The 115343-nt window shown below is 32.1% G+C and carries 116 protein-coding genes, 1 tRNA gene and 1 pseudogene (2 of these 118 running past the window's edge); 79 read left to right on the top strand and 39 right to left on the bottom strand.

What is annotated here, in order from left to right; translation table 11 throughout:
* The 10 genes from purL to RH82_RS07610 form a co-directional block, all read left to right on the top strand.
* A protein-coding gene (gene purL / locus RH82_RS07565; protein WP_034059478.1) for a phosphoribosylformylglycinamidine synthase crosses the window boundary here: on the top strand, positions 1–455 show its end. 3223 nt of this gene lie to the left of the window's left edge; the window shows 455 of its 3678 coding nt (coding positions 3224–3678); its start codon lies beyond the left edge, outside the window; its stop codon occupies positions 453–455.
* Positions 456–532: 77 nt separating this feature from the next.
* Positions 533–1333, top strand: a complete 801-nt coding sequence (locus RH82_RS07570) for a helix-turn-helix domain-containing protein (protein ID WP_034059480.1) — start codon at positions 533–535, stop codon at positions 1331–1333.
* 260 nt (positions 1334–1593) lie between these two features.
* Positions 1594–3363 carry an AMP-dependent synthetase/ligase gene (locus RH82_RS07575; RefSeq protein WP_034059482.1) on the top strand — a complete coding sequence of 590 codons (1770 nt, stop codon included), beginning with the start codon at positions 1594–1596 and terminating at the stop codon, positions 3361–3363.
* 148 nt (positions 3364–3511) lie between these two features.
* On the top strand, positions 3512–3976 hold the full coding sequence (locus tag RH82_RS07580) for a hypothetical protein (protein WP_034059483.1): 465 nt from the start codon (positions 3512–3514) through the stop codon (positions 3974–3976).
* Between the two features lie 195 nt (positions 3977–4171).
* Positions 4172–4999, top strand: a complete 828-nt coding sequence (locus tag RH82_RS17755; RefSeq protein WP_206420418.1) for a response regulator transcription factor — start codon at positions 4172–4174, stop codon at positions 4997–4999.
* Between the two features lie 180 nt (positions 5000–5179).
* On the top strand, positions 5180–5635 hold the full coding sequence (locus RH82_RS07590; protein ID WP_034059484.1) for a MarR family winged helix-turn-helix transcriptional regulator: 456 nt from the start codon (positions 5180–5182) through the stop codon (positions 5633–5635).
* Position 5636: 1 nt separating this feature from the next.
* Positions 5637–8045 carry a 3-hydroxyacyl-CoA dehydrogenase/enoyl-CoA hydratase family protein gene (locus RH82_RS07595; protein WP_034059485.1) on the top strand — a complete coding sequence of 803 codons (2409 nt, stop codon included), beginning with the start codon at positions 5637–5639 and terminating at the stop codon, positions 8043–8045.
* A gap of 80 nt (positions 8046–8125) precedes the next feature.
* Complete coding sequence (locus RH82_RS07600; RefSeq protein ID WP_034059487.1) at positions 8126–9319, top strand: acetyl-CoA C-acyltransferase; 1194 nt, start codon at positions 8126–8128, stop codon at positions 9317–9319.
* A gap of 56 nt (positions 9320–9375) precedes the next feature.
* Positions 9376–9732, top strand: coding sequence for a four helix bundle protein (locus RH82_RS07605; protein ID WP_034059489.1), 357 nt, complete (start codon positions 9376–9378; stop codon positions 9730–9732).
* 37 nt (positions 9733–9769) lie between these two features.
* Positions 9770–11566, top strand: coding sequence for an acyl-CoA dehydrogenase family protein (locus RH82_RS07610; protein WP_034059492.1), 1797 nt, complete (start codon positions 9770–9772; stop codon positions 11564–11566).
* Between the two features lie 187 nt (positions 11567–11753).
* Here RH82_RS07610 and RH82_RS17760 read toward each other — a convergent pair whose 3' ends face one another.
* Both RH82_RS17760 and RH82_RS07620 read right to left on the bottom strand, forming a co-directional pair.
* Positions 11754–13028, bottom strand: a complete 1275-nt coding sequence (locus tag RH82_RS17760; protein ID WP_081979215.1) for a nuclear transport factor 2 family protein — start codon at positions 13026–13028, stop codon at positions 11754–11756.
* Positions 13025–14035 (bottom strand): DUF6624 domain-containing protein, encoded by a 1011-nt coding sequence (locus RH82_RS07620; protein ID WP_052158256.1) that lies wholly within the window; start codon positions 14033–14035, stop codon positions 13025–13027. Before RH82_RS07620 ends, RH82_RS17760 begins: the two co-directional genes overlap by 4 nt.
* Positions 14036–14362: 327 nt before the next feature.
* On the opposite strand from RH82_RS07620, the gene RH82_RS07625 reads away from it, so the two are divergent.
* The 4 genes from RH82_RS07625 (at position 14363) to RH82_RS07640 (ending at position 18570) form a co-directional block, all read left to right on the top strand.
* On the top strand, positions 14363–15037 hold the full coding sequence (locus RH82_RS07625) for a DUF6624 domain-containing protein (protein ID WP_034059776.1): 675 nt from the start codon (positions 14363–14365) through the stop codon (positions 15035–15037).
* Between the two features lie 472 nt (positions 15038–15509).
* The gene (locus RH82_RS18560) at positions 15510–16157 is read left to right on the top strand and encodes a sensor histidine kinase (protein WP_052158257.1); all 648 of its coding nucleotides are present in this window, start codon (positions 15510–15512) and stop codon (positions 16155–16157) included.
* On the top strand, positions 16144–16839 hold the full coding sequence (locus RH82_RS07635) for a LytR/AlgR family response regulator transcription factor (RefSeq protein ID WP_034059494.1): 696 nt from the start codon (positions 16144–16146) through the stop codon (positions 16837–16839). The genes RH82_RS18560 and RH82_RS07635 overlap by 14 nt, the downstream gene beginning before the upstream one ends.
* Before the next feature lie 78 nt (positions 16840–16917).
* Entirely contained in the window at positions 16918–18570 is a 1653-nt protein-coding gene (locus RH82_RS07640; RefSeq protein ID WP_034059780.1) for a M1 family metallopeptidase, read from the top strand.
* A gap of 169 nt (positions 18571–18739) precedes the next feature.
* Here RH82_RS07640 and RH82_RS07645 read toward each other — a convergent pair whose 3' ends face one another.
* Positions 18740–20185, bottom strand: a complete 1446-nt coding sequence (locus RH82_RS07645; protein ID WP_034059496.1) for an N-acetylmuramoyl-L-alanine amidase — start codon at positions 20183–20185, stop codon at positions 18740–18742.
* Positions 20182–20565 carry a BlaI/MecI/CopY family transcriptional regulator gene (locus tag RH82_RS07650; protein ID WP_081979217.1) on the bottom strand — a complete coding sequence of 128 codons (384 nt, stop codon included), beginning with the start codon at positions 20563–20565 and terminating at the stop codon, positions 20182–20184. The genes RH82_RS07645 and RH82_RS07650 overlap by 4 nt, the downstream gene beginning before the upstream one ends.
* A 120-nt stretch (positions 20566–20685) precedes the next feature.
* Between RH82_RS07650 and RH82_RS07655 the strand changes: the two genes are divergently transcribed.
* Positions 20686–21264 carry a YdeI/OmpD-associated family protein gene (locus tag RH82_RS07655; protein WP_034059499.1) on the top strand — a complete coding sequence of 193 codons (579 nt, stop codon included), beginning with the start codon at positions 20686–20688 and terminating at the stop codon, positions 21262–21264.
* A gap of 3 nt (positions 21265–21267) precedes the next feature.
* Here RH82_RS07655 and RH82_RS07660 read toward each other — a convergent pair whose 3' ends face one another.
* Together RH82_RS07660 and RH82_RS07665 are read right to left on the bottom strand one after the other, a co-directional pair.
* A complete protein-coding gene (locus RH82_RS07660) occupies positions 21268–22734 on the bottom strand; it encodes a sigma 54-interacting transcriptional regulator (protein ID WP_034059501.1) in 1467 nt (488 codons plus the stop codon).
* Between the two features lie 76 nt (positions 22735–22810).
* Complete coding sequence (locus tag RH82_RS07665) at positions 22811–23938, bottom strand: vWA domain-containing protein (protein ID WP_034059504.1); 1128 nt, start codon at positions 23936–23938, stop codon at positions 22811–22813.
* A 102-nt stretch (positions 23939–24040) separates the two neighbouring features.
* On the opposite strand from RH82_RS07665, the gene RH82_RS07670 reads away from it, so the two are divergent.
* The 3 genes from RH82_RS07670 to RH82_RS07680 all read left to right on the top strand — a co-directional run bounded on the left by RH82_RS07670 (position 24041) and on the right by RH82_RS07680 (position 29254).
* Positions 24041–27256: a WD40/YVTN/BNR-like repeat-containing protein gene (locus RH82_RS07670; protein ID WP_034059507.1), complete on the top strand. Its 3216-nt coding sequence runs from the start codon at positions 24041–24043 to the stop codon at positions 27254–27256.
* Between the two features lie 70 nt (positions 27257–27326).
* Positions 27327–27902 (top strand): superoxide dismutase family protein, encoded by a 576-nt coding sequence (locus RH82_RS07675; protein ID WP_034059509.1) that lies wholly within the window; start codon positions 27327–27329, stop codon positions 27900–27902.
* Positions 27903–28081: 179 nt separating this feature from the next.
* On the top strand, positions 28082–29254 hold the full coding sequence (locus RH82_RS07680) for an LETM1-related biofilm-associated protein (RefSeq protein ID WP_034059512.1): 1173 nt from the start codon (positions 28082–28084) through the stop codon (positions 29252–29254).
* Here RH82_RS07680 and RH82_RS07685 read toward each other — a convergent pair.
* The 6 genes from RH82_RS07685 to RH82_RS07710 form a co-directional block, all read right to left on the bottom strand.
* Positions 29251–30204, bottom strand: a complete 954-nt coding sequence (locus RH82_RS07685) for a Fic family protein (RefSeq protein ID WP_034059514.1) — start codon at positions 30202–30204, stop codon at positions 29251–29253. The genes RH82_RS07680 and RH82_RS07685 overlap by 4 nt on opposite strands.
* Before the next feature lie 65 nt (positions 30205–30269).
* On the bottom strand, positions 30270–31025 hold the full coding sequence (locus tag RH82_RS07690; protein WP_034059516.1) for a LytR/AlgR family response regulator transcription factor: 756 nt from the start codon (positions 31023–31025) through the stop codon (positions 30270–30272).
* 45 nt (positions 31026–31070) lie between these two features.
* Entirely contained in the window at positions 31071–31382 is a 312-nt protein-coding gene (locus RH82_RS07695; protein ID WP_034059783.1) for a 2TM domain-containing protein, read from the bottom strand.
* A 2-nt stretch (positions 31383–31384) separates the two neighbouring features.
* Positions 31385–31735, bottom strand: coding sequence for a 2TM domain-containing protein (locus RH82_RS07700; RefSeq protein WP_034059519.1), 351 nt, complete (start codon positions 31733–31735; stop codon positions 31385–31387).
* Positions 31736–31742: 7 nt separating this feature from the next.
* A complete protein-coding gene (locus tag RH82_RS07705) occupies positions 31743–33089 on the bottom strand; it encodes a 2TM domain-containing protein (protein WP_034059523.1) in 1347 nt (448 codons plus the stop codon).
* Between the two features lie 2 nt (positions 33090–33091).
* On the bottom strand, positions 33092–33724 hold the full coding sequence (locus tag RH82_RS07710; protein ID WP_034059526.1) for a tetratricopeptide repeat protein: 633 nt from the start codon (positions 33722–33724) through the stop codon (positions 33092–33094).
* Positions 33725–34493: 769 nt separating this feature from the next.
* On the opposite strand from RH82_RS07710, the pseudogene RH82_RS19230 reads away from it, so the two are divergent.
* The 19 genes and pseudogenes from RH82_RS19230 to RH82_RS07805 all read left to right on the top strand — a co-directional run bounded on the left by RH82_RS19230 (position 34494) and on the right by RH82_RS07805 (position 50856).
* Positions 34494–35612, top strand: a pseudogene (locus RH82_RS19230) (MutS-related protein).
* 116 nt (positions 35613–35728) lie between these two features.
* Entirely contained in the window at positions 35729–36193 is a 465-nt protein-coding gene (locus tag RH82_RS07720; RefSeq protein ID WP_241148023.1) for a VOC family protein, read from the top strand.
* Positions 36194–36199: 6 nt separating this feature from the next.
* The gene (locus RH82_RS07725; protein ID WP_034059529.1) at positions 36200–36781 is read left to right on the top strand and encodes an aspartyl/asparaginyl beta-hydroxylase domain-containing protein; all 582 of its coding nucleotides are present in this window, start codon (positions 36200–36202) and stop codon (positions 36779–36781) included.
* A 186-nt stretch (positions 36782–36967) separates the two neighbouring features.
* Positions 36968–37351, top strand: a complete 384-nt coding sequence (locus tag RH82_RS07730; RefSeq protein ID WP_034059531.1) for a hypothetical protein — start codon at positions 36968–36970, stop codon at positions 37349–37351.
* A gap of 52 nt (positions 37352–37403) precedes the next feature.
* A complete protein-coding gene (locus RH82_RS07735; protein ID WP_034059532.1) occupies positions 37404–38228 on the top strand; it encodes an N-acetylmuramidase domain-containing protein in 825 nt (274 codons plus the stop codon).
* Positions 38229–38436: 208 nt separating this feature from the next.
* Positions 38437–39243, top strand: coding sequence for a hypothetical protein (locus RH82_RS07740; RefSeq protein WP_034059534.1), 807 nt, complete (start codon positions 38437–38439; stop codon positions 39241–39243).
* A 204-nt stretch (positions 39244–39447) separates the two neighbouring features.
* Positions 39448–40032: a TIR domain-containing protein gene (locus tag RH82_RS07745; protein ID WP_034059537.1), complete on the top strand. Its 585-nt coding sequence runs from the start codon at positions 39448–39450 to the stop codon at positions 40030–40032.
* 1 nt (position 40033) lies between these two features.
* Complete coding sequence (locus tag RH82_RS07750) at positions 40034–40918, top strand: DUF4231 domain-containing protein (RefSeq protein ID WP_034059539.1); 885 nt, start codon at positions 40034–40036, stop codon at positions 40916–40918.
* A 159-nt stretch (positions 40919–41077) separates the two neighbouring features.
* The gene (locus RH82_RS07755) at positions 41078–41875 is read left to right on the top strand and encodes a hypothetical protein (RefSeq protein WP_034059541.1); all 798 of its coding nucleotides are present in this window, start codon (positions 41078–41080) and stop codon (positions 41873–41875) included.
* Positions 41876–41998: 123 nt separating this feature from the next.
* A complete protein-coding gene (locus RH82_RS07760; protein WP_034059542.1) occupies positions 41999–42592 on the top strand; it encodes a DUF6946 family protein in 594 nt (197 codons plus the stop codon).
* Between the two features lie 291 nt (positions 42593–42883).
* Positions 42884–43381, top strand: coding sequence for a hypothetical protein (locus RH82_RS07765; protein WP_034059543.1), 498 nt, complete (start codon positions 42884–42886; stop codon positions 43379–43381).
* Complete coding sequence (locus RH82_RS07770; RefSeq protein ID WP_034059545.1) at positions 43378–44097, top strand: DGQHR domain-containing protein; 720 nt, start codon at positions 43378–43380, stop codon at positions 44095–44097. The genes RH82_RS07765 and RH82_RS07770 overlap by 4 nt, the downstream gene beginning before the upstream one ends.
* Before the next feature lie 120 nt (positions 44098–44217).
* Positions 44218–44466 carry a hypothetical protein gene (locus tag RH82_RS07775; protein ID WP_034059548.1) on the top strand — a complete coding sequence of 83 codons (249 nt, stop codon included), beginning with the start codon at positions 44218–44220 and terminating at the stop codon, positions 44464–44466.
* Between the two features lie 132 nt (positions 44467–44598).
* Positions 44599–45276: a ribosome-inactivating family protein gene (locus RH82_RS07780; RefSeq protein WP_162182451.1), complete on the top strand. Its 678-nt coding sequence runs from the start codon at positions 44599–44601 to the stop codon at positions 45274–45276.
* 42 nt (positions 45277–45318) lie between these two features.
* Positions 45319–45900, top strand: coding sequence for a contractile injection system tape measure protein (locus RH82_RS07785; protein ID WP_316930914.1), 582 nt, complete (start codon positions 45319–45321; stop codon positions 45898–45900).
* Positions 45901–46021: 121 nt separating this feature from the next.
* Positions 46022–47266 (top strand): RICIN domain-containing protein, encoded by a 1245-nt coding sequence (locus RH82_RS17765; protein ID WP_052158258.1) that lies wholly within the window; start codon positions 46022–46024, stop codon positions 47264–47266.
* A gap of 39 nt (positions 47267–47305) precedes the next feature.
* Positions 47306–49105 carry a type VI secretion system tip protein VgrG gene (gene vgrG, locus RH82_RS07795; protein ID WP_034059554.1) on the top strand — a complete coding sequence of 600 codons (1800 nt, stop codon included), beginning with the start codon at positions 47306–47308 and terminating at the stop codon, positions 49103–49105.
* Between the two features lie 117 nt (positions 49106–49222).
* Positions 49223–49522, top strand: a complete 300-nt coding sequence (locus RH82_RS07800; RefSeq protein ID WP_034059556.1) for a PAAR domain-containing protein — start codon at positions 49223–49225, stop codon at positions 49520–49522.
* A gap of 83 nt (positions 49523–49605) precedes the next feature.
* Positions 49606–50856, top strand: coding sequence for a DoxX family protein (locus RH82_RS07805; RefSeq protein WP_034059558.1), 1251 nt, complete (start codon positions 49606–49608; stop codon positions 50854–50856).
* An 87-nt stretch (positions 50857–50943) separates the two neighbouring features.
* On the opposite strand, the gene RH82_RS07810 is transcribed toward RH82_RS07805, so the two are convergent.
* Both RH82_RS07810 and RH82_RS07815 read right to left on the bottom strand, forming a co-directional pair.
* Positions 50944–53151: a TonB-dependent receptor gene (locus tag RH82_RS07810; RefSeq protein ID WP_081979218.1), complete on the bottom strand. Its 2208-nt coding sequence runs from the start codon at positions 53149–53151 to the stop codon at positions 50944–50946.
* A gap of 984 nt (positions 53152–54135) precedes the next feature.
* Positions 54136–55416 (bottom strand): NAD(P)/FAD-dependent oxidoreductase, encoded by a 1281-nt coding sequence (locus RH82_RS07815; RefSeq protein WP_034059560.1) that lies wholly within the window; start codon positions 55414–55416, stop codon positions 54136–54138.
* Positions 55417–55701: 285 nt separating this feature from the next.
* Here RH82_RS07815 and RH82_RS07820 point away from each other — a divergent pair, with 285 nt between their 5' ends.
* The 4 genes from RH82_RS07820 to RH82_RS07835 all read left to right on the top strand — a co-directional run bounded on the left by RH82_RS07820 (position 55702) and on the right by RH82_RS07835 (position 58350).
* Entirely contained in the window at positions 55702–56385 is a 684-nt protein-coding gene (locus RH82_RS07820; RefSeq protein WP_034059562.1) for a lysoplasmalogenase, read from the top strand.
* A gap of 297 nt (positions 56386–56682) precedes the next feature.
* Positions 56683–57177: an RNA polymerase sigma factor gene (locus tag RH82_RS07825; protein ID WP_034059563.1), complete on the top strand. Its 495-nt coding sequence runs from the start codon at positions 56683–56685 to the stop codon at positions 57175–57177.
* 2 nt (positions 57178–57179) lie between these two features.
* Entirely contained in the window at positions 57180–57812 is a 633-nt protein-coding gene (locus RH82_RS07830) for a hypothetical protein (RefSeq protein WP_034059564.1), read from the top strand.
* 58 nt (positions 57813–57870) lie between these two features.
* Positions 57871–58350 (top strand): hypothetical protein, encoded by a 480-nt coding sequence (locus tag RH82_RS07835; RefSeq protein ID WP_034059566.1) that lies wholly within the window; start codon positions 57871–57873, stop codon positions 58348–58350.
* A gap of 204 nt (positions 58351–58554) precedes the next feature.
* Here the strand turns inward: RH82_RS07835 and RH82_RS07840 are convergent, their stop codons facing one another.
* Both RH82_RS07840 and RH82_RS07845 read right to left on the bottom strand, forming a co-directional pair.
* Positions 58555–59361, bottom strand: coding sequence for a lysophospholipid acyltransferase family protein (locus RH82_RS07840; RefSeq protein WP_034059569.1), 807 nt, complete (start codon positions 59359–59361; stop codon positions 58555–58557).
* Positions 59362–59407: 46 nt separating this feature from the next.
* Positions 59408–60049, bottom strand: coding sequence for an NUDIX hydrolase (locus tag RH82_RS07845; protein ID WP_034059571.1), 642 nt, complete (start codon positions 60047–60049; stop codon positions 59408–59410).
* 2 nt (positions 60050–60051) lie between these two features.
* On the opposite strand from RH82_RS07845, the gene RH82_RS07850 reads away from it, so the two are divergent.
* The gene (locus tag RH82_RS07850; RefSeq protein WP_034059573.1) at positions 60052–60768 is read left to right on the top strand and encodes a peptidylprolyl isomerase; all 717 of its coding nucleotides are present in this window, start codon (positions 60052–60054) and stop codon (positions 60766–60768) included.
* 12 nt (positions 60769–60780) lie between these two features.
* Here RH82_RS07850 and RH82_RS07855 read toward each other — a convergent pair whose 3' ends face one another.
* From RH82_RS07855 to RH82_RS07870, 4 genes are all read right to left on the bottom strand, one after another.
* Entirely contained in the window at positions 60781–61884 is a 1104-nt protein-coding gene (locus RH82_RS07855; protein WP_034059575.1) for a hypothetical protein, read from the bottom strand.
* A 63-nt stretch (positions 61885–61947) separates the two neighbouring features.
* Positions 61948–62556: a trimeric intracellular cation channel family protein gene (locus RH82_RS07860; RefSeq protein ID WP_034059577.1), complete on the bottom strand. Its 609-nt coding sequence runs from the start codon at positions 62554–62556 to the stop codon at positions 61948–61950.
* A 36-nt stretch (positions 62557–62592) separates the two neighbouring features.
* Positions 62593–63045, bottom strand: a complete 453-nt coding sequence (locus RH82_RS07865) for a DUF1569 domain-containing protein (protein ID WP_034059579.1) — start codon at positions 63043–63045, stop codon at positions 62593–62595.
* Positions 63046–63202: 157 nt separating this feature from the next.
* Positions 63203–63919 carry an RDD family protein gene (locus tag RH82_RS07870; RefSeq protein ID WP_034059791.1) on the bottom strand — a complete coding sequence of 239 codons (717 nt, stop codon included), beginning with the start codon at positions 63917–63919 and terminating at the stop codon, positions 63203–63205.
* A 35-nt stretch (positions 63920–63954) separates the two neighbouring features.
* On the opposite strand from RH82_RS07870, the gene RH82_RS07875 reads away from it, so the two are divergent.
* The 7 genes from RH82_RS07875 to RH82_RS07905 all read left to right on the top strand — a co-directional run bounded on the left by RH82_RS07875 (position 63955) and on the right by RH82_RS07905 (position 70775).
* Complete coding sequence (locus RH82_RS07875) at positions 63955–64938, top strand: stage II sporulation protein M (RefSeq protein ID WP_034059582.1); 984 nt, start codon at positions 63955–63957, stop codon at positions 64936–64938.
* 23 nt (positions 64939–64961) lie between these two features.
* Entirely contained in the window at positions 64962–65840 is an 879-nt protein-coding gene (locus tag RH82_RS07880) for a hypothetical protein (protein WP_034059584.1), read from the top strand.
* Position 65841: 1 nt separating this feature from the next.
* Complete coding sequence (locus RH82_RS07885) at positions 65842–66576, top strand: DUF4129 domain-containing protein (RefSeq protein WP_034059586.1); 735 nt, start codon at positions 65842–65844, stop codon at positions 66574–66576.
* 28 nt (positions 66577–66604) lie between these two features.
* On the top strand, positions 66605–67810 hold the full coding sequence (locus RH82_RS07890; RefSeq protein WP_034059588.1) for a DUF4350 domain-containing protein: 1206 nt from the start codon (positions 66605–66607) through the stop codon (positions 67808–67810).
* Positions 67792–68775: an AAA family ATPase gene (locus RH82_RS07895; RefSeq protein WP_034059590.1), complete on the top strand. Its 984-nt coding sequence runs from the start codon at positions 67792–67794 to the stop codon at positions 68773–68775. The genes RH82_RS07890 and RH82_RS07895 overlap by 19 nt, the downstream gene beginning before the upstream one ends.
* A gap of 79 nt (positions 68776–68854) precedes the next feature.
* Complete coding sequence (locus RH82_RS07900) at positions 68855–70186, top strand: DUF58 domain-containing protein (protein WP_034059592.1); 1332 nt, start codon at positions 68855–68857, stop codon at positions 70184–70186.
* A gap of 169 nt (positions 70187–70355) precedes the next feature.
* Positions 70356–70775, top strand: coding sequence for a DUF2141 domain-containing protein (locus RH82_RS07905; RefSeq protein WP_034059593.1), 420 nt, complete (start codon positions 70356–70358; stop codon positions 70773–70775).
* Between the two features lie 80 nt (positions 70776–70855).
* Here RH82_RS07905 and RH82_RS07910 read toward each other — a convergent pair whose 3' ends face one another.
* Positions 70856–71335 carry a Dps family protein gene (locus tag RH82_RS07910; RefSeq protein ID WP_034059596.1) on the bottom strand — a complete coding sequence of 160 codons (480 nt, stop codon included), beginning with the start codon at positions 71333–71335 and terminating at the stop codon, positions 70856–70858.
* Between the two features lie 114 nt (positions 71336–71449).
* Between RH82_RS07910 and RH82_RS07915 the strand changes: the two genes are divergently transcribed.
* Positions 71450–72388: a hydrogen peroxide-inducible genes activator gene (locus tag RH82_RS07915; protein WP_034059598.1), complete on the top strand. Its 939-nt coding sequence runs from the start codon at positions 71450–71452 to the stop codon at positions 72386–72388.
* 37 nt (positions 72389–72425) lie between these two features.
* Here the strand turns inward: RH82_RS07915 and RH82_RS18800 are convergent, their stop codons facing one another.
* The 3 genes from RH82_RS18800 to RH82_RS07930 all read right to left on the bottom strand — a co-directional run bounded on the left by RH82_RS18800 (position 72426) and on the right by RH82_RS07930 (position 74293).
* The gene (locus RH82_RS18800) at positions 72426–72623 is read right to left on the bottom strand and encodes a hypothetical protein (protein WP_034059600.1); all 198 of its coding nucleotides are present in this window, start codon (positions 72621–72623) and stop codon (positions 72426–72428) included.
* Between the two features lie 145 nt (positions 72624–72768).
* Entirely contained in the window at positions 72769–73566 is a 798-nt protein-coding gene (locus RH82_RS07925) for a TIGR00266 family protein (protein ID WP_034059602.1), read from the bottom strand.
* Between the two features lie 271 nt (positions 73567–73837).
* Positions 73838–74293 carry a DUF4442 domain-containing protein gene (locus RH82_RS07930; RefSeq protein WP_034059604.1) on the bottom strand — a complete coding sequence of 152 codons (456 nt, stop codon included), beginning with the start codon at positions 74291–74293 and terminating at the stop codon, positions 73838–73840.
* A gap of 142 nt (positions 74294–74435) precedes the next feature.
* Between RH82_RS07930 and RH82_RS07935 the strand changes: the two genes are divergently transcribed.
* From RH82_RS07935 to RH82_RS07950, 4 genes are all read left to right on the top strand, one after another.
* Positions 74436–74882, top strand: coding sequence for a DUF4870 domain-containing protein (locus RH82_RS07935; protein ID WP_034059606.1), 447 nt, complete (start codon positions 74436–74438; stop codon positions 74880–74882).
* A gap of 83 nt (positions 74883–74965) precedes the next feature.
* Positions 74966–75310: a PadR family transcriptional regulator gene (locus RH82_RS07940; protein ID WP_034059609.1), complete on the top strand. Its 345-nt coding sequence runs from the start codon at positions 74966–74968 to the stop codon at positions 75308–75310.
* On the top strand, positions 75303–77150 hold the full coding sequence (locus RH82_RS07945) for a PspC domain-containing protein (RefSeq protein WP_034059612.1): 1848 nt from the start codon (positions 75303–75305) through the stop codon (positions 77148–77150). Before RH82_RS07940 ends, RH82_RS07945 begins: the two co-directional genes overlap by 8 nt.
* A 177-nt stretch (positions 77151–77327) precedes the next feature.
* On the top strand, positions 77328–78176 hold the full coding sequence (locus RH82_RS07950) for a GIN domain-containing protein (RefSeq protein WP_034059615.1): 849 nt from the start codon (positions 77328–77330) through the stop codon (positions 78174–78176).
* A 147-nt stretch (positions 78177–78323) separates the two neighbouring features.
* On the opposite strand, the gene trxB is transcribed toward RH82_RS07950, so the two are convergent.
* The 3 genes from trxB to RH82_RS07965 all read right to left on the bottom strand — a co-directional run bounded on the left by trxB (position 78324) and on the right by RH82_RS07965 (position 80195).
* Positions 78324–79307, bottom strand: a complete 984-nt coding sequence (gene trxB / locus RH82_RS07955; RefSeq protein ID WP_034059617.1) for a thioredoxin-disulfide reductase — start codon at positions 79305–79307, stop codon at positions 78324–78326.
* Positions 79308–79470: 163 nt separating this feature from the next.
* On the bottom strand, positions 79471–79803 hold the full coding sequence (locus tag RH82_RS07960; RefSeq protein ID WP_034059619.1) for a YtxH domain-containing protein: 333 nt from the start codon (positions 79801–79803) through the stop codon (positions 79471–79473).
* 317 nt (positions 79804–80120) lie between these two features.
* Positions 80121–80195, bottom strand: a tRNA-Pro gene (locus RH82_RS07965).
* Positions 80196–80307: 112 nt separating this feature from the next.
* On the opposite strand from RH82_RS07965, the gene RH82_RS07970 reads away from it, so the two are divergent.
* The 8 genes from RH82_RS07970 (at position 80308) to scpA (ending at position 87652) form a co-directional block, all read left to right on the top strand.
* A complete protein-coding gene (locus RH82_RS07970) occupies positions 80308–81411 on the top strand; it encodes a PQQ-dependent sugar dehydrogenase (protein ID WP_034059620.1) in 1104 nt (367 codons plus the stop codon).
* 75 nt (positions 81412–81486) lie between these two features.
* Complete coding sequence (locus RH82_RS07975; RefSeq protein ID WP_052158259.1) at positions 81487–81837, top strand: c-type cytochrome; 351 nt, start codon at positions 81487–81489, stop codon at positions 81835–81837.
* A 50-nt stretch (positions 81838–81887) separates the two neighbouring features.
* Positions 81888–82496 (top strand): uridine kinase, encoded by a 609-nt coding sequence (gene udk, locus RH82_RS07980; RefSeq protein WP_034059624.1) that lies wholly within the window; start codon positions 81888–81890, stop codon positions 82494–82496.
* On the top strand, positions 82496–82798 hold the full coding sequence (locus RH82_RS07985; protein ID WP_034059625.1) for an FtsB family cell division protein: 303 nt from the start codon (positions 82496–82498) through the stop codon (positions 82796–82798). The genes udk and RH82_RS07985 overlap by 1 nt, the downstream gene beginning before the upstream one ends.
* Entirely contained in the window at positions 82791–84134 is a 1344-nt protein-coding gene (locus tag RH82_RS07990; protein WP_034059627.1) for a methylmalonyl-CoA mutase subunit beta, read from the top strand. Before RH82_RS07985 ends, RH82_RS07990 begins: the two co-directional genes overlap by 8 nt.
* Positions 84135–84144: 10 nt before the next feature.
* Positions 84145–84861, top strand: a complete 717-nt coding sequence (locus RH82_RS07995) for a hypothetical protein (RefSeq protein ID WP_034059630.1) — start codon at positions 84145–84147, stop codon at positions 84859–84861.
* Complete coding sequence (locus RH82_RS08000; protein WP_034059632.1) at positions 84861–85496, top strand: hypothetical protein; 636 nt, start codon at positions 84861–84863, stop codon at positions 85494–85496. Before RH82_RS07995 ends, RH82_RS08000 begins: the two co-directional genes overlap by 1 nt.
* Complete coding sequence (gene scpA / locus RH82_RS08005) at positions 85496–87652, top strand: methylmalonyl-CoA mutase (protein ID WP_034059634.1); 2157 nt, start codon at positions 85496–85498, stop codon at positions 87650–87652. Before RH82_RS08000 ends, scpA begins: the two co-directional genes overlap by 1 nt.
* 129 nt (positions 87653–87781) lie before the next feature.
* Here the strand turns inward: scpA and RH82_RS08010 are convergent, their stop codons facing one another.
* Both RH82_RS08010 and RH82_RS08015 read right to left on the bottom strand, forming a co-directional pair.
* Positions 87782–88492 (bottom strand): LytR/AlgR family response regulator transcription factor, encoded by a 711-nt coding sequence (locus RH82_RS08010; protein ID WP_034059635.1) that lies wholly within the window; start codon positions 88490–88492, stop codon positions 87782–87784.
* Between the two features lie 10 nt (positions 88493–88502).
* Positions 88503–89585 (bottom strand): sensor histidine kinase, encoded by a 1083-nt coding sequence (locus RH82_RS08015; protein ID WP_052158260.1) that lies wholly within the window; start codon positions 89583–89585, stop codon positions 88503–88505.
* Positions 89586–89809: 224 nt separating this feature from the next.
* Between RH82_RS08015 and RH82_RS08020 the strand changes: the two genes are divergently transcribed.
* The 9 genes from RH82_RS08020 to RH82_RS08060 all read left to right on the top strand — a co-directional run bounded on the left by RH82_RS08020 (position 89810) and on the right by RH82_RS08060 (position 99191).
* Positions 89810–90781, top strand: a complete 972-nt coding sequence (locus RH82_RS08020; protein ID WP_034059637.1) for a hypothetical protein — start codon at positions 89810–89812, stop codon at positions 90779–90781.
* Positions 90782–91144: 363 nt separating this feature from the next.
* Complete coding sequence (locus tag RH82_RS08025; protein WP_034059638.1) at positions 91145–92872, top strand: amidohydrolase; 1728 nt, start codon at positions 91145–91147, stop codon at positions 92870–92872.
* Positions 92873–93249: 377 nt separating this feature from the next.
* Positions 93250–94014, top strand: coding sequence for a ParA family protein (locus RH82_RS08030; protein WP_034059640.1), 765 nt, complete (start codon positions 93250–93252; stop codon positions 94012–94014).
* Positions 94015–94018: 4 nt separating this feature from the next.
* Positions 94019–94927, top strand: coding sequence for a ParB/RepB/Spo0J family partition protein (locus RH82_RS08035; RefSeq protein WP_034059642.1), 909 nt, complete (start codon positions 94019–94021; stop codon positions 94925–94927).
* Positions 94917–95531, top strand: coding sequence for a DUF5683 domain-containing protein (locus RH82_RS08040; protein ID WP_034059645.1), 615 nt, complete (start codon positions 94917–94919; stop codon positions 95529–95531). Before RH82_RS08035 ends, RH82_RS08040 begins: the two co-directional genes overlap by 11 nt.
* Before the next feature lie 172 nt (positions 95532–95703).
* On the top strand, positions 95704–96405 hold the full coding sequence (dapB, locus tag RH82_RS08045) for a 4-hydroxy-tetrahydrodipicolinate reductase (RefSeq protein ID WP_034059646.1): 702 nt from the start codon (positions 95704–95706) through the stop codon (positions 96403–96405).
* 78 nt (positions 96406–96483) lie between these two features.
* Positions 96484–98211 carry a signal peptidase I gene (gene lepB / locus RH82_RS08050; protein ID WP_034059647.1) on the top strand — a complete coding sequence of 576 codons (1728 nt, stop codon included), beginning with the start codon at positions 96484–96486 and terminating at the stop codon, positions 98209–98211.
* A gap of 51 nt (positions 98212–98262) precedes the next feature.
* Entirely contained in the window at positions 98263–98880 is a 618-nt protein-coding gene (locus RH82_RS08055; protein WP_034059797.1) for a WbqC family protein, read from the top strand.
* Positions 98880–99191 carry a DUF6122 family protein gene (locus tag RH82_RS08060; protein WP_034059648.1) on the top strand — a complete coding sequence of 104 codons (312 nt, stop codon included), beginning with the start codon at positions 98880–98882 and terminating at the stop codon, positions 99189–99191. The genes RH82_RS08055 and RH82_RS08060 overlap by 1 nt, the downstream gene beginning before the upstream one ends.
* Before the next feature lie 86 nt (positions 99192–99277).
* Here RH82_RS08060 and RH82_RS08065 read toward each other — a convergent pair whose 3' ends face one another.
* The 8 genes from RH82_RS08065 to RH82_RS08100 all read right to left on the bottom strand — a co-directional run bounded on the left by RH82_RS08065 (position 99278) and on the right by RH82_RS08100 (position 105972).
* Positions 99278–100300: an endonuclease/exonuclease/phosphatase family protein gene (locus tag RH82_RS08065; RefSeq protein ID WP_034059649.1), complete on the bottom strand. Its 1023-nt coding sequence runs from the start codon at positions 100298–100300 to the stop codon at positions 99278–99280.
* Between the two features lie 33 nt (positions 100301–100333).
* Positions 100334–101149, bottom strand: a complete 816-nt coding sequence (locus tag RH82_RS08070; protein ID WP_316930912.1) for a rhomboid family intramembrane serine protease — start codon at positions 101147–101149, stop codon at positions 100334–100336.
* 49 nt (positions 101150–101198) lie between these two features.
* A complete protein-coding gene (locus tag RH82_RS08075; RefSeq protein WP_034059651.1) occupies positions 101199–101945 on the bottom strand; it encodes a rhomboid family intramembrane serine protease in 747 nt (248 codons plus the stop codon).
* A 39-nt stretch (positions 101946–101984) separates the two neighbouring features.
* Positions 101985–103829: a DNA mismatch repair endonuclease MutL gene (mutL, locus tag RH82_RS08080; protein ID WP_034059653.1), complete on the bottom strand. Its 1845-nt coding sequence runs from the start codon at positions 103827–103829 to the stop codon at positions 101985–101987.
* Positions 103830–104111 (bottom strand): hypothetical protein, encoded by a 282-nt coding sequence (locus tag RH82_RS08085; protein WP_034059655.1) that lies wholly within the window; start codon positions 104109–104111, stop codon positions 103830–103832.
* A 5-nt stretch (positions 104112–104116) separates the two neighbouring features.
* Positions 104117–104341, bottom strand: coding sequence for a hypothetical protein (locus tag RH82_RS08090; protein ID WP_034059656.1), 225 nt, complete (start codon positions 104339–104341; stop codon positions 104117–104119).
* 265 nt (positions 104342–104606) lie between these two features.
* Positions 104607–105104, bottom strand: a complete 498-nt coding sequence (gene ribH, locus RH82_RS08095) for a 6,7-dimethyl-8-ribityllumazine synthase (protein ID WP_034059799.1) — start codon at positions 105102–105104, stop codon at positions 104607–104609.
* An 88-nt stretch (positions 105105–105192) separates the two neighbouring features.
* Positions 105193–105972 (bottom strand): tetratricopeptide repeat protein, encoded by a 780-nt coding sequence (locus RH82_RS08100; protein ID WP_034059659.1) that lies wholly within the window; start codon positions 105970–105972, stop codon positions 105193–105195.
* A 126-nt stretch (positions 105973–106098) separates the two neighbouring features.
* Here RH82_RS08100 and recF point away from each other — a divergent pair, with 126 nt between their 5' ends.
* The 3 genes from recF (at position 106099) to RH82_RS08115 (ending at position 107998) form a co-directional block, all read left to right on the top strand.
* Complete coding sequence (recF, locus tag RH82_RS08105; RefSeq protein WP_034059661.1) at positions 106099–107178, top strand: DNA replication/repair protein RecF; 1080 nt, start codon at positions 106099–106101, stop codon at positions 107176–107178.
* Positions 107179–107241: 63 nt separating this feature from the next.
* Positions 107242–107661 carry a hypothetical protein gene (locus RH82_RS08110; protein WP_034059663.1) on the top strand — a complete coding sequence of 140 codons (420 nt, stop codon included), beginning with the start codon at positions 107242–107244 and terminating at the stop codon, positions 107659–107661.
* A 40-nt stretch (positions 107662–107701) separates the two neighbouring features.
* On the top strand, positions 107702–107998 hold the full coding sequence (locus tag RH82_RS08115) for a DUF721 domain-containing protein (RefSeq protein WP_034059666.1): 297 nt from the start codon (positions 107702–107704) through the stop codon (positions 107996–107998).
* Positions 107999–108266: 268 nt separating this feature from the next.
* Here RH82_RS08115 and RH82_RS08120 read toward each other — a convergent pair whose 3' ends face one another.
* Together RH82_RS08120 and RH82_RS08125 are read right to left on the bottom strand one after the other, a co-directional pair.
* Positions 108267–110834, bottom strand: coding sequence for a M4 family metallopeptidase (locus RH82_RS08120; RefSeq protein ID WP_034059669.1), 2568 nt, complete (start codon positions 110832–110834; stop codon positions 108267–108269).
* A 106-nt stretch (positions 110835–110940) separates the two neighbouring features.
* Positions 110941–111360, bottom strand: a complete 420-nt coding sequence (locus RH82_RS08125) for a nucleoside-diphosphate kinase (RefSeq protein WP_034059671.1) — start codon at positions 111358–111360, stop codon at positions 110941–110943.
* Positions 111361–111448: 88 nt separating this feature from the next.
* Between RH82_RS08125 and RH82_RS08130 the strand changes: the two genes are divergently transcribed.
* From RH82_RS08130 to RH82_RS08150, 5 genes are all read left to right on the top strand, one after another.
* Positions 111449–112468: a DHH family phosphoesterase gene (locus tag RH82_RS08130; protein WP_034059673.1), complete on the top strand. Its 1020-nt coding sequence runs from the start codon at positions 111449–111451 to the stop codon at positions 112466–112468.
* Entirely contained in the window at positions 112461–113006 is a 546-nt protein-coding gene (gene gldI, locus RH82_RS08135; RefSeq protein WP_034059676.1) for a gliding motility-associated peptidyl-prolyl isomerase GldI, read from the top strand. The genes RH82_RS08130 and gldI overlap by 8 nt, the downstream gene beginning before the upstream one ends.
* 9 nt (positions 113007–113015) lie before the next feature.
* Positions 113016–114239 carry a peptidylprolyl isomerase gene (locus tag RH82_RS08140; RefSeq protein ID WP_081979220.1) on the top strand — a complete coding sequence of 408 codons (1224 nt, stop codon included), beginning with the start codon at positions 113016–113018 and terminating at the stop codon, positions 114237–114239.
* Between the two features lie 483 nt (positions 114240–114722).
* Positions 114723–115052: a hypothetical protein gene (locus tag RH82_RS08145; protein ID WP_034059678.1), complete on the top strand. Its 330-nt coding sequence runs from the start codon at positions 114723–114725 to the stop codon at positions 115050–115052.
* 209 nt (positions 115053–115261) lie between these two features.
* Positions 115262–115343: the 5' end (the start) of a hypothetical protein gene (locus RH82_RS08150; RefSeq protein WP_034059681.1), read on the top strand. The gene runs 116 nt beyond the window's last position; only the first 82 of its 198 coding nucleotides appear in the window; the start codon lies at positions 115262–115264; its stop codon lies beyond the right edge, outside the window.

Consider the following 115343-nt stretch of genomic DNA (forward strand, 5'->3'; position numbering starts at 1 on the left):
CACAATTATTTATGGAACTAGATTTAGTAAATCCTGAGCACGATGTGCATGGAAAACTAACCTATAACGATTCTAAAAAACATGAAAGCTCGTTTACTTCAGTAGCTGTTCAGAAAAACAATTCTGTAATGTTATCGACCCTAGAAGGCACGACTTTAGGTGTTTGGATTTCTCATGGTGAAGGTAAATTTAACTTACCAAAAACAGAAGACCAATACAATATTGTTGCCAAATATGGCTATGAAGGCTACCCAAACAACCCAAACGGGTCAGACTTTAACACAGCAATGCTTTGTGATACAACAGGAAGACATTTAGTAACGATGCCACATATTGAGCGTTCTACATTCCAATGGAATTGGGCAAATTATCCTGAGGGCAGAAAAGACGAAGTATCACCATGGCTTGAGGCTTTTGTGAATGCTAGAATTTGGATTGAAAAAACTAAAGGTTAAAATTAAATACCACTCTATGTTTTAGTAAGAAAATTCGTATTTTTGTAAAGCTATCTAATTGATAAATTACAACCAGTATGATTTACAATACTTACAAAAGCAAAGACTCATTAAACTTAATAGAAGAGGTTTTTGAATTAAAAATCGCAAATTCAGATTTGCCATTTCAAAGCAGAGTGATTCCTCGTGGAAATCATTCAATCGCATATACTTTTAAAGGTTTACATAAAATAACTGTTGGCGATAAAATTTACAAGGCTAAAAACCTTATTATAACTGGACAAACAAAGAAATCATACTTTTTAAATATAGACCAAGAAACCGAGTGCATTGGTATTATATTTCATCCAACAACTCTCTACAAACTAACCAAATTAGATGTCTCAACGCTAAACAATAAACATCTACCTTTAAGTGAGTTTTCAAAAGCACTTGACAATACATTAATTAGTTTCTTTAATAAAATGCTAAGTGGTGAAAATTCGCTTAAAGCTTTAGAAGAGCTAATAAAAGAGCAACCTCTAGAAATTAACAATCATACAGAAAATGTAGATAGAGCATTAGCCATAATTAATCAAAATGGAGGTCAAATTTCAATTAATAATCTTCTAGAAAAAATCCCAGTATCTCAAAAAACATTAGAAACGAAATTTAAACAAATGGTCGGGTTAACACCAAAAAAGTATGCCAGATTATATCGTTTTTGTTTACTAATTAAAAAATACAACGAGAAAAAACTAAAATTTAAGGACTTAGTAGAAATGCACAATTTCCATGATAGCTCTCATTTTACAAAAGAATTCAAGTACTTTATGAACCAATCTCCAAAAGCATATTTTAAAAACGAAAGTGAGTTTATTAAGAAATACTTAAAATAATAGCTATTACGTTTTTTTACATCAACAATTAATTTCATCTAATTATATTCACATCGGATTTGTGTTTAAATGTAATTAAATAAAAATTAAGAGATTCATTTAAAAATAGTTAGTTAATGAATAAACATAAGCAAAGCTTAAATTCTTGCTGTAAATCATATAGCAAAGGAGCAGTTTTTCAACAGCTCCTTTTTTTTCTCATGTTTGAAATTGAATTAAAAATCATTACTTTGCAAGACACATAACTTCGACTTAAAAGCATGACAGAAATTACAAGACTTTTCGACTTTCCATATTACCAACTAGAAAAATACAATCTAGATGCTGCTTTAGTGACTAAATACGATGGTGTATGGACTCCAATGTCGACTAAAGAATATTTAGATAAAGCCAATGCGGTAAGTCGTGCGTTATTAAGAATGGACATACAAAAGCATGATAAAATTGCTGTAATTTCTTCAACCAATAGAACTGAATGGAATATTATGGATATAGGGATTCTACAAGTTGGTGCCCAAAACATACCCATTTATCCAACTATCTGTGCAGAAGATTACGAATATGTTCTAAATCATAGTGAATCTATTTATTGCTTTGTTTCGGACATTGAAGTGTATAATAAAGTAAAAAAAGTACAAGTAAATACCAAAGTAAAAGAAGTGTATTCTTTTAATCATATTGAAGGTTGTAAACATTATTCCGAATTATTTGAGCTGGGTGAAGATAAAAGCAATCAACTAGAAGTTGAAGCTAGAAAAGACAATGTAAAACCAGAAGAATTAGCGACAATTATCTATACCTCTGGAACTACAGGAAAGCCTAAAGGTGTTATGCTATCGCACGATAATATTACTAGTAATGTATTAAACAGTATTTCACGCTTGCCATTATCTGGTGAAAATCCGCGTGTTTTAAGTTTCTTACCCATTTGCCATGTTTTCGAGCGCGTACTCATATATATATATCAATATGCTGGAGTTTCTATTTATTTTGCAGAAGGCATAGATAAAATAGGCGAAAATGCTAAAGAAATAAAACCAAACCTAATGAGTGTTGTACCAAGGCTATTAGAAAAAGTTTACGATAAAATTTACGCTAAAGGAGCAGATCTTACTGGTATTAAAAGTAAATTATTTCATTGGGCAATTGCACTCGGAGAACAATGGGAACCTTATGGGCAAAATGGCGCTTGGTACGAATTCAAACTAAAAATAGCCAGCAAGTTAATCTTTAGTAAATGGAGAGCAGCCTTAGGTGGCGAATTAACGACTATGGTATCTGGATCTGCAGCTTTACAAACAAGATTAACACGAATGTTTTCTGCCGCAGGAATGCAAGTTATGCAAGGTTATGGTTTAACCGAAACTTCTCCAGTGGTCTCTGTAGAGATGTATAAAGACGCGCATTTTAGGGTAGGCACCGTTGGTAAACCCATTGATGGCGTAGAAGTGAAAGTTGCCGAAGATGGCGAACTCCTTATTAAAGGTCGTAACGTCATGATGGGTTATTTTAAAGACCCAGAAAAAACCGCTGAAGTAATGACGGGAGATTACTTTCATACCGGTGACAAAGGAACCATTGATAAAGATGGATTTCTAAAAATCACAGGACGTAAAAAGGAAATGTTTAAAACGTCTGGCGGAAAATATGTTATTCCACCACTTTTAGAAAACGACATGAAACAATCGCCTTTTATAGAACAAATTATGGTTATTGGTGAAGGCGAAAAAATGCCAGCAGCAATTATACAACCCAATTTTGAATATATAAAAAATTGGATTGAGGATCATAATCATGATATTGGCAACTCTCAAACAGAAATTGCTAATTCACAAATTGTAATAGAGCGCATTCAAAAAGATATTGCCAAGTACAATCAAAACTTTGGCAAATGGGAGCAAATAAAACGTTTTGAACTCACACCAGAGATTTGGTCGATTGATGGCGGACACTTAACACCTACCATGAAAATGAAACGAAAGATTATTAACGGTATTTATCAAGATCTTTATGATAAGATTTATCGTTGATAAAACAAAAATCACCTATAATTAAGGTCTAGGAAAGTATTCAAAACGTTTTTAGGCCTTTTTTAATCCCCTTTTCAATACCTCAAAAACTTAATTTTAGTCTTTTGAATAGTAGTTTTGCATCATATTAATTTTAAAACTTAAAAAAATGAAAACTCTATTTAAAACGTTACTACTTTTAACATGTATTACTTCTTGTAATATTTCTTTTGGGCAAGATTCAGCATCTATTGAATCAAAAACTACGTCGCGTAGAAACATTAACTTTAACGAAAAAGACACACAAAAGAGAGAAAGCATATTAAAAGTTCTAATGGGAACAGACCAGTTAGAAATAGCTATAAGAGGTGAATTAACCGCAGGAAAGTTGGTTATTGAAATATACGATTCAAATAATACAAAACGAGAAAGGTTTACTGTTGAAAATATTGTAGACACTAAAAAAAACTTAAATGGTCATTCTAAGAAAAATGATGAAACTGTTTTAGGTGAAATTACTAAAAAATTCTCATCTCCTATATATGGTGAATGGATTGTAAAAATAACAACTACAAATGCTGTAGGGACTTTAGGCATTTATTACATTTCAAAAAAATTATTTAAGAAAGATTAATAAAATTTGATGTTTAACATAACTACTTTCAAAAAGTGTTTTATTCCAACTTTACTCCTATTTATCATTACAACTATTACTGTTACTGCTCAGGATTCTGAGAAAACATTAATTTTAGGTAATATTAAACTAGATAGTATTTGGGCACCAAAAATTTATCTATCGAATATCTCTTCTTTTGACAAGATGCAAACCATGTCTAAAAGAATGATAATAGCGGAAACAAATATTGATACTTCAGGAAATTTTAGCTTTGATATCGATTTTCTGCCTAAAGAAATGCAGCTGTATAGAGTTCATATTTCAAAAAAGAACACTTCGGCTGCATCCTTAATTATTGGTGGTAAAGATGAAAACCATTTCTTTATTATAGCTAATAATAAATCTAACATTCAGCTTAAAAATACAAGTACTCTTTTTAACGATTTTGAAATCACTAATTCTAAGCCCAATCGAATTATTAGGACAATAGATTCTATCGTCAAAGAAATAGACAACATCAATTTTAAAGAATTTGGGATTAAAAATGAATTTATAACCCAAGCATTAAATGAAAAACTAAGACAAATAGCAGACACAACATCCTATTCATTAGTATCGTTATACGCTTTAAATAAAAGTAAATTTGAAGTAGATATTAAGGGTAATGAACAATTCTATTTAAATTATTTAGATAAATGGAAAAATGAAAAGTCAAGCTATTTTAAAGACTTCAAACAAAAAATTCAAATTAAACAAAAATCAGAATGGCCTAAACTCTTAATTCTGGGTTTAACATGTTTTGCACTAGGTTTTGGCTTGAATCACTTCTTTAGCTTGAAAAAAAATAAATCAAATAAAAAGTTGAAGCTTTTAAGTATTCAAGAACGAAAAATATTTGCTCTTCTAAAAGAAGGAAAATCAAATAAAGAAATTTCTGATGAATGCAATATAAGTTTGAGTACAGCAAAATCTCACGTTAGTAGTATTTATTCTAAACTTAACGTTAATTCAAGAAAAGAAATTATTGACATAAACAGTTAACTAACTCATTTTCATGGGCAAATATTTAATATCTTTAAATATATTAGATAACACACCGAATAAATTTAATATTAAATAAAAACATCTTTTTACAACAATATAATAATTATTTATAAAAATACTATGCATGCATAGTAAATTTTTACTATATTTGGATTTCAATAATAGAATTCCATTGTAATGAAAGATAAAACCATTGACTATTTACTGCGTACCACTTGGTTAGCCGTAAATAAAATGTACAACGAAGAAGCTGCCAAATTTGATACTACTATGGCAACTGGTTTTACTTTATTAAGTATTGATCCAGAAAACGGAACACCTTCAACCTCTCTAGGTCCAATTATGGGAATGGAAGCCACTAGCCTATCTCGTATTTTAAAAAAAATGGAAGAACTTGGGCTAATAGAACGCAAGCCAAATCCTGAAGATGGCCGTGGTGTACTTATTTACTTAACCGACTTCGGAAGAGAAAAAAGAGAATACGCTCGTGAACGCGTTTTAACATTCAATGATACAATTAGAGAACACGTTTCAGAAGAAAAACTAAAACACTTTCAAGAAGTTACAGAAACAATCAACGAATTGATTTCAAACAAAAAAATATACAACCAAAAACAATCTGTTTTAAAATAATATGAGCAAACGTAGAATTAAAAAAGTAGCAATCATTGGTTCCGGTATTATGGGATCTGGTATCGCTTGTCATTTTGCCAATATTGGTGTAGATGTCCTGTTATTAGATATCGTTCCTAGAGAACTTAATGCTAAAGAAAAAGCTAAAGGCTTAACTTTAGAAGACAAAGCAGTAAGAAATCGTTTAGTAAATGATGCTTTAACGGCGTCATTAAAATCTAAGCCCTCTCCTATTTACAAGCAATCATTTAAAAACAGAATTACCACTGGTAATTTAGAAGATGATATTGCAAAAGTAGCAGCTGTGGATTGGATTATGGAGGTTGTCGTTGAAAGACTAGACATCAAACAACAAGTTTTCGAAAATCTTGAAAAACATAGAACACCAGGAACTTTAATTACTTCGAATACTTCTGGTATTCCAATTAAATTCATGAATAAAGGGCGTTCTGACGATTTCAAAAAGCATTTCTGTGGCACACACTTTTTTAACCCTGCACGTTACTTAAAATTATTCGAAATCATTCCTGGACCAGACACGTCTTCAGAAGTTTTAGACTTCTTAAGTAGTTATGGAGAGCAATTCTTAGGAAAAACGTCAGTAATTGCTAAAGATACTCCTGCATTTATTGGAAACCGCGTTGGTATTTTCTCTATTATGAGTTTATTTCACGCTGTAAAAGACATGGATTTAACCATTGAGGAAGTTGATAAATTATCAGGCCCTGTTATTGGTCGCCCTAAGTCAGCAACCTTTAGAACCGTTGATGTTGTAGGTTTAGATACTCTAGTTCACGTCGCAAATGGAATTGCAGATAACTGTAAAGGTGATGAGCGTTTAGAACTTTTTAAATTACCAGATTTCATCAATACGATGATGGAAAGCAAATGGTTAGGAAGTAAAACTGGACAAGGTTTTTATAAAAAAACGGTATCTGCTGAAGGCAAAAAAGAAATACTAAGTTTAGACTTAAACACTCTAGAATACCGTTCTGCTAAAAAAGCAAAATTTGCAACTTTAGAATTAACAAAATCAATTGATCGCGTTGCAGATCGCTTTAAAGTATTAGTAAAAGGAAAGGATAAAGCAGGAGAATTCTACAGAAAGAGCTTTTCAGCATTATTCGCATACGTTTCAAATCGTATCCCAGAAATTACTGATGAATTATACAAAATTGATGACGCTATGAAAGCTGGTTTTGGTTGGGAACATGGTCCTTTCCAAATCTGGGATGCTATTGGCGTTGAAAAAGGAATTGAAATGATGCAAGCTGAAGGTTTAAAACCTGCAGATTGGGTGCATGATATGGTTGCTTCAGGAAGCGATAGCTTCTACTCTATTCAAGATGGAGCAACGCATAGCTATGATATTCCAAAGAAAATACAACAAAAAATCCCTGGACAGGATTCATTTATCATTTTAGATAATGTTAGAAAAACAACTGAAGTTTTTAGCAACTCTGGTGTTTCTGTTCAAGATTTAGGAGATGGCATTCTTAATGTAGAATTCCAATCTAAAATGAATACTATTGGTGGTGACGTTTTAGCAGGATTAAATAAAGCTATTGATATGGCTGAAAAAGATTTTGCTGGATTAGTTGTTGGAAATCAAGGTCCAAACTTCTCGGTTGGAGCAAATATAGGCATGATTTTTATGATGGCTGCCGAACAAGAATACGACGAGCTTAACGCAGCAATTAAATATTTCCAAGACACGATGATGCGCATGCGCTATTCTTCAATCCCAACAATTTCTGCTCCTCACGGCATGGCTCTTGGTGGTGGTTGTGAAATTTCATTACACGCAGATAAAATAGTTGCAGCAGCAGAAACTTATATGGGACTCGTAGAGTTTGGTGTCGGTGTTATTCCTGGTGGTGGAGGTTCTAAAGAAATGGCTTTAAGAGCATCAGATACTTTTAGAAAAGGTGATGTGCAATTAAATACACTTCAAGAATACTTTTTAACTATAGGTATGGCAAAAGTATCAACTTCTGCATACGAAGCTTTTGATTTAGGTTTGATGCAAAAAGGAAAAGATATTGTTGTCGTTAATAAAGACCGTCAAATAGCAACTGCAAAAGCACACGCTAAATTAATGGCAGAATCTGGTTACACACAACCTGCACAGCGTAATGATGTATTAGTTCTTGGTAAGCAAGCTTTAGGAATGTTTATGGTAGGTACAGATTCTATGAAAGACTCTAACTACATTAGTGAACACGATATGAAAATTGCTAACAAATTAGCTTACGTAATGGCCGGTGGTGATTTATCTGAACCAACTTTAGTAAGCGAGCAATATCTATTAGACCTCGAGCGTGAAGCTTTCCTTTCGCTTTGTACAGAACGTAAGACTTTGGAAAGAATTCAACATATGTTAACCAAAGGAAAACCGCTTAGAAATTAGAAACAAGAAGCAAGACTAAAAGAACCAAGATATCTGTCTTGTCTCTTTGCTCTTGATTCTATTAATCTTAAAGAAAAAACATGAAAACAGCATATATAGTAAAAGCATATAGAACCGCAGTTGGTAAAGCTCCAAAAGGCGTGTTCCGTTTTAAAAGAACAGATGAATTGGCAGCAGAAACCATCAAATATATGATGAAGGAATTGCCCGGTTTAGACCCAAAACGTATTGATGACGTTATTGTTGGTAACGCAATGCCTGAAGGCGCTCAAGGATTAAATATGGCACGTTTAATCTCTTTAATGGGATTAGAAGTTGTAGATGTTCCTGGAGTAACTGTGAACCGTTTTTGCTCTTCTGGAGTAGAAACTATTGGTATGGCAACAGCAAAAATACAAGCGGGAATGGCAGATTGTATTATTGCAGGTGGCGCTGAAAGTATGAGTAGCGTTCCAATGACTGGTTTTAAACCAGAATTAAACTACGACGCCATTGTAAAAGCAGGTCACGAAGATTACTATTGGGGCATGGGAAACACTGCGGAAGCGGTTGCTAACCAATTCAAAATCTCTCGTGAAGATCAAGATGAATTTGCATTTAATTCTCACATGAAAGCCCTAAGAGCTTTGAAAGAAGATCGTTTTCAAGATCAAATTGTACCAATAGAAGTTGAACAGACTTATATTGATGCTAACGGAAAAAAAGCAATAAAATCCTATACCGTAACTAAGGACGAAGGTCCTCGTGCAGGAACAAGTAAAGAAGCTTTAGCAAAATTAAGAGCAGTATTTGCTGCTGGAGGAAGCGTTACAGCTGGTAACTCATCACAAATGAGTGATGGTGCTGCTTTTGTAATGGTCATGAGTGAAGACATGGTTAAAGAGTTAAATCTTGAACCAGTAGCAAGGATGGTAAACTACGCAGCTGCGGGTGTTGAGCCTCGTATTATGGGTATTGGACCAGTAAAGGCAATTCCGAAAGCATTAAAACAAGCCGGTTTAAAACAAGACGATTTATCGTTAATTGAATTGAATGAAGCTTTCGCTTCTCAATCTTTAGCTGTTATTCGTGAGTTAAACTTAAATCCAGATATCATAAATGTAAATGGTGGTGCGATTGCTTTAGGTCATCCATTAGGTTGTACCGGAGCTAAATTATCAGTACAGTTATTTGATGAAATGCGTAAGCAAAACATGCAAGGTAAATACGGTGCAGTAACCATGTGTGTTGGTACTGGACAAGGTGCTTGTGGTGTGTTTGAGTTCCTTAATTAAGAGTCAGGATATAAAAGATACAAGAATCAAGATAAAAATAACCAAGAGACAAGACTATGCACAATTTCAAGAAATTAAAAATTTGGATTGAAAGTATGGAACTGGTTTCTGAATCATATAAAATAACACGAAGCTTTCCAAAGTTTGAAACTTATGGATTGATGAGCCAAATGAATAGATGTGCAGTTTCTATCCCTTCAAATATTTCAGAAGGCACTAGTAAAAGCACAAATAAACATTTCACTACTTATTTGGAGCATAGTTTAGGTTCTGCTTTTGAAAGGGAAACACAACTGAATGTCGCTTTTAATGAAAGTTATATTTCAGAAGAAAAATTTAAAGAATTAGAAGACAAAGTAAAACAAATACAAAAGATGATATCAAGCTTTAAATCCGGACTTAAAAAGTCTTGATTCTTGGTTCTAAAAATCTTAAAATCTATTAAAAGAAATGGAAGAAAAAGAATTATTAAGAGGTGGACAGTTCCTAATAAAGGAAACGAAATGTGAAGATGTATTTACTCCTGAAGATTTTTCAGAAGAACAAAATATGATGAAAGAAGCGGTTATGGAATTCAACGATCGTGAAATCATACCACACAAACCTCGTTTTGAAGCTAAAGATTATGCATTAACGGAAGACGTTATGCGTAAAGCTGGTGAATTAGGGTTTTTAGGAGTCGCTGTTCCTGAAGCTTATGGCGGATTAGGAATGGGCTTTGTCTCTACAGTATTAACTTGCGACTATATTTCTTCTGGTACAGGTTCATTTAGTACAGCATTTGGCGCACATACAGGAATTGGGACTATGCCAATAACTTTATATGGTACCGAAGCTCAAAAGCAAAAATACGTACCAAAATTATCTACAGGTGAATGGTTTGGTGCTTATTGTTTAACTGAACCAGGTGCAGGATCTGATGCCAATTCGGGTAAAACAATTGCAGAACTTTCGGAAGATGGAAAGTCATATAAAATTAACGGTCAAAAAATGTGGATTTCTAACGCTGGTTTTTGTAGCGTAATGATTGTTTTTGCTCGTCTTGAAAATGATAAAAATATTACAGGTTTTATTGTTGAAAATGATGCTGCAAATGGAATTACAATGGGTGAAGAGGAACACAAATTAGGAATTCGCGCCTCTTCTACGCGTCAAGTATTCTTTAACGATACTGTTGTGCCAATAGAAAATATGTTAGCTGGTCGTGGCGAAGGTTTTAAAATCGCAATGAACGCACTTAATGTTGGTCGTATTAAATTGGCTGCTGCTTGTTTAGATTCTCAACGTAGAATTTTAACATATGGTGTGAAATATGCTATGGAGCGTAAGCAATTTAAAACACCTATTGCAGATTTTGGAGCAATTAAAATGAAGTTAGCAAAAATGGCAACTGATGCTTATGCTGGAGAATCTGCAACGTACAGAGCCTCTAAAAATATTGAAGACAGAATCGCTTTACGTGAGGCTGCAGGAAATACACATCAAGAAGCAGAGCTCAAAGGTGTTGAAGAATATGCCATTGAGTGTTCCATCTTAAAAGTAGCGGTTTCTGAAGATGTCCAAAACTGTGCAGATGAAGGCATTCAAATATTTGGAGGTATGGGATTCTCTGAAGAAACACCAATGGAATCCGCTTGGAGAGATGCTCGTATTGCGCGTATCTACGAAGGAACTAATGAGATTAACAGAATGTTATCTGTTGGTATGTTAGTTAAGAAAGCAATGAAAGGCCATTTAGATTTATTAGGACCAGCAACTGCTGTAGCTAACGAATTAATGGGTATTCCTTCTTTTGAAACACCAGATTATTCTGAATTATTTTCAGAAGAAAAAGCAATCATTGGAAGACTTAAAAAAGTATTCTTGATGGTTACAGGTGCTGCGGTTCAAAAATTCGGACCACAGATGGAAGAACATCAGCAATTATTAATTGCTGCTTCAGATATCTTAATTGAAATATATATGGCAGAATCTACCATTTTAAGAACTGAGAAAAACGCAAAACGTACAAGTGAAAAAGAACAAGCTGTACAAATAGCAATGTCGAAATTATACCTTTACAATGCGGTCAGTATTGTTGAAGGAAAAGGAAAAGAAAGTGTTATTTCTTTTGCTGAAGGAGACGAACAACGTATGATGTTAATGGGACTTAAACGTTTTACAAAATATACAAACTTCCCAGATATCGTTGATTTACGTAACGAGATTGCAGAGAAAGTAAAAGCTGAAGGCAAGTATTGCTTTTAATTTTAGTATAAATTATATAGGTAAAAAGCCGTTTCTGAAAAGAAACGGCTTTTTTTTGTTGAGTTAAAACTTAACAATAACAGTATTTTAACACCTTTTTCTTGTTATTTAAAGACTTTAATCAAATACTAAAACTCTAGATTTTAAATCACTTATCAATCTGATTTTTGTTTAATTCATAAATTAATTATTCTTTAGGATATCTATTAATGTCTTTATGTTGCCAAAGCAGATTGACAATACTCCATTTGCCATCAAGTTTGATTAAATGCAAGTATTCAACCCAATTATCTGAAAATAGTTTAACAGTAGCAATGCGATTATAAATATCTAATATGGTCACTTGATTACTTGGTAACGGAGGAAAACGCGTATTAGATTTATTCCAGTTTTCAGCATTTTTAATCATGCGCTCTTTAGAGATATCAGTAACGACTTCTTTTCTAAGTTTTCTATTAAAGCCTATTGTGACTTTATTTAAGCTATCGTTCATAACTTCATTTATTAAATCTGGCTTTAATTCTTGTAAAGCAATTAAATATCCTGAAGAAATTCTTCTAATTTCTAAACTATCCTTTTGTGAAGCTGTTTTACTTAAGGCAATGTGTTGATTATTGGCTATGTCTCTATCACGTAAAAATTTCATATCTTGATCAAAATGCTCTTGCTTTATATAATTACCAAAAGCATCGTATTCTTTAGTTCCAACAGACAATCCAAACGGGTTCATAACAAGATTGTTATTCGCATCATGATAGGTGTATTTTATATGGTTTCCGTTTTTATCATAAGTATCTTGGTATGATGCTACACCAACAGAATTATTAGTAATCTCTAAATCTTCATTTAAGTTATAATTTGCAATTGGGCTACCATCTTTTCTAAACAACATTCCTGTGATTCCAAATTCAAAATAAGTAGAAAGATCCCTAGGTTCTTGTTTTAATCCGAATCGCTTCTCGATAACCATTTTACCTTTTTTAAACCAATGGTATTCAGCAATTTTCCAATTCGATTCCATAGGATTATCAGTAACATCAAAAAATGCTAATTTGGTATAATTTCCACTTTTATCAATTGTAAAAACTTCTTTATAAACCTCGCGATCATTTGTAACTCTCTTTCCGTTTTTATCAAAATAAACTCGAGTTTCTTGATTGTTATCGTAACTAATACCAGTTTTAAAAGCACCTATAGAAGCTAATGAATGTTTTCTTTCTGTAAAATAATGATTGTTTATAATTGCAATCAATTGTTTATCATCATTGTATTTAAAAATATAATGAGAGGTGTTTTTTGCTATCGTTTTATTTATAGGATAAGTTCCAACCAGTTTAATGTATGGAGATACATGGTTGTACCTTAAATGTCTGTAATAGTCATTCGTAATATTACTTTGTGCCAATGTTATAAACGATATGCATAGCGCAAAAAGAGATAATGATAAGGTCTTGATATTCATTTCTTAATGTTATTGGTTATTTTTTTATTTAGTTCTTTTTCTTTAGCTTCAATCTCTGGTAATATTTTAATATAAGCCTCTACATCCCAAGTAATATCCCATCTATTTAAATTTTCTTGCATAGAATTCATTCCCATCTCTGCTCTTCTTTTATCAACATTTATAGGATCTTCTAAAGGTAATACATAAGGCTTTTTTCTTTCTTTACTCATTGCTAATTGAGTACCATATACCTGTCTTTTTCCCTGCCCTAAGGTTAATCTGTCATAAAACATAGCATATTCTCTTTTAGTTATATTATCCGTTTTCATAGCCTCATTGATAAAAGGCAAATACTTTATCTGTGTTTTTAAATTAGAGTGTTGTATCACCAAAAAGAGTGTTGAGGAACCTTTTACACCAATTCTCTCTTTACTAGGCCAACCTTGAGTATCTAATATTTCACTAACTTTAATCAAATTTATAGAATCATTTTTAAGAATAGTTTTCCAAAAGGCTTTCATTTCCTTAGAGTCTCTTCCATATTTTTCTTCTTTTGTTCTCATTTGGCTTCTAGTACTTTGATCATCAAAATAGATTTCATCTAATATAGATACTAGTGCTTTATCGAAGTGCTTTTCAATGTCTAATTTATTTTTCTGCATTGCAGAAATTAATTCATTCCATCTTTTGTCTGATCGAATACTTATTAAATCGGTATCGTTTTTTAAGTGTTTTAAATCGTGCCACTTCAAATCGTTAACAGCTATAAACAAATGCTTATATGCAGCGTCGGTATTATTAGCTAAAGCGTTTATACAACTCGCATTGTACCTATCGGTTAAAGACGCCTTTTCATTCACTTTAAAAGCTTGTTCATAAAGTGTTGCAGACGCTTTAAAGTTTTTTTCTAAGCATAATTTCCAGCCAGCTCGTATTAACTCCGAATAACTTTTTTCTTGTTCTTGCGCGGTCGTACTTATAGTACTAAGTAGTATTAAAGCAGTTATTATAATGTATTTTTTCATAATATCATTTTAGTTATAGTTGCAATCTATAACAACAACATACTGGATTACGAATTTAAAGCTAAACAGCCCTTCTAAGATTACAGAAAGCGATTAATTGACTATCAAATGGTTTGTTGTCTGTAAAGAGATGTTTAACTTCACTTTATTCGTTTTGGTCTATAAACAAAAACAAAACTCGCTTTTTAGTTAATTTTGAAATTGGATATGTTCTTAAAAAAAAATTGTCTCAATACTAATAATTCAATTCTGTCCGTAAATAAATTTATGTATGTCTACATATTAGATTAACTATTGGCCATTCAAAAAACTAAATTTCAAATTATTATGAAAGTATTACTTATTTCTTTAGCACTAATACTAACAGCTTGTTCAAGCAAACAAAAAGGAACTCAAACTCAAGTTGAAGTTAAAAAAGATTTAACGAAGGTTCTGGATACTATCAGAAGAACTGAGCAAAGACCTATAGAATTAAGAGATTCATTAATAGGTGTATATGGCGCAGAATCTAAAGAAATGCAAGTACAACAAGCTATTTATGAAAAAAATCACATTATAAATGAGAAAAAGATAAGTGCTATTTTGAATAGCAACAAATGGCCTAATAAAGAACAAATGGGTGAGTTAGGTAATTTAACGATTTGTAACGTTATTCAACATTCTGATAATGTTATCCGAATTAAATATCTGCCCTTAATGAGACAAGCAGTAAAAGACAAGAAATTAGAAGCACGGTTTTTAGTAAGAGCAGAAGATAGAATTGCCACAGAAAAAGGTGATTTACAAATTTATGGAGGACAAATGAAATATTACCCAGAAACAAAAAGCTTCAATATTTGGCCTGTTTATGATCCCAAAAATATTGATAAGCGTAGAAACGATATAGGTCTTAATACCATTGCAGAACATTTAAAAACTAGATTTAATTTTGATTGGAATCTAGAAGAACAGCTGAAAAGAACAGCTGAATTTAAAAAAGAAATGAACGAAAACGAAAAATAACAAAACCACGTCAACAATCTTATATTATTCTTTACTTTAGAAGTCTCTTATGACTATAACACGAAACACATCTACTATTTTTAATAAAAAAACTTTAAGTCATTTATTATTTTGGCTAGTTCTGCTCATCTATTTTATGAGCGTATCATGGCCTTATGAGAAAAATAAAATATTTTTATTTGAATCTGTCTTCTTTAAATTTATACTACAAATAATTCTAGCCTATACTATTATAAAGCTACTTATCCCTTATTTATTAAATCGGAACCGTAAGTTTCTATTTTTCAGCTGTAGCTTTATTCTAATCTATATTTCTTTTATAACATACTCTATATTTAAAAGTTACCACTTAATCCCTTCCTATCCTGTTGAATTTGGATATAGACCTCTATTTATTCTAGCTGACAGATTTACAAATTTCCCAGCTATAATAGGAAGCATTCCAGGCTATCTTTTCCCAACAATAATTTTAGTGATTTTTAATTATTATAAAAAACAAAAAGACGTTGCTAATCTATTAGAGCAGAAAAGAACATCCGAATTAAATGCTTTAAAGCATCAATTAAATCCTCATTTTTTATTTAATACCTTAAATAACTTATATGCCCTAGCGTTAAAAAAATCGGATAAAACTCCTGAAGTTATAGCAAAACTATCAGAAATTTTAGACTATATGTTATATCAATGCAAGGATAAATATGTCCCTATTGAGAAAGAGATTGAATTATTGGATAATTATATCGCTTTAGAAGAATTAAGGTATGGTAACCGTGTAGAAGTTGTATTCGAAAAACATATTAATAGCCCTGTAAAAATAGCACCTTTAATTTTATTAACCTTTGTCGAAAATGCATTTAAGCATGGTGTTAGCCAAGAGCTAAAGAAAGCTGTAATTACGTTATATATTTGTACTACTGATACTGAAATTGTTTTTAAACTAAAGAATACAAAACCGCAATCTCATATTGAAAATACAATAAAAGAGAAAGGCTCGATTGGGATGAGTAATACCGAAAAACAGTTAGAATTATTATATCCAAATGCTTACGTGCTAAACGTTAATAATACAACGTTAGATTATAATTTAGAATTAAAAATAAAGCTACATGAAAAAGTATAAATGCTTAATTGTAGATGATGAAGAATTAGCCAGAGAATTAATCGCTACGCATCTAAATCAATTACCAGATTTTCAAATTGTTGCTATTTGTTCATCCGCAATTGAAGCTAGCAGTGTATTAAAAAATGAAGCGATCGATTTAATTTTTTTAGATATTGAAATGCCTGTATTAAAAGGAACAGATTTTCTAAAAAATTTAGCCCATAAACCCAAAGTCATATTTACTACAGCGCATAGAGAATACGCTATTGAAGGCTACGAATTAAATGTGGTCGATTATTTGTTAAAGCCCATTGTTTTTACGCGATTTTTTAAAGCCATTGAAAAGTTTTTAGACACACAAACTGTTGTAGACACTAATAATATATCAGAGGAATCAACACATATCTTTGTTCAAAGCAATAAGAAGAATATCAAAGTTTTATTTGAAGACGTTCTCTATATTGAAAGCATTAAAGATTATATAAAAATTCACACTTCTGATGACAAGCTTATCATAAAACATGGCCTCTCTACATTTGAAGATAAACTCGATGATCGTTTTATTAGAGTGCATCGATCTTATATTGTTAACTCCCATAAAGTAACAGCTTACACAAAACAAGATATTGAAATTATTGATATAGAAATACCTATTGGAGATTTTTATAAAAAAAGCGCCCTAGCAAGTTTAAAACTATAGCTTAAATAAAATGTAAAATCCCTTTCTTAGGAAATGGTTTTTTTATTTTCACTAATTTAGATGAAAATTAAACAACCAATGAAAAATACGTCCTACCTACTTCTCTGTTTTGTTCTTTGTACTTTCTTTACAATTCAAGGTCAAGGCTTACTTCAAGACAAAAACAACTTCACAAGACAAGACACGCTTCGTGGGAGTATTACTGCAGAACGCGAATGGTGGGATTTAACATACTACCATTTAGATATTGAAGTTAATCCAGATGAAAAAACAATTTCCGGTCAGAATACGATTCAGTATAAAGTTTTGAAATCACAAAAAGTGATGCAATTAGATTTGCAACCACCTTTAAAATTAACTAAAGTCACACAAAACGGTAAAGTACTAGATATAAAACACGAAGGAAATGCTCATTTTGTTACGCTTTCAGAGCATCAAAATATTGGAGAAATAAATAGCGTTATTGCGCATTATGAAGGTAAACCAAAAGAAGCTGTTAATGCGCCTTGGGATGGAGGTATTTCTTGGAAAAAAGATAACAACGGAAATCATTTTGTAGCTTCATCTTGCCAAGGTTTAGGGGCGAGCGTATGGTGGCCAAATAAAGACCACATGTATGATGAAGTCGATAGTATGCTCATTAGTGTAAATGTACCAAAGGGTTTAACAAACGTATCTAATGGAAGATTGAGAAGCGTTGAAGAAAAAGAAAACACAACCACATTCAATTGGTTTGTAAGCAATCCAATAAATAACTATGGTATAAATATTAATATTGGTGACTATACTAATTTTTCTGAAGTTTACAAAGGCGAAAAAGGAGATTTAGACATGAATTATTATGTTCTAAAAGATAATCTAGAAAAAGCAAAGGAACATTTTAAAGATGCTCCAAAAATGATGAAAGCCTTCGAGCATTGGTTTGGGCCTTATCCGTTTTACGAAGACAGTTTTAAACTAGTAGAAGTTCCTTATTTAGGTATGGAACACCAAAGCTCGGTAACCTATGGTAATAAGTACATGAAAGGTTATCTAGGAAGAGATTTATCTGGAACTGGATTAGGCTTAAAATTCGATTTCATTATTATACACGAAGCGGGACACGAATGGTTTGCTAATAATATTACCAATGTTGATATCGCAGACATGTGGATTCATGAAGGCTTTACAGCCTATTCTGAAAATCTATTCTTAGATTATTACTACGGAAAAGAAGCTTCAGCAGATTATGTTATTGGAACACGTAAAAATATTCAAAACGATAAGCCTTTAATTGGCCAATACAATGTTAACAGTGAAGGTTCTGGCGACATGTATTATAAAGGTGCAAATATGCTCCATACCTTACGTCAGTTGGTTAATAATGACGAAAAATGGAGACAAATGTTACGTACTTTAAATAGCAAATTCTACCATCAAACCGTAACAACAAAGCAAATTGAAAATTGTTTAACTGAAGAATCTGGTTTAGAGTTAGAAGGCTTCTTTAATCAATATTTACGCAGCACAAAAGTTCCTGTTTTAGAGTATAAAATCTTTAAAAGAGAGATTAAATTTAATTGGAATCATACAGTAGATAATTTTAAAATGCCTGTTGAAATTTTAGTTAATGGCGAGTCTTATATAATTAACCCTTCAAAAAAAGAAGTTAAATCTTTAAAAATAAAATCAGACATCAAAAGTTTTAAAGTAGATAGAAATTATTACATAAAAGCTGTCAAAGTTAAATAAGCATTACTAAAATGCAAGAGATCAATTTCAAAACTTACATAAAATAGAAAGCAACGTTTCTTTAGATGATATAATCTTCATTTATTTTAACTCTAAGAAAAGAAGATTATATTTATTATATACGGTAGTAGCAATTTTTGAGTTAAACTTTTAAAACACAGAGTTAAATTTATTCTTTATTTAAAATACTTATTAATTCTTTTTTATCTCTAATTTCTAATAACCCATCATATAACGCTTTGGCAATATCTTGTTGATGTTTAGCATCATTAAGTCTGCTATTATCCGTTTCATTTGAAAGAAAACCCAACTCGATAAAAACACTAGGACATAGAACATTTTTTAACATATAAAAACTAGCCGTTTTCATGCCTCCTTTGTCAACGACCTTATTTTCCAATTGTTGATTCATAAGTAACAATCCATACCCTAAAGATGCTTTATTATTTTTATTAGAATCATCGTATAAAACCTCTACTCCTCTTTTAGTAATTTTCTCGCTTGTATCGCAATGTAAACTAATCATAACATCAGCATTTTGAGCATTAATAAATTTAACTCTATCTCTTAATGATAAAAAATCATCATCATCTCTAACTGTGATTATCTTTATTTTATCATCACTAAGCTTTGATAATTTTTTTGAGATATTAAGAACAATGTCTTTTTCATTTAAATTCCCTGGATCTTTGCCACCGTGTCCCGCATCTATTACAACTACTAGTGGTTTTTTAATGTCTTTGAACGAGCTAAATAAAACGACACCTACAAGTAATAATAGTGCTGTTGAAATTTTCATTGTTCGTTTTAAAACTGATGATTTTGATTGATGTAACATAATAATTCTGTTTTTGATTTGAATAAAATTAAAACCGCTAGTTAGTGGAACGCGGTGCTCCATATGACCTAAATTAATAATCGCATTAGAGTAATTTTCTATATCGATTCCAGACTGTACCGTATTATTATCTGCTATAAACTCGTGATTTTGGAGCATTGCTTTTCTGTACAACCAAATAAATGGATTAAACCAAAAGACGCATAGTAATAACTCTATTAATAAAATATCTAACGTATGTAATTGGTTGGAATGAATACTCTCGTGCTGTAAAACACTTTTAGAATATTGATTATCTTTTAAACGCTCTGGGTTAATAAATAAATAATTAAAAAAACTAGCTACATTTTTTTCATCAGTAGTCTTAATTAATTTTAATGTACCAAGTCTAGAATGTCCTTTTCTAGTAAGCTTTATTATACGTATTAAATTTATGAAGAATCTAAAGAAAAAGCCTAATGAAATAATTAAATACGAATACCAAAAAATAGTATTTAATAAATTTAAAGGGTTACTATATTCTTTTTCTACACGTGCTCCTTCTATAACTTCTTCTAAAATTATTTGAGTGTCTAAAGGCTGAAAAGAAACTTCGGTAATACTAGGTATAACATTAAAAAAATCGATTTCAATAACTGGTGCAACCAAACATAATAGCAAACTAATTAATAGAAAAAATCGATTAAATTGAAACGTTTTTTGATTTTTTAAAACGAAGTAATAAACAAAAAATGAGCATCCTAAACTTATTATGGTATATATAATATAATCTATCATTGTTTCTTTTTTTGATTTATTTTATCCTGTAATAATTGCTGAAGCTCTTCCAATTCACTCATAGACAAATCTGTGTTTTTTGTAAAAAATGAAGCAAATTGAGATTTAGAATCATTAAAAAAATGAGTAATCATTCCATTGACTTGAGTAGAGAAATAATCATTCTTTTTTAAAATAGCATAATACTCTTTATCTCGACCTAATCTCTTAAAACCTATGTATTGTTTATCACACATACGCTTCAACATAGTAGAAGTAGTTGTATATGCAGGTCTCGGCTCAGGAAACTGTTCTACAATATCTTTCATAAATCCTTTTTTAAGAATCCATAAATACTTCATGATTTGTAATTCTGACTTGTTTAGCTGTTTTATATCCACAATTATAGTTTTAATACTACAAATGTAGTAATAAAATTGAATTATCCAAATTTGTAATATAATATCAGTCTTAAATCTTTCATATCTTTACCCTTTGTACTTATAAAAAAATTAAAACTCATGTCTTCAGAAAAGCAAGAACACTATTTTAAAACAGACATAGAATGGCGAGAATGGTTGCATCTAAATCATGATAATGATAATGGCATTTATCTTATTTTCTTTAAAGTAGAAAACAAAGAGCGGTCTATGCGATGGGAAGAAGCTGTAAAAGTAGCTTTATGCTATGGGTGGATAGATTCAACAGTAAAAAGTTTAGGCAACGGAAAACGCAGACAGTACTTCTGTAAAAGAAATGTAAAAAGTGTTTGGAGTGCCCTAAACAAAAGATACATTGAAGAACTAATTGCTAACAATTTAATGCAAAGCAGTGGGTTATTGATTATTGAAAAAGGAAAGGAAAATGGTTCTTGGACGGCTTTAGATGCTGCAGAAAAAGGCATTATCCCACCCAAATTACAAGTTGCTTTTAATAAAAATAAAAATGCTCTAGAGAACTATAACAGTTTTGCACCTTCTTATAGAAAAAGCTATTTATTTTGGCTAAATCAAGCTAAAAGAGAAACGACTAAAGACAAAAGAATCGCAGAGATAATTAAACTCTGCGATGCTAATATTAAAACTCGTAATACGTGGTAAAATTTAAATTCCACTTATAAAACTACCATAAGGATCTTTAAACTGAATCCCTTCGGTAAATCTATATTTACTCAACTGCTTATACTGTACTAATCCCCAAAGCACAAATTCTTTAACAAAATAGCTTTCTTCTTTTGAAAGATTTTGCTGGTATTTACCTAACAAATCGTCTAAAGGCGTTACCGCATCTAATAAGGCTTTATATTCTTTATCTCTTAAATCGTCTAGTAACTCAAAACCATCACGATTATTAAAAAACCAAGATACAACATCGTCATACGGGCTTTCGTCTTCTTGTTTTTTTAGCTTTTCTATTTCCGGAAAGAATTCTGGAAATAAACTTTGGACAGCTTCACCTATTAATTTGAAAGCGACTTGTGCTGCACCTTCTTGTTCTCCTTCATAAACCAGTTCTACTTTTCCAGTAATTGCAGGAATAATACCAGTAAAATCGCTTAAACGCACCATCGTGTTGTTATCGCCAGATTTTAGAGAGCGCAATTCTGCGGTACTTAAAAGGTTTTGATATGCTGTAATACTTAAACGCGCACTTACGCCACTTTTAGCATCTATATACTCGCTTTCTCTGGCTTCGAATACAATTTGTTCTAGCAAGTCTTTTGCTAATTCTGGAACCTCTATTAAATCAGCTTGTGCTTGATCTAAATTAGCCTCTTGCTCAGTAATTAGTTTTGCCGTTTCAATATCTGTAGGATAATGGGTTAAAATCTGTGAACCAATTCTATCTTTTAAAGGCGTTACAATACTGCCACGATTAGTATAATCTTCAGGATTTGCAGTAAAAATGAATTGCATATCAAGATTTAATCGTAATTTGAATCCACGAATTTGAATATCGCCTTCTTGTAAAATATTAAACAATGCCACTTGTATTCTAGCTTGTAAATCTGGCAATTCATTGATAACAAAAATACAACGGTTTGCTCTTGGTATCATTCCATAATGAAGCACGCGATCGTCTGCATAACTCAATTTTAAATTTGCCGCTTTTATAGGATCTACATCACCAATAAGATCTGCAACAGTAACATCTGGAGTTGCTAATTTCTCAGCAAAACGTTCGCTTCTATGCAACCAAGTTATTGGTGTATTATCACCATGTTCTTTTACCAATTCTATAGCAAAACGTGAAATTGGCTGCAATGGGTCGTCGTTAATTTCGCTGCCTTCAACTACAGGAATGTATTCATCTAACAGATTAAGCATCAAACGAGCGAGACGTGTTTTTGCCTGTCCGCGTAAACCTAATAAATTAATATTATGCCTTGATAGAATAGCACGTTCCAACTCAGGAATCACAGTATTCTCATAACCATGAACACCTTCGAAAGTGGTTTCTTTATTCTTTATCTTTTCAATTAAATTATCTCTTAATTCATCTTTAATCGATTTGCTGTTATATCCAGCATTTTTTAAATCTCCTAAAGTTTTTATTGTTTCTGTTTTCATATTTCTTTTTAGCTTTTTGCTATTTGGCTTACAGCCTTTAACTCTTAGTCTTATTTTTTATAACAGCTAATCGCTGTTAGCCTTTAATTCTCTTTTTTCTATTCGTTTCGTAATCTTCAAAAATCATTTCACCTAATCCTTTTAAACCTGTGTAGAAGGCTTTACCTTGATTTGCCTTGGTAAACTCTTCAACAAATTGCATTAAATAATTGTCTTGAGCAATCATAAAAGTAGTAATCGGTATGTGTAATTTCCGTGCTTGAGCTGCCATTGCATAACACTTGTTTGTAATGTATGGATTGAGACCATTACTATCCTTATAATAGGTTCCGTCTGGCAATTTTAAACAACTTGGTTTACCATCGGTAATCATAAAAATTTGTTTGTTGGTATTTCGTTTTCTTCGAAGTAAATCCATCGCTAATTTTAAACCTGCAACAGTATTTGTATGATAAGGTCCAACATTTAGATACGGTAAATCTTTAATTTTAATTGGCCACGCATCGTTTCCAAAAACCAAAATATCTAAAGTGTCTTTTGGGTAGCGTGTAGTAATTAATTCGGCTAGTGCCATAGCTACCTTTTTGGCTGGTGTAATTCTATCTTCACCATAAAGAATCATACTATGGCTGATATCGATCATTAGAATGGTACTCATTTGAGATTTATGAGTGGTTTCTTCAACCACCAAATCGTCTTCAGTTAATCTAAAATCGTTAATTCCATTATTAATTTGTGCATTACGAAGACTTTCTGTCATGGATACTTTATCCAAACTATCGCCAAACTGATAATTTCTAAAATCGCCGGTGTGCTCATCCCCTATTCCAACGCCTTTACTTTTATGATTGCCGCTTCCACTACGTTTTATATTACCAAAAATTTGATCTAAAGCAGATTGACGTATGGCGCGTTCGGTTTTTGCAGTAATACTGGTACCCTTTTTACCATCAGGTTTTATTTCGTCTCTTATATAACCTTTTGCTTTTAGATCTTCAATAAAATCTTCAATTGTATATTCTGGCGTTGTAAGCTTGTATTCTTTATCTAATTCTTTTAACCAATCAATAGCCTCATCAAAATCGCCTGATGTATGTGTGATTAATTCTTTAAAAATATCGAAAAGTATCTCGAAAGGAGATTGTGAAGGTGCTTCGTATTGTTTAAACACGAAACCCTTTTTAAATAAATTTTCTTTTTTCATTGCAGCATAAAAATACGGCTTTTTTAAAGGAAAAGATTCACACCTTAACACGTATTTAAGATTTTCTTACTTAACTTTAAAGCGAAATAACAACTCTTAAAAATGAAAAAAATATCCTTTCTATTATTATTACTCTTAGTATCAATAGTTTCGGCTCAAGAATTCTCAATGGACTTGGTAAAAAACATGAAACCAAGAAATATTGGACCAGGCGGGATGTCTGGTCGTGTAACAGCTATCGATGCAGTCCATAGCAATCCAGATATTATGTACGTTGGTACAGCATCTGGTGGATTATGGAAATCGACTTCTGGTGGTATAAAATGGAGTCCTGTTTTCGACAAAGAAGTAACGGCTTCAGTCGGTTCTGTTGCTATTCAGCAGTCTAATCCAAGCGTTATTTGGGTTGGCACAGGAGAAGGAAATCCTAGAAACAGCTTAAATGGAGGCTACGGTATTTACAAATCTTTAGATGCTGGAAGAAGTTGGAAATCTATGGGTTTAGAAAAAACGCGTCACATTCACCGTATTGTAATCGATCCTACAAATCCAAATATAGTTTATGTTGCAGCCATTGGCAGTCCTTGGGGAGAACACAGTGAACGTGGTGTTTATAAAACTACGAATGGAGGTGAAACTTGGAGTAAAATTCTATTCGCAAATAATAAAACTGGAGCAGCAGATTTGGTTATGGATCCATCGAACCCAAATAAATTAATTGCTACACTTTGGGAGCACAAACGTGAACCTTGGTTTTTTAATTCTGGCGGGAAAGGTTCTGGATTACACATTACACATGATGGTGGAAAAACGTGGAAGAAAATTACAGAAAAAGAAGGATTTCCAAAAGGAGAATTAGGTAGAATTGGTGTTGCTATCGCTCCAAACAAACCAAATATAGTTTATGCTTTAGTTGAAGCAAAAAAGAATGCACTTTACAAAAGTGAAGATGGTGGTTTTAGTTGGAAGAAAATAAATGATAAAAGTGATATTGGTAACAGACCTTTCTACTACTCAGAAATTTATGTTGATCCACAAAACGAAAACCGTGTGTATTCTGTTTTTACCTACATAAATGTGAGTGAAGATGGCGGAAAAAACTTTAAACAATTGATGCCAGCTTATGGTGTTAGTAATGGTGTACATCCAGATCATCATGCATGGTGGATTCATCCTGAGAATGGAAATTTCATGATTGATGGAAACGATGGCGGCATGAATATTACCAAAGATGGCGGGAAGTCATGGCGCTTTATTGGCAATATGCCTGTGGCTCAATTTTATCATATTAACGTGGATAATGAATTTCCATATAATGTTTATGGTGGCATGCAAGACAATGGTTCTTGGCGAGGTCCTGCTTATGTTTGGAAAGCACAAGGCATTAGAAATAGTTATTGGCAAGAAATAAGTTTTGGTGATGGTTTTGATGTTATTCCAGATCGTGACGATTCGCGTTTCGGTTGGACCATGAGTCAGCAAGGTTATGTAAGTCGCTACGATTGGCAAACAGGAAATAATTATGGTGTACAACCAACACATCCAGATTCAGAAGTTTTGCTGCGTTTTAATTGGAATGCGGCCATAAATATTGATCCTTTTAGTAATAAGACGCTTTACTTCGGAAGTCAGTATGTGCACAAATCGAATGATAAAGGAGACACTTGGACCGTAATTTCTCCAGATTTAACAACCAATAATCCTGAAAAACTAAAACAACGCGATAGTGGTGGAATTACTATTGATGCCACAGGAGCAGAAAACCATTGTACTATTTTGGTTATTGAACCGTCTTCATTAGAAAAAGACATGCTTTGGGTTGGCACAGACGATGGTAAGGTACATGTTACCCAAAATGGTGGTGAAACTTGGGACGATGTTAGTAATAACCTAAAAGAACTACCAACAGGCAGTTGGATTGTCCAAATTAAAGCAAGTAATAAAAATAAAGGTGAAGCGCTTTTAGTAGCAAACGATTACAGGCGCTTTAATTTTGAACCGTATGCATACCGAACAAAAAATTACGGAAAATCGTGGGAACGCATTGTCGATGCTAACGATGTTAAAAGTTATACGCTATCAATAGTTGAAGATTTAGAAGAACCCAACTTACTCTTTTTAGGTACTGATGATGGTTTGTATATTTCTACAAATGCAGGAAACAAATGGACTAAATGGACCGAAGGTTTTCCAACCGTTCCTGTAAAAGATCTAGTAATACAACCTAGAGAGCACGATTTGGTGATTGGCACTTTTGGTCGTGCCGCATGGATTTTAGACGATTTAAGACCTTTACGAGCGATTGCAAAAAATGAAATTGCAGATAAAAAGTTAGAATTATTTACGCCTCCAACAGCCTATAAAGCTGCATACCAACAAGCAACTGGAAGTCGTTTTGGCGGTGATGCTATGTATTCTGGAGACAATAGAAGCTCTGGTGCGCGTTTTAAATATTATGTGAAAGTGGAAAAGCCTGCTAAAAAAGAAGAGGAAAAGAAAGATGATGACAAAGAAGAACAAGAAGAAGATGAAGCTCCAGAAAAAGAAGAAAGTGTAGTAAAATGGGATTCTATTACAATGAAAATATATAATAACAATAAGCTAATAAGAACAATTAAACGAGAAACACCAGACTCTACAGGGATTTATAATTGGACATGGCGTATGCGCGAAAAAGGTGTTGATTATCCTTCAAAATCTATTAGAAAAAGAAAGAATGAGCCAAGTGGTGTTTCTGTTAAACCAGGAACCTATAAAGCTGTAATGCATTATGGAGATTTAACTTCCGAAGAACTAATTACTATAAAAGAAGATCCACGAATTGAGGTTTCTAAGATGAATACAGATGCGGTGTATTCAGCATTAAAAGAGGTAGAAGTTATAAGGCAAACTATGGCTGACGCGACAAAGCAATTAGCTGAAAGCAAGAAAATTGCCGAAAAACATAAAAAAAACCTCAACACATTAGACAAAAAGAAATACAAAGCAGAAATAAAAGCATCAAAAGACATTGTTAAAAAAATAGACAGTCTATTTGCTATTTACTTTGGAAAAGTAGACAAAAGACAAGGTATTACAAGAAGTAATTTACCAACTATTAGTTCAAGAATAAATAAAGCAAGTAACTATATTGGTTCTAGAAAAAACGGAATTACAACTACAGAAACAACACTTTTAAAGCATGCTAAAAAGGCGCTTAATGATGCTTTAATACTAACAAACATATTTTTTAATGACGAATGGAAAGCGTACCAAGAAAAAATTGAAAGTTTAAATGTTTCAGAATTTAAAGAGATAAAACAGTTTAAAATAGATTAATAGTAAGTTTCTTGTAAAAAACCATTTATAATCTTAACTTTCTAACCTTAGAACCAAAAACAAATTTACCATGAAAAAAATAGTATTACTCTCATTATTAACGGTCTTAGCATTTACAACAAGCTGTAAAAAAGATGTAAAAGATGCCGTTGAACCTATTATCGAAGCTGAAAAACCTGTAAAAGTAGAAGAAGCAATAAGAATTAAATTTGCTCTGTCTCCAAAAAGTGGAAGTACTGTAAAAGGTAACGTTGAATTTAAACAAGAAAATGGTCAAGTTGAAATGATTGCCTATTTAAATGGACTAAATCCTGGCGAACATGCAATACACATTCATAAAACTGCAGATTGCTCATCAGACGATGGGAAGTCTTCTGGTGGACATTGGAATCCTACAGGTCAACCACATGGGAAATGGGGTAAAAAAGAAGGTTATCACAAAGGAGATATTGGAAACTTTGTTGCAGATGAGAACGGTGATGCCGTTGTAACCAAAACTACAGACCAATGGTGTATTGGCTGTGGAGACGAGACAAAAGATATTTTAGGAAAAGCTATTATTGTTCACGAAGGTGTAGACGATTTTAAATCGCAACCAAGTGGAGCAGCTGGAACCAGAGTTAGTTGTGGAGGAATTATTAAATAAAAAATAGTATCCTATTATTAAATAAATTTTAAAATCTCAGATTAATAATTAATCTGGGATTTTTTATTTCAAAATAACTTCAAGTAATATATCGCTTTTGGCAGCTTTCTGTTAACATAAAAAAACGAAAGTAAATTAAATTGAAAAAAACTAACTTTACGCACTAAAACAAACAACAAGTGAACCCATCTGCAACAGGCTGGATAAATAAGCTAATCTCAATAAGCAATAAGGAATTCTCTAAAGAATTCGCATCACTTATTGTTCTCTACAAAGCCCTTATTCCTTGTGGATATATTTATGGAAGTAACACGAAAATTATAAACGATTTAATTGATAAACGCGATTTTTCTTCGGAAGAAATCTGTAAAATTAATCACCTTATTGCCTTATATGTAACGCATAATAGCATAAAAGACAAAATCAATTTTGTTGAAAACACCATTCAATTTTATAAAAAGATTAATGCACATAAAACGAACTTCTTTCTAGACATCCTTAGTAAAGGAGATACTACCGAAACCCTTGAGAAAATTATTCATAAAAGAATTCAAATAGATAATAACCTCATCGATAAAAGTTTTAACTATTTCATAACTAACGCATTACTTTTTATTGATGTTTTGGCTTACAAACAATACCTAACTACTGGAACTATAACTGAAGCCTCTATTATAAAAGAAGAAAGTGCTATAGAAACCATTGTATTAAAAACATTAAATTCTAAAATTAAAAAAACCAAATACGATAATAGCCTTATTGATTTGTTCGAGCAATCTCTGCGCTACCAGCAAACAAATAAACTAGATTATAATGAAGCTATTTCTGTTTTAAAAACACCTTTAGAAAAACAATACATTCTTGACTTAGCATGCATGGCAACTTGGTCTGATAAAACTTTAGATGACAACGAACGCTATTTTCTATTTCAACTAGGAAAAGACTTAAACCTAGAAGCGAAAGACGTAAAAAATGCAATGCATTCCATTACAGATTTCTTCGCTAAACACAAAAAAGACATTGTATTATTAGGCTCTAAAAACATTGTAAAAACCTTTTACAATAACTCTAGCGCCATGGTAATGAAATTGATTTCTAGAAATAGTAAAAGACTGCAAAAAGAATTATCCCAAAGCAAAGAGTTAATGCTATTATTAACAAAATCTACTGGTAAAGACCTTACTAAAGAAGAACAAAAGAAAGTTAATGATCAATTATTAGATATTTTTAAAGCCATACCAAGTCTTGCAATTTTTCTATTACCTGGAGGCGCATTATTACTTCCATTAGTCATAAAGTTTATCCCAAAACTATTACCATCTGCATTCGATGATAATAGAATTGAAGATTAACGTTTTCTAGTTCTATTAGCTATATAATTAGTGATGGCTTCTTTGGTTGTATACCAGTTTCTACCTTCTTTATGTGCATCAATTTTACCTTGTCGAGCTAATAAACTCACATATTCCTGACTGTAAGCAACATCTGGCTCTTTAACAATATCACTTATTATTTTATAATCTTTATCATGTTCTGGCAAAGCTGTTAAGTAGATATTTGTTGTACGCTCTAATGCTTGAGCCATAAGTAACATTAGTTTTGTATAGTTACCTTTATTTGCTTGGTTTAAAGCTTCGTAGTATTTATTTCTATCGTTTTTTAATATAATTGCTGGAGGAAAACCTTCTCGCATTAATAGTAAGTTCATTACTAAGCGCACAGTACGACCATTACCATCAAAGAAAGGATGAATATGAACAAACCTATGATGAAACACGGTAGCCAACTCTATACTATTTAATTGTAAAGGGTTATCGTTTACGAAATCTACCAAATCGTTAAGTAATTGATGTACGCTACTTGCGTTTGGTGGCACAAAATTAGCACCGCTAATACGAACACCTGCATTTCGCAAACGACCTGCAAAATCATCTTCGATAGTACGTAAAACTAAAGCATGTAAAGACAAAATATCTTTACTGCTTAAAACATAATCTGGTTTAACTAAAGTATATAAATAGTTTATGGCATGCTCGTGGTTTTTAGCTTCAAAATGCTCACGAAGTGATTTGCCTTTTATGGTGACACCCTCTTGCAAAACCATTTTGGTTTCACGAAGATTAAGCGTGTTGCCTTCTATACTATTAGAATTATAAGTCCATTCTATAAGTAAGGCTTCTCGAATACCCAACAAAGCACTATTAGAAAAAGGTCTAAGTTTTTTTAGATACTCTACCTTTTCATCTAAACGTAGAAAAGTTTTTTTTAAAGCTTCTCTATATGTTGTATTTAATGTTTCCACAACACAAAGATACAAATTAATATCGGTACAATGATATTTAACACCTATCCGATATTAATAAATTTTTATTCTAACCAATTCTTAAAATCCTTTACACGTTCACGCGCAACAATTACGTCTTGCTCGTTATAGTTATTCAGTTTAATTTGCAAGCGCGAATTAGTATAACTCACCATATCTTTTATGGCCTGAATATTAACAAAGAATTTTCTATTTATTCTGAAAAATTGCACTGGAGCCAGTTCAGATTCTAAATTATCGAGAGTTGTGTCTAAAAGGTAATTCCTACCTTGTGCAGTATGTAAATACGTGCCTTTGTTTTCGCTATAAAAACACTCGATATCCTCAATATTTACTAATTTTAAATGCTGACCAACCTTTACCGAAAATCGTTTTTTATACTCACGTTCTATCGGATTAATAAGCAGTTTCTTAATCTCGTTAAAATCTAACGTTACGCTTTGTTTTTTTGGTAATCGCGTTTTAAATTTTAAAACTGCCGTTTCCAATTCTTCATCGTCTATTGGTTTTAATAGATAATCGATACTATTCAATTTAAAAGCTTGAAGTGCATACTCGTCGTAAGCAGTTGTAAATATTATAGCTGAAGTTATTTTTATAGCATCAAAAATCTCAAAAGACAAGCCGTCGCTTAATTGTATGTCTAAAAAGATAAGATCTGGATGCTCGTTATTTTGAAACCATGCAATAGATTCTTCAACAGAATGTAACATTGTTTCTGCTTCAATATCAAAAGTCTTTAGCATGCGTTGTAAACGCCTTGCTGATGGTTTTTCGTCTTCAATTATTATTACATTCATTAACTAGAATATTAGATTTTTGGTTTATTAATTTTTAATATAAAACTATTCCCAAGCGCTTTTATCTTTTTCCATAATTTTCTTAATTTTTCGTTCTTCCCAATCACTTCCTAAAATAAAACTTGGTAAAAAAACGGTAAGTCCATGAATAATAATTCCAATTCCCCAAAGCGATAAAGTTAAAAAATTATGTATTTGAAAATAACTTTCTCCAGGTTCTAAGTTTTCTATATTAAGAAAAACAAAAAAAAGGTTAATGGTTATGAAAATAAGTAAATGCGTATAAAAGCCTTTAATTTTTTTAACACGATGCTTTGCATGCTCTAAACGTTTTTGGTATATTTGGTTTGTGCTCATAATTATTTCCATTTATTTTGGTTTTCTTCTTTTTCTAAAAATTCGTTTATTTTACGTTTTTCCCATGCTTTGCCAAACATAAAGTTTGGACCAAAAACACCTAGAAAATGAAAAACCATACCAATACCCCAAAAAATCACTGTTGAAAACACATTAAAACTCCAGAATTTATCACCATTGAGATTTTTAGATATTACATACAGAATAAAAATATTAATTACTACGTACGACAACAGATGCCAATAGAAACCCATTATTTTTCCCAATTTCTTTTTTGCCCTTAAATACGCTTCTTCGCGTTCGTAATTACGTTCAGAATTAGCGGCACTATAAGGTTCTATATTATTTTTCATGATCGTATTAATTGTAACGATTACCTTCTTCCTCTTCCATAAATTTTTCAATTTTACGTTGCTCCCAATTACGTCCTAAAACACCATCGTTTACAAACACTTTATAGGCATGAATACTCAATCCTAATCCCCAACCACCCATTGGAAAGAAAAACCATTTGAACTCCCAAAAAGTATTATAATTAATAAAAATTAAAAAAGGTATTACGGTGCAATAAGAGATTAGATTATAATAAAATTCTTTTAGCTCGTCAACACGTTTACGTGCTCTTACGTAATTGTCGTCAAATTGTTTTTCTGGTACTTGTCTCATAATTGTTATTTGTTTGGTAAGCATTGGAATTGCAACTCTAAAACTGGTTTTATCCTCTGTAATACTCACTGTTCTGTTTGATAATAATTGGTAGCGTTGTTTAATATTATTTAAACCTACTCCACTACTTTTTTTCACTACTTGTTTGGTTTGCAGATTGTTTTCTACAATTAGGTTGCCATTGCTTTCATAAATTCTAATATGCAATGGTTTACTCTCTGTTACTATATTATGCTTTACTGCATTCTCTAAAAGCAGTTGTAAGGATAATGGCACTACTTTACTTTCTGGATTCGAAGCTTGTTCTGGAATGTCGAAAATAATACTGTCCTCAAATCGCATTTTTAATAACGACATATAGGTTTTTGCGAATTCAAGTTCTTCGTCAAGCGTAATTAAATCTTTATTTTTTTGCTCTAAAACATAACGATAGACTTTAGACAAACTCGTTGTAAATTTTTGCGCATTGTGTGGATTTTCTTCAATTAAACTGGTTAGTACATTTAAACTATTAAATAGAAAATGAGGATCTAATTGATTTTTTAAAGCATCGAACTTTGCGCTAGCGGTTCCTGCAATTACCTTCTGCTCTTTTACTTTACTTTCTTGCTTGTGTTTTTGATAATAAGTAATATAGAATATAGCAGTAACCGTAATGGATATTGTTAAAGAAGACCAGTAACTTAAAACACTTTGAGAGGTAATAAATTTTATAAATGTCTGATTATAAATAACAACATTCGTTATAAAGCGCAGTAAAAAAATAGCTGCAAAAGAGATTAAGACAGAGAATAACGCAGCTGATAATATATTTTTAAATTTAAAGAAATCGCTTTTATACTTTTCAACTAAAACCCTAAAAACATAAGCATTAGACATGTAGAGCACTACAGAATAAATTTGGTTGTAAATAAAGTTTTCCAAAAGCGCCTCATTGAATTTTAATTCACCTTTTGTAAAATAAATTACTATACAAATAATCACGAACACCAAGATACCTATTGAAAACGCTTTCCCTAAATCTTTTAAAAATCTAATCATATTTATTCTTTACAAGATGCGATCATTATTTCTGCTCTTTCTTTCCCCCAACTAGGATGAAACTCAGATTCTGGTTTAAAGTTAACAAAAAGTTCTAAAGCTTTGTCAAATTCTTTACAAAATGGTTTTATGTCTTGTCCAAAATACTTAGCGCTTCCCATATTCCACTCCGCTCTATTTAAAGTCACTCGTGGATTTTTAGGATCTAACTTATAGGCTTTCTCATAAAACTGGGCAACTTTAGGAGCCATCGTCATGCCATATTTTGCGCCATCACTAGCCACATAAACCGTATATAATAAAGCTTGCATAACTAATATTTCTGGATTCTCTTTAGAATTTGTTGTGGCATCATTAATAAAATCTTGTGCTCTTAACAATTGTGCATTCAATTTTTCGGTGTCTTGCATTATTGCGAATCCGTCGAGAATTAACACTTGTGCTGCATAATAAGAGGGCAACCAGTTTTCGTTTTCGGCACTGGCAATGCGCTCGAAAAGGTTTGCCGCATCGTCTGTTTTGTTTTGTTGCCATAGAGCGATTGCTTTATGCATACCGGTTTCGTATTTACTTTCGGTTTGTGCTCCAACTTGCGCTGTTATAAGCATAATAATAAAAATTGCTAATCTATACATAATCGTTTGTTTTTAATGTTGAGACAAATATCTAACAGAAACAAACCTTTTTAAAAAGTGAATGACTGAAGTGTCATTTCTTAATGCTGAATTGTATATCCTTTCATTTTTATATAATGTTAAGTATAAAAGTACCGTCTTGAAACTAATCGAACAACTAAAAACTGTAAATGTAATCAGTTATTAATCAAACCTTTTTTGTAACATTAAATGGAAACTCCACACTTATTGTTAAATGATAAAAGATATCCTATTTCAAATTAAATATTCGTTTTCTCAAATAGCATTTAATAGAAAAAAAGAGATGAATAAAAGATTAAAAGAGTCCTTTGGTAAAGTCAAAGACGATTCTTTTGACTTTGAAAGGATTGAAAACTACTTTAGAAATAAAGACCACTCTGAAGCCTATCAAGTATTATCAAACAAAACGTGTAACGACTTAGATTTTGATGAGCTATTTATGTTTCTGGATAGAACCCATTCAAAAGTTGGTCAACAATACCTTTACAATACACTTCGAACTATTGCCGTAGACGAAGAACAGAACAAACTAAATGAGGAAATAATAGCTGAACTATCAAAAAATTCAGACTTAAGGATTTCGCTTCAAAAAAAGATTGAAAAACTAAAACACAAAGATGCCTATTATATAACAACGCTATTTCAAGAAGAACACATCAAGCCACCAAAATGGTTTTTTGTAATAAAACTGTTATCGTTTGCAGGTTTAGCATCATTACTGCTCTCCTTTTTTGATCCTTTCTTTTTCATGATCTTAATAGGCCTCTTTTGTATTAATGTTGTACTTCATTATTGGAACAAAAGAAACCTAGTACAGTATGTTAGCTCAATTCCACAGCTTTTACGCCTTAATACGATAGCCCCACATCTATTTGCAAATCCATTACTTAAAAAAATAAATCCTAGCCTTCCAAAGTCTATAACATTAATTAACGAAGTTAAAAATAGAATGTCATTTTTTCAACTGGAAGTAAAGTTTCAAGGAGAATTTGAAATTATAGCTTGGTTTTTCTTTGAGGTTTTTAAAACACTATTTCTACTTGAACCTTTGTTGCTCTTTGGTGTTTTAAAAAGATTAAATACTAAAAGAGAAAACATAGAACACATCTTTAAATTTGTTGGCCACATTGATATGCTCATTTCGATAGCGTCTTTAAGACACGGTCTTGAAACCTTCTGCACACCAATTATTAATAATGATAATCAAATTATTGTAAATAACATCAAGCATCCATTAATCTATAATTGCACAACAAATAGTATAAATATTTCTAAAAAATCTATACTGCTTACAGGCTCTAATATGTCTGGAAAAACCTCTTTTATTCGTGCTATTGGATTAAATGTAATAACAGGATTAACGATAAACACTTGTTTTGCAAAATCAATAACGTTCCCGTTACTTAAAGTATTTTCTGCTATTAGAATCAGTGATGATTTAATGAACAATAAAAGTTATTATTTTGAAGAAGTATTAACCATTAAAGAAATGATTTCAGAAAGTAATAACGGCAAAAGAAACCTTTTCCTGCTAGACGAAATATTTAAAGGCACCAATACAATAGACCGAGTTTCTGCCGGTAAATCTGTTTTATCTGCTCTTGCATAAAACAACAATACCGTATTGGTGTCTACTCACGACATAGAACTAACAGATCTACTTTCTAAAGACTATGAATTATATCATTTTAGTGAAACTGTAAATAATAAAACCATAGGTTTCGATTATAAGCTGAAAGCAGGTAAACTAAAAAACAGAAATGCCATTAGAATACTTGAAATTAATGATTACCCAAAAGAAGTTGTGCGTGAAGCAATGGAAATTTCAGACAAACTCGACAAAACGTATTTAGCCAATAAAATCTAACGATAAATCCTTTTTTTACTGCGCCTCGCCTACTCACAAAAATTTCACTAGAATTTTATATCTGAAATATGTTTACTAAATTAGTGACTTAAACCACAAAAAAACCAGAACTAAACATGATTATAAAAGGACTTTTTGAAACGCATCTATATGTTGAAGATCTTGAACGTTCTATAGATTTTTATGGTCACACGCTCGCATTGAAGCAATGCCGTTTCGATGCCGAACGTAGAGCGGCCTTTTTCTGGATTGGAGAAGATAAACAGGCTATGTTAGGTTTATGGGAAAAACCTAAAAATGAAATTGATAAGCGCCATTTCGCCTTTCAATGCGAACCAGAATGGATTTTAACCGAATCTGTAAATTATCTCAAAAAAAGAAATCTACACTTCTGGAATTTTTTAAGCGATGATACTGAAAGGCCAATGGTATTTGCTTGGGTACCTGCAATTGCAATATATTTCACGGATCCAGACGGACACTACCTTGAGTTTATTGGGATTTTAAACGGAAAATCTAAATCTGAAAATGGAGTCATTTCTTATCAGGAATGGGAAGCTCTAGAACTAAAAGAAAAATAAAACGCTATGGAACCTAAAACTGCATTTAAAGACCGAATACAATTACCGCTTAACTTCGATGTGGAAAAAATGCGCAAAGAATCACAAGCCTTAAAAAAAGAACATTACGAATATTATAAAGTTATTCAGTTGCGTGGCCCTGCGCATCTAGTAGACACATCGCTACCGTTTCCGCCACCAGCGAGCGATTATGCAGATGGCAGTTGGTGCGATTGGTTAGACACGCCTGCGCTAGAAAAATCGCCGTATTTAAAAAGTATAATCGATAAAATTAGCGAATACACAACAGTTAATCTGGTGCGCTTATTATTCTTAGCACCAAAATCTGTTGTAAAAGAACATACAGATCCTACCTTAGCCTTAGAAGAAGAAAAAGCAATGATTAGGCTAACCATTCCTATCGATAATAATGAAGGTGTAGCATTCTTTTTAAATAACACCTTAATACCAATGCAAGTTGGAGAATGCTGGTATTTAAGACTGTCCGATCCGCACCGCGTTATAAATGATGGCACTACAGACCGCGTTAATTTAACCATAGATGTGATCCCAAATAATAAAATCATCGCACTTATAAATAACGTGTAATTAAGAATTTTTAATATCTAACCGAAGCACTAATCAGATCAGCCGCTTATATTATATTTAAACACGTATTTATACGTGTTTTTTTATTGGAGTTTATGATTAGTTTAGTACACACATTAAATCTACAGTCACTATTAAGGATAGCGTAATTCTGCTAGGTAACATTTAAAAAAAAATTACATTAAAATGAAAAATATACTTTTAATGCTATGGGTTACTATCGGAATAGCATCCTGTTCTCATTCAGATTCTGAAAAACAAATCTTAAACGGTATACTCACTGGAGATTTTATTGAAGTGACACCAAACATTAATAGAACAACATTAATTTTTAGTGCCAATAGCAATCAACTTCAAGAGAAAAGAATGACTGATGGCGAAAATCCTGGATCGCGAACTTTTTCCATTCGCATATTAGAAAACAATTTAATTGAATTAAGCAGCAATGAAGCCGACGAAGCACAATCTAGAATTTTACATTATTTAATAATTGATAACAATACATTTGAGATTGGAAACATAAATCAAAATGACCTTGAAGGTACTATTATGGTTTTCGAACGGAATTAATAGTTAAGATAACAAGCGCGAGCTAAAAATTAAACCTAATCCCTAAAATAATATGAAAACAATTAGATACAGAAGCACAGGAAGCGATGTACATTTCCTTGAAGAAATATTGGTAGATTTAGGCTATACTATTGTGATCTCTAATTTTTTTGGCAAAGACACGCACAATGCCATGCTAGATTTTCAGAAAAATAACAATTTGGTAATCGATGGTATTGTAGGCTCTAAATCATGGTCTAAACTTATCGCAGCACAAAATGCATTAATCATACATAACAATAAGTTTTTATCAGAAAGTGATGTACAAGATTTTGCAGATGCTTATGAAGTGGAATTAGCAGCTGTTAAAGCTGTAAATGAAGTGGAGAGTTTAGGTAAAGGCTTCTTACTCGATGGACGACCACGTATTTTATTTGAAGGTCATATTTTTTGGAAACAGCTTAAGAAAAGAGGTTTAAACCCAGAAGATTATGTGTCTAGTAACACTGAAAATATCCTCTATAAAAAGTGGACCAAAAAGTATTACGAAGGTGGCAAACAAGAATACGATAGGCTTGAAAAAGCAGCAGGACTCAGCGATATAGATGCTGTACACGATGCCGCTTATGCCTCTGCATCCTATGGTGCCTTTCAAATTATGGGTTTTAATTACGGAATTGTAGGCTTCCCAAGCGTCGATAGTTTTGTATCACAAATGTACACCAACGAAAAGGCACAACTTATGGCCTTTGGCAAATTTTGCGAATCCAATAACCTCGTACGCCATTTAAAATCTAAAAACTGGGCTGCTTTTGCCAGAGGTTATAATGGTCCTGCGTTTCAACAAAATAAATACGATATAAAATTAGAAAAAGCTTATAATAAATATAAGGTGTAGAATGAGATAAAACACCTTCTGATTTAAACGTTATTTTCACTTTTTCAAAAAAGCAAAAGTATTCGTAAAACATTAATATCAGTAACTTAACCTCCAAAAAAGCCATTCGTATGCTTTTTTAAAACACGTATTTCTACGTGTTTTTTTCTTGTGTTTTAGTTTTAGATTAGTCGTCATATATAGCGTTAATTTTATAAAAACCAATCCAATGAAAAAATCACTAATCTTAGCTTTAACAATCATTACAGTACTACTTTTCAATCCGGCGCTTTATAGCCAGGAGAATTTAGAGGTGTCTGAAACCGAAAACATAATAGAACAATCTAACAACTATCAAGAACTGGAAGACGAGCGCTTAAAGATTATTGACGAGATGTACGAAATGATGTATGAAATTAGTGGTCTATTCACAGAATTAGAAAGAGCAGAAAACCTTGAAGACGTATTGGGTGACTATTCATTAGGAACACCAGAAGATTCAGATTTAAGTGCCTTCTCACAAAAACAACGCATGCAAATCCAACGCTTAGAAGAAATAAAGAATCGTATTATATTACCAGAACTGAAGACCGTTGGTGGTCAAAATTTGCAAGACATGAAACACATTGCAGTAACCGAAGGCTTTCGTAGAATTATAGAAAACAAAGTACAAGACATTTTAAAGAAAACCGATCAACTCTCAAGTGTAGGCACAAAAGTAACCGAATTGAATAACACTTCTTACGTCAGCCAGAACTTTAAAAAACAAATCAGTTGGTCGTTTGCTTTTTTAGTAGGCTTGGTAATCGTTGGCTTTTTTATCATTGCGTACCGAGACGACGAGATACGTAAAACCATTTTCTCTGGAGATGCTGGATTACAATTTATTACCATTTTCTCTATAATTATTGCCATTATTCTATTTGGTATTACAGAAGTTTTAGGCGGTAAAGAGTTGTCTGCTTTAATTGGAGGTATTTCGGGTTATATATTGGGTCGTAGTAGTATTCCTGAAGTTAAGAAGGAGAGTGAATAGTTTTTAGGCAAGACTCTTTTACTTTAAAATTGAATTAAAAACAGGTATTTATACGGGTTTTTAAATGGAATATAATTTTTAGTTTTATAGAGTAAATAATGAAGTGGAATACGGAAAACCGTAAGGTAGAAACACTATTAATGATTTTTTTACTAAAAATAAAAAGGACAACAAAAAATTATATAAGCAATAATTAAAAAAACTATGGGACACAAATGCTTTATTTCATTTAAAACAAATGATTCTGACTACAAAGATTATATACAAAATGATTTGGATGTAGATATGATAGATAAATCTTTAAATGACCCTATAGATTCAGAAGTTGAAGATTATATAATGCGTAAAATACGTGAGGATTATTTATCCGACTCAACTGTAACCATATTTTTAATTGGAAATGTTAGTGCTGAAAATTCATTTTCACAAAACCAAAACTTCATTAAAAGAGAATTACAAGCTTCTTTATACAATGGTCAAAATAATTCGAAAAGTGGAGTATTAGGTGTCGTACTTCCAAATATGTATGATGCAGTTTTCGCAGGCTCTTATAATTGTTCAGTTTGCAATGGTTCACATACTACTGTTAAAATAAATGACAGCACAGTAATAAAAGAATTTTCATACAACTATTACATTCCGAATGACAAGTGTGCTTGGGCTGAAGAAGATAGGTATTGCGTATTAGTGAAATGGGAAGATTTTATAGAAAACCCTGAAACCTTTATCAATAAATCTTTTGATAAAAGAGATAGTGATATTTCAACAAAAATTAAAGTAAAACCTTAAAATGAAGAATTCAGACTTTCCAAATTATTTCCAAGCTTCTGACAATATCTCAATTGAATCTCAATCAAATTATTTACAATTAATCCGAATTGATTTAATTTCTATGATTATAGCTTCTGCGTTAGCTATCAATAATTACCAATTAACAGAATCAAAATTATTAATTTATATAATTTCTGGTTTTCTATTACTCCTAAGTTTGGTTTTAACTATTATACTAAAAAGTAAGAAATTTGAAGACACTTGGTATCAAGGAAGAGCTTTAGCTGAGTCTTGTAAAACTTTAACTTGGAGATTCATAATGTGTTCCGAATATTTTGAAAAGAATATCACAGAAATTAATGCAAAAGAAAGATTCATTGAACGAATAAAAGAAATAACTAATGAGTTTAGCGATTTAACAAAAATATTAAATTCAAAAACATTAAACTTACCTATCATAACAGAAAAAATGCTTGAATTAAGAGCAATGGGTTTTGTAGAAAGAAAAGCATATTACATTTCAAAAAGAATTGAAGACCAAAAAGAATGGTACTCTACAAAAGCCGAACATAATAAAGGAAAATACAATTTATGGTTCTACATAATAATTGTCACACAAATTATTGCTTTGATAAGTATAGTTTTTCTAATTAAAAATCCTGACAATAATTGGAATTTTGTAGGGTTATTCACAACAATAGCCTCTTCGTCAATTAGTTGGTTGCAATTAAAACAACACCAAGAATTAAAACAAGCTTATACTACTGCAACTCAAGAGTTAAATTTTATTGTCTCATTGTCTGAAAAAGTAGAAACTGAGGACGAGTTATCTAAATTTATTTTAGATGCTGAAAACGCAATTTCGAGAGAACATACAGTTTGGGTAGCACAAAGAAGAAAATAACTATTGCTAACAATGTATAAAAACAATAGCAGTTTTAGTGATAAACCCGAAGTCTGTAGATATAAAAATAGGTCAGTGATTAAACGAAAAGTAGTGCTTTCTAAGCCGCTACTTTTCATATACCAAACGTAGCCTTTATATTAACTAAAAACAAATAAGATGAAAAGAACAATACTAACAAGCATTTTTTTACTTACAGTAATTATTAGCTTCTCACAGAATAAAATTGAGATAGACACTTTAAAAATAATTGATTTAAATCAAATAATTGAATTCGAAAAAAGTTTGCCTGATGAAAGTTCTGAAAAATCTTTTAATGGAGTAATTGTGAAAAGTAAAACAGAGCCAATTCCGAACGCTTTAAAAAATGTTTTTGACCGACTTTACGTAACCAATATTGGGATTGAAACATACCGAGAAAATTTAGATGAATTATTAGGACGAATAATTTTTGATGAAAATGGTCTTAAGAATATAGGTCTTTTAAGTGTAAAATTAGATACAGTAAAGATTAATTCTTTCATTCCAAAACAAGGTAAACTGTTGTCTCAGAAGTTAACTAAAAAAAGTTCAGCTAGCATAAGTTTATTTATAAATGCTTCAGCTTCTGAAGAAAGAATATATGAATACTATGTGAACGATATTTCTAGAGCTATTTTGAAAGGAAATCAGATTAATAAAGAAAGTTTAAAAAAATTAACTTCTGATATGAGTGACGCTGAATTAAAACAACACTATGTAGTCACTGGAGTAACAGTAACAGAAATTTTTAGAAGAGAATTCGAAAAAAAGACAAAAAAAATAAAAGCTGATAATTTCCCTTTAGGCGGTGCTGCACTGTCGTTTGAAGGAAATTTCTTTGTTTCGGATGATAATTTTGAAAGAGAATATAAAATTGGCTTAACAGCCTCTAGACTGGATATAGTTAAAAAAGAAGTTAAAATACTACTTGACTAAAAATACAAAGAATTACAATGGCTATAAGTAATTGATTGTTCTAGCTTACTTCTAGAAATCCTCGCATACAAACCCACAACTAATCTTATACAAACACGTTTCAGGTAATTTAAAAAAATAAAAATGATAATTGCTGGAGAAATAAAAAACATATTTGAGTGGTATACTAAAGCAGGTCCAAAGGATAAAGAAACTCAATGGAAACCAGATCATAGTGCTTTAGAATTTGCAAAACTCGTTTTAGATGAAACTTTTGAGGATGATATAAAAGATAATATCCTTAATAAAATAAGTTCTAAACAAAATATTCTACTGGCAATTCCAGAACAAATTACCAAATTGGATGATTTTAAAGGAGGACAAAGAAATCATGATTTAACATTGTATTCCGAAAATGGAAATGAAAAAATTGGAATTTGTATTGAAGCAAAAGTTAATGAAGATTTTGATAAGATTATAAAAAAGAAGTGGGAAGAAGGAAATAAGCCGAAATCTAATATTCAAAATAGGATTAAAAATATTATATATTCTATATGGCAAACCTATGACATAAAAAAATTTAATAATTTAAAGTATCAGTTAATTACAGGACTATATGGGACAATTAAATACGCTGAACAATTAAATATTAAAAAATGTGTATTCTGTATATATCAAATCGAAATAGACGGAAATACTAAAATAAAAAAAATGAAGATGAAATTCAAAAGCTATTAGTTTTTTTTAATATCCAAGAAAAAGTTAAAAACAACAATTTATACGGGCCTTTTAAAACAGATAACAATATAGAATTTTATATCTCTTATTTAAAAAGAGAGAAGATCATAAAGTAAAAACGCACTACAACACAGTATAAAAGTAATTTCACTTTAGTGCTAAAACAAAGGTCGTTGCACGTTTACTACGTCTAATTTTCCTTCGAAAAATCATCGCGTACAAACACGTAACTATTCTTAGACATAAACGTTAGCCAAAATTGAATAAAAATGAGAAAAATCAAAAAAAAATATGGATTGGAATAAAATTGGAAATTCTATACTAATTTTTATTAAGAACATTCCTAACACATTAAAGAAAACATCTATTTGGATATTAATTTCATATTTAATACCGATAATAAATGTTGCAATAATTTGGGGTATGAAAGGAGAAAAATTCAAACTTGATTTAAATATAATCAGTATAATTATTGTCACAAACGCTTGCTTCGTTACCTCTTTAGTCTATTTAAGTGACAAAAAGAGGGAGATTTCGAAAATTTTAAATATTGCAACTCTTGTAATTACAGTTGTATTATTTGCTTTGTCAATTGTTGAAATAGAACAACAAAAACAAATTTTCCCATTAAGTATCTACAAAACTGGAGCTTTTGTAACACTTGCTCTTTCAATTTTATTTGGGTTAATTAGTAAATATGATGAAGTTGAAGCCGAAAGTAAAGACAGAGCAGATAAAGGAAGAGGAACAACTGGAACAACAATAGAAGGAAAACCTATCAAATTATGAGCACATTAAAACTAAACATATTAAAGTTGCATCAATCGATAGGTACGATTTATGTTTCAAAAATAAAACCAAGTGACTTACTTGCAATGTCAATTGTTGATAGAAGAAGAATTGAAGAAGATGAAGAAGTTTTAGGAATTCAACGTGAACTAAAAAAAGACAAAGTAATTCAAATTCAAAATTATTTAACTTCAATAGATGCAACTTTCCCAAATTCAATTATTGTTAATACTACACAAAATTTTGTAGTAAACGAAAATGAAACAGAATTAGAATTAACAATAGATGATAATACATTCACTATAATTGACGGACAACATAGAGTTGAAGGGTTTAGAGAAAGTAATTTAGATAATTTCGAACTTTTAATTGCAATATTCAAAGATTTAAAAAATGACCAACAAGCAAATATTTTTTCAACGATTAATTCCGAACAAACTAAAGTAGATCCTTCTTTAAACCTTAATTTAGAATTAAACAGTAAAGCTTATACACCCAAGAAAATGATGATTGAAATAGCGCAGTCATTAAATTATGATAAAGAATCACCTTGGTATAAAAGTATTAAAATGTTAGGTGCAAATACAAATGGAATTATTTCATTGTCAGCATTTGTAAAGCCTTTATTAGAAATCACTTATCCAGAAAAAGATTATTATTTAATTCGTAATGAATTGATGCAAAACGAAAAAGAATTCCCAACATTTTCTGACTAGAATTACAAGGCTGAAAGATATTTATTTTGGGAATTTTACAAAAGAAAAGATGTAAATTCTACGTACAAAATTCTATTTAATTATTTTAAAGCTCTTAAGATTATTTTAGACAAAGATTGGTTGAATAAAAAATCATTATTAAACAAAACAACAGGTTATAATGCAATTATTAAACTTTTCAAAGATGTTTCAAAATACGGATTTGAAAACGGAGATTTATCATATCAGTTCTTTTTCCGAACACTATCACCTTTATCGGAAATGAATGGAACTGTAACAAGTGAAAATTATGGCGCTTCAGGTTTTAAAGCTTCGAATGAATTATATCACGAAATGAAAAAAACTTTGGCAAACACTGTTTATAATTAATGGCTAGTTTTAACTTGCTTACGAAAATCCTCGCGGATTTTCTTTATGCAATTCATTTACCAACCCAAACTACATTCACCTCGTAAAAAAAAAATTAAACCAACACCCAACCAACAAACACAAATCGCAATTATGAACACAATCAAATCATACACCTTACATTTAGAAAAAGACCAATTCTTAACAGATTATAGCACGTTTAGAGCGGCTACTTCTCAAAATTTCACTTACAAAGACAACAACTATCCTGCGGTATTTATGGATAGCAACCAGTATGCGTATTTAAACATCGAATCCAAGAGCAATACACTAACCTTGATTATAAATCTAGAATTTTATTATGTGTATGGCTTTAAGATTAACAATCAATATTTCGCCTATGAAGGCGAAGCTATTAAAGCCTTAACACAAGCTGGTTTTACTATTCCAGAAGCAAATACAATTCCTTATGGAGATGCCTATTATCAAATTGGGTCTTATGCCCAAATTGATGCGGTTTGTCAAGAATCAGTTAGTTTGGAAGCCCTACAAAATTCCATTTCTAGAATTGTAGATTTAACTATTAAATGGACCGATAAAAATGAAGATTTACTACGTGTATTTTGGTGTTTGGTAGAAGGCATTCGTTTTCAAGACATTTCGACTATTATGAATGAACTCATTTCTGGTAATCCATACAATACCACGTTCGCCTATTTCTATTATATGGCCGAACGTTGGGCAGAGTTATCTGTTGGCGCTGCTTATTCTAGTAAAGAGGATAAAAGTATTGCGGTGTATGAATTGCATCGTCTTCAGCCTTCTTCTTAATACATTCTATTTTATAATAACCGACAATACGTTATAAGTGGTATTAAAACAAATGGCAAAAAATGCAACTCAAAAAATAATAAACAGGTTATGGTTACAAATTTATCAGCTTTACCAGGAGCAGGTGTTCGGGTTCCAAATGCTGGAATTGTAATATTAAACAGTTATATCGTTATGCTTCTGGAGCGTTTGGGTTTGATAAAAGCAAATGCTTTTAAATCAAAAGAAGCACAGTTAGAAGCGGTTCACTATTTACAATATGTTGTTACTGGATTATCACAAACAGAAGCCTCACAATTAGTCCTAAACAAGGTGCTTTGTGGACTTCCGCCAAACGCAACAATTAATCCTGGTATTGAAGTTACTAAGGATCAAAAAGAATTAATGGAAGGCTTAATTCAATCTGTTATAAGCTATTGGACTGTTATAGGAGATACTTCTATTGAAGGATTCCGAGGAAATTGGTTGGTAAGAGACGGGATTTTGAGAGAAACCGAAGCCCATTGGGAATTAACCGTAGAAAAAAGAGCGTATGATATTTTATTGCAACACTCACCGTTTTCATTTTCAATACTAAAATTACCATGGATAGAAAAACCATTACATGTGAATTGGTCTTATTAGTAAAAAACTAAATATCATGCTTGGCAAGTTCTAGTTTGCTTGCAATTATTTTCACAGATTTACTATTCCATTTTTATTCACTAAATTACATAGCTATTTAATCTAACACATCACAAAACCTATGTGCCATTCAGTAATAAAAATAAGTCCTATTATTTTAATACTCTGTTTTATTAGCAATCTATCTTTTGCACAAAACACATTCGTTTATAATGGCGGAACCAATTGGCAAGATTCATTTTATAGCATTATTAACGCTACAGACGCTTCAACCTTTAAAACGGTTACTTTCGAAACTGAAAAAACTGCTAAAATGTGGGATAGAGATGCCAATAATAACCAAGGCGCTTGGAGTACTCCAATGTCATGGGTATACACATTAACTTATAACGATGGTATAACTTCGAAAATAAGAGTAAGACAAAGCGATTTTACAAAAAATGAAGCTGGTGTATTGGCTAATAAATATGGCAATAAAATGGGACAATTACCTGCTTGCCTTAGAAAAGGTGTGTCTTTAATTAATATTATGAAAAGTGATGCCTTATTTGGTGGCAATAATTACAACCATTCTATAGATATTACTATTGGTGAGACTTCTAAGTTATACGAAAAAACCGGCAATATGGAAGAAACCTTGTTTCACGAATCTACTCATGCCGCTTTAGATAATTTATACCAAACAGATTGGAAAGCTAATAGAGATAAAGATGCTACATTCATTTCAAAATATGCTGCAGAGAATCCTAATAGAGAAGACATATCTGAGAGTTTTATATTGTATGCTGCATTAAACTATAGACCAGATCGCATAGCTTCGGAAACCAAAAAAATTGAATCCAATATCTCTAATAGAATAGAATATTATAAAAATTTAGAGCTTGATATGTTTCCGTTTACTACTAATAATAAGAATATTGAGAGTCTTGATCTTTTCGATAGCAATGCTTATTATAAATTAACCTGCCAATGGCAAGGCGACGACAAAGCACTGGATATTGTTAACGATGGTAAAAACAACCAACCTCAACTTGCCAAAACAGCAAATGTTACTGGTCAGATGTGGAGAATAGAAAAGACTGAAGAAAATAGTTATACGCTAAGCACAAACTGGCAAGGGCCAAAGAAACTGCTAGATTGTATTCCTGGAACCAATGAAAACCTGCCAATGCTTAATCAAGAAACTGCAGATTTAGGTAGTTCATGGCACATTACTCCTGCTGGAAATGGTTTTTACAGGATTACTAATAGGCGATTAAATGAATGCTCGCTAGATATTATTAATGATGGTGAAAACAATAAACTTCAATTAGCAGAAACAGCAAATGTCTCCGGACAGCTATGGAAAATAACAAAAATTAAGTAAAACAAAACCTATTAATCTCAACCCTAAAAACCAACCAAAATGAGTAGCACAACAATCATCACTAGTGGCGGTTTAGCCACTTTCTCCGTTAAAACCGATGGATCTACTATTCCAGATACTATGGAAGTATTCTCTATTGGAGTTAAAAAAGGCGTTAACAACATTCCTACAGCAAAAATTGTCATTATAGACGGCACACCTGCAACGGGAACCTTTGAAGCCAGTTCGTCTAGTACTTTTGTACCTGGCAACACAGTAACCATTGAAGCGGGTTACGATACTAAAAACGAAGTCATATTTAAAGGCATTATAACCAAACAAAGCCTTCGTGTTGAAGGTGCTCAAGGTTCCTTTTTAACTGTAGAATGTCATGATGAAGCTATAAAAATGAGTGTAGGACGTAAAAGCATGACCTTTTCAAAACAAAAAGACAGCGACATCATGAGTAGCATTATTGGTACTTATTCTGGGTTAAGCGCAGAGATTACCTCAACCACAAGGCTATGGCAAGAACAAGTACAATATTATGCTACAGATTGGGATTTTTTATTGTCCCGAGCCGAAACAAATGGCATGATTGTAACTGCGCTTAATAATAAAGTTTCAGTATTTAAACCAGACGCAGACACTACTCCTGTATTGAAAATTTCTTACGGCGACAATTTATTAGCTTTTAATGCAGAGTTAAATGCGATAACACAATTAGGTACTTCAGAAGCAACTGCTTGGGATTATAAAACACAAAAAATAACAACAGGACAAGCGACAAATAGTTATGCTGGTCCAGGAAATTTATCTTCCAATACACTTTCGGAAGTTGTTGGACTTTCAGATTACCAATTGCAAAGCACAGCACCACTTGAAGCGGCAGACTTAACAACTTGGTCTGAAGCAGCTTTGGTAAAAAGCGCCTATTCTAAAATCCAAGGCGATGTATCGTTTCAAGGAAGCGCACTCGTAGAACCAGGTAAATACATCACATTGGCTGGACTTGGTACTCGTTTTAATGGCGACCATATTATGTCTTCTGTACATCATACTATCGCACATGGAAACTGGACAACAGAAGCATCCGTTGGCTTATCGCCAATTTGGTTTACGCAAGAACCAGATGTTATGGCACCACCAGCTTCAGGATTATTGCCAGGAGCACAAGGCTTGTTTAATGCCACTGTAAAAAAAATGTATGAAGATCCAGACAATCAATTCCGTGTTTTGGTAGACATTCCATTATTCGATGCAAATGGTGAAGGCCTTTGGGCACGTTTAACCAACTTCTACTCTACTGCTGGCGCTGGCGCCTTTTTTATGCCCGAAGTTGGTGATGAAGTTGTGGTAGGATTTTTAAACGAAGATCCGCGTTATCCCATTATTCTAGGCAGTATGTACAGTGCGTCAAAAAACAAACCTGCTGAAGATTTAGAACCCAACGAAAAAAATAGCGTGAAAGCCTTTGTATCTAAATCGGGAATAAACATCGCATTCGATGATGAAAAGAAAATATTAACACTAGAAACACCAGGAAAAAATACAGTTATATTAAGTGATGATAACAAAGACATTACTATTAAGGATCAAAATAGTAATGCAATAGTATTATCGGAAAGTGGTATCACCATTAAAAGTGCTAAAAATATTACGATTGAAGCAACGCAGAACTTAACACTAAAAGGCACTCAAGGTGTTTCTATAGAATCTTCGGGTGGTGATGTTGAAATTAGTGGCATGAATATTAAAAATACTGCCGATATGCAATATTCAGCAGAAGCAGGAGCGACAGCGTCTTTAAAAAGTGGAGCAGAAACCACTATTAAAGGCGCCATGGTTATGATTAATTAAATTAAACACGAAACGAAACAAAAAGACTCCGCGCTTTAGCAGAGTTCGTTCAACTAATAATTTTGAATGCACCCAAACGGGTTTTTCAAAATTGAGTTTCACTAAAAAAAATAAAATATGCCAGCAGCAGCACGATTAACAGATTTTCATGAATGTCCAATGGTAACACCAGCTTTACCTCCAATTCCACATGTTGGAGGACCTATTATTGGTCCAGGAGAACCCACGGTTTTAATTGGTAAATTACCAGCGGCTCGTGTTGGTGATATGTTGGTATGCGTAGGACCACCAGATTCTATTGTAAAAGGATCGGCAACTGTAATGATTGGTGGCATGCCTGCTGCACGTATGGGAGACGAAACTGCACATGGTGGACAAATTATATTGGGAGATTTCTCAGTACAGATTGGAGGTTAATGTAAACAGTATTTAACCCAATGGACTTAAACAAAACAGAACACATGACGTAACAAACCAGCGTATTTAGATACTAATGCAATATGAGACTATTAACACAAGACTATAGAGCAGATTGGCATACGTTAAGTAAAGTACTATTTAGACTCGTGTTTACATACTTTGTACTGTATATACTTTTTACCTTTTTAGGTGGTGTTTTAGAAACACCTTTTCGATGGATTGGTAACGTTGTTTTTGGTATAGACTACGATTACGAAGTCAGTGGAAATGGTAGCGGAGATCATACATTTGCTTACCTTTCTTTATTTGTTTCTGCTCTATCGACTGTTGCAGTCGTTAGTATTTGGAGTCTTTTAGACTCTAAACGTAAAAGCTATAATAAACTCCAGTATTGGTTTTTAGTATTTCTTCGTGTGGTATTAATTGCCGCCATGTTACTTTATGGCTTTGTAAAAGTGTTTAAACTTCAATTTCCATCTGCCTCATTAACACATTTACTCGATCCTTTAGGCGATTTTTCTCCAATGGGATTAGCCTGGACTTACATGGGCTATTCGAAAGGTTTTAATGTATTTGTTGGTGCTTTGGAAGTTTTAGGTGGCTTACTTTTAATTCCTAGACGTACTCAAACATTGGGTTCGTTTATCATTATTGGCGTCATGACGCAAGTGGCTGTAATGAATTTCTGTTTTGATATTCCTGTTAAATTATTTTCGATGCATTTAGTGTTAATGGCATTAGCTATATTTATTACAGACCACAGGTTCCTAAATGTTTTTGTTAAAAATAAGGCTGTCGAAAGTTATCATTATTATCATCCTATTAAAGATCCTCAGTATCATAAAATCATTCTTTGGATTAAATCTATCGTATTATTTCTTTTGATTAGTTTTATCTCTTTTAATTTTTACACAACAGCTAGTCATCGCGGAGAAAATAAAAAAAAGCCATTGCTCTATGGTATTTGGGAAGCTTCAACTTTTATTAAAAATGGAGACACACTCCAACCTTTAGTTACAGACGATTATAGATGGCGTTATCTTATTGTGGACTTTAAAGAGGTCGCGACTATAAAAACAATGAACGATAAAAAACAGCGTTATACATTTATTCCAGATTCTTCGTCGCAAAAAATAAGGCTCCATCAAAAAAATTCTGAATCTGAAGTTTATAATTTTAACTATAAAAATCCAAATTCAGAAGTTCTTGAACTCGAAGGTATTTTAGCCTTAGATACCTTACAGATTATATTCTCGAGAAAAGACCATGAAAAATTTAATTTAAATGCGCGTGGTTTTCATTGGATTAACGAACGGCCTTATAATAAATAAAATACTATACGCCTAAGTTTATAATGAGGTAAACACTTTAAGAGGTTCCTACTTTTTGGTAATAAATTTTGCACAACGCTCATCGCATTATAAATTATCCAATTGGTTATCTGTACCATTCTCACTTATAGTCCAAAAGAAACCTACAAAAAAGAATTGATCTGCAGCTGGTTTTAAAGCACGCCTGGCAAAATTATTATTGATATCTGGCGTGTTTGCATATTGGTAACCATTTACGTTTTTAAAGCCTAACACATTATTTACAGACAAGTATAGAATTTTCTGTGGGCTTAGTAAATACGCCCAATTCAAACTTAAATTATTAAAATTTTTGGTTTTAGAATTTAAAAAACCGCCTGCGTTTGGATTGGTGTATGTTCTACCAGAAGCAAAAGCGTAGCTTAAACCAACTTGACTTTTCCAGTTTTGAATCCAATATTTTCCAACTACAGACAGATTATGTTTATTTGCAAAGTTTGGCTGTGCTGCTTTATTGTAGTTTCTATAATCGCGTTCTGTATCTAAAAAAGAGTAACTCACCCAATAGTCTATATTCTTTAAACTTTTATTATCACGATAAAAGAGATCTAATCCTTTAGCAAAACCATCTCCAGAGTTGTTATAATTGGTATCGAAACCTACAAACTCAGAGTCAAACTTCACTAGATTATTATAGTTTTTAAAGTAGGTTTCTGCTCTAAAAATTCTACCATCATTATTGTATTGATAGTTTAAAATGTAATGTTGCGTTTGTTGTGCTTTTAAGTCCTGCTCGAACTTTAAAATACTACTGTTTGGATTTTGGTAAAAATCGCCATAAGCAAGAGACACTTGACTTCTTCTTCCTGTTTTATATGCCAAAGACAATCTTGGAGATACAGTAGCTTCTTTAAAGAGTTCGCTATATTCTGCACGTAAACCTGCTTTTAAGGCTAATTTTTTAGAGAAAATAATATCGGCTTCAGTAAAAGCGGCTGAGATGTTATTTTTAAATCCGTAATCTATAGCTTGTATAGCGTCGTTTTGGACATTCTCATTAAAATCGGTTGTAAAATATTCTGCACCAAAGTTTAATTTAAAACGGTTGCTAAAACTTTTACGAAGTTTCAGTTTTGCGTGGATTGAGTTTTCGGTATCATCGATAGTATTAGTATCAATATTTATTTTGTTTTTAGCGTAAGTGTAACTAAAACCTGTTTGTAACCTCCATTTGTTCTCTAATTTCGCAGCGTAAGAACCGTTTACATATAGGTTAGAATTGTTTAATTTAAAATATAAACCTTCTGGACTGTTGATGTCTTCTTGAGTTAATTCGAAATTACTTTTATCGAAAGCTGAATATAATTTCAGCATACCGTTGTTGGTTTTATATCTGTAAACAGCTTCTCCAGAAAGGGTTTCAAATGGTTTTTTCCAATCGTTTCTATCTTCAAAAACTGCTAAATATGGCGCTAAATTAATATAAGATGCATTTACACTCAATGAGCTTCGCTCCCACTTTTGAGTGTTACCAAGTGTTGCACCAAGGGTCATAATACCAATATCGGTTTTTTCTTGATCTGGCTCGTCAATAGTACTTAATAGCAATACGCTTGATAATGCTTGTCCATATTCTGCGCTATAACCACCTGTAGAAAAGGTAATGCCGTCAAATAAAAATGGCGAATAGCGTCCACGAGTTGGTGTATTATTTGTGGTTGGTGAATACGGTGTAAACACGCGAATACCATCGATAAAAATTTGGGTTTCTTCGGCTTCACCACCACGTACAAAAAGCCGACCATCTTCGGCAACCGTTGTTGTTCCTGGTAATGTTTGCAAAGCACCAACAAAATCGCCCAATGCACTTGCTGTGGTAACCACATCCATAGACGTTAACGCAGAGACTTTACTATTATCGCCTGCAGAAAAGGTTCCTGCAGAAAGCACAACCGTATCCAACGCGTTTACATCTTCTTGTAAGGTGATTTTTAAGCCTTTTAAAGTCGAAACATCACTTGTTAGGTAAAACGTCTCGAAAGAAATATAAGAGACCGTTAGCGTTTGTGTGCCAGTTTCCTTGGTTGTAAAACTAAAAACACCTGTTACATTAGATGTTGCGCCATCATAAGTTCCATCGAGATAGACATTTGCGCCTTCTACAGGATTGTTTTTAGCATCAGTAACTGTGCCGCTAATTGTTAGTGTTTGCGCAGAAAGCTGAAAGCTTATTAACGTGATTAGGATTGCAATAAAAGAATTACTCACGCCATATTTACTGATTAAGAGTTCGTGATTTTTAAAAGAAAAGTTCATAAGGGTTCGTTTGTTTGATTACTGAAATAAATTCAGCATGAATGATGGCACAAAGGTGCGTTTGTAGTATCGTTTTTAAAACTTATACTTACCGAACTGTAGGATTCGACGGTTGGATTGCTCGATTGTTTGGATTGGCTGGATGAGCTCGACTCATCCGTCATTACAAGAAGAGACGAAGGAACGACGTGGTAATCTCATAATGGATCGTTGGATTATTTATTGGATTGCTGGATTGCTGGATTGCTGGATTATTGGATTAACTCAATTTATTCGTCATTACGAGGAGAGACGAAGGAACGACGTGGTAATCTCTTAATGGATCGTTGGATTATTTATTGGATTGCTGGATTGCTGGATTAACTCGTTTTATTCGTCATTACGAGCAGAGACGAAGGAACGACGTGGTAATCTCTTAATGGATCGTTGGATTATTTATTGGATTGCTGGATAGTTGGATAAGCTCGATTCATTCGTCATTACGAGCAGAGACGAAGGAACGACGTGGTAATATCTTAATGGATCGTTGAATTATTTATTGGATTGCTGGATTGCTGGATTAACTCGATTTATTCGTCATTACAAGGAGAGACGAAGGAACGACGTGGTAATCTCTTAATGGATCGTTGAATTATTTATTGGATTGCTGGATTGCTAGATTGTTGGCTTAACTCGATTTATTCGTCATTACGAGGAGAGACGAAGGAACGACGTGGTAATCTCATAATGGATCGTTGGATTATTTATTGGATTGCTGGATAGTTGGATAAGCTCGATTCATTCGTCATTACGAGCAGAGACGAAGGAACGACGTGGTAATCTCTTGATGTATTAGTTCGATGGTTATATAATAAGGTTGCTCTTTTTGTCATTCCTGCGAAGGCAGGTATCCATTCTAATTAAAGAGAACTTGTGGATTCCTGCCTTCGCAGGAATAATAAAGACGCTTTTTTCTAATGAAAAGGACGCAATGCCAATAGTAATTTACTTTTTTAATTTATTATAAGGTCTAATAATAAGCCTTGCTGCTTTATCGAAATTAATATAATTGTAGGTCCAATTAAAAAATACAATCACACGATTACGAAAACCTACCAAAGACATTAAATGCACAAACATCCATATAAACCATGCAAAGAAGCCTGCGAATTTATAATGTTTTAAATCGACCACTGCTTTGTTTCTACCAATGGTAGCCATAGACCCTTTATCTTTATAAGTAAAGGGTTTTAATGGTTTTTTATTAATAAGTCTTAGTATATTTTTACCTAATAATTTTCCTTGTTGAATTGCTGGTTGCGCCACTTGCGGATGCCCTTTAGGGAACGCTTCGGTCTCCATTAATGCAATATCTCCAATAGCGAAAATAGAATCGTAACCTTCTATTTGGTTATAACTATTGACCTTATAACGATTAGAATGTTCCATTAAAACCTTAGCATCAAGACCTTTTACGGGTCGTCCTGTAACACCAGCGGCCCAAATTAATGTTTCGGACTGCAAAGTGAGATCTGAGTTTGTAAGTACCGTTTTGCCATCATAGTCTTTTACAAAAGTCTTACAGTGCACTTTTACGCCTAATTTTTGTAGAAACTGTTCTGCTTTTTTTGAAGCATGTTCACTCATTGGAGGTAAAACTCTAGCATTACCTTCAAGTAAATGTATTTGCATGGTATTAGCATCTAAATCTTTATAATCTCTAGGTAAAATATGGTTTTTAAGTTCTGCAATTGCTCCTGCTAACTCAACACCTGTTGGGCCTCCTCCAACTATAACAAAATTTAATAGTGCTTCGCGTTCATTTTTGTTATTGCTAACGGCTGCCTGTTCAAAATTTTGTAGAATTAAACTCCTAATATTAAGTGCTTGTGGCACTTTTTTCATGGGCATACTATTGGCTTCAATAGTTTTATTACCAAAGTAATTTGTTTTTGTTCCTGTGGCAAGAATTAAATAATCGAAAGCAAGCACACCTATGTTTGTGTGGATCTCCTTTTTGTGGGCATCTATTTGTTCTACTTCTGCTAAACGAAAAAAGGAATGTTTATGATTTTTTATAATTTTTCTAAGTGGATAAGCGATAGAATCTGGTTCTAATCCTGCTGAAGACACTTGATATAATAAGGGTTGAAACGTATGGTAATTATGTTTATCTATTAATACAACTTGAACATTTTTGTTCGCTAATAATTTAGCCATACTTACGCCTGCAAAACCGCCACCAACAATGACAACTCTGGGTAAATTAGATTCTGGAATATTCATAAAAAATAGCATTAAAATATACTATTCAAAGATAAGCTTTACGACTCATTTTGGCTAGTTATTAATACAAAACAAACAATTAGTTGCCAAAACAAAGAGAGATGAAGGAATGACGTGTTAATCTCTTGATAATTAACTAATTTTTCGGGTTCTAAGATTGCTCTTTTTATCATTCCTGCGAAAGTAGAAATCCACAAACATTCTAGTAACAAAACAGATTACTGTCTTAACAGGAATCGCAAAACGCCATAAAACAACTACTTTTACAGAACCAAAAAACCTATAATGAATCCAACGAAACCTTTCACATTCTATTTAACATTTGCTATTATAGTTTGTTTTGAAACACTCTTTGCCAGCTGGTTAGACTTAGACTGGATCCATTACATTTCTAAACCACTAATTGTTATAAGTCTTACGCTCTATTTTTGGACACATAGCAAGCACCTAAAAACCAATATTAAAACACTTACTGTTTTAGCCTTAGTGTTTTCATTATTTGGCGACGTACTATTACTTTTTGTAAACCAATCACAATATTTTTTTATTTTAGGACTCTTGGCTTTTTTAGTAGCACATGTTATGTATAGTTTTGCCTTTTTAAAACAAAGGAATAAAAGCAAAAAACCGTTTGGTTTTATTGCTTTACTCGTCCTTTATGCTCTAGGATTATTTTGGTTGTTAAAATCTGGATTGAATGCTTTACTAATTCCTGTAATTTTATATATGCTGGTAATATTAGCAATGGCCACTTCAGCATTTTTACGAGAACAAAAAGTTAATACTCAAAGCTATTATTTAGTGTTTTGGGGAGCACTATTTTTTATGATTTCGGACAGTCTTTTGGCGCTTAACAAATTTTATTCACCATTGCCTTTTGCAGATTTCAGTATTATGTTTACCTATGCTTTAGCGCAACTATTAATTGTAACGGGACTAATAAATAAAGGCACTAAAAAAGCACCATAGAGATTGCCTATAGCAAACATTAAAAACACTAAAAATCAATTATTTAAATAGTTTAAATAAAGCTTTAATTTAACTACAAAATCTCGAGATTACGAATGATTTGTGTTAGGGATTGCAGCGGCATCCTTCTTGTACTGAACTAAGTTCAGCATCTTTTAATGAGACGCTAAAACAAGTACAGCATAAAAAAACACAGCATAAAACCTGACCTTAAAGGAACGCCAAAAAAATTAATATTACAATTACTGTAACATATCTTATTTTTGCACTACTTATATAGTAACCTAACCAAAAACATTGAATAAAGAACTCGAACATAGTTTTCTAGAATTACTGGAAAAACACCAGAACATCGTGCACAAAGTCTGTAGATTATATACCAATAACTACGATGCTCATAACGATTTGTTCCAGGAAATCACTATTCAGTTATGGAGAGCGTACCCGAAATTTCGCGGTGATGCGAAATTTAGCACGTGGATGTATAGGGTTGGGTTAAATACGGCTATTACACTGTATCGAAAGTCTAAACGTACTATAAAAACAACCGAGTTTGATGCTGTACAATTTAAAATTAGTGCAGTAGATTATGATGATACCGAAGAACAGCAATTAAAGCTATTATATAGTGCTGTACACCAATTAAATGATATTGAAAAAGCACTTGTTTTCTTGTATTTAGAAGACAAAAACTATAAAGAGATTAGTGAAACAATGGGTATTACAGAAGTAAATGCGAGAGTGAAGATGAATAGAGTGAAAAACAAGTTAAGAACCATATTAAATCCTTAATTATGGATGAATTAGAATTATTAAAAAAACATTGGCAAAGTGATGCAGTTGAGGAAAAGCAATTGAGCTCTCAAGACTTATATCCTATGCTTTGGAAAAAATCGTCTTCGATTGTTAAGACGCTATTTTATATTAGTATTGCAGAATTAATATTTTGGATCGCTATAACATTTCTACCAAAACTATCAGATTCCTATAGAGCTAAAGTAGAAAATACACAAATAGACGAAACCCTGTTAACTGGTTTAACCGTTTTAAGTTTTGCCGTAATTATATTATTTATCTACCTGTTGTATAAGGCTTACAAGAATATTTCGGTTACAGATAATGCAAAGAAACTTATGGAAAGTATTATTGGCACTCGAAAAGTAATACAATACTATGTTGGGTTTAATTTAATTATGGCGTTTCTATCTATGATGTTAGGCTCTTATTATGCTACGCAAACTGACCCTAAATTTGGTGAATTAATGACCAAGTTAGATACAGGTGGTAAAATTGGAGTTGCAGTTGCAATTATTGTTCTTACGGTTATTTTTGTAGGCATTATATGGTTGTTTTACAAACTACTTTATGGTATTTTAATGAAACGTTTAAACCGTAATTACAACGAACTAAAAAAAATGGAAGTTTAATATCAAAAACACTAAAAACAAACCAATAAATTTGTTTTAAAATTCATTTGCTACAATTATGAAAATAGAAGAAACTATAATATTTCTAGAAGGTTTAAAAACCATCAACAGTTCTAAAAAAGAATTAAAAATCTATTCTAGTTTTATTGCTGTGCTTACAGACCTAAAAAATAGAGATTTATCTGATGTAGACCTATTGGCTATTGAAACTGAACTAACGTCTTTAAAGATTAAAGAAAAGGCAAAAGACATTAAAATATTAGGCAAAAAGAAATGCAGCTTTATCGCATTTGTAAAAAAGAAACTCTCTTTAGTTTCTGAAGGACAATATATGAGTACTGGAATGGCTATTGGCATGTCTATTGGTCTATCTCTTGGAATGTCTATTGGTCTTGTTTTTAGCAAAGAAAATGGTATGGTACTAGGAATGAACTTTGGAATGATTGCCGGCATGGCTATTGGTATTGCAATAGGTTCGGCTAAAGATGCTGAAGCAAAAAAAGCTGACAGAGTATTGTGTTCTAAATGTAAAGGTTAGAAAATTATTGCATATAACAAGCTGAAGAGATTCTCACTCTTTTTTTTTTTAAAAAAAAGTTTAGAATGACTGTCATAGTTTCTCCCATTAAAAACAACAGTGGTAACCACAAAAACCAAATTACACTTTACAGTGTGTTTAGCGTAAATACTGAAGACTTAATAAATACTATTTATTGAAAACCCGATTATCGAAGACTAAACACTAACTATCCAACCACTCACGCTGCTTATTCAATACTTCTCTCGCTTCTAATTCTTCTTGTGGAATGACTTTTAAAAATGAAGGATGCTGCTCGATAGCGTATTCTATTTTTTCTACAATACTTGCAATAGATTCGTTTTCGTAATCAATGTCCAACGGAGCTTTAACTTCGAAAGTTTGATACACGTTTTTCTTTTTAATACGCAAACCTTTTTTATCGAAACTACGCCTAAAACCATCAATTACAATGGGTACAACAATAGGTTTGTATTTTTTAATAATGTGCGCAGTTCCTTTACGAATAGGCTTAAAAGGTGTTGTTGTGCCTTGTGGAAATGTAACTACCCAACCATCATTTAACGCAGTGCTTATGGCAGAAATATCACTCATTTTAACCTGTCTGTTTATATTCTCACCCTTACTTCTCCAAGTACGCTCGATACTAATAGAACCTGTATAAGCAAATATTTTTGGCAACAAACCAGATTTCATAGTTTCCTTAGCTGCAACGTAATACATATTTAACTTAGGGTTCCAGAGGTAGCCTACATTCTTAATAGAATCACCTCTATTACTTAAACTCGCATTAAACACATGAAACATAGAAAAGACATCTGCAAAATAGGTTTGGTGATTAGAGATAAAAAGAACGTTAGTCTCTGGTAGGTTTTTAATAATATCTGAACCTTCAATTTGCAGATTATTAAAGCCACGAAAGCGTCTATGAGAAAGCAAACCAAGGATTCTGATGAGCCACTTTTTTAAAAATAATATATGTCCGAAAGGATTTCGTTTAAATAAACCCATAAATTTTTTTATAGTTTTTAGGATTTACAAATGTAGCAAAATACAACTATTTAAAGCTAGCCTTTAACAAGTCTTTCACTTCGCTAAGCATCATTGCTGTTGCTCCCCAAACCAAATGGCCATTTAAATGATAAGCTGGAACGCTAACTTTTAGACCATTAGCAGTCGTTACCATTTTGGAAGTAATGACTTTATCATTTAAAAAATGGTCAAGATTCACCTCTAAAAGCGCTTCGACTTCAGCGTCTTGCTTTAAAAACCCTGGTGTATTTTCTACAATCCCAATAAAAGGTTTAACATAAAAGTTACTTGGCGGAATGTAGAGCTGTGTCAATTCCTTTAATACTTTTATTGTGTTTTGCTTCACTCCTATTTCTTCTTCAGTTTCACGTAAAGCTGCTTGTTTATTCGTTTCGTTAGCTTCCAATTTACCTCCAGGAAACCCTATTTGAGCAGAATGTACACCTTTGTATGTTTTTCTTAAAATAAGAATCATGTGCGTTTCACCCTCTAAATTTGGATAGAACAATGCCATTACTGCACTTTTTTTCGCGTTCTTTATCCTCTCGGGCTGGAGTTTTATTAAGTCGGCTCTAAATGGAGGTGACATTTTAAACTGTGCCTTTTCGGCTGGTAATGGTAAATTTTCTATTTTTACAATAGATTTTAAAAACGATTCAAATTTCATTTATGAGACTACTTATAATACTTAGTATTTTACTATTATTTAATTGTGAAGATAAACAAACTAAGCCTAAAAACGTAGAAAAAACTATCACTAAAACAGACACAATACAACAAGAACTTAAAGAAAAAGTAATAGCCATAGATAGTTCTAAACTAACATTAGAAGAACGTTTCTTGCCATTAAATGATGACAATGCTATGGATTTCTTTGCAGCATACGGCAAACTAAATACCGAGACCAAAGTACGTATTTACACCACGTTTGGAAACATAGACTTAGAGCTTTTTAATAACACACAATACCACAAAGCAAACTTTATTTTTCTAACAAAAAATAAGGCTTTCGATGGCACTCAGTTTCATCGTGTGGTCAAAAACTTTGTGATTCAAGGCGGAAGTAGTGATGATCCCAAAGTTTTAAAAAAACGACGTAAAATAGGGCGTTACCTGTTACCTCCAGATGTAAGACACGGTTACAAACATAAACGCGGTATTATTTCTATACCAAGTGGAGAGATTAAAAACGCTTATAAATTAGCCTCGCCATTTGAGTTTTTTATTACGCAAAGCAATCAGTTTCATTTGGATGGCGAATACACTGCATTTGGTCGTGTTATTAGTGGAATGGATGTGGTAGATAAAATTGCCGAGCAAGAAGTTGATGGAGGCCATTGGCCAACGCATAACATTTATATTGAGAAGGTAGTCGTTTTAAAATAAAGCTACTAAAAACTACTTTTCGGAGTATTGAATCTCTAGGGTATTCGATTTATCTATGATCTTTTCTTCATTTTCAATGACATAAGAATAAACTTCAATAGGATTGTTTAAGCTATCAAAGATATACTCATATTCTAAATCTTCATGCACTAATTCTTCATAATTATTATAGTAATCTCTAGAGACTTGAATAAGGTATCCTTTTTTTGTATACAATACCTTATAATATTCATTTTCATTATTAGATTTCGTAATCTTATGACTAATTATTCTTCCTTTAGCATCATAAGTATAGCTTCCTTTTGTTTCTAACGAAGTCTCCTTTAGCGCATCTTCTTTTCTAAAAACCCATTGCGTTGGATGCTGATAAGCATCAACCTTATCGGCATAATACTCATTAGATAGCATGGTATAGTTTTTTAAGCTACCATCACTATTATACTTATACGTTGCAAAGAATGTGGATGCAATATCTAGATTAACCTCATAGTCTAGATACGTTTCTATTTTGGAAGCTGCCGTATAAGTTACTTTAATATAAGATTGTGTTTCAAATGGTCCATAGATCATGTAACTCTCATCTACAAATCCTTCATCATCGGATTCGTACATACCTTGAGATGCAAAATGTAATCTTTCGCTGAGGTTATTATTTTTATACTGAAATACTAAACTATCAAAATAACCCATTTCTGTGTTACGTTCTTCTTTTAAAACTAATAATCCTTTTTTAAAACGATATTTAATGTTCTCTTTTTCTATAACTGTATCATTTTTAACAGATAACACAGGTATTAAATTTAAATCTACTGCTTCAGTTTCGTCGTACTCCAAATTACTACTGTAGTCTACAATCTCATGCTTAGAATTTAGCTTATAATTATAATACTCTATGTATTCCTCAGTACTATAAGGAGAAACATGCTGTATAAACGTTCGTACTACTGAAGTTATCTTTCCCTTTAGACACAAAGGATTTAAAACTTTATCTCGAACATAAAGTGCCTCAAATTGATTGTGCGGTAAGGTTATTTCTGGTTCATTAATTTTTTGAGCTTGACCTTGAAAACCAATTAAACAGAATAGTATTATTGCAATTACCGTTCGATATAACATACTAATTTTAAGATATTTAATTTATTAATTATTAACTAGTTTCCATAAGATACAGTATTAAATCTAGCCAACGCCTTTATATAAACTTGGCAAGTGTAGCTTAAACTTTACAGCTAAAATACGTATAACAATAACTACTAGTCCAGCAATAACAAATACAAAATCACCTTCTATTGGCAGGCGTTTAATAGTAAAATAAGCTACTCCACCAATAATACAAGCTGTAGCATAAATTTCTTTCCTGAAAATTACAGGAATTTCATTACATAGGATATCACGAATAACACCACCAAAACACGCAGACATTGTTCCTAAAGCAATACAAATAATTGGATGCAATCCAGCCGAAACACCTTTCTCTATTCCTACTACTGTATATAAGCCAATACCAATGGTATCAAATAAAAATAGCGATTTACGTAAATAATCAATTTTCGATTTAAAAATAACAGCCAAAATTGTTGATGCAAAAACGACGTAAACAAAGGTCATATCTTTCATCCAACTTACTGGAGTTTCTCCAATAAGCACATCTCGTAATGTTCCACCTCCAACTGCCGTTACAAAAGCAATAATTAATATTCCAAAACCGTCCATTTTTTTGTTAAGCGCAACTAATACTCCAGAAATGGAGAAGGCTATGGTTCCTAGGATGTCTATGATATAAAACATTAGATTGTTGGATTATTGGATTAAAAAAAACTGTTCTTAAACTCCAAACTGAGTTAAATGATGCTCTAAATGTTTGTAGAATGAGTTGTTCCATTCTGTTGTGGTTAATTTTCCAAAAGAATGAGATCCCTTCCCATTAAAATAGGCTGCTCCCAATTCTTGTGTTTTTAGCACATAAGCTACCAATCGTTTCTTTTCGGTTTCAAATGCTCTGGCATCAGAAATTATAAATTGTGGAGCTGTTCTTCCATTTTTTGGATAAGGGTTTTCATTTACTACTGCTTTTTTAATAAACAGTTTTAATAATGTTCTTACAAAGACATTAGGTTTTGGATGTTTATCTGTATAAACCATTTCGTAAGCAACACAACAATGTGCTAGCATTTGTGAAACAGACATTTTTCCCCAATTTGGTTGAGTAGTAGCCGTTAGATTATCAATTCTATTGATCACTTCTTCTGTAATTTCTTTATTGAAAATGTTTTTCATAATGCTTTTTTTATGTTAAAAATGCTCTCGCATAAACAATTAATATTAGTATACGAAAAAATAAAACCACTTCAATTTTATTTTTAAACAGATATCGAAACATATCGAATATAAGTCATTCACTAACATTGTATTAAAACAAAATGTGGCGCTGTGCTTACATGCTCTGTGTATAATAATTATAATCTTTAATAACCGTATCTAAAAACACTATAGGTTGTTCCACAGGTTCAACGGCCATAACATCTTTCACTTTTATAAATAACTTTAATATTACGTTGTGATTCCCTTTTCGCTTAGCATCGTCATATAAACTCTTAATAGTTTGCATTTCTGCATCTTTAAACAAAGTAACTTGACTGTAAGTTGGCACATAATCTGGTGCTATATCTCTAATGATAGTATCGCGAATAGTAATTTTACGTTTCTCTGATATTACTGTTGTTTTCGCTGCAATATCGCCTAAGCGTTGACCATTTCCTTTCATTAAAATAACGAGTGCTGCCAAACCTCCAGAAGTTATAACTACATCTATAATACGTAAAAGCCAACGCACTAAATAATTAGCAAAACTTGGTTTAGACCCATCTAAACAGACCACTCGCGTTTTCATAGCGCTTTTTCCAATCGTTTTTCCGTTCCAAAACGTTTCTAATAAAACATAGTACAAAAAAGCTGGCAAAGACACCAATAAGTAAATTGCCCAAGAATCTCCTGGATCTAAATCCAAAAGCACTAATAACATAATAACTAAGAAAAGATACAGGTAAATAATGAGTGTATCTATTACATAAGCCCACATTCTATCCGTAATACTCGCTGCATTTTGAACAATAGTAACATTTTGAGCGGTTTCTATTTGAAATTCTTTCATATTTTCTTTTCTTTGAAAGCCTAATAATAAATGACATGCGTGAAGCTGCTTTCGTAAAGCAAAATAAAGATAAATGGTTAACATTTGAAAGCGTTCTTTCAAATAATATGGTAATTTCACCAGACGCATTGTCTAGTTTATACATTGAAATTACTGATCATCTAAGTTATGCGAAAACTTTCTATCCGAATAGTAATACTGAGACTTATTTAAACGGCCTAGCTTCTACTGCTCACCAAAAAATTTATAAGACTAAAAAAGAATCTAAAAACAGATTAATTTCTTTTTTTACATACGAGTTCCCTTTGATGTTTAAGCAACACCATCGCGAGTTATTAGTCGCTTTTCTAGTGTTTACGCTATTTGTTGTAATTGGCGCATTTTCTGCTGCCAACGAAGGTGATTTTGTACGTAGTTTTCTAGGTGATGGTTATGTAAACATGACCATAGATAATATAGAAAAAGGCGATCCAATGGGCGTTTATAAAGAGCAAGGTGAGTTTAATATGTTTTTAGGTATTACGCTTAACAATATTAAAGTAGCACTTATGGCTTTTGCATATGGTATTATGCTTGGTATTGGCTCTCTTTTTATAATGATGCAAAATGGTATTATGCTTGGTGGTTTTCAATATTTCTTTTACGAACAAGGCCTGCTTTGGGAATCTGCCAGAACAATATGGATTCATGGCACCATAGAAATATCTGTAATCATAATTGCTGGTTGCTCTGGCTTAGTTTTGGGAAATGGAATGCTATTTCCCGGAACATACACAAGATTAGAATCTTTTATTAGAGGTGTTAAAAACGGACTTAAAATTTTAGTAAGCACCATTCCGTTTTTTATAATTGCTGGCTTTTTAGAAGGTTTTGTAACAAGACATACCGCAATGCCAGATTGGCTAGCCATTTTAATAATCTCAGGTTCTTTAGCTCTAATCTTATTTTACTACGTGTATTACCCAATTAAAATAAATAAGCAGGAACGCATTAAAGCGCAATTAGATGCAAAAAAATAAAACTAACAACTATTAAATTACAAATGAAAAATTACATAGAATTTAAGAAACAAAGAGAGCTGGGAGAGATTTTTTCAGATACTTTCGCCTTTATTAGAAACGAATATAAACCATTTTCTAAAACCATAATTAATATTGCAGGACCCTATTTAGCATTGTTTTTAATAGGTTTAGTGTTTTACATGTACGTCGTTGGTAATAGTTTTTCGTTAGATCTTCAAAACCCAAATGCTTTCCCTATAGAGAATTTAGCAATGTTTATACTAGCCTATGGTGTGTATATTATTTCTGCTATTCTGGCTTATACTTTTACGGTCTCTACTGCTTTACATTACATTAAATCGTATGTTGACAATCGTGGTAAAACTAATTTTCAAGACATCAAGGATAATGTGAAAAGTTCTTTTTGGGGATTTTTAGGGCTTTCAATTTTAAAAGGAATAACTATAGTAATGGCGATAGTATTATGTTGTTTACCAATACTCTATTTCATGATTCCTATGGCTGTTGTATTTCCTATTTACATATTTGCAAAAAAGAATGCGACTGATGCTTATGGAGATAGTTATAGTTTAATTAAAGACGAAATAGTAATGACCGGCATTACCGTATTTCTCTTTTGGTTGGTTTTAATTATTATTGCTTACAGCTTTCTGTTACCAATAATGATGTATTCATACATAAAAATGGGTGTTTTTTCTGGTGAGTTTGACCCTACTAATATGGGTTCTGTTGTTGACCCTGTTTACATAGGACTAAATGTACTAAGTACCTTTTTTCAGTTTTTACTGAATATAATTTTCATAATTGCTTCTGTATTAATCTACTTCAATCTTAACGAAAAGAAAAACTTCACAGGTACTTTTGAACGTATAGATTCTATAGGAAACACGCAGGAATAATATGCACATATTAAGACTTCTTTTTCTATTGTTTTTTGTCAGTAATATTGGCTTCTCTCAGGATAACACTATCCTTGATGATAACACTGCGCCTTATTACCAAAAACAAGACATTAGTAAAGATGATCTTAAAAAATACAGCAATAAAGACGCTTTTAATTACCAAGAGGAAATAGCAGATGAAGATTCGGCTTGGGCAAAATTTAAACGCTGGGTAAAAAGTATACTGATAAGGTTATTCTCTTTTCTATTTGGCGTAGATGCCGCAACAGGAATTCTATGGTTTATTTTAAGAGTACTGCCCTTTATACTTTTAGGCGTTTTAGTGTTTCTACTCATCCGCTTTTTTCTAAAAGTGAATAGTAGAAATCTAATGTATGGGGAACAGAAAAAGTCGAAAATTTCATTTACAGACGAAGAGCAAATTATTAAAAACGAAGATATAAATGCACTTATAACTGAAGCTGTAAAACAAAAAGACTACAGGTTAGCTATTAGATATTACTATTTACTTGCTATAAAAGAACTCTCAGAAAACAACATAATAGACTGGGAACAACAAAAAACTAACGAAGACTATATTAAAGAGATAAAAGCGAATACTTTGCAAACACAATTCGAAAAAATCACTAGAATCTACGATTATGTTTGGTATGGTGAATTTGAAGTTGATGCTCCAAAATTCGAAAATTTAAAACTAGATTTCATGAACCTAAATAAACAAGTAAAAAACTAATTTGGATAGCAAAGGCAAAATATACATTATGCTAACAGCTTTGGTTGTTGTACTTATTATTGTTTTAGAATATAATAAACCACAAGAGTTAAACTGGTTCCCTAGTTATGCCAAATACCATAAAATTCCTTTTGGGTCTTATGTTTTTCATGAACAATTAGAACGTGCTTTTACAGAAGATAACATCATAGATTTAGAACGTCCTCCTTTTGAAGTTTTGGGTAATGCTGATGAAATTAATGGAACGTATTTCTTTCTTAATGGAGAAGTACAATTCGATAAGTCAGAATTGGATAGATTATTAGAATGGACTGCAAAAGGGAATACACTTGCTATAGCGTCGTCTAGTATTTCAGAAAAGCTTTTAGACACCTTAAGTTTAGAGACTTCAATTATTAGCAATTTCAATAATTTCGATAATATTTTTAATCTTAAGCTTAAAAATAATAGTTTAGAAAACGAAAAAACACACAGTTTTAAAAAAGCAAATTTTCTTAAATATTTTTCAACTATAGACTCTACAAACACGAAAGTTGTTGCTACAATTTCTAATGCTTCAAAAAACGATTCTATTCAAGAAAAACAGCATATAAACGTTATAAAACAGTCCTTTGGAAAAGGAGAAATTATACTAAATTTATTTCCGCAGGCCTATACCAATTATTTCATATTAGAAGATAATAATAAAGATTATACAGCAGGTTTACTCTCTTATTTAAATCCAGAACAACCAATTTATTTTGACACTTATTACAAGTCTGGAAAAAAAATAGCGATGTCTCCTCTTAATGTTTTTCTAAAAACTAAAGCGTTGCGTTGGGCTTATTACATTATGCTCATTGGAGCTTTATTTTATATCATTTTCGATGGCAAACGCAAGCAACGCGCTATTGCTATTATAGACCCTTTAAAAAATCAAACCTTAGATTTTACGCGAACGATTGCAAACATGTATTACGAAAGCGGGAAACACAATGATATAGCGCAACATAAAATACAGCATTTTTTAGAGTATATTAGAACACATTTAAACTTAAACACGAATACCATAGACGACACGTTTCTAAGAAACTTATCTTCTCGAAGTAACAATACAATAGAAGACACCAAAACGTTGTTTACAACAATAAAGGCAGTATCTAACAACACTAAAATAACAAAAGAAGCCTTAGAAAAGCTAAACGCTTCCATAGAAACCTATAAATCCAACAACATATGGAAAACCAAGATTTAGAGTTTAATAACAGAATTCCTTTAGAGGATTTAAAAAATGCTGTAGAAGCGATAAAAGCAGAGCTAGGCAAAGTAATTATTGGGCAACAAGAGTTTATAGAATTATTAATTGTTGCACTTTTAGCAGATGGACACGTGCTTATTGAAGGCGTTCCTGGGATTGCTAAAACAATTACAGCGAAGTTATTTGCAAAGGTATTGAAAACCGATTTTAGCAGAATTCAATTTACGCCAGATTTAATGCCTAGTGATGTACTGGGAACATCTGTGTTAAATATGAAATCTTCAGAGTTTGAATTTCATAAAGGCCCCATTTTCTCCAATGTTGTTTTAATAGATGAAATAAACCGTGCGCCTGCAAAAACACAAGCGGCTTTATTTGAAACTATGGAAGAACGACAAGCCACAGTAGATGGAACAACCTACCCTTTTGAAGCGCCTTTTATGGTTTTAGCAACGCAAAACCCAATAGATCAAGAAGGTACTTACGCTTTACCTGAAGCACAATTAGACCGTTTTATTTTTAAAATAAAAGTAGATTACCCAAGTCTTGAAGACGAAATAAAAATTATACAAACACACCACGAACGTAAAGGACAAAAACCACAAACGTTAATTCAGCCCATTTTAGATGCTAAAGATTTAGCAGATTATAAAGCCAAAATACAATCTGTTTTAGTTGAAGAAAAAATAATAAAATACATCGCAGAGCTAGTTTCTAAAACCAGAAATCATCCGCATTTATATTTAGGCGGTTCACCAAGAGCATCTATTTCAATACTAAATACTTCTAAGGCATTCGCAGCTATAAGCGGAAGAGATTTTGTAATTCCTGAGGATGTAAAGAGAACCTTAAAACCAATTCTAAACCATAGAATTATTTTAACTCCAGAACGTGAAATGGAAGGTATGACCACTGAGAATGTTATTGAAATGATTATGCAATCTGTTGAGGTACCGAGATAACTAATAATTCAAAAAAAAACAATGAAATCCAAGAGTAAATAAACTATTAATTTTTAGTTTTTAACGCTTTACTATAGTTATGAAATTCATTAAATCTCTATACTTACACGATGGCTTTTATGTCTATATGGCAAGTGCTTCGACATGCTTTTTATTATCATATTGGCTTCCAATATTGTATCCAATAGCCTGGATAATAACAACTGTAATAGTGGTATTATTTTTTATGGATTTACTACTGCTCTACCGCTTTAAAGACCCCATTAAGGCAAGACGTTTATTACCTGAAAAGTTTTCGAATAGCGACGAAAATCCTGTTCCCATAACCATTACTAATAGTTATCCTTTTAAAACAGGGATTTCCGTTATAGACGAATTACCAATTCAGTTTCAAAAAAGAGATTTTGATTATAACATAACGCTCCAACCTAACGAAATTCACGATTTTAGTTATAACGTGAGACCCGTAGAACGTGGTGAATATTACTTTGGGTCTCTAAATATCTTTTGCTCATCAGCTTTAAAAATTGTAAAACGAAAATTTAAGTTCCAAAACGAACAAATGGTTGCTGTATATCCTTCATTTATACAAATGCAGAAATACGATTTTCTTGCCATGAGTAATAATTTAACGGAATTTGGATTGAAGAAAATTCGTAGAATTGGTAACACATCAGAATTCGAACAGATCAAAAATTACGTTAAAGGCGATGATTTTAGAACCGTAAATTGGAAAGCCACTGCCAAAACTGGAAAATTAATGGTAAACCAATTTCAAGACGAAAAATCTCAACCCATCTACTCGATTATAGATACAGGTCGTGTTATGAAAATGCCTTTTAATGGTTTAAAATTACTGGACTATGCTATAAACTCTACTTTAGCTTTTAGTAATGTTGCATTAAAAAAACATGATAAAGTTGGGATGCTAACCTTTTCGAAAACAGTAGATTCTTTTTTACCTGCAATACAAAAACTAACCTATCTCAATACAATCTTAGAACGCTTATACAATATAGAAACCCAGTATACAGATAGTGATTATGGTATTTTATATGCGCAAATAAAACGTAAAGTTACACACAGAAGTTTACTTTTATTATATACTAATTTCGAGCATATTAGTGCTCTAAAAAGGCAATTACCATACTTACAAGCCATTTCTAAAAAGCATTTATTAGTTGTAGTACTTTTTGAAAACACAGAGTTAGATGAACTAATCTCCCAAGATGCTGAAGATTTACAAGCTATTTACCATAAAACAATTGCCGAGAAATTCTCATTTGAAAAACGATTAATGGTTAAAGAACTTCAAAAATATGGTATTCAAAGTATTTTAACTGCTCCCGAAAAACTAAGTATTAATACTATAAACAAATATCTAGAAATTAAAGCCAGAGGTTTGTTGTAATTATATAGGTTAACCAAATGCATCTTAGTTTAAGATATCGCTATATAGATGTTTTTATTACTAATTAACAATTGGTCTACTAAAATTGACATTTCGGTTACTTGCATTAGAATGTGCTTTAGTTATGTTGGTTATTTGAACCATCATTAACACTATAACACTTATAATTATGAAAACTATTGCAATTACATTCGCCATTCTTATCTCTTCTATATTTTCTTTTGCGCAAGAGAAAACCAACTACAACATTACAGTTACTGTAAATAACGTTAAAAACGACACTGGAAAAGTGATGTTAACACTTCATACTAAAAACACATTTCTTGTTGCTGATGGCATCCAGAGTATTGAAACAACAATTAAAGAAGGAAAGATTAAAGCCACTTTTAAAGACGTAACTCCGGGAACTTATGCCATTTTAATACTCCATGATGAAAATGAGAACAAAAAAATGGACTTCGACACCAACAAAATGACACTTGAAGATTATGCTATGTCTAACAATCCTTTAAGTTATGGTCCACCGCAATATAGTGATGCAAAATTCGAAGTACTAAACCAAGATTTAGAAATGCAGATTAGATTTTAACAAACCAATCAACCAACACTTATAAATAAACACAGGCGACCAAATGGTCGCCTGTGTTTATTTTATACCATTAAGTTTTACTATACACTTTCACCTAACCAAGCATTCATCATCCAAACGGTTTTTTCTTGTTGGGTAATAAAATCGCTCATCATAGAATTAGTACCTTCATCGTTAGCATCTCCAGATTTAATTAAAATTTGTCGCTCTAGTTTTAATAATTCTGTTAATGAACTTACGATTAATTGAACTGCATCAACATCTTTAGACACATTTTTACCAACCGGTACTTTTGCAGTTTTAAGGTAATCATCAAATGTATGCAAAGGTGTTTCGCCTAAAGTAAGCACACGTTCTGCTAGCTCATCTACTTTTATATTCGCATCAGTATAAAGCTCTTCAAATTTAACATGTAAGTCAAAAAAATTCTTTCCTCTAATGTTCCAATGAATACCTCTTAGATTCTGATAATACGTTTGAAAATTTGCTAATAAACCGTTTAAATCCTTTGCTATATCTTTCGTTTTGTTTGTATCTAATCCTAATATATTTAATGTCATATCCTTTATTTTAATACTGATTAATTATTACTTCAAAGGTAAACTGAAATTAAATGTTAATTGTAATAGTTTTTATTGATAGATTTTATATTTTTATAGTTTAAAACTATATAGATGACAATCACACAATTAACATACGTTCTTGCCGTAGCAGAACAACAGAATTTTACAAAAGCAGCAGAAAAGTGTTTTGTAACGCAGCCTACATTAAGTATGCAAATTCAGAAACTAGAAGACCAACTAGACATTCTAATTTTTGATAGAAGCAAAAAACCTATTGAATTAACAGATGTTGGCAGAAAAATAGTAAGCCAAGCAAGGAATATTGTAAACGAGTCCAATAGAATACAAGATATTGTAGACCAGCAAAAAGGATTTATAGGAGGTGAGTTTAGATTGGGGATTATTCCCACAATAATGCCTACGTTATTACCAATGTTTCTAAAATCTTTTATTAAAAAGTATCCAAAAGTAAAACTTAAAATTGAGGAGCTTACTACCGAGGAAATAATCAGTAGAATTAATGATGGCCATTTAGATGCCGCCATTGCAGCAACGCCTCTAGAAAACGATTCAATTAAAGAGCGTGTGCTGTATTTCGAGCCTTTTATGGCTTATATTCCACAAAGTCATCGCTTAAGTAGTAAAAAAACAATAAGCACAGACGATTTAGATATAGAAGATATGCTATTACTTGAAGATGGCCATTGTTTTAGAGATGGCGTTATTAATTTATGTCGTGTGTTTAAAGATCAAAACGATGAGAATTTTCAGCTTGAAAGTGGCAGTATAGAAACGTTGATAAAACTATCTAATGAAGGCTTGGGTATGACCTTATTACCCTATCTACATACATTAGATATTAACGAGAAAACAAGAAATAATTTAAAAGAATTTAATGCACCCTCTCCAGCTCGAGAAGTCAGTATTATTTATCATAAAAGCGAATTAAAAATGCAAATTATAGAAGCGCTACAAGATGTTATTTCTGGGATTATAAGAGGTGCAATAGCATTTCAAAATGTGCAGATAATAAGTCCATTGGCAAAATAGTTTAAAATAAAAAAAGTGACTTTTCAGTCACTTTTTTTTATGCTTTTAAATAGATTAGACATTTGTTTAGATCTGGATTTTTGTTCACTAAGGACTGAATAAAAATCTTAAGTTCTTCAATTTCATATGGTAATAATCGCTGAAGTGCTTTTTGAACCTCTTTACAAAACAAGTTAGTATCAAAACTAACTTTATTGAGTATTGTTTTAGTATACTCGAACATTGCTCTCGCCATAATTAGTAATAGGATTTAGTTAAAAAAAAAGTAATTATCAAGAATAGGCAAGTGTTTTATTTGTGTTCAATAAATGTAGTGAAAATATCAATCCGAAAATTGTTTTACCCATAATTTAACAGTTAAAATAATCACAATTAATAGTTTAAAATTTATTATCGCCATCTATAAAATTCCCTAAACCACCTAAAATACTACCCTCGCCCTTACTATTACCTCCTTTAGGCAAACTTGCCAAAACACGACCTGCTAATCTACTAAATGGCAACGATTGAATATAAACAGTTCCAGGACCTTGTAATTTTGCGAAAAATAGGCCTTCTCCTCCAAATACAGTATTCTTAATACCTCCAACAAATTCAATGTCATAGTTTACGCTTTGGGTAAAACCAATAATACAGCCAGTATCTACACGTAAAGTTTCTCCTGCTTTAAGTTCTTTTTTGGCTGTAGTACCACCAGCGTGAACAAAAGCCATTCCATCACCTTCCAATTTTTGCATAATAAAGCCTTCACCTCCAAAAAGTCCGCGCCCAAGTTTTTTATTAAACTCAATACCAACACTTACTCCTTTTGCAGCGCACAAAAAAGCATCTTTTTGACAAATAAATTTACCATTAAACTGAGTTAAATCTATTGGGATAATTTTCCCAGGATATGGCGATGCAAAAGAAACGTTTCTTTTACCGTCCAGAACGTTGTAAAAGGCTGTCATAAATAAACTTTCACCGGTTAATATGCGCTTTCCAGCACCAAGAATTTTACCAAGAAAACTTTCATCTTTTCTAGAGCCATCACCAAAAATGGTTTCCATTTTAATACCATCGTCCATCATCATAAAACTCCCGGATTCTGCAACAACACCTTCATTAGGATCGAGTTCTATCTCTACATATTGCATTTCTTCTCCGTAAATTCTGTAATCTATTTCGTGCGCTGACATATTTATATGGTTTTAATTACACCTATAAGTAACGGTTTTATTTAAAGCGTTACATGTTTTTATTACTTTTTAAGGTGAAATACTCTAGTGTTTCTAAAAACGCTAAACCTTTTAGATCAAACCTTTCGATTATTACTCAATTAAAACACAATTCCCATCAACAGAAATAAGGAACACAATCAATATGAGGGTGTAGAACAAATATTTTAAATTTTGACGATAGCGTTTTAAAATCGGCCTCAAGTTCAAATTCATTTTTAATGTCAACTTCTTATCCCTTAACTTTAACAGACCACTCAAAATTAAAAGTAGAAACAATTATTCCATCTTCATTTTTCCCAATCGATTGCATCCAGAAAGCATATCCTTCTCCCGTTTCGATAGATTTGTTTAATGCATCGTCAATAAGATGTCCATCTTTACATTCAAAAGTTATTCTACCAGTTGCTTTTTTGGTAAAAGAAGCATTGTTATTGGTTACCAACATAGATACTTTTTTACCACTTTCTTTAATTTTCATTAAAACCAAAGCACCGGTTGCTAACTCTGCAGCCATACCTTGAACTGCCCAAAACATGGATTTAAATGGATTTTGATTAATCCATCTGTGCTTTACTTTAACTGAGCATGAGTCTTTTGTAATATCTGTAACTCGCACTCCCAATATATAAACTGAAGGAAGCTTAAGCATGTTGAACATATTGATTTTTCTAGGTGTGAGCTTCATTATTTGTATATTTTTTATCAAAATTATTAAAAATAACTGACATTACAATATGTTAATTTTTTGTTAAATTCTAGTACTATGTGTTACATAATACCTTTTTAAAGACATATATTTGTATAAGCAACTATTATATACTTTTAACATGGAAGAAAAAAATCACACAAATATTGCCACCTTTATACACTTATCTACCTTTTCAAGGTTTATTATTCCTTTTGGAAACTTTTTAGGGCCTTTAATATTATGGGTAATAAATAAGGATAAATCTCAATTTATTGATGAGAATGGTAAGCAAGCAATTAACTTTCAAATAAGCATATTAATTTATTCTTTGGTTATTGGATTAATAACCATTCCGTTTTTTGCCTTTAGTATATTTAATGGTTTTGACTTTATGGATTTTGATCTTTTTAATAGTATTCATTTAAACATAAGCAAACCTTCTCCTCTATTTTATATTGGAGGTTCTTTAGGATTCTTAGCTGTTATTGGTTTTATATTAGAAATCGTTTTTATAGTAAAAGCAAGTTTAAGAGCTAGAGATGGAGAAATTTACGATTACCCTTTAAGTATAAAGTTTTTAAAATAATTTAAACTGAAATAGTTTCAGTTTCACAAATAATCAATCAATCAAAAAATGAACAGTTTAACAACATTAAATCGCATGACAATATGAAGATAGAAAACACAAAAGCACAAATGCGTAAAGGTGTTTTAGAGTATTGCATTTTATCAGTCTTAAAAGACAATGATGCATACGTTGCCGAAATTTTAGGCACACTAAAAGACGCTAAGTTGCTTGTAGTAGAAGGTACAATTTACCCACTACTTACAAGACTGAAAAACGCAGGACTTCTTAACTATCGTTGGGAAGAAAGTACCTCTGGACCACCAAGAAAGTATTACGGATTAACAGAAACAGGACAATTGTTTCTAAAAGAATTAACTAAAACTTGGGACGAATTACAAACAGCAGTTAACATTGTAACACCCTCAAAAACCACAACAAATGAATAAGACAGTCAACATAAATTTAGCAGGTATATTTTTTCACATAGATGAAAATGCATACTTAAAATTACAGCGCTATCTTGAGGCTATAAAACGTTCATTTACAGACTCTCAAGGACGATCAGAAATAATTTCAGACATAGAAGCACGTATCTCCGAATTATTTTTAGAACGTATAATAAACGATAAACAAGTTATTGGTAACAAAGAAGTTGACGAGGTTATTACCATTATGGGACAACCTGAAGACTACCTTGTGGATGATGAGATATTTGAAGACGAACCTCAACAAAGAACGCATACAAAAGGAAGAAATAAAAAACTATATAGAGACACTGAGAACTCTTACGTAGGTGGTGTTTCTTCTGGGTTAGCACATTATTTTGGAATGGATGCTATTTGGGTTAGAATTATATGGCTAGTATTAGTTATTGGTGGTTTTGGTACTGGAGTATTAATATATATTCTACTTTGGATATTGGTTCCAGAAGCTAAAACTACTTCTGAAAAAATTCTAATGACTGGTAAAAACGTTACCATATCTAACATCGAAAAAAAAATTCGTGATGGGTTTGGAACTGTTTCAGACAGTGTTGGGCAAAATTTGCAAACCGCAGGCGATAAACTAAAAGAAGGCTTCGAATCTGCAAGTGATAACCTTTCAAACTCCGTTAAAAATATAGATGTAAACAAATCAACAAACAGAATAAAGTCAAGTTCACAGACCTTTTTCGATACTATTGCAGATATTTTTATGTTCTTCTTAAAAATCTTCGCAAAATTTATTGGAATCATTTTAATGATTGCAGGAGCTGCAGGTTTTATAGCGACTACAGTTGCTTTTATCTCTGCAAATTTTATAGATCGCCTAAATTTTGGTGATTCGGATATAATGTATTGGTCAGAAGCCTCTAACACACCATTTTGGTTAGTAGGTTCAATGTTATACTTTTTAATAGGTATTCCACTCTTATTATTATTTTATTTAGGTCTTAAAATTTTAGTAAACAATCTAAGATCAATTGGTAACGTAGCAAAATTCACACTCCTAGGGATTTGGTTACTAGCATTAATTGGCATCTGTATAGTTGGCGCAAAACAAGGCTTATCATATAGCGAAAAAGCACCTTCTATTTCAAATGAAAAAATAGAAAGCATCACAAAAAATGATACTTTATTTCTTTCAATGAAAAATAACGAAACATACGCAGAAGGCTATTACAGAGATTTTCATAATTTTAGAAATGCTTTTGATGACAATGGAAATAAAATATCGTTTGCAAGAAGTGTCGCTTTTAGAATTCGCTCTACTAGAGATAGCATCGCCAAAATTAAAGTGGTAAAAACAGCAAGAAATTCATCTTTTGATTCGGCTAAAAAATTAGCAGACAACATTATTTATGAATATGAATTAATTGGTAATGAATTACTTTTAGACAATCACATCATTATTCCAAATGAAGACATGAAAAGAGATCAACGCGTTGAAGTAACTATATATTTACCTATAGGAACTACTCTTTTTGCTGAAGAAAACACACATAGATTTCATACTAATAATTGTTTATTATCAAAAACCGAAGAAGGTCATTTTCTAACCGTTGCAAATGGTAAATTAATATGTAATGATTGCGAAGAAGACAACGACGATGACACTTTTGAAATCGACGTAAACATTAACAAAGATGGCGCAAAACTGAAAATAAATTCTGAAGTATTTGAAGCTTCGACCAGTGCAAGCTCTATAAAAATTAATGAAGATGGTGTTAAAAGTAAAACCGATAACGTTGAAGTAAATATTGACGAAGACGGTATTAAAATAACTACTGACAAGAATGAAGAATAATAATTAATAAAACTAAAAACCATGATTTCTATTGCGAAATTTATAATTAGCTTAATATTAGATGTTTTAGTTTAAAAACAACATCAATCAAAAGCAATCAACCACAAACCATCCCATCCTTTTTAATAAGTTTGGGATGTTTTTTGTTATACCTTTGTCCATCAATAAATATAACTAATGAAAACAAAAACATACCTCCTAATTCTAAGCTGTTTAATTAGCGTTTATGGACTTGCTCAAAGCGTAGAAAAAATTAAAGGAAATAAAAATGTGACGACTCTAATTACAGAAATAAATACTTTTAATCGATTAGTTATTGGTGACGATTTTAAAATTAATCTAAAACAAGGCAAAACACCTTCTGTAAAAATAGTTACAGATGATAATCTACATGAAGTAGTAGAATTCAAAGTGATTAATGGAAGTCTGAATTTTATAAAAAGTAAGAGAATCACTTCGAGAAAGAAAATGGAAATCACAGTAATATTTAGTGATTCTTTAAATATTATAGAATTAAAAGAAGATGCAGAATTAACAAGTTCAAATACCATAAAACTAAACCATTTAATATTAAGAGCGAAAGAATCTTCTGAAGCTTATTTAACCGTTGAGGCTGAAACTTTTCAATACATTGGAACCGGGAAAACCAAAGCAGAATTAAACATTTCAACAAATATTGATGTTACTATAGATTTAAGCGACAATAGCAATCTAAAAGCTGTTATTGGAGCACTGGATATAAAAATAAATATGCTACAGCGTGCTTATGCTAAAATTGAAGGCCATAGTAAAAGCTTAACAGTTAGCACAGATAACTCTACTGTCTTAAAAGCTAATAAATTAGCAACCAATAGTTGTGTTTTAATTACTGAAGGACGTGCAGATGTTCATGTTAAAGTAAAGGAAAACCTGATTATTGAAGGATCTGGAACAACAGAAACTTACATATATGGCAATCCTAAAATGGAATTGGTAAGATTTGAAGACGAAGCTATTTTAAGAAAAAAAATCATGAGCAAACAATAGCTAATCAACAACAAAAAAACCGAAGCATTCGCTTCGGTTCTTTTTGTTATGAGAATGTCCCTGTTTAATTTTGAGATTTCAACGTACATTGAGAACAATTAAACTTGTAACAATCTAAAGACTTCGTTTAAAATTGTTAAATCTTATTTAATTATAAGTAGCCGTACTCACTTCAAAAGTAGAATCTTTAGCTGCTAAATAACGTTCTGCATCTAAAGCTGCCATACAACCTGTTCCTGCAGCAGTAACAGCTTGTCTGTATACATGATCTGCCGCATCACCACTTACAAAAACACCACCAATATTAGTTTTAGATGTACCAGGATTAGCATTTATAATGTAACCCGTTTCATCTAAATCTAGAAAACCTTTAAAGATATCTGTATTGGGTTTGTGACCAATAGCAACAAAAAATCCAGTTGAAGAAATATCGTGCTTTTCTTTTGTTAGGTTATTAAAAACTCTTACGCCTGTAACAACTTGTCCATCCCCTAAAACCTCATCAGTTTCTGTATTGAATAAAATTTCTATATTTTCAGTATTCTTAACTCTAGCAGCCATAATTTTAGATGCTCTAAAAGCATCACGTCTAACTAACATAGTAACTTTAGTACATAGTTTAGATAAATAGTGTGCTTCTTCACAAGCACTATCTCCCGCTCCAACAATAACTACTTCTTGGTTTCTATAAAAGAATCCATCGCAAACCGCACAAGCTGAAACGCCTCCACCAAGTTTTAAATATTTTTGTTCAGAATCTAAACCTAAATATTTAGCACTCGCTCCTGTAGAAATAATTACCGTTTCACAGTGTATTTCTTTTTCTTCATTTACCCATACTTTGTGAACATCTCCAGAAAAATCAACTTTGGTAATCCAACCATCGCGCACATCTGTTTCAAAACGCTCTGCTTGCGCTTGCAGCTCCATCATCATTGCTGGTCCTGTTATACCTTCTGGATAACCAGGGAAATTTTCAACTTCATTAGTTGTTGTTAGCTGTCCACCAGGTTGTGTACCTTGGTATAAAACAGGTTTCATATTTGCTCTGGCAGCATAAATGGCAGCAGTATATCCCGCTGGTCCAGAACCTATTATTAAGCATTTTACTTTTTCTATTGTATCAGACATATTCCAAAAAATTTATATTACAAAAGTAGGAGTTTTGATAGAAACCTTACAGTTAAGTTATCAACAGAAATTATAGATCAATAAGTTCTATTAATAGTAAAAATCGGCTCATAGCCGATTTTTAATTTCCGTTTTTACTAAAATAGATTAAACTTAGTTATCACTATGATGTTTTCTGCAACTTCTTATTCTTTTCCTTTAAAATCTTTAAACCTTTCTCCAAGACATTAATAACATCATCTGCTTTGTGGCTTGCTTTATTTGCAACTATTCCTATCTCTTCTTTGAACTTGGCCTTACCAACCTTAACAGATGCTGTAAGATCTTCCTTTAAAACAGAAGCATCTTTTTTAATTACATCTACAACGTTTAAACTTTCGTCTTTTAGATATTCTCTAGTATTGGCACCTTTATCTGGTGCAAATAACACACCTAATGCTGCACCTAATGCAGATCCTAATATTAATCCTATCGCAACGGTTCCTTTATTAATCATAATTTTTCCTTTTTTGTATTAAACTACTCCTATTAGTCTAAAAACCTCCTCACTTGTTACAAACAAACTAAATAAGAACTAGTTAGATAAAAAAAAAAAAAAATGTCACTGAAAATTTTACATAAAAAAACCCAGTAAGCACTGAGCTTTAAAAGTTATTCTGGCAGGATTACTTTCATAAATCATTATATAAGGTTTGCTGCTAATAAAAGCTTTCAAGTTCCATGATCACTCAGTTCTTTTTTCAAGCAATGTTTTTGAACACGTTCACAAAACTGCATAAAAAAAGCCTTGTAGAATTACAAAGCTCTTTTTTGTCGGGGTGGCAGGATTCGAACCTGCGGCCTCCACGTCCCAAACGTGGCGCGATAACCGGGCTACGCTACACCCCGAAAATAGTTATCAAAACTAAAACCGTTAAATTTTAGAAGTGCAAATATACTTTACTTATTTAAATAACAAACTATTTTTATTGTAAATTGTACAAAACATTTCAATAAAATAATGAGAACACAAAAAACCACCTACTGTTTACTGTTTTTAATCACTTTTTTCGCTTGTGCTCAAGACAAAAACCCAGTTAATATTAAAAATTCTCACGAAGTTGTGGTTTCAGGATTAACCAATCCTTGGGGATTTGTATTTCTTCCAGATAATTCAATATTAATTACCGAGAAAGCAGGTAAACTAATTCATTTTAAAAATAAAACTAAAAAGGAAATAAAAGGCTTACCAGAAATTTATGTTCGTGGTCAAGGTGGATTATTAGATATTAACATTCATCCAAATTACCAAAATAATGGCTGGATTTATTTTTCTTATGCGTCGCCAAAAGGAGAAGAAGCAGGAGGTAATACAGCTATTATGAGAGCGAAAATAGAAAATGATTCTTTAGTTGAAAAAGAATTACTTTACAAAGCAGGACCAAATACCACTAAAGGTCAGCATTTTGGTTCAAGAATCGTTTTTGACAAAGAAGGTTACCTTTTCTTTACCATTGGCGAACGCGGCAATCGTGAGGAGAATCCGCAAGACATTACAAGAGATTGTGGAAAAGTGTATAGATTAAATGCTGACGGCACTATGCCAACTGATAATCCTTTTGTGAATTCTAAAGGAGCAAAACAAGCCATTTGGTCTTATGGACACCGCAATCCGCAAGGCATGGAATTGCATCCTGACACTAAAGACATTTGGATACATGAACATGGCCCAAAAGGTGGCGATGAAATAAATATTATTAAAAAAGGTAAAAACTACGGTTGGCCAATAATTACATATGGCAGGAATTATTCTGGCTCCAGCATTACAAACGAAACTAAAAAAGAAGGCATGGAACAACCGCTTCATTATTGGGATCCCTCTATTGCTCCAAGTGGTATGGCTTTTATTTCTTCGGATAACTACGGAGATTGGAAAGGAAGTTTACTTGTTGGCTCTTTAAAATTCAGCTATTTAGATCGCTGTGAACTAAAAAACGGTAAAGTTGTTAAGGAAGAAAGACTTCTTGATGGTATTGGCAGAGTGCGTTCTATTGAACAAGGTCCAGATGGTTTTATTTACGTTGGTGTGGAAAATTTAGGAATTGTTAAATTGATAAGAAATTAATTATAAATGAAAACTATCAGTTTCAACTTATGCCTTCTTTTTTTAATCTGTGCATGTCAATCTTCAGACAAAAAAATGGTTCAAAACAGTACTTTAATAAATCAAAATTTTTCTAAAGGCAAAGAAATCTATAATGACTTCTGTATGCAATGTCATATGCCAAAAGGCGAAGGTGTACCAAAAGCTTTTCCTCCTTTAGCAAAATCCGATTACTTAAAGAACAATAGATTAGAGAGTATAAAAGCAATTAAATACGGCCTTTCTGGAACCATTATTGTGAATGGCGAAAAATATAATTCTGCAATGGCGGCACAAGGCTTAAGCAATGAAGAAATCACCAATGTAATGAACTACATTACAAACAGTTGGGGAAACAAAAACACATCGTTAATAACTGAAGAAGAAGTTTCGCAGGTTGAACGCTAATATTTTGTTTCAAATTCCTAAATTTGTTTAGTTAAATTAAAATTTAAAACATGCTTATAATAGGAATTGCTGGTGGAACTGGTTGTGGAAAAACAACTGTAGTAGAGCAAATAATGAATGAATTACCAGAAGGTGAAGTTGGTATAATATCTCAAGATTCATATTACAAAGACACCTCAGACATGACTTACGAGGAACGTGTTAAAATTAATTTCGATCATCCAAAATCTATAGATTTCAAATTACTACGAAAGCACTTAAAAGCCCTTAAAGCGGGAAAAAGTATTGAGCAGCCTGTTTATTCTTTTGTAGATCATAATAGAACCAAAGAAACTGTTACTACACATCCTAAGCACGTAATGATTGTAGAAGGTATACTTATACTTAGTAAGCCTAGAATTCGGGACATGTTCGATATTAAAATATTTGTGCATGCCGATAGTGATGAGCGCCTAATTAGACGTGTAAAACGAGATATAGCAGAACGTGGTAGAGATATAAATGAAGTACTTACGCGTTACCAAACAACACTAAAACCAATGCATCAACAATTTATTGAACCCATGAAAGAGTATGCAGATTTAATTATACCTAACAATAAATACAATACTGTTGCAGTTGATATTGTGCGCACGATAATTAACGAAAAACTAACTTAATGCTTAAGTATTTAAAAAACATTTTCTTAATTATTTTTGTTGGATTCGCTATTTGGATGGTGTTTTTTGATGGTAACTCTTTATTAATTCATAATGAATTAAACACTGACATTGAAAAACTTGAGAACGAAAAAGAATATTATAAAAAAGAAATAACCAAAGACAACAAAGCTATTAAGGCATTAAAAAAAGAAGAAGGTTTAGAAAAATTCGCTCGTGAAGAATATTACATGAAACGCGATAACGAAGACATATATATTATAGAGTATCAAGACAGTTTAAAAGTTAAAACAGATGAGTAAAGAACTATTTAGCGATTTTGATGGTGTTTCTGCAAAAGCATGGAAACAAAAAATTCAAGTAGACCTTAAAGGTGCCGATTATAACGATACATTAATCTGGAATACTACTGAAGATATTAACGTAAAACCATTTTATCATGCCGACGATTTTGAAAACGATTCGTTTCTAAATGTACTATCTAACGGTTGGTCTATATGCCAAACTATTTTTGTTTTTGATGTAGAAAAATCTAACTCAAAAGCTATAAATGCTATTGAAAGAGGTGCCGAATCGATTACTTTTATTATTCCAAACACAAAAGTTTCTATTGATAATTTATTAAAAAATATCGATCCCACTTCTACTCCATTATATTTTGAATTACAGTTTTTAGACTCAGATTATGCTAAGAAATTATCTACCATTCCTGGTGTTTATCTTTTAACAGATAGTATTGGAAACCTTGCCAAATCTGGTAATTGGTTTACTAATTTAAAAAGTGACCACGAGCAATTAGAAAAAATTGTATCAGCGAATAGCAATACGCTTAGCGTAGATTTAAGTTTATACCAAAACGCAGGTGCAACTATAGTACAGCAATTGGCTTACAGTTTAGCGCATGCTAATGAGTATTTAAATCTGTTTACAACTGATTTTAAATCGCAAATCACTTTTAAAGTTTCAGTTGGAACAAATTATTTTTTCGAAATAGCGAAACTACGTGCTTTACGCGTACTTTGGAAAACTTTAGCTTCAGAATATGGGGTTAATAACCAATGCCATATTATCGCAACACCCACAAAACGCAATAAAACAATTTACGACTACAATACCAATATGTTGCGTACAACCACAGAATGTATGAGCGCTATTCTTGGTGGTGCAAATACAGTTTGTAATCTCGCTTACGATGCTATTTACCATAAAGACAACGAATTTGGAGAGCGCATTTCTAGAAATCAGCTTTTAGTTTTAAAGCACGAGAGTCATTTTAGTACTGTCGAAAATGCTTCGGATGGTGCTTATTATATTGAAAGTCTAACGCAACAACTAGCTGAAAAAGCATTGGTTTTATTTAAAGAGATTGAAAGCAAAGGCGGTTTTCTTAAACACTTAAAAGAAGGGTTAATTCAGAAAAAAATAAAAGAGAGTGCAGAAAAAGAGCAAGCCCATTTTAATAGCGGAGCGATAACATTATTGGGTACAAATAAACATCCAAATACTGATGATAGAATGAAAGACGATTTAGAACTCTATCCTTTTTTAAAAATGAATGCAAGAAAAACACTAATTGAGCCTGTTTTAGAAAGGCGATTAGCTGAAACCATAGAACAAAACCGATTAAAAACCGAATAAATATTTATAAATGAAAACAATTTTTAAACTTTTAGCTTTAGTCATTTTAGTTACATTTTCAAGCTGTGATAACTCGAAAAAAATAGAATACAAATACGCAGAAAGCCCAAAATTATTGGCTTGCGATTACCCGAATGGCGACTTGTTAAAAGAGGCAGTATATTCTTTCGAAAATGATATTACTAACGCCTACGACGAGAAATATAAAAATGTCACTAAAGGGTATTCTAGCTTTATAAACTATAGAGTAAGAGGTAACGTAAACATAAAAGATATTGCAAGCGAGCACAGTTTAAAAATTGCAAAAGCCTTAAAAGAAGACACTAGTTTATGGGTTACAACTAATGGTAAAACGTCACTTAACAACTCACATCCTTTAATAGACTGCATTGCAAATAATATAAAAGACAAAGACATTAAGGCAACTTACAATGCTTTATTGGCTACTAACAGTTTAAAACCAAAATTAATTTTACCGCTCTTATCTAGTAGCGCAAAAGTTATGCAGGCAGATGGGAATTTAAAATCTTATGTGGCTTTTGAATTATTTTATTCTCAATTATTAAATGTAAAGTTAGAAGACTTAAAAAACCCAAATCCGAAACCACAGCCAGAGCCCGCGAAACCATCAGTTAAAGGTGTAAACTTTAATAGTACACCTAAACAAGTAATTCCTGCAAAAGCACAAGAAAAAAAAGACGCTCACGCAGGACATAATCACGATTAATGAAATACTATAAAATAATATTATTATTTTTTATTTTATTATCCTTTCAATCTTGTATTGAGGGCGTTAAAGGCCTACAAAGCTGGATTGATGCTTCAAACATAGAAGAAGTTAAAGGAGAATACCACTTTCTTTCAGAAGATGGTATTAAAGTATTTTTACCAAGCGTATTCAAAAAACACACAACTGAAGAATATAAAGGGATTATAAAAAAACTCTTACCATCTAAAGATTTTAAATTAGAAGATAAGAGACTTGAGCTTCTTAAAAAAATGGATGGTAATTTTAGTGTCTTTTACGATAAAGAAACACAATCCACGTTTACAGTTAACTCATTACCTTATCAACCTATTTACAAAAAAGATGCCCAATATCTTTTAGGGATGATTAGAATGAATTACGAAAACAACAATAAAGATCCAGACATAGAATACACAAAGGTTACTGCCAAATATAATGCAGATAGAGGACCACAAATATTTAAGGCTGTCTTTAAAATTGAAAATACTTCAACAAAAATCGTTAGTTATATTTTTACTTATGTTATTTCTGCAAATGAAAAAACAGCGTGGATACAATTACAATCGCCTTACGAAAATGGCGTTGACGATTATTTGAATAAATTAGTTATGTAATGAATAGAAAAAACCTTCAACATATTACAATTAAATCTGAAGCTAAAACCCCAGATTCTAAAAAAGTTTGGCATTCTACTACAGCTGAAGATATTGCTGTAAAATCGAATTATACCAAAGCAGATTTAGAAAACTTAGAGCATTTAGGTTTCGTTGCAGGCATTGCTCCAAATTTACGTGGACCTTATTCAACTATGTATGTTCGCAGACCTTGGACCATTAGGCAATATGCAGGATTTTCTACTGCTGAAGAAAGCAATGCGTTTTACCGCAGAAACTTAGCTGCAGGACAAAAAGGTTTATCTGTAGCTTTCGACCTAGCAACACATAGAGGCTACGATAGTGACCACGAACGCGTTGTTGGAGATGTTGGAAAAGCAGGTGTTGCTATTGATAGCGTTGAAGACATGAAAGTGTTATTCGACCAGATTCCGCTAGATAAAATGAGCGTTTCTATGACTATGAATGGTGCTGTTTTACCAATTTTAGCATTTTACATTGTAGCAGCCGAAGAACAAGGCGTTGCACTAAAAGAATTAGCTGGAACCATACAAAATGATATTTTAAAGGAGTTTATGGTTCGTAATACCTACATCTATCCTCCTACACCATCCATGCAAATTATTTCGGATATTTTTGAATACACGAGTAAAAACATGCCAAAATTTAACAGTATTAGTATTTCGGGTTACCACATGCAAGAAGCTGGCGCAACCTGTGATATTGAATTGGCTTACACCTTGGCAGATGGTTTAGAATACATAAGAAAAGGATTAGTAGCAGGAATGGATATTGACACATTTGCACCTCGCCTATCATTTTTCTGGGCTATTGGCATGAATCATTTTATGGAAATCGCCAAAATGAGAGCAGCTAGGATGTTGTGGGCAAAATTAGTGAAGCAATTCAATCCTAAAAATCAAAAATCATTAGCATTACGAACGCATTGCCAAACGAGTGGTTGGAGTTTAACAGAACAAGACCCATTTAATAACGTAGCACGAACAACCATAGAAGCCACTGCTGCTGCTTTTGGTGGCACACAAAGCTTGCATACTAACGCACTAGACGAAGCCATTGCGCTGCCAACAGATTTCTCAGCAAGAATTGCAAGAAACACTCAAATATTTTTACAAGAAGAAACCAATATTACCAAAACGGTTGATCCTTGGGCTGGAAGTTATTATGTTGAAAAACTAACACATGATATAGCACAAAAAGCTTGGTCTTTAATTGAAGAAGTTGAAGAGCTTGGTGGTATGACTAAAGCTATTGAAGCTGGTATTCCAAAACTAAGAATTGAAGAAGCTGCTGCACGAAAGCAAGCACGAATAGACTCTGGACAAGATCTTATTATTGGGGTTAATAAATATGTTTTGGATGAAGAAGATCCGCTTCATATTTTAGAAGTCGATAACCAAACGGTTAGAAAGCAACAAATTGAACGTTTAGAGAAAACAAAAGCTGAACGCGACGATAAAAAAGTTACTGAAGCTTTGCTTCATTTAACTCAAGCCGCAAGATTATCTGCAGAAACTAAAGATTCTAATGTTAGTGCAGAAAATAATTTACTACATTTAGCAGTAATAGCAGCAAAAGAACGTGCTACTTTAGGCGAAATTAGTGATGCTTTAGAAGTTGTTTATGGCAGATATAAAGCACAAATAAAATCATTTTCCGGAGTGTATAGTAAAGAGATAAAAGACGACAAGAGTTTTGCGAAAGCAAAACAGTTAGCAGACCAATTTGCAGAGCAAGATGGCAGAAGACCACGTATTATGATTGCCAAAATGGGACAAGATGGCCATGATCGTGGTGCAAAAGTTGTGGCTACAGGTTATGCAGATATTGGTTTCGATGTGGATATTGGTCCATTATTTCAAACTCCTCATGAAGCTGCAAAACAAGCTGTTGAGAACGATGTGCATATTCTTGGCATTTCCTCTTTAGCAGCAGGACATAAAACATTAGTGCCTCAAGTTATTGAAGAACTTAAAAACTATGGTCGCGAAGATATTATGGTAATTGTTGGTGGCGTAATACCAAAACAAGACTACCAATATTTATTTGATGCTGGTGCAGTTGCTGTTTTTGGTCCTGGAACAAAAATTAGTGAAGCTGCAATTACTATTTTGGAAGTTTTGATTGACGAATAACAAGCACCTTAATTTATGAAATTTATCAACTAACTTCGACTACTTGTGCTGAACTCGCTTTAGTAATATGCGATAAAATTAATTAAAAACCCACCTTATCTTTTCGTTTTAAAACATTTAAAAAGTTTATTATGGTGTTTTTAGAACTCTATGCACTTCCTGTTTATAGCTCACTCCTATTGGTATTTCTAATGTATCAACTTCAACATCATTGGCTGTATATGCTGTAATTTTATCCGTATTAACAATATATGATCTATGCGTTCGAAGAAAATTTTTTGGTAACTTTTGTTCAAAATCACTAATCTTATCTTTGGTAACAATGCTTGTTTCCTTGGTATGTATCTGTATATAATCTTTTAAGCTTTCAGCATAAATAATTTCTGAAAATAAAATTTTATAATTTTTCTTATTTACATTAACATATATAAAACCCGAGCTTCCATCCTTTTTAGGAATATCAACTTCTGTTTTATAATTACTTTCAATTGTTTTAAAGTACTTATTAATCGCTTTAAAAAAACGATCAAAAGAAACGGGCTTTAGTAAATAATCTACCACTTCTAATTCATAACTTTCAATTGCATATTCTCTATAAGCCGTTATAAAAATAACTTTTGGTGGGTTACTCAAAGATTTTAAAAAATCAATTCCAGTTAACAGTGGCATTTGAATATCTAAAAATATCAAATCAACAGGCTTAGATTTCAACACTTCAAAACCTTCCAAGGCATTGTTACATGTCGCTATTACTTCCAAATTAGGAATTTTAGCAATATGTACTTCAATCAATGCTATTGCAAGAGGCTCATCATCTATAATTATACATTTTACTTTCACTTATTTAATTTTAAGTATTTAAATTTATTTCCAGTTTTACTTTGTATGACGTTTTACCGTCTACAATTTCCATTGCATATTTATTGGGATAAATTAATTGCAACTGACTATTTGTATTCACAAGTCCAATGCCTTTTTTATAATTTGTGATATCTTTTTGAACCTGTTCTGGCTTTGTATTAAATATAGAAAATAATAACTGCTTATTTTTAACTCCAATCTCCATTCTTATCTTAGGAATAGTAATTGCTCCACTCGCTCCATGCTTAAATGCATTTTCAATAAGTGAAACTAAGATTAATGGCGCTATTTTAGTCTGAGGATCATCAATATTTTTATTAAAAACGAGTTCTAGTCTATTTCCATAGCGTAACTGTTCTAAATCTATATAATTTTGTATCAACTGAATTTCTTCAGCAATTGTAACACTGTTTTCGTTGCATTTATATAACATATAGTCTAACATTTCTGACAGTTTTAGAACAGTTTCAGAAGCTTTTTCAGATTTCTGAAGCGTTAGTGCGTACAAATTATTTAATGTGTTAAATAAAAAATGTGGATGAATCTGAGCCTTCATAAAATTCAATTCTGCAATTATCTTTTCTTTTTTCAATAGTTCTGCTCTACTTTTTTCTTCGAAACGTTCTTTTATAAGCTTAACGCAGGCAAAAAGAAACACCGATAAATAGACTCTATGAAAAAAATCTTGATACAGTCTTTTTACATCAGATGCAATTTCTAAAAGAGATTCTTTTCTAAATGGTGGCTCTCTATACAATTCTTCCACAACATAAATCACCAATACACGAGCTAGAATAGAAAACACATACGTTCCAATTAAAAAAAGTATCCCGAAGAGTACATATTTCTTCTTGTATAAAAACGTAGGGTTTAAAAAATAAATGAGATAATAAGAAGCTATTATTTGAGGAAATAATAAAATAACATTCCGGTTAAAGGATTCAGATATTGAACCATAGCCATCTTTCATTGCTAAAGTATAACATAACAATAAAAGCATCCAAAATATCACATGACCCAACCAACGTTTTTGAAGCGTAACATTAATATACTGTGAAAATGAGTTATTCATAATTTCAAAAGTACATAATAACTATTGTCATGTTCAAAATATCGATGAGTTATCGTCTATTTATCCTTAATACCCATTTGCTATTGACGAGATAAAAACGTTCTACAGTATCAACTCTCGATGGTTAATAAATAGTCATTCGACGATATACCAAAATCAATACTGCTTTAATGAAGTCTTTTGCATTATCAAAAGGATTTCACTAATTAACAAAATCAAAAATAATGAACATTAAATTATTAACTATTATTTCAATAGCCTGTATCGGATTTATCAATTATTCGTTTGCACAAAAAAACACACTAGAAACAGTTCACTTCAATGATGGCTCAGGTTCTTTTATAATCAGTGGAGGAAAAGGATATGAAAATATTGACCTTACTGTTTACTACCACAAACCAAAAAAGTTTAATCACTCTACAAAAGTATTAGTTGTTATTCCTGGATCAGGAAGAAACGGTGATAGCTATCGTGATTCTTGGATTAAAGCCTCAGAAAAACACAATGTATTAATTCTATCACCTTCATATCCTGAGAAAAATTACAATTATGGAGGTTACCATCTAGGAAACATGATTACGGTTTTAGATATCAGTAAAGGATTCTCCTACAAAAAGAATACTAATCAAGTTTGGATGGATGAAGATGTAGCAGAATTTAACCTAAATACAGATCCAAGTGTATGGATATATAGCGATTTTGATAGACTGTTTTCAATTGCTAAAAAATCTCTAAAACTCAAAGCAAAAAAGTATGATATGTTTGGGCATTCTGCTGGTGGGCAAATTTTACATCGCTTTACAATATTCTATCCAGAATCTAAAGCTAACAGAATTTTAGCTTCAAATGCTGGTTCGTATACACCTACAGAATACCAAACAAATTTTCCATTCGGAATTAAAAACACAATGACAAAAAAGAAAAACTTAAAAAAATCATTTAGAAAAAACTTAACAATTTTCTTAGGGGAATTGGATAATGCTGATGAAAATGGAGGTAAAATGCTACGCTCAGAAACCGTTGATCTTCAAGGAACACATCGATTAGCCAGAGGGACTTATTTTTACAATAAAGGTTTAAAAACAGCACGATCAATGAATACCAAATATAATTGGGAGCTTAAAATCATTCCAGGTGTTGGTCATAATCAAAGAAAAATGGCGGAAGCAGCGGCTGTTTATCTTTATGAAAACTAATATTCAATGATAGATAATTTAAAATCAAAAAAACCTGAGCAATACTAGTATTGTTCAGGTTTTACTAGTTGGTTGTAATCCTTGAATATGTTTTATCAATTATTAAAGACTTAGCACTATTTGTCTTTAAATTTATGGAATCAAAGCAGAAATCCCTACTATTATAACTTCACCATATTATAAACCTAGCACCGTTTTTTTTGAGTAATGTCCGCACTAATCCAAGTTTTTGGATGGTTTTCCATTTTGTGATTTAATTCCAAAAAATTAATTTTAAAGTTGTCTTTCACACTAAAAAAAATGAACTTCAAAATTACTGATATTATATAAATAGTGTAACTTACAAATATAAAAACACGTCATATGATATCACGCTCTTCACTTTTACTTGCAATGGTAATTACCATTCTTTTTTTTAGTTCTTGTTCTGATTCAAATAAAGAATTTGCCACTATGATTATTCATGGCGGAACTATATACACTGTAGACTCCAAACAAACAACTGTAGAAGCAGTAGCCACAAAAAACAATAGAATTCTTTTTGCGGGAACATTAGTTGAAGCTGAAACCTACAAAAACGAACAAACGCAACGTATTGATTTAAAAGGCAAAACAATGACTCCAGGTTTAATTGAAGGTCATGGTCATTTTATGGGATTAGGTTATAGCGAACTGCGCCTTGATCTTATGAATACAAAAAGCTACCAAGATATTATTGATGCGGTGGCTGAGCGCGTTAAAACTGCAAAACCCGGTGAGTGGATTACAGGTAGAGGATGGCACCAAAGTAAATGGGATAGTATGCCAGCTAACCTTGTTAAAGGATTTCAAACACACCACAGACTTAGTGAAGTTTCTCCGGACAACCCTGTTTATTTGGGCCATGCCAGCGGACATGCAGGATTTGCTAATGCTAAAGCTATGGAGATTGCAGGTTTACAAGTATTAAACAAAGAAGGTATTAAAACGTTTGAAATAGAAGGAGGTGAAGTTTTTGTAGACGCATTTGGGCTGCCAACAGGAGTCTTTAATGAACGTGCACAATCACTAATTTACAAACATATCCCTAAAGATACGCCTGAAACAGATGACAAGGCTTTTAATCTGGCTATTAAAGCCTGCTATAAAAATGGCATTACCAGTTTTCATGATGCAGGAATTGACAGAGAAACAATTGCGCTCTACGACCAAATGAAAGCGAACGGTAACATGGGCATTAGAATCTATGCCATGCTCACAGGTTGGGACAAAGAACTACTTAATGAGTGGTATTTAAAAGGACCAAATGTAGACCCAGAGCATCGTTTTACTATACGGTCTGTAAAATTAAATTGTGATGGTGCTTTAGGATCTCGTGGTGCTTGGCTTTTAGAATCTTATTCAGATCAACCAGACCACTTTGGGCATGAGACACTTCCAATGGATTTTGTAAAAGAAACGGCTACAAACGGACTTAAAAATGGGTTTCAAGTTTGCGCACATGCTATTGGTGATCGCGCCAATAGAGAAATTCTAGATCGCTATGAAGCGGCATTAAAAGAAAACTCAACGTTAGATGCTGATCATAGATTTAGAATAGAACATGCACAACATTTACACCCAGATGATATTCCTCGTTTTGCAGAATTAAACGTGATTCCCGCCATGCAAGCAGTTCATCTGTCTTCTGATAGACCATGGGCAATTGACCGTTTAGGCAAAAAACGTATTAAAGAAGGCGCTTATATGTGGCAAGCCTTATTGCAAAGTGGCGTCCCAATTGTTAATGGAACGGATGTTCCTGTGGAACCGATTAATCCTATAGCCAGTTTCTATGCCAGCGTAAGCAGGAAAACGCTAAAAGGCACTCCAGAAGGAGGCTATGAACCAGATCAAAAAATGACCAGAGCACAGGCTTTAAAATCTTATACATTAGATGCCGCTTATGGTGCTTTCGAAGAAGACATAAAAGGATCTATTAGAATAGGTAAGCTTGCCGATTTTACGATTTACAATCAAGATTTAATGACAGTTGCAGAAGATGAGATCTTAAAAACCGCAATAGTCATGACCATTTTTGATGGTAAGATTGTTTATGAGCTGAATGAATAAGTCGACTTAAATTAGAATAAGAAAAAACTTGTAATACTTAACTGCATTACTAATTTAGAAGTTTTGATTGATTAGCGAGTACTTGACTTTGTGAAATTTTTCAGCTAACTTCGTCTAACATTCGATAAAGCGAATTGAAAACTCGCCTTATCTATACGTTTGACGAAATCTCTAAATTCACTATCATAATCTGCGTTAGAAATGATAACAGAAGACGTTCCGAAAATGAAGAAGAGACAAGTAGTACGCACTAAAAATTATATATGTATTTTTATTTAACCAACTGTTAACAACTTCGGTTTTCTAAACCCATAAATAATTGTATTTTTACGCTGGACTTTTTAATATTAAGTCCCCTAATAAAACAAAAACATTTAATGGGTAAAATAATTGCCATTGCCAATCAAAAAGGAGGAGTTGGAAAAACAACAACCTCAATAAACTTAGCTGCTTCTCTAGGTGTTTTAGAGAAAAAAGTATTGCTTATAGATGCAGATCCACAGGCAAATTCTACCTCTGGATTAGGTATAGATGTAGACGGTGTTGAGATTGGAACCTACCAACTTTTAGAGCACACAAATACTGCAAAAGAAGCCATAGTAAAAACAAACACTCCAAACTTAGATATCATTCCTGCTCATATAGATTTAGTTGCTATAGAAATTGAACTTGTAGATAAAGAAGATCGAGAATACATGCTTAAAAAAGCATTAGAAGCTGTAAAAAATGATTACGATTATATAATTATTGACTGTGCGCCTTCTCTTGGTTTATTAACACTAAACGCTTTAACTGCAGCAGACGCAGTAATGATTCCTATACAATGCGAGTATTTTGCATTAGAAGGTTTAGGTAAATTATTAAACACCATTAAAAGTGTTCAAAAAATACACAATGCAGAATTAGACATTGAAGGTTTATTATTAACCATGTACGATTCGCGTTTACGTCTCTCTAACCAAGTGGTAGAGGAAGTACAAAAGCATTTTAATGATATGGTTTTTAAAACCATAATTCAACGTAACGTTAAACTAAGTGAAGCGCCAAGTTTTGGTGAAAACATAATTAATTATGATGCCTCAAGTAGAGGTGCGGCTAATTATTTAAGTTTAGCAAAAGAAGTAATAAATAAAAACTCCTAAGCAAATGGCGAAGGCAACAAAGAAACAGGCTTTAGGTAGAGGTCTTTCGGCTTTATTAAAAGACCCTAGCAACGATATACAATCTGTACAAGATAAAAACGCAGATAAAGTTATTGGTAATATTGTGGAATTAGAATTGGATAGCATTGATATGAATCCGTTTCAACCACGCACCAGTTTTAATGAAGAAACCTTACGCGAATTAGCATCTTCCATTAACGAGCTTGGCGTAATACAACCCATAACAGTTAGAAAATTAGGTTTCGAAAAATACCAATTGGTTTCTGGAGAACGCCGTTTTCGTGCAAGTAAATCTATAGGTCTAGAGACTATTCCTGCTTACATTCGTATTGCAAACGATCAAGAAAGTTTAGAAATGGCATTGGTAGAAAACATCCAACGCCAAGATTTAGATCCTATCGAAATTGCTTTGTCATACCAACGTTTAATTGATGAAATTCAGCTAACACAAGAGCAAATGAGCGATCGTGTTGGAAAAAAACGTTCTACAATTGCGAATTATTTGCGTTTATTAAAGCTCGATCCCATTATCCAAACAGGCATGCGAGATGGATTTTTATCTATGGGTCATGGTCGTGCGATTATTAATATTGAAGACCAAACCATTCAGTTAGATATTTACGAGAATATATTATCTCATAAATTATCGGTTCGCGAGACAGAGGCTTTAGTTAAAAATTACAATGCTACAAATGAAGTTACGATTCCTAAAAAAGAACACAAAGAGGCCTTGCCAAAATTTGTTAAAAAAGGAATGGTAGCATTCTCAGAATACTTTGGCCATAAAATAGACGTTAAAGTATCTACTAATGGTAAAGGAAAAATAACAATTCCATTTCATTCTGAAGAAGATTTTAATCGTATTAAAAAGTTAGTCCAAGGTGACAAATAAACTACTTATAACCGTTTTTAGTTTACTGCTTAGTTTTTCCGCTTTAGCACAAAAAGGCAAAAAAAAGAAAGCAGAAGACAAAAAAGTACAACCTACAGAAAATGTAGAAGGGTTAGTAATTATACCAGCAGATTCTACTTTGGTTCGCAAAGAAATAGATCCATTGCGTCCATCTAAAGCAGCCTTCTTCTCTGCTGTTTTACCAGGTTTAGGCCAAGCTTACAATAAGAAATACTGGAAAATTCCTATTGTTTATGCAGCGCTAGGAACTAGTGTTTATTTTTATATAGACAACAATAAGCAATATAATCGTGTGCGCGATGCTTACAAACGTCGTTTAGCCGGTTTTAAAGACGATGAATTTCAAGATCGTTTAACAGATGATGGTTTGCGAGAAGCTCAAAAATCGTTTAGAAGAAATAAGGAACTATCCCTTTTAATAACCGTTGGATTGTATGCTTTAAATATTGTAGATGCTAATGTAGATGCCCATTTATTACAATATAATGTAGATGATAATTTAAGTTTTAAACCACATTACAAAATTGATGAGTTTAATAATAAGGGCCGTGTTGGTTTGACCATGAATTTTAAGTTAGATTAAACAAGCAAAGCGTAAAATTACGTGTAGATAGCAAATCGATTGCGCTAAGCTTAACAATAGCAGAATATTAATAAGATTTTCGATGTCTCGGAAATAAAACAAACAAATTCTCTTCTTTACTGAACCAAGTTCAGTCTAAACAAGAAATGAAGAAAAAAAAAATACTTTTTCAATGAAAATTGCTTTACTAGGCTATGGTAAAATGGGAAAAACAATTGAAGCCATTGCATTAAGCCGTGGACATGAGATTGTAATAAAAACTTCTAAAACCGTGGATTCTGAAATCACTATGGCGGATATTGCTATAGATTTTAGTATTCCTAGTGCCGCTTTTGGTAATATTTCTAATTGCATTGAAAATACTGTTCCTGTAATTTCTGGAACTACTGGTTGGCTTGATGATTATGATAAAATTGTCGATTTATGTCAACAGAAAAATGGCGCTTTTATATATGCTTCCAATTTTAGCTTAGGAGTCAACATCTTTTTTGAGTTGAATAAAACATTAGCCAGAATGATGTCAACTCTTGAGGATTATAACGTTGATTTAGAGGAAATTCATCATACACAAAAACTCGATGCTCCAAGTGGGACAGCCATTTCATTAGCTGAAGGTATTTTAGAAAATCATAAAAAATACACCTCTTGGCAATTAGATAGTAATGACGATAAAGTGCTTCCTATTTCAGCAAAACGTTTAGAAAATGTACCTGGAACACACAATATTACTTACAAAAGCGAAGTAGATACAATAAAAATAGAACACATAGCACATAATCGTCAAGGGTTTGCCTTAGGCGCTGTAGTTGCTGCAGAATGGCTTCTAAATAAAACTGGTGTTTACACAATGAAAGATGTGTTAAATATTGGTTAACTAAAAATAAAAATGTAACATTTGCGAAAGCAAAACTACTAATAGTGTTTATTAAATATTAGCACAAAATTTATAATTATGAACGGAACACAATGGATTATATTATTCTTGATTATTCAGTTAATTCATGGATTAGCCACTTGGAAATTATATATAAAAGCAGGTCGTAAAGCTTGGGAAGCCTTTATCCCAGTTTACAATGCTGTTATGTTAATGAAAATAATTAACAGACCTTGGTGGTGGACTATCCTCCTATTTTTACCAATTGTAAACCTCATTATGTTTCCTGTTATTTGGGTTGAAACTGCAAGAAGTTTTGGTAAAAACTCACGACTAGATACCATTCTAGCCATTGTAACCTTAGGTTTCTATAATTTCTATTTAAATTATATCGCAAATGTTAATTATATTGAAGACAGAAGTTTAAAACCTAGAAGTAATGCTGGAGAATGGATAAGCTCGATTCTTTTTGCAGTTGTAGCAGCAACTATTGTTCACACTTATTTAATTCAGCCGTTTGTAATTCCTTCTTCGTCATTAGAAAAAACCCTATTGGTTGGTGATTTCCTTTTTGTAAGCAAGTTTCATTATGGTGCCAGAGTACCAATGACCACCGTTGGTTTACCAATGGTTCACGATTCTATTCCGAAGACAAAAACAAAATCTTATTTATTTAACGATACATTCGAAGAGCGTAATACCTCTTGGAAAAACAAACTACAATTGCCTTATATGCGATTGCCAGGTTTCGAAAAAATAACGCGAAATGAAATTGTAGTGTTCAATCAGCCAGCAGATACATTGTTGGATATGAATGATTTTAATCCAGATAGAAACTACTATAAACCAATAGACAAAAAAACCAATTTGGTAAAACGTTGTGTAGGTATTCCTGGAGATGAGTTAGAAATAAAAGGAGGTCATGTTTATATTAATGGTGAGAAAAATGTATTGCCAGATAGAGCACGTTTACAATTCTTTTACAATATAAAAACTAATGGTGATATTAGACAACTGTTTAGTAAATATGAAATTACAGAAAGCAGTGGTTATGAAACGTATTATATTGAAAACAAGTATTTAGAGGACCCGAAAATAAGCGATTTTATTAATAGCAATAACGATATAGACCTTAAGATTATTGAAAGAGATTCATTAAAAACTGAGGTTTCTGGTAGATTAACGCAACGTTTCTTTCAACGTTTAGGTATGTCTGTGGCAAAAACCAATTATATTGGTAACATGACAGAAGAACTGGCTTTAAAAGTATCTAAAGACCCTAGTATTATTTCTGTAGAAAAAGTAAATTCTGAAACTCCAGACTCTCGCTTATTCCCTCAAGATTCTGAGTATAGTTATACCGCTGATAATTTTGGACCTATTTACATACCAAAGAAAGGAGAATCTTTAGATTTAACTATAAAAAACTTCCCTTTATACAAGCGCGTAATTGGAGAATACGAAAGAAACACAATTACATCGCGTGGAAATCAAGTTTTAATAAATGGTGAAGTTGCAACTAGTTACACCTTTAAACAAGATTATTACTGGATGATGGGAGATAACAGACAAAACTCTATTGACTCTAGATATTGGGGATTTGTACCTTTCGATCACGTCGTAGGAAAACCTGTTTTAGTTTGGATGAGTTTCGATACTATTAAAAAGAAAGTACGTTGGGATAGATTATTTACAACTGTTCATGGAACAGGTAAAACAACATCTTACTTAATTCCTGTTTTGGTTTTAATTGCTGGATTGGTAGTATTTAATCGTTTTAGAAAACGCAAGAAGAAAGCTCAGTAATTTATTTGATTTTCTCCTGCGAATGGAGGAATGATAAGACCATATCAACAAATGAACATTTTACTCCATCCAACTTATTTCCCTACAATTGCAACTTTTGTTGCTATTACAAAAGCAAATAAAGTTGTTTTGGAAATTCATGATAATTACCAAAAACAAACGTACAGAAACCGTTGTTATATTTATGCTGCTAACGGAAAATTACAATTGAGCGTTCCTGTTATTTTTAGTCAGAAAAACAGACAAAAATACAGCGAAGTAAAAATCGCGAACGACTATAAATGGCAAGACAATCATTTAAAAACTTTAGAATCGGCTTATAGAACTTCTCCTTTCTACGAATTTTATATAGATGACTTACAACCGCTTTTTACTGAGACATTCGAAACTATTTTAGATTTTAATCTCCGTTGTTTTGAAGTTATTTGTGAGTGCCTTCAACTAGAAGTTGACATTTCAAAAACTGAATCATTTAAAAAAGAAACGAAAGATTTAAAGGATTATAGAGGTTTAGTAAATGCTAAAAAGGAAAACATAATACTATTAGATCCTTATACTCAAGTATTTTATTCCAAACACGGCTATATTAATAATTTAAGCATACTAGATTTACTTTTTAACGAAGGCACAAATGCCATTAGTTATTTAGAATCCCAAGACCTTATTTAATGCTACAACCAATTGTACATTATGGTATTCATTATATATTGCCATTAGCTGTCGCATTAATCGTCTTTAAGCCGCAATGGAAAAAAGCATATCTGGTAATGATTTTAGGCCTATTAATTGACTTAGATCATTTATTAGCAAACCCAATATTTGAAGCCAATCGCTGTAGTATTAATTTTCACCCGTTACACAGTTATTATTTAATTCCTTTGTACTTAATTTTAGTATTTCCGAAGAAAACAAGATGGATTGGTTTGGGTTTATGCATTCATATTCTTGCAGATGCTTTAGATTGCTGGATGATGAGTTAAAGCTGTATACTAAAATAGTTTTCTAGCAAAGTCTCAATACTTAGTCGAATGCTAAAATTATAATGTTATTTTTAAACGAATGAATACTACTCCAAACTGACCTTCGTCATCACAGGAAAATGATCTGAATACTCCACATCATAAGTCTTAAAACTATTAATTCTAAACGCTGGATCGGCGAAAATAAAGTCGATACGCATTGGAAAAAACTTAAAATTATACGTTCTCCCAAAACCATTTCCTGCTTCTTTAAACGTATCGTTTAAATTAGCTTTAACTTGTTTATACACATAAGAAAAGGCTGTATTATTAAAGTCTCCACAAATAATTGTTTTATAGTTACATTTATTTTTATGCTTTAAAAACAACTCCGTTTGAAACTGTTGCATTTTAAATGTTTTACCGATTCCAATAAATAGTTTTTCGGACTCTTTGGTGCTTAGGTTTTCTACTTTAGGATCAATACGTAATGATTGTAAGTGGATATTATAGACTCTTATAGTATCCTTATCTTTTATTATATCTATATAAATAGCGTTGTTAAAAGTGTTAGGAAACTCTATAGATCCCGAATTTATTATTGGATAATTTGAGAATATCGCTTGTCCGTATTTTTTCTTCTTACCAAGTAATTTTTCATATTTATACTTATAAAAAGAGAGCTTCGTGCTTTCTCGAGGATGGTATTCTTGTAAGGCCAAAATATCAGGCGCTTCGGTTTTTATAAAATTAACTAAATTTTCTTCGGTCTCTTCACTAGGTATCCATTTGTATAGATTAAATAACCTAACGTTATAATTCATAATAGAGATGTTATTGTCATCTTCTACAGTTTTAGATTCTGAAAATTTATATAAAGACCCAAAAGAGAAGTAACCAATTACTAAAACGAGTAAAGACAATAGTAGTTGTTTTTTAATTTTAACTAACCAATAGACAAAAAACAAAGCATTTAATAGTATTAGAATTGGTACACCTAAACCTAATACCGATAATGCTGCAAACGTTTTTGGAGGTAATAAAGGTAATAGAAAAGACAGCAATAAAGCAAAAGCCACAACAGAGTTGCAGAAGAACATTATTTTCTCGAAAAACTTTAATTTTCGCATTTTACACCTGTATCTTTTTTATAACTAATGGTATTACTTTCCAGCTTTAAATAGAAATTCTTTTTCTTTAGCAGTTAAACTCTCGTAACCGCTTTTACTAATTTTATCTAAAATTATATCTATTTTCTTTTGGTTATTAAACTCGCTAAACTCACCTTTAGTATAACCACCAACCTTAGACTTGTCTTTATAAACTGTTTTAAGGTTTCCTTTTTTGCTAGCTTTAAACCAGTTATTAATAGTATCTAACAAACGTTCAAAACCTTTACCAATATCATTTCCTTTTACTAACTGTTTAGCGTAAATGTAACCCAAAAGTGCTCCACCTAAGTGTGCTAAACTTCCACCTGCATTTACACCGGAAAGACCTATAACATCTAATGCAACTAATGCAGCTCCAATATACCAGATTTTAATATTCCAAGTTATTAATCGCACTTCGTTATTAGGCATATATGCACAGATAAATATAAAAATTGCTCTTACAGCTGCACTTGCTCCAATTAACGGAAAATATTTATCTGCAAAATAGACTGGAAACAGATTGTAAAACAATAAGAAGTTTAAACCACCAAAAATACTCCCAAGAAAGTAAAGATTTATTGCCATTTTAGTATTAAACAAATTGAGGAATAGCTTTCCACAAAAGTATAACCAAATCATATTAAAGGCGAGATGTAATGCTCCATAATGCAAAAAAGCATAACTAATTATAGACCAAGGTTGCATTAAAGCATCGCTAAAGTTTGGTGGTAATTCGAAATAACCCAAAGCTCCTCCAATAAAAGGTTTAAGAATTACAACAAGCAAAAATATAATAACATTGATCGCTATTATTTTCTCAAGCACATTGAGATTTTTGAATTTATATTTTAAACGCTCTATCTGGCTCATTCTACTAATCTATTCTATACTTATTAAATATATTCTTTTTCAAAAAAAGCATAGTTATTAAACCGACAACTGCTCCTCCAACATGAGCCCAATGTGCGATATTCATTCCAAAAACAGAAGGGCTACCAAGAAAACCTGAAACAATATCATAACCAACAATTAATGGAATAAAATATTTAGCCTTTATAGGAATTGGAAGAAATATTAACATCAATTCTGCATTGGGATTTAGGATACCGAAGGCAACTAAAACACCCATAATACATCCAGATGCCCCAACCATTGTTGCGTTATAAACTTGAAATGCTTCATTTATTTGTTCATTTTGCAAAGCTGTAACGCGAAGACTTGACTTTCCAGTATTAAAATAATTCATCAAGGAGTCCATAGAAATCCCAGAAGCTTGTAATTCTGGAATTAATCTAGAATAATTTATATAATCGAAACCTAATTGAAATAATACGGCTCCTAAACCTGCTGCAAAATAGAGTATTAAAAATTTCTTACTTCCTAAACGTTGCTCGACAGCACTACCAAACATCCACAACGCAAACATATTAAATAATAAGTGTGAAAAACCGCCATGCATAAACATGTGAGTTATTATTTGCCAAGGCTTAAAAATACTATTATCAGGATAATGAAGCGCAAATAAATTATTAAATTGATCTTGTCCAATAGCTACTGTTGCTACAAACATGATTACGTTTATAATTAATAAATGCTTTACTGTTTCTGTTATTTTATTCATAATTTATATGATCTCAAGAATTCTAGAGACTTTTCAGTTTTAAACAAATTTTTTATCCAACTCGTCAACAGTCATGGTTACAAATGTTGTTCTATTAGTTGGTGATACATTAGGTTCTTTACACGCAAAAAGGGAATTCACTAAATGCTCTTGTTCCATTATTGTTAAACTTTGCCCGGTTTTTATAGCCAAACTTTTAGCTAAAGATTTTGCTAACAAATCGGTTGCACTAAAATTACTATCTGGTACTTCATTTTCTACATCACTAATTAATTGTTCTAAAATAATAGACACTTCACTTTCTGGAACACTTACTGGTACTCCTGAAATCTCAACCAATTCACCTTTTATCGTTTGAAAAATAAAACCTGAATGTTCTAAATCTGTTTTTAATTGATTAATAATTTCAATTTCCTGTGGCGAAAAATGAAGTTGTAATGGAAACAAAAGTTGTTGACTCATTGCTTCTTTAATGGTCATATTCTTTAAAAAATCTTCGTATAAAACACGCTGATGTGCGCGATGCTGATCGATTAACAACATACCGGATTTTATAGTACTCACAATGTATTTATTACGAAATTGGTAAGTACTTTGCTTCTGCTCTACTTGATTATCATTATCGAATATCGATTCATTTTTAGTATCACTCTCAAAACTAACTTCCTTGAAATCTTGCTGTGTTTGCGTGCCTTTAGACTCTAAACCAACATACAAACTATCCCAATTACCAGCAGTTTGCTTTTTAAATGCTGTGGTTTGCTTTCCTGATATTTGCTTCTCCTGAAACGGATTAAAACTCCTATCTACTTCTATTGAAGGTGATCCTTTTTGTTGATAGCTATATGGAGTATCTAGATTTGCATCACGTTCAAAATCTAAAACTGGAGCAATATTAAACTGTCCTAAACTGTGTTTAACAGAAGAACGTAGAATGGCATATAAAGTATGCTCATCATTGAACTTGATTTCCGTTTTTGTAGGATGAATATTTATATCTATGGTTTGCGGATTTACTGTTAAATTTAAAAAATAACTAGCATGTGTTCCATCTTTTAAAAGTCCTTCAAATGCTGAGCCAATGGCATGATTTAAATATGCGCTTTTAATAAACCTATCGTTTACGAAAAAGAATTGCTCTCCTCTAGTTTTCTTTGCGAATTCTGGCTTGCCAACAAATCCCGATATTTTAAGCACTTCGGTATCTTCATCTACAGGTACCAATTTTTCATTTGTTTTTGTTCCAAAGATGTTTACAATACGTTGTCTATAATTGCTTTCTGGAAGGTTAAACGATTCACTTCCATTGTGAAACATTACAAAACTAATGTTAGGATGTGCAAGTGCTACACGATGAAATTCGTCTATAATATGTCTTGACTCTACGGTATTAGACTTCAAAAAATTTCGTCTCGCAGGAATATTATAAAACAGATTTTTTACAGAAATAGAGGTTCCTTTTGGCGTGACCACCACCTCTTGGCTATTTACAGTACTGCCTTCAATTTCTATGCGCGTACCAACATCTTCGTTTTCCTGTTTTGTCTTTAACTCAACATGTGCAATTGCAGCAATACTAGCTAATGCTTCTCCTCTAAAACCTTTAGTATTGAGTTGAAAAAGATCATCAGCTGTTCTAATTTTAGAAGTCGCATGACGCTCGAAACTTAATCTTGCGTCTGTAACGCTCATACCTTTACCATCATCAATAACTTGTACGAGTGTTTTTCCAGCGTCTTTTATTATTAATTTTATTATAGTTGCACTAGCATCGATAGCGTTTTCTAGTAATTCTTTTACTACAGAAGCTGGACGTTGTACCACTTCGCCTGCAGCAATTTGGTTTGCAACATGATCTGGTAATAGTTGAATGATATCTGCCATTTACGACTTAGTAAAAAATATTGTGAGATCGAAATCGATTATAAAAAGAAAAATAATAACTAAAACAGAAATAATAATCAAAACACGTCTATTTACGGCCTTGTCAGGTGAATTTTGAAACTCATCAACAGCTTTTATAAATCTGTTTTTTACATTGCCTGAAGCTTCTAATGTAGAACGTTCGCCATCAAATTTACCTTTCATAGCAAACGGACTTCCTTCTCCATTGTAGAAACGAGGCTTATAATTATATCGCTTATTTTGTTTTAGTTTAAATCCCATAACTATTATAGTTTATATTCAAGATAGTACATTACTGCAATAATAATGCCTAATAATAAGAGTAATAAAGGTAAGCCAATTTTTCGTTTTCCAGCACCCGTTTTTCTAGTGCGCTTCCACTCTGAAGTTACCTCTCGCTTAGCATCGAACTCTGTTTTTACATCTTTGACTTCGTCTTTAGAAAATCTAGAATTATAATTAAACGATTTGTTTTTTCTCTTGTTAAACACTGTACTATTTTAAACTATTGAAATACACTCAAAAGTACTGAAAATAGAGAAGAAATCACATAATGATATGCTAAAATTATTAACAGATATTATAAGAATTAAAGATGTGAGTTGTCTAGTTGTAGTCCACTAAAATTTTTTTTATGAATATGTATAATGCGTGTATTAAACACTAATACTGAATATTATCTTCTCAAACTATTTTCAGAAGAAAAAGAGCTTGTTATATTATTACTCAAAAATTAATTAGTTTAAGGTGTCCAGACTACTTAGTAAAAGCACTCTTGATGCTAATAACTACCATTTTAATTGCAGCTACCGCAGCTTCTGTTCCTTTGTTACCGTGGATTCCTCCAGAGCGGTCAATAGCTTGCTGCTTGTTGTTATCTGTTAACACACAAAAAATAACAGGAGTATCATGAAGTACATTTAAGTCTTTAATACCTTGTGCAACACCTTCGCAAACAAAATCGAAGTGTTTTGTTTCACCTTGGATTACACTACCAATAGCAATAACAGCATCAACATTTTGCTGTTGCATTTTTTTACTACCATAGATTAGCTCGAAACTACCAGGAACATCCCAACGTGCAATATTTTCAGGCAATACGTTATGTGCGATTAAAGTTTCAAAAGCACCTTTGTATAAACCTTCAGTAACGGTATCGTTCCATTCTGAAACAACAATCCCAAACCGAAAAGATTTCGCGTTTGGGATTGATGCTTTATCGTATTCTGATAAATTATTATTTACTGTTGCCATAGGCTTAATTTCCGCTAAGGCGGTAATATTATGGTTAATTTCTGCTAAGGCGGTAATACTATAGTCAATTTCCGTTAAGGCGGTAATACTACTTATTTGACATTGCTTGCGCTTTACCAATAAACACATCTACTGTAGAAGCTTCAGGTGCATTTGGATAACTATCTTTAATAGTATTAAAATAACCTAAGGCTTCAGATGCTTTTCCTAAATTTAAAGCAGTAAGACCAGCTTTGTAATAATATGTTGGTGCCGTTAATTCGTTAGTTCTCATTTTAGCAGCTTGTAAATAATATTTTAAAGCTTGCTCTGGTTGATTTAACTGAATAAAAGCATCTCCTATAGATCCTTTTGCCATTGGTCCGGCAGCTTGATCGTCACTTTCAAACTTATCTAAATGCGTGATTGCATTTTTATAATCTTTTAAGTTTAAGTATGCCATCCCAGCGTAATAGTTAGCCAAGTTAGAAGCAGGTGTCCCACTGTATTCTTTAATAACATCTAACATACCATATTTACCTTCGCTACCATTAAGTGCTACAGTATAAAGTGAATCGCTAGAAACACCATTGGCTGCATCATTAAATTGCTTTTGCGCGTGGTACATCTCGTTCATTCCATCTGCATTTGCAGGTTCTTGAACTAATTTAGTATAAGCTAAATAACTTAAAACCAAGGCAGCTACCGCTCCAATTATAATAAAAATGTATTTTTGGTTAGCAGCAACAAAGTCTTCTGTTTTAGAAGCTGTTTCGTCTAAGGCATCAAAAACCTCAGCAGTTGTTGAGTTTTCTCCCAAGTCTTGGTCGATAACATCCTTTTCTTTTTCCGTTTTTGGTTTGTAACCTCTTTTCTTATAAGTTGCCATGTATAGTTTTATTTATGCGTGGCAAAAATAAAATATTTCTTCATATATAAAAGCTTATTTATTTGTTATTTTGCAAGCCACATATATTTGTAAAAATAACCTCTCCAACATTTGCGAAAATAGTCTATGATTTTAAAGTCTCTTTCCTTAGTAAATTACAAAAATTTCGAGAGTAAATCTCTTACTTTTAACGACACCATTAATTGTCTTGTCGGCAACAATGGCGTGGGTAAAACAAATATTCTAGATGCTATTTACCACTTGTCTTTTGGTAAGAGTTATTTTAATCCGGTAGCCTCGCAAAACATTAAACATGATGAAGAATTTTTTGTTATTAATGGCGATTATTCTAAAGAAAATAAAACCGAAAAAATTGTAATTAGCCTAAAACGTGGTCAAAAAAAAGTAATTAAACGCAATGGAAAAGCTTACGAGAAGTTTAGTGAGCATATTGGTTTCTTACCTTTAGTGATTATTTCGCCTGCAGATAGAGATTTAATTATCGAAGGTAGCGATACACGAAGAAAGTTTATAGACAGTGTGATTTCACAGAGTAACAAATCTTATTTAAACGATTTAATTAAGTACAACAAGATATTAGCACAACGCAATAGCTTATTAAAATATTTTGCTCTAAATAATACGTTCAATAATGACACGCTTGAGATATATAATAGCCAGTTAACTAATTATGGTACAAAGATTTTTAATGATAGAGAAGCCTTTTTAAAAACCTTTATCCCTATTTTTAAATCTCGATACGAAGCCATTAGTAATGGAAATGAAACTGTAGATTTGGTTTATAAAAGTGATTTATTCGAAACCGATTTAAACAGCTTACTAATGCAAGTTATTAATAAAGACAAAGCCATACAATATACAAGTGTTGGGATACACAAAGACGATTTACTTTTTAATATAGATAGTCATCCTATTAAAAAATTCGGTAGTCAAGGACAGCAAAAATCATTTTTGATAGCATTAAAATTAGCACAATTCGATTTTTTAAAACAACAAAGTGGTGTAAATCCTATTTTATTGTTAGATGATATTTTCGATAAGTTAGATGAGGAACGCGTAACACAAATAATTAAGTTGGTAGACGATGAAAATTTTGGACAAATATTTATTAGCGATACACATGCTGAACGTACCGAGAAAGCTGTAAAACAAGTACATCAATCTTATGAGATCTTTAAGTTATAAAATAAAAACGGTGTTAAGAGGAATTTTAGACGTGGCAACCTTTCAATAAAAAATTACTATATAATGAGACAACTATTTATAATTTTATTTTTTAGCCTATTCATAATAAGCTGCTCTAAAAACCCAGAAAGCTACATAGACCATATCGATGGATATTGGGAAATTGAAAGTGTAACATTATCTAATGGTAGTAAAAAGGAATATACCGTTAATCAGACTATCGATTATATTTCGATTAATGATAGTTTAAAAGGTTTTAGAAAAAAAATGAACCCAAGATTTGATGGCAAATACGAAACATCAAAGGATGCCGAATCACTTCATATAAAAATAGAAAATGATAGTTTAAATCTATATTATTTCACTAAATATGCAAACTGGAAAGAAACTGTTTTAATGGCTAATGAAAACCAATTAAAAATAGTTAACCAAAATAACAATGTATATTTATATAAACGGTTCACTCCTATTATAGGAGAATAACATTATAATTATTGAGACTCCCACTTACGCGAAAATAAACATGGCAAAACGCAATAACAACATATTAAACATTCAAGACGCCTTAAAAGACTTTGTAGAAACCAATAAGCTAGAAAAAGGTTTAGATAAAGTTAATGTTCGTGAAGCTTGGTCTAGGCTAATGGGAAATGGCGTAAACAATTATACCACAGCTGTAGATTTAAAAAACGAAACGCTCTATGTACAATTGAGTTCTAGCACTTTAAGAGAAGAGTTAAGCTACGGGAAAGATAAAATTATAAACATGCTTAACGAGGAACTAGGCAAAGTTTTAATAAAAAAGATAGTTTTGAGATAGTGAAATTTAATACTTACAAAACGTATACTTATAGTACCCGTGTTTTAATTTAGAAATAAGTTTTCTAACACTTCTAAAGGGTTCTATTATACAACTGAAAAGGGATCACAAGACAAGGATGTATTGAGTTAAAGTTCTTTAACATATACTACGTACTTTTTTAAACAAAATCCCGCCCAATGCAGAAGGATTTTATATTTATAGTCGTCTAAGTCAAAACAAAAAGCGCAACCAATGGTTGCGCTTTTAAATTATATATTAGTTTTTTTTATTCTTTCATTAGTTTAATTACACTTTTTGCATCTTGAGACGTTACAGTCATGAAATACAATCCAGAAGCAACACTAGACAAATCGATAGCTTTGGTTTCATTCATATTTGATAAATCTACTAATTTAATAAAACGACCATTAATATCATGAATTTCTGCTTTTACAAGATTTATTTGTCCTGTTTTTTTCAAATTAAAAACACCATTTGATGGATTTGGATACACTTTAACTAAACTATTTATAACATCAAACTCTGAAACAGACAAGAAATACGCACAATTATAAATAGACACCTCATCTAAATACCAGCCTTCAAGACCATTACAACCATCGGTTCCAAAATCAAATCTAAATTGCACAGTACTATTAGCTACAACTCCTAAAGACGACAAATCTACAATGCTAGTTCCCCAACTTCCTTTGTTAGAACCTGGATTTGCGCCAGTAAAAGCGTCTTGACCTCCCATTGGATTATCATTTCCATCAGTTTCAGAATTTATAGAATCGTTATATCCATTAGTAGAAAATGCTGTTGAAGGCAAAATAGACCAAGAACCACTATCTACTTTATATTTAATGTTTCCTCCATCCCAATTAAACTCTGTTGCAACATAATGATTAAAAGCCATTTCATAAATACCTTCTGTAAAATTCGGCATTGTAAATTGCGGACTCAATAAACGCATGATTCCGTTTTGAAAATCTGAAGAACAATTACCTCCATAAACATCTCCTATTGGAGCATTTATAGCATAAAGACCAATACCAGGTCTATTGTTTGGCAACGTAGTCTCTAATTGCCAGTCTCTTGGAGTCCAAGTTGATGTTGATGCTATTTGTCCAACAATCCAACCATCTAATCCTGTTTCCCAGTCTTCGAAAAAGATTGGATTATTCATTCCTGCATCGCAAATTGGTGGAGCATCACCAATTAATGCTACAAAACCACATTGCACAGGCTCTATACGAAGTTCTACTGCTAGCACAGCATTTACTAATTGTTGCACATCTGCTCCATCAATGATTTCACCAGAGGCTCCAGAAGCTACTGCTGATGTAGATAAACCTTCTAGATCGATTCCTAATAAATCGTTAGCAGAAGCTTCTAAAGCATTTGCTAAATCTATAAAATCACTTGTAGCTGTTAAATATTGACTCTGTGCTCTCCAAAATATATGAGCAGCTTTAGTAAAACCTAAACCCGTAATTACCTGTCCGTTATAGCTTCCTCCATCTACTAATAAAGCATACGCATGATTTGGAATCCCAGAATTTATATGAACTCCTCCAGAATCTCCCTCACTACACCAATATTGTCCATCGGTAACTCTACCAGGATCTCCTTTACAATTAGGATTCCACATATCTCTAATGGCACTTCCAAAAGCTGTGGCATCTTCTCCTATTGTCCAACGGTCGCTGCTATTACATCCCGTTCTTAAGGCATTATTATCGTCTGCATCTTCATAATTATTTAAAATATCTACTGTTTCTCCCCAAATATCAGAATACGATTCATTAATTGCGCCAGACTGCCATTGGTATATTAAGCCACTTGTAAATTGCGTATACGCGTGTCCCCATTCATGAGCAATTACATCATCAGACGCTGTTCCATCACAATAGTTTGCAGTAGAACCATTCCAATTTGCATTTGGACATGAAATCCCAGGGTCGTTATTTATAGTTCTCATTTGGGCATCTGCTCCATCGTAAGACGTGTAACCAAATGCATTATTAAAAAAATTATAAACATGCCCAGAAGCCTCGACTTCATTTCGTTGCCATATGGATAATGACCCAGGAAATGCATCACCTTCTTCCCAAACAGTATTTCCTGTATTGCCTTCGTAAACTATGCGATCTAACACATGTGCCATTCCAGTAAATTGTTCTACCAAAGTGCCATCGTGAGCATTTATAAATACAAATTCTCTAACATCTTTATCGTTTCTGACCTCAACTTCATAAACTAAATAATTTGCACCTTCAAGACCTTGAGCAAGACCTTTTTGGAATACATATAATTTAGTATTCTTAACAAATAAAGCTTCTCCAGAATAATTTAGCTCTTGATCGTTTATTACACCTATTGCAATTGCATTTGCTTGCGTTTTAGCTAAAGTAGGAATGGCATTCAACTTAATACCTGTAATATAATTACCATTTATAGCCGTTAAGTTGTTTTCAGAATTAAAGTGAAATAATAATTTACCATCGTAAACATTTACGCCATTATATTGCTGATTCAAAACAACACGATGAAACCCAATGTTATCGTCTTCTGTTTTATTTAATTTGAAGGAACTGTTAGTATCTTCAATATTATAAATTGATTTATTTTTATTTAAAAAATTGAAAGATTTTTCGGTAATAGAACTGCCATTAAGTATTAAAGGCTGAGTAGTCGAAAATTTAATAAACTCAGGAACTTTTGAAATTTTATTAATTGTAATAGAAGCTTTTGTTTTTAATTGGAAAGCTTCTATTGCTCTTTCTGTATTTTGAGCATAAGTAGCTCCGGAAACAAGAGCGAAAAAAAGTAGGGATTTAAATAGTTTCATTTTTCAATTTCTTTTTGCGTCCCGCTAAATTAAGGATTTATAAAATCAAAAAAGCCTGAATTTAGTTAAATTCAGGCTTTAATATAATAATATTGTGTACTTCTATCTAGAACATATCTCTTCCAGAAAAATGGAAAGCACCTTCAATTGCAGCGTTTTCATCACTATCACTTCCATGAACAGCATTCTCTCCTATTGAAGCAGCATATAATTTACGAATTGTACCTTCAGCAGCATCAGCAGGATTTGTAGCACCAATTAAAGTTCTAAAATCTTCAACAGCATTATCTTTTTCTAAGATTGCAGCTACTATAGGACCACGTGTCATGTATTCTACTAACTCACCAAAGAAAGGTCTTTCGTTGTGAACTGCGTAAAATGCTTCAGCGTCTGCATTAGTCATTTGCGTTAATTTCATTGCTACGATTCTAAAACCAGAAGCATTAATTTTTTCTAAGATTGCGCCAATATTTCCCTTTTCAACAGAATCAGGTTTTAGCATTGTAAATGTTCTATTTGTTGCCATTTTATTGTTTTTTTTATGGCTGCAAAAGTAATTGTATTTCTTCATAAAAACAATATTTTACCTATTAAAAATTGTATATTCGCGACCTATGAATACACAAGACATTATGGAGATAAAAGCGCTTTTAGCTGCTCCTAAAAAAATTGCAATTATACCACACAAAAACCCAGATGGTGATGCTATTGGCTCTACTCTAGGACTTTTACTATATTTATTACAGCTAAATCATGAGGCTAAAATTATAGCGCCAAACGATTTTCCTGATTTTTTAAAATGGCTACCAAGTGTAGAAACTATAGCCATTCACGAAACCGAAAAAGAAACAACAGAAGCTTTTATTAGCGCTGCTGATATTATTTTCACATTAGACTTTAATGCCTTTCACAGAACCGGGAATATGACGTCCGTTTTAACAAATAGTAAGGGTGTGAAAATAATGATAGACCATCACCAACAGCCAGACGACTACGCTAAGTTCATGTTTAGCGATGTATCTATGAGTTCTACTTGCGAAATGGTATATCATTTTTTAGATAAATTGGATGCATTGGACAAATTGAATGCCGAAATTGCAACTTGTCTTTATGTTGGGATTATGACAGATACTGGGTCCTTTAGATTTCGTTCTACAACCAGTACAACGCATAAAATTATTGCTAGCTTAATGGATAAAGGTGCGGACAACACCCAAATACACAATAACGTTTACGATACTAATAGTTATAACCGCATGCAGTTATTAGGTTGTGCCTTAAGTAATTTAAAAGTATTACCAGAGCACAAAGCTGCATATATTACATTATCTCAAAAAGAATTACGCGATTTAGATTATAAAAAAGGAGATACTGAAGGTTTCGTTAACTATGCTTTATCGCTAGATAAAACTGTTTTAGCCGCTATTTTTATTGAAGATAAAAAACAAGGTATTATTAAAATATCTTTACGCTCTAAAGGTGACTTTTCTGTAAACGAATTGTCTCGTACTCATTTTGAAGGTGGTGGACACACAAACGCAGCAGGCGGTAAAAGCGACACCTCTTTAGAATCTACCGTTGAAAAATTTATTAGTATATTACCAACCTATAGTAAAGCTCTTAATAATGAATAAATTTCTTGTTTTACTATCTGTTTTCGCAGTTACATTTGCTTGCAAAACACCAGAAGCTAGAAAGCCAGAAACGGTAAAAACTGGTTCTTATATTGCAGAGTCTGTTGTGCGTAACAAAAAACTTTACGAAGCTGAAGAAAAAGCTATCGAAACTTATATTAAGACTCATGATACTAAACAATTTAAAGCTTCAGAATATGGTTTTTGGGTTGCTAAAGACTCTATAGTTGTTGAAGCGACGAATTCTAAATTTCCAAAATTTAGCGATGTTGTAAATTTTGATTTTAATATTTCTGCTTTAGATGGTCAAATTATTTACACTGCTTCAGAATTAAAAAACAAAAACTATTCCATGGATCAAGAAGAACTTTTTACGGGTTTACGTGAAGGTTTAAAACTTATGAAAGCAGGAGAAACGTACACCTTTATATTTCCATCTCAAAAAGCGTATGGTTATTATGGAGACGAGAATAGAATTGGTAGAAACACACCTATAATTAGTACAGTAACAATAAATTCAATCATAACAAAAAAATAATTTTTAAAAATGAATAACATTAAACACACTATGAAACTCTTTATTATTGCCTTATTAGTAAGCATGAGCGCATCTTCTTGCCAAGATCAAGATCAATATCCAGATTTAGAAGATGGGTTATACGCAGAAATTAACACAACCAAAGGTACAATGGTTGCCAAATTATTTTACAAAAAAGCACCTGTTACTGTTGCCAATTTTGTTGGTTTAGCCGAAGGTACGCATCCAAGTTTAGCAGATGATTTAAAAGGAAAACCATTTTACGATGGTATTATTTTTCATCGTGTTATGAACAACTTCATGATACAAGGTGGAGACCCAACTGGAACTGGTTCTGGAAGTGCTGGTTTTAAATTTCATAGCGAATTTGATAAAGATCTTACTCACAATAAACCTGGTGTTTTATCTATGGCTAATTCTGGAGGTTTAAATACAAATGGCTCACAGTTCTTTATTACCGAAGCTCCTTACGTTAGAGGTAACGCTTTTAATGCGGATGGCAGTATAAAAGATTGTAGCGCTCGCGGTGTTAGTTGCCACGCTGTTTTTGGTGAGTTAGTAAAAGGGATGGATATACAAGACAGCATTTCTAACGTTGCTGTAGCCGGAAGCCGTAAAACAACTCCAGTAATAGACGTCGTAATTAATAAAATAACAATTATCCGTAAAGGAAAAGACGCTAAAGCTTTTGATGCTGTTAAAGCATTTACTGAATTAGAACCTCTTTTACCTCAGCGCTTCGAAGACATGAAGAAAAAACAACAAGAATTGGCTAAAGAGAAAGCTATAACTGCTGCAAAAGACTTCCTTAAAGCAAATGTTGATTTAGGTGGTGAAATTTTCGAATCTCCAACAGGAATGTCGATGATTCTTAACAAAGCCGAAAACGGAACAACACCAAAAAGTACAGACCAAGTATTAGTTAATTGTAGTGCTTACTTTATGAATGGTAACTTACTATACACCACGTATGCAGATGTTGCTAAAAAAATGAATGCATACGATGAAAAGCAAGACGAAGGAGGAGCTTACAAGCCGTTTCCTATGATCTTTAATCAATCTGCAGGTTTGGTTCCTGGATTTAGAGAAGCGATGTTAAGAATGAATGTTGGCGACAAAGCAAGAGTTTATGTGCCTAGTTATTTAGGTTATGGAGCAGGTGGACGTCCACCAAAAGTTCCTGGAAATACCGATTTATATTTTGATATAGAAATATCAGGTATTCAAAAATAATTTGAACCAATTACAGTAAAAAAGCCTTTTCAATTTATTTTGAAAGGCTTTTTTTGTTTCCAAAATAAAAAATCATCTTTTCGAAATAAAGACAACTAAAAAGTTTGCATGTCCTGTCTTATTTTCGAGATATATAAGATAAAACTATCTATACAAAGAGCTGGAAACAAGGATTGCCAATCATACGGCTGAAACAAAATAAACACAAATTGTGACTTTATTATCCATAATATTTATTAATTTAATATATAATTAAAAAAAATCATAAATATGAAAACATTAAAATTATTTCTATTACTAGCTTTTATTTAGACAAATGCAAATGCACAATTAGATAAAGGCAATTGGCTTGTAGGTGGAAGTGGAAGTTATTCTAGTCAAACTACTAATTTTGATAGTGGAAGCAAAGAAAAACAAGATATAATATCAATTAAACCTAATATTGGTTATTTTTTAAAAGATAAGTTTGTAATAGGTGCTTCTTTGCGTTATGAAAAGTTAAACAGTTTTGATATATATGGAGGAGGTTTATTTTCTAGGTATTATTTTTTAGAAGCAGATAAGACTTTTAACCTATTCGCCCAAATTCATTATGATTATATTAATGCTGTTTCTCCTGTGGAGAGAGGAGATACTAGTTTTGCTTCAAGCTATTATGGAGTTAGAGTTGGACAAATAGTATTCTTTAATAACGTTGTTGGGCTAGAATTTGCTGTTAAATATGAAAGAGGAAATTCGGAATTTGCTAAAATTAACAATATAAATGCTGTAATCGGTTTTCAAATACATTTAGAAAAAAATAATCCTAACTAAAATAAATCAGTGTATGACTTAAAAATAATCTAAAAAAAGAGAAAGCTCCTACTAGGTAGAAGCTCCTCCAGTTTAAAACAATTACCGTCTAAAATAATTAATTTAAAACTTAACAAAATTATGAAAATTTTACAATTATTAAGCAGATATTTACCTTTCTGTTCCTTTCGTTTACCATAAACTCCTTTTCTCAAATACATGATATAAGTATGGAAAATATTCAATACTTAGGAAACTCTATTTCAGAATGTAGCACAATCAATTTTAATTCTTCTAATAATCACTCAATTT

The organism is Lacinutrix jangbogonensis (assembly GCF_000797445.1).
Taxonomy (GTDB): Bacteria; Bacteroidota; Bacteroidia; order Flavobacteriales; family Flavobacteriaceae; genus Lacinutrix; species Lacinutrix jangbogonensis.

What these genes read in the sequence shown, in the direction of transcription:
- RH82_RS07570 (WP_034059480.1), top strand. Translation starts at nt 533, where the DNA reads ATGATTTACAATACTTACAAAAGCAAAGACTCATTAAACTTAATAGAA.
- RH82_RS07575 (WP_034059482.1), top strand. Translation starts at nt 1,594, where the DNA reads ATGACAGAAATTACAAGACTTTTCGACTTTCCATATTACCAACTAGAA.
- RH82_RS07580 (WP_034059483.1), top strand. Translation starts at nt 3,512, where the DNA reads ATGAAAACTCTATTTAAAACGTTACTACTTTTAACATGTATTACTTCT.
- RH82_RS17755 (WP_206420418.1), top strand. Translation starts at nt 4,172, where the DNA reads ATGTCTAAAAGAATGATAATAGCGGAAACAAATATTGATACTTCAGGA.
- RH82_RS07590 (WP_034059484.1), top strand. Translation starts at nt 5,180, where the DNA reads ATGAAAGATAAAACCATTGACTATTTACTGCGTACCACTTGGTTAGCC.
- RH82_RS07595 (WP_034059485.1), top strand. Translation starts at nt 5,637, where the DNA reads ATGAGCAAACGTAGAATTAAAAAAGTAGCAATCATTGGTTCCGGTATT.
- RH82_RS07600 (WP_034059487.1), top strand. Translation starts at nt 8,126, where the DNA reads ATGAAAACAGCATATATAGTAAAAGCATATAGAACCGCAGTTGGTAAA.
- RH82_RS07605 (WP_034059489.1), top strand. Translation starts at nt 9,376, where the DNA reads ATGCACAATTTCAAGAAATTAAAAATTTGGATTGAAAGTATGGAACTG.
- RH82_RS07610 (WP_034059492.1), top strand. Translation starts at nt 9,770, where the DNA reads ATGGAAGAAAAAGAATTATTAAGAGGTGGACAGTTCCTAATAAAGGAA.
- RH82_RS17760 (WP_081979215.1), bottom strand. Translation starts at nt 13,028, where the DNA reads ATGAATATCAAGACCTTATCATTATCTCTTTTTGCGCTATGCATATCG.
- RH82_RS07620 (WP_052158256.1), bottom strand. Translation starts at nt 14,035, where the DNA reads ATGAAAAAATACATTATAATAACTGCTTTAATACTACTTAGTACTATA.
- RH82_RS07625 (WP_034059776.1), top strand. Translation starts at nt 14,363, where the DNA reads ATGAAAGTATTACTTATTTCTTTAGCACTAATACTAACAGCTTGTTCA.
- RH82_RS07635 (WP_034059494.1), top strand. Translation starts at nt 16,144, where the DNA reads ATGAAAAAGTATAAATGCTTAATTGTAGATGATGAAGAATTAGCCAGA.
- RH82_RS07640 (WP_034059780.1), top strand. Translation starts at nt 16,918, where the DNA reads ATGAAAAATACGTCCTACCTACTTCTCTGTTTTGTTCTTTGTACTTTC.
- RH82_RS07645 (WP_034059496.1), bottom strand. Translation starts at nt 20,185, where the DNA reads ATGATAGATTATATTATATATACCATAATAAGTTTAGGATGCTCATTT.
- RH82_RS07655 (WP_034059499.1), top strand. Translation starts at nt 20,686, where the DNA reads ATGTCTTCAGAAAAGCAAGAACACTATTTTAAAACAGACATAGAATGG.
- RH82_RS07660 (WP_034059501.1), bottom strand. Translation starts at nt 22,734, where the DNA reads ATGAAAACAGAAACAATAAAAACTTTAGGAGATTTAAAAAATGCTGGA.
- RH82_RS07665 (WP_034059504.1), bottom strand. Translation starts at nt 23,938, where the DNA reads ATGAAAAAAGAAAATTTATTTAAAAAGGGTTTCGTGTTTAAACAATAC.
- RH82_RS07670 (WP_034059507.1), top strand. Translation starts at nt 24,041, where the DNA reads ATGAAAAAAATATCCTTTCTATTATTATTACTCTTAGTATCAATAGTT.
- RH82_RS07675 (WP_034059509.1), top strand. Translation starts at nt 27,327, where the DNA reads ATGAAAAAAATAGTATTACTCTCATTATTAACGGTCTTAGCATTTACA.
- RH82_RS07690 (WP_034059516.1), bottom strand. Translation starts at nt 31,025, where the DNA reads ATGAATGTAATAATAATTGAAGACGAAAAACCATCAGCAAGGCGTTTA.
- RH82_RS07695 (WP_034059783.1), bottom strand. Translation starts at nt 31,382, where the DNA reads ATGAGCACAAACCAAATATACCAAAAACGTTTAGAGCATGCAAAGCAT.
- RH82_RS07700 (WP_034059519.1), bottom strand. Translation starts at nt 31,735, where the DNA reads ATGAAAAATAATATAGAACCTTATAGTGCCGCTAATTCTGAACGTAAT.
- RH82_RS07705 (WP_034059523.1), bottom strand. Translation starts at nt 33,089, where the DNA reads ATGATTAGATTTTTAAAAGATTTAGGGAAAGCGTTTTCAATAGGTATC.
- RH82_RS07710 (WP_034059526.1), bottom strand. Translation starts at nt 33,724, where the DNA reads ATGTATAGATTAGCAATTTTTATTATTATGCTTATAACAGCGCAAGTT.
- RH82_RS07720 (WP_241148023.1), top strand. Translation starts at nt 35,729, where the DNA reads ATGATTATAAAAGGACTTTTTGAAACGCATCTATATGTTGAAGATCTT.
- RH82_RS07725 (WP_034059529.1), top strand. Translation starts at nt 36,200, where the DNA reads ATGGAACCTAAAACTGCATTTAAAGACCGAATACAATTACCGCTTAAC.
- RH82_RS07730 (WP_034059531.1), top strand. Translation starts at nt 36,968, where the DNA reads ATGAAAAATATACTTTTAATGCTATGGGTTACTATCGGAATAGCATCC.
- RH82_RS07735 (WP_034059532.1), top strand. Translation starts at nt 37,404, where the DNA reads ATGAAAACAATTAGATACAGAAGCACAGGAAGCGATGTACATTTCCTT.
- RH82_RS07740 (WP_034059534.1), top strand. Translation starts at nt 38,437, where the DNA reads ATGAAAAAATCACTAATCTTAGCTTTAACAATCATTACAGTACTACTT.
- RH82_RS07745 (WP_034059537.1), top strand. Translation starts at nt 39,448, where the DNA reads ATGGGACACAAATGCTTTATTTCATTTAAAACAAATGATTCTGACTAC.
- RH82_RS07750 (WP_034059539.1), top strand. Translation starts at nt 40,034, where the DNA reads ATGAAGAATTCAGACTTTCCAAATTATTTCCAAGCTTCTGACAATATC.
- RH82_RS07755 (WP_034059541.1), top strand. Translation starts at nt 41,078, where the DNA reads ATGAAAAGAACAATACTAACAAGCATTTTTTTACTTACAGTAATTATT.
- RH82_RS07760 (WP_034059542.1), top strand. Translation starts at nt 41,999, where the DNA reads ATGATAATTGCTGGAGAAATAAAAAACATATTTGAGTGGTATACTAAA.
- RH82_RS07765 (WP_034059543.1), top strand. Translation starts at nt 42,884, where the DNA reads ATGGATTGGAATAAAATTGGAAATTCTATACTAATTTTTATTAAGAAC.
- RH82_RS07770 (WP_034059545.1), top strand. Translation starts at nt 43,378, where the DNA reads ATGAGCACATTAAAACTAAACATATTAAAGTTGCATCAATCGATAGGT.
- RH82_RS07780 (WP_162182451.1), top strand. Translation starts at nt 44,599, where the DNA reads ATGAACACAATCAAATCATACACCTTACATTTAGAAAAAGACCAATTC.
- RH82_RS17765 (WP_052158258.1), top strand. Translation starts at nt 46,022, where the DNA reads ATGTGCCATTCAGTAATAAAAATAAGTCCTATTATTTTAATACTCTGT.
- vgrG (WP_034059554.1), top strand. Translation starts at nt 47,306, where the DNA reads ATGAGTAGCACAACAATCATCACTAGTGGCGGTTTAGCCACTTTCTCC.
- RH82_RS07800 (WP_034059556.1), top strand. Translation starts at nt 49,223, where the DNA reads ATGCCAGCAGCAGCACGATTAACAGATTTTCATGAATGTCCAATGGTA.
- RH82_RS07805 (WP_034059558.1), top strand. Translation starts at nt 49,606, where the DNA reads ATGAGACTATTAACACAAGACTATAGAGCAGATTGGCATACGTTAAGT.
- RH82_RS07810 (WP_081979218.1), bottom strand. Translation starts at nt 53,151, where the DNA reads ATGAACTTTTCTTTTAAAAATCACGAACTCTTAATCAGTAAATATGGC.
- RH82_RS07815 (WP_034059560.1), bottom strand. Translation starts at nt 55,416, where the DNA reads ATGAATATTCCAGAATCTAATTTACCCAGAGTTGTCATTGTTGGTGGC.
- RH82_RS07820 (WP_034059562.1), top strand. Translation starts at nt 55,702, where the DNA reads ATGAATCCAACGAAACCTTTCACATTCTATTTAACATTTGCTATTATA.
- RH82_RS07830 (WP_034059564.1), top strand. Translation starts at nt 57,180, where the DNA reads ATGGATGAATTAGAATTATTAAAAAAACATTGGCAAAGTGATGCAGTT.
- RH82_RS07835 (WP_034059566.1), top strand. Translation starts at nt 57,871, where the DNA reads ATGAAAATAGAAGAAACTATAATATTTCTAGAAGGTTTAAAAACCATC.
- RH82_RS07840 (WP_034059569.1), bottom strand. Translation starts at nt 59,361, where the DNA reads ATGGGTTTATTTAAACGAAATCCTTTCGGACATATATTATTTTTAAAA.
- RH82_RS07845 (WP_034059571.1), bottom strand. Translation starts at nt 60,049, where the DNA reads ATGAAATTTGAATCGTTTTTAAAATCTATTGTAAAAATAGAAAATTTA.
- RH82_RS07850 (WP_034059573.1), top strand. Translation starts at nt 60,052, where the DNA reads ATGAGACTACTTATAATACTTAGTATTTTACTATTATTTAATTGTGAA.
- RH82_RS07855 (WP_034059575.1), bottom strand. Translation starts at nt 61,884, where the DNA reads ATGTTATATCGAACGGTAATTGCAATAATACTATTCTGTTTAATTGGT.
- RH82_RS07860 (WP_034059577.1), bottom strand. Translation starts at nt 62,556, where the DNA reads ATGTTTTATATCATAGACATCCTAGGAACCATAGCCTTCTCCATTTCT.
- RH82_RS07865 (WP_034059579.1), bottom strand. Translation starts at nt 63,045, where the DNA reads ATGAAAAACATTTTCAATAAAGAAATTACAGAAGAAGTGATCAATAGA.
- RH82_RS07870 (WP_034059791.1), bottom strand. Translation starts at nt 63,919, where the DNA reads ATGAAAGAATTTCAAATAGAAACCGCTCAAAATGTTACTATTGTTCAA.
- RH82_RS07875 (WP_034059582.1), top strand. Translation starts at nt 63,955, where the DNA reads ATGCGTGAAGCTGCTTTCGTAAAGCAAAATAAAGATAAATGGTTAACA.
- RH82_RS07880 (WP_034059584.1), top strand. Translation starts at nt 64,962, where the DNA reads ATGAAAAATTACATAGAATTTAAGAAACAAAGAGAGCTGGGAGAGATT.
- RH82_RS07885 (WP_034059586.1), top strand. Translation starts at nt 65,842, where the DNA reads ATGCACATATTAAGACTTCTTTTTCTATTGTTTTTTGTCAGTAATATT.
- RH82_RS07890 (WP_034059588.1), top strand. Translation starts at nt 66,605, where the DNA reads ATGCTAACAGCTTTGGTTGTTGTACTTATTATTGTTTTAGAATATAAT.
- RH82_RS07895 (WP_034059590.1), top strand. Translation starts at nt 67,792, where the DNA reads ATGGAAAACCAAGATTTAGAGTTTAATAACAGAATTCCTTTAGAGGAT.
- RH82_RS07900 (WP_034059592.1), top strand. Translation starts at nt 68,855, where the DNA reads ATGAAATTCATTAAATCTCTATACTTACACGATGGCTTTTATGTCTAT.
- RH82_RS07905 (WP_034059593.1), top strand. Translation starts at nt 70,356, where the DNA reads ATGAAAACTATTGCAATTACATTCGCCATTCTTATCTCTTCTATATTT.
- RH82_RS07910 (WP_034059596.1), bottom strand. Translation starts at nt 71,335, where the DNA reads ATGACATTAAATATATTAGGATTAGATACAAACAAAACGAAAGATATA.
- RH82_RS07915 (WP_034059598.1), top strand. Translation starts at nt 71,450, where the DNA reads ATGACAATCACACAATTAACATACGTTCTTGCCGTAGCAGAACAACAG.
- RH82_RS18800 (WP_034059600.1), bottom strand. Translation starts at nt 72,623, where the DNA reads ATGGCGAGAGCAATGTTCGAGTATACTAAAACAATACTCAATAAAGTT.
- RH82_RS07925 (WP_034059602.1), bottom strand. Translation starts at nt 73,566, where the DNA reads ATGTCAGCGCACGAAATAGATTACAGAATTTACGGAGAAGAAATGCAA.
- RH82_RS07930 (WP_034059604.1), bottom strand. Translation starts at nt 74,293, where the DNA reads ATGAAGCTCACACCTAGAAAAATCAATATGTTCAACATGCTTAAGCTT.
- RH82_RS07935 (WP_034059606.1), top strand. Translation starts at nt 74,436, where the DNA reads ATGGAAGAAAAAAATCACACAAATATTGCCACCTTTATACACTTATCT.
- RH82_RS07940 (WP_034059609.1), top strand. Translation starts at nt 74,966, where the DNA reads ATGAAGATAGAAAACACAAAAGCACAAATGCGTAAAGGTGTTTTAGAG.
- RH82_RS07945 (WP_034059612.1), top strand. Translation starts at nt 75,303, where the DNA reads ATGAATAAGACAGTCAACATAAATTTAGCAGGTATATTTTTTCACATA.
- RH82_RS07950 (WP_034059615.1), top strand. Translation starts at nt 77,328, where the DNA reads ATGAAAACAAAAACATACCTCCTAATTCTAAGCTGTTTAATTAGCGTT.
- trxB (WP_034059617.1), bottom strand. Translation starts at nt 79,307, where the DNA reads ATGTCTGATACAATAGAAAAAGTAAAATGCTTAATAATAGGTTCTGGA.
- RH82_RS07960 (WP_034059619.1), bottom strand. Translation starts at nt 79,803, where the DNA reads ATGATTAATAAAGGAACCGTTGCGATAGGATTAATATTAGGATCTGCA.
- RH82_RS07970 (WP_034059620.1), top strand. Translation starts at nt 80,308, where the DNA reads ATGAGAACACAAAAAACCACCTACTGTTTACTGTTTTTAATCACTTTT.
- RH82_RS07975 (WP_052158259.1), top strand. Translation starts at nt 81,487, where the DNA reads ATGGTTCAAAACAGTACTTTAATAAATCAAAATTTTTCTAAAGGCAAA.
- udk (WP_034059624.1), top strand. Translation starts at nt 81,888, where the DNA reads ATGCTTATAATAGGAATTGCTGGTGGAACTGGTTGTGGAAAAACAACT.
- RH82_RS07985 (WP_034059625.1), top strand. Translation starts at nt 82,496, where the DNA reads ATGCTTAAGTATTTAAAAAACATTTTCTTAATTATTTTTGTTGGATTC.
- RH82_RS07990 (WP_034059627.1), top strand. Translation starts at nt 82,791, where the DNA reads ATGAGTAAAGAACTATTTAGCGATTTTGATGGTGTTTCTGCAAAAGCA.
- RH82_RS07995 (WP_034059630.1), top strand. Translation starts at nt 84,145, where the DNA reads ATGAAAACAATTTTTAAACTTTTAGCTTTAGTCATTTTAGTTACATTT.
- RH82_RS08000 (WP_034059632.1), top strand. Translation starts at nt 84,861, where the DNA reads ATGAAATACTATAAAATAATATTATTATTTTTTATTTTATTATCCTTT.
- scpA (WP_034059634.1), top strand. Translation starts at nt 85,496, where the DNA reads ATGAATAGAAAAAACCTTCAACATATTACAATTAAATCTGAAGCTAAA.
- RH82_RS08015 (WP_052158260.1), bottom strand. Translation starts at nt 89,585, where the DNA reads ATGAATAACTCATTTTCACAGTATATTAATGTTACGCTTCAAAAACGT.
- RH82_RS08020 (WP_034059637.1), top strand. Translation starts at nt 89,810, where the DNA reads ATGAACATTAAATTATTAACTATTATTTCAATAGCCTGTATCGGATTT.
- RH82_RS08025 (WP_034059638.1), top strand. Translation starts at nt 91,145, where the DNA reads ATGATATCACGCTCTTCACTTTTACTTGCAATGGTAATTACCATTCTT.
- RH82_RS08030 (WP_034059640.1), top strand. Translation starts at nt 93,250, where the DNA reads ATGGGTAAAATAATTGCCATTGCCAATCAAAAAGGAGGAGTTGGAAAA.
- RH82_RS08035 (WP_034059642.1), top strand. Translation starts at nt 94,019, where the DNA reads ATGGCGAAGGCAACAAAGAAACAGGCTTTAGGTAGAGGTCTTTCGGCT.
- dapB (WP_034059646.1), top strand. Translation starts at nt 95,704, where the DNA reads ATGAAAATTGCTTTACTAGGCTATGGTAAAATGGGAAAAACAATTGAA.
- lepB (WP_034059647.1), top strand. Translation starts at nt 96,484, where the DNA reads ATGAACGGAACACAATGGATTATATTATTCTTGATTATTCAGTTAATT.
- RH82_RS08055 (WP_034059797.1), top strand. Translation starts at nt 98,263, where the DNA reads ATGAACATTTTACTCCATCCAACTTATTTCCCTACAATTGCAACTTTT.
- RH82_RS08060 (WP_034059648.1), top strand. Translation starts at nt 98,880, where the DNA reads ATGCTACAACCAATTGTACATTATGGTATTCATTATATATTGCCATTA.
- RH82_RS08065 (WP_034059649.1), bottom strand. Translation starts at nt 100,300, where the DNA reads ATGCGAAAATTAAAGTTTTTCGAGAAAATAATGTTCTTCTGCAACTCT.
- RH82_RS08075 (WP_034059651.1), bottom strand. Translation starts at nt 101,945, where the DNA reads ATGAATAAAATAACAGAAACAGTAAAGCATTTATTAATTATAAACGTA.
- mutL (WP_034059653.1), bottom strand. Translation starts at nt 103,829, where the DNA reads ATGGCAGATATCATTCAACTATTACCAGATCATGTTGCAAACCAAATT.
- RH82_RS08085 (WP_034059655.1), bottom strand. Translation starts at nt 104,111, where the DNA reads ATGGGATTTAAACTAAAACAAAATAAGCGATATAATTATAAGCCTCGT.
- ribH (WP_034059799.1), bottom strand. Translation starts at nt 105,104, where the DNA reads ATGGCAACAGTAAATAATAATTTATCAGAATACGATAAAGCATCAATC.
- RH82_RS08100 (WP_034059659.1), bottom strand. Translation starts at nt 105,972, where the DNA reads ATGGCAACTTATAAGAAAAGAGGTTACAAACCAAAAACGGAAAAAGAA.
- recF (WP_034059661.1), top strand. Translation starts at nt 106,099, where the DNA reads ATGATTTTAAAGTCTCTTTCCTTAGTAAATTACAAAAATTTCGAGAGT.
- RH82_RS08110 (WP_034059663.1), top strand. Translation starts at nt 107,242, where the DNA reads ATGAGACAACTATTTATAATTTTATTTTTTAGCCTATTCATAATAAGC.
- RH82_RS08115 (WP_034059666.1), top strand. Translation starts at nt 107,702, where the DNA reads ATGGCAAAACGCAATAACAACATATTAAACATTCAAGACGCCTTAAAA.
- RH82_RS08120 (WP_034059669.1), bottom strand. Translation starts at nt 110,834, where the DNA reads ATGAAACTATTTAAATCCCTACTTTTTTTCGCTCTTGTTTCCGGAGCT.
- RH82_RS08125 (WP_034059671.1), bottom strand. Translation starts at nt 111,360, where the DNA reads ATGGCAACAAATAGAACATTTACAATGCTAAAACCTGATTCTGTTGAA.
- RH82_RS08130 (WP_034059673.1), top strand. Translation starts at nt 111,449, where the DNA reads ATGAATACACAAGACATTATGGAGATAAAAGCGCTTTTAGCTGCTCCT.
- gldI (WP_034059676.1), top strand. Translation starts at nt 112,461, where the DNA reads ATGAATAAATTTCTTGTTTTACTATCTGTTTTCGCAGTTACATTTGCT.
- RH82_RS08140 (WP_081979220.1), top strand. Translation starts at nt 113,016, where the DNA reads ATGAATAACATTAAACACACTATGAAACTCTTTATTATTGCCTTATTA.